We start from the raw sequence: 101281 nt of genomic DNA, 5'->3' as shown, positions 1-101281 counted from the left end.
GCGTCTGCGTCTGCGTCTGCGTCTGCGTCTGCGTCTGCGTCTGCGTCTGCGTCTGCGTCTGCGTCTGCGTCTGCGTCTGCGGGAAGGTTACAGCACGTAGCGCGCCAGGTCCTCGCGCTCGGCCACTTCGCCTAGCTTGTTGTCCACATAAGCGCCGTCGATCTTGCATTCGCCGGACTTGGCATCGAAGGCCACCTCCTCCAGCAGCTTCTCCATCACCGTGTACAAGCGGCGCGCGCCGATGTTCTCGGTTTTCTCGTTCACCTGCCAGGCGATCTCGGCCAGACGCTGGATGCCGGACGCCTCGAACGCCAGTTCCACGCCCTCGGTGGCCAGCAGCGCCTGGTACTGGCGCGTCAGGCAGGCGTTGGTGCTGGTCAGGATGGCCTTGAAGTCGTCCACCGACAGCGACGACAGCTCGACGCGGATAGGCAGCCGGCCTTGCAACTCTGGAATCAGGTCCGACGGCTTGGACAGCTGGAAGGCGCCGGAGGCGATGAACAGGATGTGGTCGGTCTTCACCATGCCGTACTTGGTGGACACGGTGGTGCCCTCCACCAGCGGCAGCAGGTCGCGCTGCACGCCGGCGCGCGACACGTCGGCGCCGCTGTGGCCTTCGCCGCGGCTGGTGACCTTGTCGATCTCGTCGAGGAACACGATGCCGTTCTGCTCGACATTCTTCAGCGCCTCGGCCTTCAGCTCTTCGTCGTTGACCAGCTTGGCGGCCTCCTCGTCGATCAGCAGCTTGAAGGCATCGGCCACCTTCATCTTGGCGGCCTGCTTCTTGCCGGCGCCCAGTCCCTGGAACATGCCCTGCAACTGGCTGGCGAAGTCTTCCATGCCCGGCGGCGCCATCACGTTCATCTGGGCAGCCGGCGCGGCGATCTCCAGCTCGATCTCTTTATCGTCGAACTTGCCCTCGCGCAGCATCTTGCGGAATTTCTGGCGGGTGGCGCCGTCCTCGTGCTTTTCCTCGGCGGCAGGCTCCTCGGCGAAGAAGCCGGACGGCTGCTTGCGCGGCTGCGGCAGCAGCACATCCAGAATGCGCTCCTCGGCGGCGTCCTCGGCGCGCGCGCGGTTGCGCTTGATCGCCGCTTCGCGGGTGTCCTTGATCGCCACGTCCATCAGGTCGCGAATGATGGTGTCCACGTCGCGGCCGACATAGCCGACTTCGGTGAACTTGGTGGCTTCCACCTTGATGAAGGGCGCGCCGGACAGCTTGGCCAAGCGGCGGGCGATCTCGGTCTTGCCCACGCCGGTGGGGCCTATCATCAATATATTCTTCGGCGTGATTTCGCTGCGCAGCGGCTCAGCCACCTGCTGGCGGCGCCAGCGGTTGCGCAGGGCGATGGCGACGGCGCGCTTGGCCTTGTGTTGGCCGATGATGTGCTGGTCCAGTTCGTGGACGATTTCCTGCGGGGTCATTTGCGTCATGACTTTCTCCGCCCGGCGGCGCCCGCCGGGCCTTGCATTCGGGATCAGGCCTCGTCGTCCGGGCCCAGGGTTTCGATCAGGTGGTTGTGGTTGGTGTAGATACAGATGTCGCCGGCGATCTCCAGCGATTTCTTCACCACCACTTCCGGCGCGAGATCGGTGTTCTCGAACAGCGCGCGCGCGGCGGACTGGGCGAAGGCGCCGCCGGAGCCGATGGCGGCGATGCCCTGCTCCGGCTCCAGCACGTCGCCGTTGCCGGTGATGATCAGCGTGTGGTCCTTGTCGGCCACGATCAGCATCGCCTCCAGCCGGCGCAGCATGCGGTCAGTGCGCCAGTCCTTGGCCAGCTCCACCGCCGACACCAGCAAGTTGCCCTGGTGCTTCTGCAGCTTGGCCTCGAAGCGCTCGATCAGGGTGAAAGCATCGGCGGTGCCGCCGGCGAAGCCCGCCAGCACCTTGCCGCCGTGCAGCTTGCGTATCTTGCGCGCGGTGGCCTTGATCACGATATTGCCCAGGGTCACTTGCCCGTCGCCGCCCAGCGCCACGCGCTCGCCGCGCCGGACGGAAACAATGGTGGTTCCGTCGAACTGCTGCATGTTTTGGATTCCAGTAAATGGCGGCCGGCGGTGTGCCGGCCTTTGTCCCTCATATGCTGGCGTTTGTCCCGATTGCAAGCATGGGCAAGGGGGATCGCCAGCCTCCTCTAGATAATGAGAATGGTTTGCGTTATTATTTAAAACATGAAGTCAGCCCCACTCTTGCAATTTTTCGCCCTTAGCTGCGTGTTGGCCACGCATGTCATGGCGTTGTGGCTACTGAACAGCGCGCCGTCCGCTGCGCGGCGCATCACGCCGCCACAGCTGGCGCGGATGGAAATGGTCACGCCGGCCGCGGCTGGCCCGCAGGCTGCCGCGCCATCCCCGCAATCCCGCCCAGCGGACGCCAAACCCTCGCCAGCCAAGCCCGCGCCCAAAACCACAGCCGCGCCGCAGGAAAAATCGCAGCCCATGCCGTCGGCCAAAGCAGCCAGCTTGCCTGCGGCTCCAGCCGCCATCTCGCCTGGCGAGGCGCCTAGCGCTGAAAGCCAAGCTGTCAGCCCAGGCAAGCCGGCCGGCTCTGACAAGCCGCAAACCATCTCCGAACCACTGGCACACGGCGGTTATCTGAACAATCCCGCGCCGGCCTACCCGGCGGAATCGCAGGAGGACGGCGAGGCCGGCACCGTGCGGCTGCGCGTGCATGTCAGCGCCCAGGGCCAGCCTTTGGACGTGACGGTGCAGGACAGCAGCGGCTTCCCGCGGCTGGATCGCGCCGCTCGGGCCGCCGTCAAGCGCTGGCGCTTCATTCCGGCCAAGCGCGGCGACGAAGCCATCGCCTACACCTTCATCGTTCCCGTTGAATTTTCCTTGAAATCGATCCGCTCATGAACATTCTGACCGTATTCCAGCAAGGGGACGCCGTGTTGATCGCGGTGTTCCTGCTCCTCATCCTGATGTCGGTGCTGACCTGGTATCTGATCCTGGTGCGCGGCGCGCAAACCTGGCGCCTGCGCCGCGCCAATCGCGAAGCCGAAGGCGCGCTGTGGAGCGCGGCAGACTGGACCCATGCCGAGGCCAGCCTGCAAAACCGCCAGGGCCAGTTCGCCAACCTGGCGCGCGCCGGCCTCGCCGCTCTGCAGCAATATCAAAGCCAGGCAGGCCGCGCGCTGGGCCAGGCCTGCGGCGTGGACGAGTTTCTGACCCGCGCCATCCGCAAAGCGCTGGCGCAGGAAAACGCCCACCAGGAAACCGGCCTGACCGCGCTGGCCTCCATCGGCGCCACCGCGCCCTTCGTCGGCCTGTTCGGCACCGTTTGGGGCATCTATCACGCGCTGATGAACATAGGCCAGGCCGGCCAGATGAGCATAGCCGCGGTGGCCGGGCCGATAGGCGAGGCGCTGGTGGCCACCGCCGCCGGCCTGGCCGCCGCCATCCCGGCGGTGCTGGCCTACAACGCGCTGACCCGCGCCCAACGCGTGATGTCGCAGGAGCTGGACTACTTCGCCCATGACCTGCACGCCCAATTGCTGACCCAGTCCGGAGACAGCCATGGCCTTCGGTAGCTTCAACCAGGGGCCGGCCGCGCCTATGGCCGAGCCCAACACCACGCCGCTGGTGGACGTGATGCTGGTGCTGCTGGTGGTGTTCATCATCACTACGCCGCTGCTGACCAATGCAGTGCAAGTGGACCTGCCGCGCGCCCAGGCGGCCGCCTCCGCGGCCAAGCCGGAACAGATACGGCTGGCGGTGCGGGCCGACGGCAAAATGTTCTGGAACGATCTGCCGGTAGCGGAGACAGATCTGCCGGCTCGTTTCGCCGACGCGGCCGCCGCTCACCCGAACGTGGAGCTGCATCTGTCGGCCGACCAGGCCGTCCGCTATGAAAGCGTGGCCAAAACGCTGGCCGCCGCGCAGCAAAACGGCGTGCTCCGGATCGCTTTCGTCACCGCAGCCCCCTGAGTCCTTGCATTCGGCGGCTGTCCAAGGCCTGCCGCCGTCCCCGCGCAACCCACCGCGTTCTGCGTGGTCCAACCATGGATGCTCCGCGCCAGCGCTAGCCCCGGCTGCCGTATCATGGCAATATCATTGCCTTTCGTGCCGTTTTAATCCGCCGCGCTGGCCGGCGCGGCTTAAACCATGGTTACACCCACATGCGATTTCCCCTCTCCGCGCCAGCCCTGATCGTTGCGCTCGCCTGCGCAGGACAGGCCGCCCGCGCCGCGCAGCAACCTGTCAGCGAAGCGCCGCTGGCGCTGCGCTCCAGCCTCAGCTGTCAGCACAATGCCGACAACAGCCTGGACTGCACCACCCGCAACCAATTCACCATCCTGAAGCCGGCCGGCAAAGACTTTCTGTCCCGCATAGACTTCACCTACCCCGACACCGACCGCTTCGACGTGGTCAGCGGCGAAGTGCGCCAACAGGACGGCCGAGTGGTCAAGCTGGCCAAATCGCAAGTGGAAACCCGCGCCGCGCCGAATCCCTATGCCGGCGTCAGCCGCGACATGCAAACCTGGCTGGCCTTTCCCGAGCTGGCCGTCGGCAGCGTGGTCAGCTACGAAGTCAAACACCACATCGCCGCCGCCCCGCTGAGCCGCGAACTGCTGTATCGGCTGGACTTCGATCCGGAACCGGTGCGCTACGACAGCTACCATTTCGAGCTCAGCTCGCCGCGCCCCCTGATCTGGCGCGGCGAAAAGCTGGACGGCTTCCAGGTGGCGGCCGGCGCCGACGGCAAATCCATCGCGGTGGACCAGAAGGGCGAGCGCTATCTGAACTTCACCAATGAATGGGACAACAGCGCCATACGCAGCTGGCCGCGGCTCAGCATCGCCACCAGCGACCAGCCGCAGCAGCATTTCGGCAGCTATGCCGCGCGTTACAACGAGATCCTGGCCGCGCCGCTGCCGCCCGCCGCGGCAGCGGTGGTGGCCGCCCAGCAAGGCAAGCCGGCCGCCCAGCAAGTTGCGACCTTCATGCAGCACATCAACAGCCATTACCGCTATCTGAACGACCAGCGGCTGGCCGAACGCGGCCTGGTGCCGTTCACGCTGGCCGAAATCGAACAGCACGGCTATGGCGACTGCAAAGACCTGGCTACCTTGCTGACCGCCATGCTGCGCGCCGCCGGCATAGACGCCGAACCTGTCCTAGTCTTCCGCGGCAACTTCGCGCCGGAGCCGCTGCTGCCGGGACTCGGCACAGTCAACCACATGATCGTGCGCGCCGTGGTGGACGGCAACGCGGAATGGCTGGACGCCACGAATCCCTTCTTCGCGGCCGGCCGCATCATGCCGGACCTGCAGGAGCGCGCGGCCTACCTGATCGGCCGCGACGGCCGCGTGCGCCAGGACCGCATTCCGCTCCAACAGGCCACGCTCAATCTGGACGTGCGGCGGCATGAAACCCTGCGCCAGGACGGCAGCGCGCTGATCGCCAGCCAAACCGAACTGGCGGGCTGGCCGCTGGTGGAGCTGACCCTGCGCGACCGCTACCAGGGCGACAGCAGCAGCGAGCAAACCATCTGCCGCGGCAGCGGCAATCAAGCGCAAGGCTGCAAGGTGGAGCGCGGCGCCACCGGCTTCCTGCTGCCGCAACGCTACCCCATCCGCCTGCAAGCCATGGACGCGCGCGCGCTGGAGAAGATTTCCGGACTCTATTTATATGATCCCCACCTGGACAAGCGCTGGAACCAGTTCGACAGCTACCGCAACAACGGCAACCAGGCAGACCTTTACCTCGGCGACCCGGAAATCGTGGAACGCACAGTCACCCTGCAAGGCGCCAAACCCATCCAACCGCCGTTCAGCTGCCAGGCCCGCTCGCCGTGGTTCGATCTGGATTTGAAGCAAAGCGCCGAGCGCGGCGGCATTCGCTACCAATACCGGCTGACCCGCAAGGTGCGCTGGCTGGAACACTCAGACATCGTCAGCCCCGCTTTCGCCAAGCTGAACGCCGAGGCGCTGGCTTGCGTGAACCAGGCGCGGCAAATCCTCAAACTCTGACGCGAAGAGGCGGCGCTTGCGCCGCTTTTTCCATTTAAATAGATCGCTTGTTTCATAAAGAACAATTAAATAAGTGCTTGCCGTAGCATGCTTTGCCCATGACAATGGCCGTTTGCCCGTACTACTACAAAGGGTAAGGTCCCGAGAGAAGCGAAGCATGGAACACACACCCACCGGCCCGGGCCGCGAGCTGCAGCTGGCCCCGCACGAGCTGATCGTCAGCAAGACCGATGCCAGCGGCCACATCACCTACGCCAACCGCGTGTTCATGCGGATATCCGGCTACGCCGAACACCAGCTGCTGGGCAAGCCGCACAACCTCATCCGCCACCCTGACATGCCGCGCGGCGCCTATCGCCTGATGTGGCAGACGCTGCAAGGCGGCCACGAATTCTTCGCCCTGGTCAAAAACGCCACCATAGACGGCAACTACTACTGGGTGCTGGCCAACGTCACCCCGGACTATGACCTCAAAGGCAAACTGCAGGGCTATTACTCGGTGCGCCGTCCACCCAGCCGCGCCGCCATCGCCGCCATCGAACCGATCTACGCCGAAATGCGCAAGATAGAAGCCGCCCACGGCAAGGCCGCCGCGCCGGACGCCTCCCGCGACTGGCTGCTCGCGCTGTTGCTAGAAAAAGGCTGCAGCTACCAAGACTTCATCCTGGGGCTTAACGCCGATGTACTCAAAGCCAAAGGAGTCGCAGGATGAGTTCTCCGCGCAAATCCACCCCCTTCCTGCGTTCCCGCCTAGCCTGGGGCCTGCTCGCCTTCAACCTGCTGGTGCTGCTGTCCGTTCTCGACGACTACCTGCTGCCGGACATGGCGCGAGCCATCGTCAGCGCCGCGCTGATCGCCGGCTCGCTCGCCCTGTCATGGTGGCTGTGGCAGAAAGGCAGCCGCATCTTCCTGCTGCTGAACACCCTGACCAATCAGCTCAGCCTCGCCTGCAGCGGCGAACTGCACCATCGCAGCCGCCACACCCGCGAGATGGGCGAAGTCGGCCAAGTGGCTTGGCAGCTGAACGATTTCCTTGACCTGGTGGAAACCTATTTCAAGGAGATCAACACCTGCTTCCAGGAAATCAGCAAGGGCAACTTCGGTCGCCGCCCGCTGAGCCAGGGCCTGCCTGGCATCCTGTCCAGCTCGTTGGACAGCGTGAACCAGGCCATCCAGACCATGGCCGACAACGACGGCTTCGTCCGCCGCAACCGGCTGTCCTCGCAACTGGCCGCGCTAAGCAATCCCCACCTGCGGCAAGATCTGGCCGGCAGCCAGCGCGACCTGTCCGCGATCAGCCAGTCCATGGACGCGGTATCCGGCATCACCCGCGACAACGCCGCCGGCGCACGCGAAAGCCTGAACAGCGCCGACGTGCTATCCGGCCATCTGCAAACCATAGCCGGCAGCGTCAGCAGCATGGATACCGCCAGCCAGATGCTGGCGCAAGAATGGCAGGGCATTGAAAGCTCGCTGGCCGATATTTCCGCCATCGCCGATCAAACCAATCTGCTGGCGCTGAACGCGGCGATCGAGGCGGCCCGCGCCGGCGAAACAGGACGGGGCTTCGCCGTGGTGGCGGACGAGGTGCGCAAGCTGGCCGAGCGCAGCAAGAGCACCGCCAACCAGGTGCAGGGCGTGCTGGAATCGCTGTCTACCCGCATCGCCGACATGCAGGCTCAGGCCAGCGACGCCGGCGCGGTGGCAGGCGAGGTGCAGACCTCGGTCGAAGCCTTCCGCCTGCGTTTCTCCAGCCTGGCCGAGCAATCCGACCTGGTGCTGCGCCAAGTCAGCGCGGTGCAGCAGAAGTCTCAAACCTCGCTGCAGAAAGTGGGCCACATCATCTACAAACAGCAGGCCTACCATGCGATAGAAGAGGCGCGGGCGCAAACGCCGCAACAGGAGCTGACGCCGTGGCTGGACGGCGACGGCGCCGCGCTGTTCGGCAGCGCGATCCAGCCGCTGCGCGCCCCGCAGCAGCAGCTGCAGCAACAGGTGGAAGCGGCGGTGCGAGCCGCCGCGCAAAGCGGCCAACTGGACGAGGCCGGCATCGTCGCCAAAATGCAGAGCATGGAACACATCAGCAGCAAGCTGCAAAGCGAGCTGGACCAATTGGCCGACGGCTGATCCCCTCCCCTCGCCAAAGACAACCGGGCCTCGCGCCCGGTTTTTTTACGCCTGCGTTTCACGCCGCCATGCCTGGCCGCGCGGTTTGCGCCTGCGCCGGCTGCCGCAACGCGATGGCTCGCCCGGCGCGCCGGCCACGCCCCAGCGGCTATAACACACACAGCATGCCCCTCTTCTCAAATGTTTATTTATTGCGTAAATACATAATGTATTTCATTATAAAAATTACAAAATCAATCGATCATCGAAAATTGTCCAATAAGCACCATGATTTCTTCATCTAAAAAATCCACCTATTCACCACCCATCCCAGGCCACCCGACAAAAAAACCGCCCGGTCAGGGGCGGTGGCTTGGCAGGCATGCGGCTCAGCCGGAAAACCGGCTGGCTTAGAAAAAGCCCAGCTTGTCCTCCCCGTAGCTGACCAGCAGATTCTTGGTCTGCTGGTAATGCTCCAGCATCATCTTGTGCGTTTCGCGGCCGATGCCGGACTGCTTGTAGCCGCCGAATGCGGCATGCGCCGGATAGGCGTGGTAGCAGTTGGTCCACACTCGGCCGGCCTCGATGTGACGGCCCATGAAGAAGGCTGTGTTCATGTCGCGCGTCCACACGCCGGCGCCCAGGCCGTACAAGGTGTCGTTGGCGATGGCCAGCGCCTCGTCGCGGTCTTTGAACGTGGTCACCGACACCACGGGTCCAAAGATTTCCTCCTGGAAGATGCGCATCTTGTTGTGGCCGTGGAATACCGTGGGCTGGATGTAGAAGCCGCCCGCCAGATCGCCGTCCAGTTGCGCGTGCGCCCCGCCAGCCAGCAGTTGGGCGCCTTCGTCGCGGCCGATGGCGAGGTAGCTCTGGATCTTGTCCATCTGCTCCCTGGACGCCTGCGCGCCTATCATCGTCGCCGGATCCAGCGGATTGCCCTGCTTGATCGCCGCGACGCGGGCCAGCGCCTTCTCCATGAAACGGTCGTAGATGGATTCGTGGATCAGCGCGCGGCTGGGGCAGGTGCATACCTCGCCCTGGTTCAGCGCGAACATCACGAAGCCCTCGATCGCCTTGTCGAGGAAGGCGTCGTCCTTGGCCGCCACATCGTCGAAGAAGATATTGGGCGATTTTCCGCCCAGCTCTAGCGTCACCGGGATCAGGTTCTGGCTGGCGTACTGCATGATCAGCCGGCCGGTGCCGGTCTCGCCGGTGAAGGCGATCTTGGCGATGCGCTTGGAGCTGGCCAGCGGCTTGCCGGCCTCCACGCCGAAGCCGTTGACCACATTGAGCACGCCCGGCGGCAGCAGATCGCCCACCAGCTCCATCAGCACCAGGATGGACAGCGGGGTCTGCTCGGCCGGCTTCAGCACCACGCAGTTGCCGGCGGCCAGCGCCGGGGCCAGCTTCCACGCCGCCATCAGGATGGGGAAGTTCCACGGAATGATCTGGCCCACCACGCCCAGCGGCTCATGGAAGTGATAGGACACGGTGCTGGCGTCGATCTCGCCCAGACTGCCTTCCTGCGCGCGCACGCAGGAGGCGAAGTAGCGGAAGTGGTCGATGGCCAGCGGGATGTCGGCGGCGCGCGTCTCGCGGATAGGCTTGCCGTTGTCCCAGGTTTCCACCTCGGCCAGCAGGCCCAGATTGGCCTCCATGCGGTCGGCGATCTTGTTCAGGATGATGGCGCGCTCGGTCACCGGGGTATGGCCCCACTGGTAGCGGGCGGCATGGGCGGCGTCCAGCGCCAGCTCGATATCCTGCTCGTCGGAACGCGGAATCTCGCACAGCGGCTTGCCGGTGATGGGCGTGACGTTCTCGAAATAACGCCCGTTGACCGGCGGCACCCATTGGCCGCCGATATAGTTGGCGTAGCGCGCTTTCAGCGGGAAGCCGGGTTGCAGGTTTGCCATCGCAGTCTCCTTTAGTCGTGATGAACCCAAGGCTGGGGACAAGCTTGCAGCGCAAACCGCGTGCCAGCCGGCATTCATTTTGCATGGCAGCATCCCCCCAAGCGAAGCCAGCCACGCCGCGCGGCAAAAAAGTATTGCAATGCAATATATTTTGTTCTGAATCAGTTGCTTGCCAGACCAGGCAAAGCGTCGATAATCGGCGAAACCGCCCGACAAACTGTCGCAGGCTGGCACAGTTGTCGCGCGACAATGGCACAGCTTGCAGGAGACGCGCATGAACCAGGCCGACCGCCTGCCGCTGGACGAAATCCGCCGCCGCTTCTTCGCCGACCAGCCCCTGCCGGGCCAGGCGCTGCCGCCGTCCATCCTTCACTCCTGGCAACGCTGCCGCAGCCAGGGCCTGCCGACCGGCGGCCGCGGCGGCGAAAGACTCAGCGAGCGGGAGCTGGGCGAGCGGCGCGAGGCCAACGCCGTCTGGCTGGACGCCGCGCGTCCCGCGCTGGCCGGCTTGGCCGAACAGATAGCCGGGCTGGATCTGGCCCTGGTGGTGGCGGATAGCCGCGGCCTGATACTGGACGAGAGCGGCGACATCGATTTTCTGGACAAGGCGGCGCGGCTGGCGCTGACGCCTGGCATGGACTGGAGCGAGACGATGCGCGGCACCAACGCCATAGGCACCGCGCTGGCGGCGGCGGACAGCGTGCTGGTGCGCGGCGCCGAGCATTACCTGGAGCGCAACCGCGCGCTCAGTTGCGCCGCCAGCCCCGTGTGCGGCCCGCAAGGCCAGCTGCTGGGCGCGCTGGACCTCAGCGGCGCCAGCCGCCGGCTGGGGGAGCCCCAGATGCGAGCGCTGCGCGCGGCGCGCGGCCAGATTGAGGCCAGCCTGCTGGAGGCCGTCTCCCGCGGCGGCTGGCGGCTCAGCCTGCACCACGATCCGCGGCTGCTGGACAGCCAGGCCGCCTGCCAGCTGGCCTTCGACGAGGACGGCCGACTGCTGGCCGCCAATCGCGCGGGCCTCGCCCTGTGCGGCCTGGAGGCGGGCGCGTGGCGGCCGCGCCATTTCGCCGCGCTGTTCGGCCAAAGCCTGGAACACTGGCTGAGCCGCCACGGCGAAGCGCTGGGCCTGCTGCAAGCCGGCGCGCAGCATTTCTCCGCCCGCCTGCGTCCGCCATCCGCCACTCGCCGCCCATCCGCGGCGGCGCAAGCTGCTGCCGCGCCGCCGCCGCGTCCGGCGGCGGTACTGGACGGCCTGCCCGAAGGCCTGTTCGCCACCGCGCTGAAATTGCTGGAAGCGGACATTCCGGTGCTGATCCTGGGCGAAACCGGTACCGGCAAGGACAGGCTGGCGCGCGCGCTGCACGAGGCCGGCGGTCGGCGCGGCTCGCCCTTTGTCGCCATCAATTGCGCGGCCATCCCGGAAGGGCTGATCGAGGCCGAATTATTCGGCTACCAGCCCGGCGCCTACACCGGGGCCAGCCGCCAAGGCAGCAAAGGCAGGCTGCGCGAGGCCGACGGCGGCGTGCTGTTTCTGGACGAAATAGGCGACATGCCGCTCAGCCTGCAGGCGCGGCTGCTGCGAGTATTGCAAGAACGCGAAGTGACGCCGCTGGGCGGCGGCCCGGCGCGGCGGCTGGACATCCGGCTGATCTGCGCCACCCACCGCGACCTGCGCGCGCGGGTGGACGAAGGCGCTTTCCGCGCCGATCTCTACTACCGGCTGTGCCACTACCCGCTGAGCCTGCCGCCCTTGCGCGAACGCGGCGACGCGGCCGCCATCGCCCAGGCCATGCTGGACGGCATGGGCGCGGCCCGGCGCGGCGTCTCCTTGTCGCCGGAGCTGGCGCAAGCCATCCGCGGCTATCGCTGGCCCGGCAATCTGCGCGAATTGTCTAATCTGCTGGCCACCTTGCTGGCGCTGGCCGACGACGGCGCGGCGCTGGATCTGGCGCATCTGCCCGCCGCGCTGCGCGAGGACATGGCGGCCCCAGCCCCCGCGGTGGACGACAGCGCCATCGCCGAGCTGCTGCGCCGCTGCGGCGGCAACGCCAGCGCGGCGGCGCGGGCGCTGGGCATCAGCCGCTCCACGCTGTACCGGCGACTGGGCAAGGCGGCCAAATAAGCGCGGCCCGGCTTAAACCATGGCGGGCTCCGCCATCTGATCGGCGAACAACTGCCGCAACCAGCGCTGGCCCGGATGGCGGTGATTGCGCGGGTGCCAGACCATGGACACGCCGAAGCCAGGCACGGCGAACGGACAGGCCGCCACTGCCAACGGCACCCGGCTGGCCGACACCAGCCGCTGCGGCATCAAGGCGACGTAATCCGTCTGGGCCACGATTTCCGGCACCAGCAGGAAAGACGCCGCCGACAGGGCCACGCGCCGCGCCAGACCTTGCTCGGCCAAGGCCGCGTCCACCTCGGTGCCAAAGTCGCCGCTGCCCAGCGACACCACCACGTGCTCCTGTTCCAAATAGCGCGCCAGCGTGACGCCGTTCCGCCAGGCCGGGTGGCCCTGCCGGCCGATCAAGACATAGCGGTCCTCGAACAGCGCCCTGGCATGCAAGCCAGGCGGCGCGCCATCCGGGCTGATCAAGGCCAGGTCCACCTCGCCGCTCTCCGCCTGGCGCCGCAAGCGGGCCGACTCCAGATGCCGCACCGCCAACCGGATGCCCGGCGCGAGCCGGCGCAATCGCTGGATCAGCGGCAGCACCGCCACAGCCTGGGCATAATCGGTGCAAGCCAGGCGCAAGGTCATATCCGCGGCGGACGGATCGAAATCCTGGCTCGCCTGCAGGGTTTCGCGCAGTTGCCGCAACGCAGCCTGCAAGGGCGCCAGCAGTTGTTCCGCCTTGGCCGTGGGCCGCATGCCGCGCTGCGCCGGCAATAGCAGCGGATCATCGAACAGCGCGCGCAAACGCGCCAGCTGGGCGCTGACGGCGGGCTGGCTCAAATGCAGCCGCGCCGCCGCGCGGGTGACATTGCGCTCTTCCAGCAAGGCTTCCAGGGTATGCAGCAAGTTCAGATCCAAGCGCCCGGTATCCATAAGACAAATAGCTCATCAAAAAAGCATCGATTTCACTTATTTATCATGCCCGGACACACTGGCGCCATCGCCACTCGACGGAAAGTCCCGACATGAGCCGCACCGTATTGCTGGTCTACGCCCAGCCCGAACCCAGCTCGCTGAGCCGCAGCTTCGCCGATACCGTGGTGGAAACGCTGACCGCGCAGGGCCACCAAGTCTTGCAATCCGACCTCTACGCCATGCGCTGGAAGGCCGCGCTGGACGCCGATGACTTCCCGGACCGCGCCGATCCCGGCCGCCTGTCTTTCATCGTTGAATCCGGCCACGCCTACGCCAGCGGCGCGCAGCCGCCGGACGTGACCGAAGAGCAGCGCAAGCTGCTGGCCGCCGACGCGGTGATTTTTATTTTCCCGCTGTGGTGGTACGGCCTCCCGGCCATCCTGAAAGGCTGGTTCGAACGGGTGTACGCCTATGGCTTAGGCTATGGCTACCAGGGCCAAGGCAATCAGCTGCGCTACGGCGACGGCGCGCTCAAGGGCAAGCGCGCGCTGCTGGCGGCCATGGTGGGCGGCGGCGCAAAAGACTACGGCCCGCGCGGCATCAACGGCCCCTTGGAGGAGCTGTTGTTTCCCGTCACCCATGGCTGCCTGTTTTATCCCGGCATGGACGTACTGCCCACTCATGCGGTGTACGGCGTCAACCATCTGAGCCGCGAGAGCGTGAATCGGCAACTGGAGGCATGGCGGGTTCGGCTGGCCTGCCTGTTCGACGAAGCGCCGATTCCGTTCCGCCGCCAGAACGGCGGCGACTATCCGAACGGCCATAGCCTGGCCGACCATGTCGCGCCGGGTGTCTCCGGCATCTGGGCGCATGTGGCCGGCCCGCGCAGCTACGCGCCGCGGCCGCTCGCCGCGGCAAGCGCGGAGCCATGAAAAACGGCGGGGAGCCAGGCTTCCCGCCGTTGTTGCGCTTCCGCTTCTATCAGAAGCCGAAGGCCGCCAATTCTGCGCGAGTCAAATGCCGCCATTCGCCCGCCGGCAAATCGCCCAGGACGATGGCGCCCAGGCTTTCGCGGTGCAGCGCCTCCACCCGGTTGCTGGCCGCCGCCACCATGCGCTTCACCTGGTGGTACTTGCCCTCGGTGATGGTCAGCAAGATGGTGTGGGCGTCGAGCTGCTCTATGCTGTCGGCGGCGAATTCGCGCGCCTCGTCGTTGAGATACACGCCGCTCTGCAGCTTGGCGATCAGCTCCGGCGTGGCCTCATGCTTCAGCGTGACGCGGTAAACCTTGGGCACCAGCTTCTTCGGCGAACTCAGGGCGTGGATGAACTGGCCGTCGTTGGACAACAGGATCAAGCCTGTGGTGTCCACGTCCAGCCGGCCCACCGCGCTGACGTCCAGATTGGAAAACTGGTCCGGCAACAGCCGGTACACGCTGGGGTAACACTGCGGCTTGTGCGAGGTTTCATAATTGGCCGGCTTGTGTAGCAAGAGATACAGCGGCCCGCGCACCACCGGCCACGGCTCGTCGTCCACCGCCAGGCTGGCGATGTCGGCCAGCTCGAACTGGGCGCGATAGTTGTCCACCACCTCGCCGTTCACTTCCACCAGGCCGTATTCGATCAGCTGGCGGCATTCCTTGCGGCCGCCGAAGCCTTGTTGTTGCAGCAATCGATAAAGTTCCATGGCCGGATGGTAGCACGCGCGGCGCGGCCGCGCCGACTCAGGACAGCGCCTGGCTCAAGGGCGCGGCGACGCATACGCGGTCCCGCCCCTGCTGCTTGGCCTGGTACAGCGCCTCATCCGCCGCCAGCACCACGCTCTCCGCGTCCTCGCCGTGCAACGGACACAGCGCCAGGCCTATGGACAGCGTCACCGACAGCGTATGGCCCTGCGCGTCTATCTCCATCCGCCGCACCGCCTCGCACAACAGCTGCGCCTTGGTGAACGCGGCTTCCAGCGAGGCGCCGGGCAGCAGCACGAAGAACTCTTCGCCGCCGTAACGGCAGACGATGTCGCCGCTGCGGAAGTGATCGCTCAGATAGGCGCCCAGCGCCGTCAGCACCAGGTCGCCGCAGCGATGGCCATAGGTGTCGTTGACGCGCTTGAAATGGTCCGCGTCCACCATCAGCACCGCCACATCGCGATGCAAGGCCAGCATGTGGTCCAGCACCCGCGGCAGGATTTCGTCCAGGTGGCGGCGGTTGAACAGCCCGGTCAGCGGGTCGCGCAGCGCCTGCTCGCGCAGGCCTTGCTGCAACACCTCGATCTCGTCCACCTGGCGGCGCAGCGCGGCGTTGGCATCGTGCAGGCTCTGCTCCAGCTGCTTGCGCTCGCTGATGTCGCTGACGCCGTTGATCACGTACCAGATCTTGTCGCTTTTCACCATCGCGCAAGAAATCTGCGCCCAGAACTCCCGCCCCTGCGCGTCCTTCAACCTGACTTCCTTGTCCTCTACCCGGCCGCGCACGCGCAGCGCCTGCGCCACCTCGTCCCGCTCGCCGGCATGCACGTAGAAATCCTGCACCTTCAGCGCGCGCTCCGGCTGCAAACTGGCGCCGAACAGCTCCTCCGCGCGCTCATTGGCGTAAATCAGCTCGCCGCCGGCCAGCCGGTTCATCGCCAGCGGAAACGGCGCGGCGTCAGCCATCAGCCGCAAGCGCGCCTCGCTTTCCGCCAGCTGGCTGGTGCGCTCGCTCACCTTGGCCTCCAGCGACTGGTTGGCCTGCAACAGGCGTCGCTCCACTTGCCGCCTCTCCTCCAGCAAGGCGCCGAACACCAAGAGCGTCACCGCTTGCACCAGCGCCAGCAACGCCGCGTTGAGCAGCGATTCGCCCGCGCCGGCGATAGTCAGCGCGCCGCTGCCCAGACCCGCCCCGGCCAGAACCAGCGCCACGATGGCCAGCGACAGGCCGTGCGCCAGCAGCAGCTCGCTGCGGAACGCCAGCCACAGCAAGGGCATGATGAACAGATAGGGCAGGATGGCGTAGTGGCCCCCCCGCCCGTTAAGGCCGCAACACACCAGGATGGCCAGCAGCAGGGTCGCGCCGGCCACCAGCGAGGTCTCGCGCCAGCACGCCGCGCCGGGCCGCCCGCGGCCATGGCTGCCCGCCAGCAACAGGACCGGCGCCAGCGCCAACAGCAGCGCGGCATTGCCCAGCCACAGCTGCGCGCCGCTCCACGCCAATTCCGGCAGGCGATGAGCATAGGCCGGCATCCAGGCGAACACCCGGCCCAGCGTGGCCAGCAGGCTGCTCAGCGCCACCGCTCCGCCCAGAAACGCCAGCACGTCGCTTAAACGAAAAAAGGGCAGCCGGCGGCGCGGCGGCAGATTGGCGCCCAGCAAGGCCGCGCCCAGGCCGCTCAGCGCCAGCAAAACCTTGTCCGCGGCCTGCAGGCCCGGCTCCCGCCAGGCCAGCCACAACATGCCTAGCGCCAGGCCGGGCCAGACCCTTCCGCCCTGCCTCAGCAGCAAGGCCAAGGCCAAGGGCAAACCCAGTTGCAGCCCAGGCGGGTGCGGCGATGGCAGACACGCCTCCAACAAGGCGGCGAACCCGGCATAGCCGGCGGCGATTCCCGCCTGCAAAACGGCATAGGCGGCCCATGCCCGCCATGGCATGTCGCGAAACGGCATCTCGACTCCATCTTGTATTGGGGCCGGCTGGTGCCGCCCCCTTCTTATGCATATCAGATTAGTCTTGAATGCCCGGCAAATCCAATCCTCCATCCTGCCAAGCTATAAAGGTCTATTGCCGCGGCAAGTCCAGGTTTATCTATTTGATTCGTCTTGATATTGTTCAGATGATGGTAATCATATGAAAGCTAGAGGAAGCAAGCATGCGCTATCCCGACTCGCACAAGGCTCGAACCCGCCAGCGCATCGTGGCCATGGCCGCGTTGCGGTTTCGCGCCGAAGGCTTGGCCAGCGTCGGCATCGCCAATCTGATGGCGGATCTCGGTCTGACCCACGGCGGCTTCTACGCCCATTTCGACAGCAAGGAACAACTGGTGGCGGCCGCTTGCGGCGAAGCCTTGCGCCAACAAAATCGACAGTGGCTGCAAAAGCTGGATGAGACGGCGCCCGGCAGCTGCCTGGACGCGGTGGCGACGGATTACCTCAGCCCCGCCCATCGCGATCTTCCCGATTCAGGCTGCGCGCTGGCTGCGCTGGGCGACGAACTGGCGCGCCAGAGCGCAGCCGTGCGCCAATCCATCACCATGGAACTGCAAGCCCTGCTGGACACGCTGGAGCAAGCCAGACAAAGGGATGGCCGGAATGGAGAGGCCCTGACCGACCTGGCGCTGATGGTGGGCAGCCTGGCCCTGGCGCGGCTGGTGGACGATCCGGCGCTGTCGCTGCGCCTGCTGCAACAGGCGCGGGACAGGCTTGTCGCCGGACAATAGCATCGATATGCTTTTCGCATTTTGGATGATGATCATGCTGAGCGGCATTCACCGTTATGAAGAACGCTGGCTGCCCGCCTTGGCGGCGCTGCGCCCGACGCCTGCCGGCGCGGAACCGGTCAGCGCGCTGCGCGCCCTGCTGGCCGACCCCATCCGCGGCAAGGGCGAAAACACTCGGGTCTGGCTGGAACAGGATCAACCCATGGGGGTGGTCGGCTGGGTGGCCGCCAATGTGCCGCGCAACGGCGAACTCTACGGCAGCCCGCTGCTGGCCGCGCATAGGCCAGCCCTGGACGGCCTGATAGCGGCCTTGTTGCGGGAAGCCGCCGCCGCCGGCGCGCGTTTCGTCCATGTCGCCGCAAGCGACAACGAAACAGACAAGCGCGAAGCGCTGTTGGCCCATGGCTTCCAGCCCACCTTCCACTTCCTGACCTTGCGAGCCGCCAGTTCGTCCATCTCGCCCAGGACTATGCCCGCCGGCTGGCGGCCCATCGCGCTACGCGACATGGATTGGCCGCAGCTGGCGGAATTATTCGCCCGCGCTTTCGCCGACGTGCCGCACGTGCCCTATCACTCAGCGGAAGCGCTACGCCAGGACTGGCAGGAGGCCGATGTCGAAGCCAGCCAGGTCTGGGCCGCGCCGGATGGCTCTTATCAGGCCTTCCTGCAGGCCACAGCCGATGGCCGGGTCGAGGCGGTGGGCGTGGAGGCGGCTCATGCCGGCCAGGGCGTCGCCGCCGCGATGTACGGCGCGGCGGCCGGTGGGTTCCTGGCGCGCGGCGTCGGCGCCCTGGAGGCGATGGTGGCGGATATCAACGTCGCCTCTCTGGCCCTGCACCGCAAGCTGGGCTTCGCCGAGACCGCCCGCAAACAGATCTACCGCAGGGCGCTGGAGCAGGCCTCTGGCTAAGGCGTGGCGCTGCGCGGCTGCAGGCAGGCTTCGCGCGTCTCCTGCAGCAGACGGTCGAAGTCGCCGCTGTCTTGCAAGGCTTTCAGCCCGCGGTTGAAACGTTCCACCAGTTCCGGACCGCGCGCATGCTTGCGCCAGATCACCACATGCAGCGGCGCGGACCAGAACGACTTGGTCTGCGCCTCCAGCAGGTTGGCCTGCCCTTGGGCGAAATGATGGGCGATCAGGTATTTGCCGACTTCCAGATCAATGGGAAACAGATCTATGCGCCCGGCCAACAGCTTGCGCAGATTGATCAGATCATCCGGCGCGCTGTCCACCACCAGCGAGCCGTTCTTGACCTGGCCGTCGAAGTCGTCGGAATAGAAATTGCCGACCGTGACGCCGACATGCGCGCCCTTCAGCTCGCTCCACTGGCTCCAATTCAACCGGTGGTCCTTGCGCTGAAAGAACACCATGCGCGCCGACAGCACAGGCTGCGTGTACAGCAGGTCGCGCTTGCGCTCCACCGTCGGCGCCCAGCCGAAGCTGCCGTCCACCTGGCCGTTGCGGGCCGACTGCAGGGTGCGGTTATTGGGGTAGTAGCGGAAGGAGACGTCGACGCCGCCGCGGGCGAAGGCTTCCTTCACCAGCCGCGACAGAATGCCGTCATAGGGCAGTTCCTGGCCCATATACGGCGGCCACTCCTGATTGGACAGGGTGATTTTGAGGCGCGGGGCAGCCTCAACCGGAGCCGTCCATAAGGCGGCCCAGCTCAGGATACCCAGTACGAAGCCGTGGTATCGCATCGTTTTCCCGATTCCTGCAGTGAACGAGCTGTCAGTTTGTTTTATATGCCGCAGACAGTCTCTTCGTGAGCATAACTGTCAATACCACCCGCATCAATGAAAAACACCCGGTGCAATTCACACCGGGTGTTGTTTGGCGTCTACGGCTCAGCGCGCCTTGGGCGGACTGAACAAAGCGGACTTGGGCGCCGCCGGCTTGGACGAGCGGCCGCCTTCCGAGCGCGCGCCCTGGCTCTGTCCCTGGCGAGGACCGCCGTTGCGGCCATGGCCGGCCGGCTTGCTTTCGGTCTGGTGGCGCGGCTTGGCCGGCGCATTGCGCGGCTGGCCTTGGCCCTGGCTGCGGTTCTGACCCTGGCCTCGGCCCTGGCCCTGCGCGCGCGGCGCGCCCTGGCCGCGGCCCCGGGCGCCGCCGCCCATCGGAATGGGCTCCGGCTTGACGTTGAGGTCGGCCTCGAAGCCCGGCACGGTGAAGCGTTCGATCGACATCTTGATCAGCTTCTCGATGTCGCGCAGGAAGCTGAACTCGTCCACGCACACCAGCGACAGCGCCTCGCCCGGGCTGCCGGCGCGGCCGGTGCGGCCGATGCGGTGCACGTAGTCTTCCGACACGTTGGGCAGCTCGAAGTTGACCACGTGCGGCAACTGGTCGATATCCAGGCCGCGCGCGGCGATATCGGTGGCCACCAGCACTTGCAACTCGCCGCTCTTGAAGTCGGCCAACGCGCGGGTGCGCGCGTTCTGGCTCTTGTTGCCGTGGATGGCGGCGGCCGGGATGCCGATCTTGTCCAGCTTCTCCGCCAGACGGTTGGCGCCGTGCTTGGTGCGGGTGAACACCAGCACCTGGAACCAATTCTGCTCGCGGATGAGATGGATCAACAGATCGGTCTTCTTATCCCGGTCAACTAGGTGTACCTTCTGGCTCACCAGTTCGTTGGTGGTGTTGCGGCGCGCCACTTCCACCAGCTTGGGGCTGTCCAGCAGCTTGTCGGCCAGCGCCTTGATCTCGTCGGAGAAGGTGGCGGAGAACAGCAGGTTCTGGCGCTTGGCCGGCAACTTGGCCAGCACCTTCTTGATGTCGTGGATGAAGCCCATGTCCAGCATGCGGTCGGCCTCGTCCAGCACCAGGATCTCGACGCCGGACAGGTCTACGGTCTTCTGGCCGACGTGATCCAGCAATCGGCCCGGCGTCGCCACCAGGATGTCCACCGGCGCGCGCAGCGCCTTGATCTGCGGATTGATGTTGACGCCGCCGAACATCACCAGCGACTTCAACGGCAGGTACTTGCTATAGGTGCGCACCGACTCTTCCACCTGGGCGGCCAGCTCGCGAGTGGGGGTCAGCACCAGCGCGCGCGGGCGGCCAGCATGATGGCTGGGCGAACGCATCAGCAGCTGCAGCAGCGGCAGCGTGAAGCCCGCGGTCTTGCCGGTGCCGGTCTGGGCGGCGGCCAGCAGATCGCCGCCTTGCAGCACTTGTGGAATCGCTTGAGCCTGGATCGGGGTAGGCGTGGTATAACCGGTATCGGCGACGGCGCGCAGCAAGGGGTCTGCCAGGCCTAGGTCGGCAAAGGTAAGATCGGACATAATATGCTCCTGCGACGGCCTATCGCAGAACTGCGACCAATCCAGGCTGACGGGATAGTGTGAGTTGAAACTCGTGGAGTGAAGGACGTGCGGGACTGGTACTCGCACGAAGCGTCGCAGTGTACAGGCAATCGCCGGCGATGGGAACTCGCCCCCGCCTTCGGTCCCGCACGCGGACGAAGCGGTTTTTCGTAGTCGTTTTCGAGGATTCAATATGCCCATAGCCACTTGCCGGCTGATAGGCTTGTTGTGCTTGCTGCCGGCCCTGGCGTTGGCGGCCAAGAATGATCGCCCGCACGGGGGCGGCCCCGATCGGCCCGCGGTCGAACCCGCCAAGGCCGACGCGCCCCAGGTCGCCACAGACTTCCATTGCGAACAGCCGGCCAACGCGGTGGAGAGCATGGTCTGCCAGGACGACGGGTTGACCCGGTTGGACAACCGGCTGGAAAAGGTCTGGGCCCAGGCGCTGGCCAAGTCCGAACAGGCCGGCGGCAGCGCGCGCGGCAAACTGCTGGCCGAACAAAAGCGCTGGGTGAAGTCCTTGAAGGACTGCATGAAGGACGACGATCCGCATATGTGCATGGGCGACACCTACATCCTGCGCATCTCTCAGCTGCAGGCGGCCTGGGGCCTGGCGCCGGCGCTGACGCCGCTGCGCTATCTGTGCCGCGGCCAGAACGACGCCACCATCCTGGCCACCTTCTACCGCACCCGCCCCGCCACCGCCAAGCTGGAGCGCGGCAGCGCCCTGGCCATCGTGCATCAGGGCATGAGCGGCAGCGGCGCCCGCTACCAGGGCCAGGGCGTGGAATTCTGGATCAAGGGCCGCGACGCCAGCGTCAACTGGCGCGGCGAATCGCTGGAGTGCAGCACCGAGCCCACGCCCTGAGCGCCGCCATGGCGCCGCGAGCCGGCTGCGGTTAGAATCGGTCGCCCGCTCGCCATCCTGCGCCGGGGCAACCGATTCGACAAAGACCCGCCATGGCCCTGACCGCCACCATCTACAAAGCCGCGCTCACCGTGTCCGACATGGACCGCGGCTACTACGCCGACCACGCGCTGACCCTGGCCCAGCACCCATCCGAGACGCTGGAGCGCATGATGCTGCGCATCGCCGCCTTCGCCCTCAACGCCAGCGAAACGCTGGCCTTCACCCGCGGCCTGAGCGCCGACGACGAGCCGGAGCTGTGGCAGAAGAACTATTCCGACGAGATCGAGCTGTGGGTAGAGCTGGGCGAGCCTGACGAAAAACGGCTGAAGAAAGCCTGCTCGCGCGCCGAACGCGTGGTGCTGTACAGCTACGGCGGCCGCGCCAGCGAGGTATGGTGGAGCCAGATCGAAAACAAGCTGTCGCGGCTGGACAAGCTGGAAGTGTTCCGCGTCGATTTCGAAGCGCTGCAGGCGCTGGCCGCCATCGCCGCGCGCAGCATGCAGCTGACCGCCACCATCCAGGACGGCCAGATGTGGCTGTCCGACGGCCCGCACACCCTGCTGCTGGAGCCGCAGCGCCTGAAATGAGCGAGCACGCGGCGCTGAAATACCTGCTGGCCTACCCGCCCGCCGTAGTGCGGCAGGCGCAAAGCCTGTTCGACGCCGGCGAGCTGCCCGCCTGGCTGCGCCGCAAATACCCGGACGGCCACGACGTGCAGACCGACAAGGCGCTGTACCAGTTCGTGGCCGCGCTGAAACAGCGCCATCTGAAAAACGCGCCGTTGCCGGCCAAGGTGCTGTACGACAACCAGCAGCATCCGCTGAAGGGCACCCTGGGCACCAATACCATGATCTCCCGCGTGCAGGGCGGCCGGCTGAAGAGCAAGAGCGAGATCCGCGTCGCCTCGCTGTTCCGCGAGCTGCCGCTGCCCTTTTTGCAGATGATCGCCGCGCACGAGCTGGCTCATCTGAAAGAGCGCGAGCACGACAAGGCCTTCTACCAGCTGTGCCGCCATATGCTGCCGGACTACCACCAGCTGGAGTTCGATCTCAGGCTGTGGCTGAACTGCCGCGAACGCGGCCTGCTGTAAACGCCGACGCCCACCTTATTCCCTAAGCCGATAATCAATCGATTTCTTCTTCGTTTCCGCCTCGCGCGGCCGACGCTACAGTCGCACCATCGACTCCCGCAGAGACCGCCATGCTCGCTCCGCTGCAACCCTACGATCTGATCATCCAGCCCGGCTGGCGCGACTCCGGCCCCGGCCACTGGCAAAGCCATTGGCAGCGCCGTCTGGGCGCGCGCCGAGTGGACAACGCCGACTGGGAGCGCCCGCAACTGGAAGACTGGCTGGACGGCCTGGACGCGGCGCTGGACCGCTGCCGCAAGCCGCCGCTGGTCATCGCCCACAGCCTGGGCTGCGTCGCCGTCGCCCATTATGAGTCGCGGCGGCCCGGCCGCATCGCCGGCGCGCTGCTGGTGGCGCCGGCCGACGTCGAGCGCGCCTTCGTCCCCGCCGAACTGATGAATTTCGCTCCGGTGCCGCGCCAGCCGCTGCCGTTTCCGGCGCAGATCGTCGCCAGCAGCAACGATCCGTTCTGCCGCTCGGCGCGCGCGGCGCGGCTGGCCGGTTACTGGCGAGCGCCCATCGCCTGGCTCAGGCACGCCGGCCACATCAATATCGACTCCGGCCACAGCCAATGGGAGGAAGGCTGGCCCTTGCTGCTGCGGCTGGCCGAACGCGCCGGCCACCGCCTGTCCTCGCTCGCCGAAGCCCCCCGCCACAGCATGGTCTAGACTGGAATATCTCACCTCCGCGGCCCGCCTCCATGCGCCTCGCCTCCCTCCTGCCCGCCGGCTTGCTTATCACCGCGCTCTGCCCGCAAGCGCAGGCCGCGGCGCCGCAGAAGATAGGCATCACCGTGGGCGCGCTGGACAACCCCTTCTACCAGGCGCTGGTGCGCGGCGCCGTCCAGACCGCCCATGGCCTCAACCCCGCCGTGCGCGTCACCTCACTATCCGCCAATTTCAGCCTGCCGCGGCAACAGCAGCAGATTCAGCAGTTGATCGCGCAAAAGCCCGACCTGATCCTGCTGGGCGCGGTGGACAGCCGCGCCATCGGCCCCCAGGTGCGCGCCGCGCGCGCCGCCGGCATCGTGGTGGTGGCGGTGGACGTGGACGCGCCGGACGTGGACGGCACGGTGAAGTCCGACAACCGCCAGGCAGGGGAAATCAGCTGCCGCTACCTGGCGCGCCAGCTGGACGGCAAGGGCGAACTGCTGATCCAAGGCGGCCCGCCCGTCACTTCGGTCAGTGACCGCATTGCCGGTTGCCGCGCCGCGCTGGCGCAGTTTCCCGGCATTCACGCGCGTGAGGGCGTCAACGGCCAAGGCTCCAGCCTGGGCGGACAACGCGCGCTGCAGGCCGATCTGGCGCGCTTCGCCGGCCTGGGAGCGGTCTTCGCCATCAACGACCGCCAGGCGCTGGGCTGCGAGAAGGCCTTGCCGCCGCGCGCCAGCCTGCGCATCGCCTCGGTGGACGGCTCCCCCGACATCGAACAGGCGCTGCACCGCTCCGGCCCCATCGTCGCCTCGGCCAGCCAATCGCCCTACCGCATAGGGCGCGAGGCCGTGTTGCTGGGCCAGCGGCTGCTGAGCGGCCAGCAAACGGCGCGCCAGGTCACGGTGCCAGTGACCCTTTTGACCCGGGACAGCCTGCCCGGCTACCACGGCTGGCGAAGCCAGCAGCCCCCCGTTTCCGAGCGCTGAGCGCGGCCGGCCGCTTTGACCTCGGCCGCGCGCGGTGTCACACTGCCGATCCGATATCTTTCACCAGATCAAAGGATTTGCCATGTTTGCCTCCCGCCCGCTCAAGGCCGGTCTCCTCGCCGCGCTGCTCGCCCTGCCGATGCTGGCCCACGCCGACGCCGCCCAGGAGGCCGGCGCCAAGGAACTGGCCGCCACGCTGAACATCAACAATATGCTGCCGGGCCTGGCGCAGCGCACTTCGGCCAGCGCCTTGCCGCTGCTGCAGGAATACTTCGTCAAGAACAAGATCAAGCTGAGCGACGCCCAGCAGAAGAAGGCCCAGGAAGGCCTGAAGGGCTACGGCGAGAAAATCCACAAGCTGGCCGACGACTACTTCGGCTCCGCCGCGGTCAAGACCCAGTTCGAACAGACCGTGGTCAAGAGCTTCAGCGCCCAGTTCAGCGGCGATGAACTGAAGCAGATCAACGCCTTCTACAAGAGCGCGGCCGGCCAAAAGTTCATGAAGCAACAACCGCAGATCGGCGACGCCATCGCCGGCGAAACGCTGAAGGCCGCGGAAAAGGCCTTGCTGCCGAAGATGCAGGCCGCCGCCGAGGCCTACGGCAAGACCATAGCCAAGAAGTAATCACTCCAGCATCAGGCTGAGCCGGCGCGCGCGCTCCAACGCCGCGTCGGCGCCTGCCCACTCATCCTGCCACACCCAAACCTGGCAGCGCCTGTCCAGCATTTCCACCAGCCACAGCCGGCTGCCGCCCTGCAGCTCCACCCGGCGCGCGCGCACCGGACGGCGATAATTGAACACCACCATCTCGCTGGTCCTGACCGGCGCCATCGCTTTCATCCCGCTCTCCTCGCTTGATTTCAGCCAGTCCTGACGCAAAAGCCATGCCACCGCTCGCAGACGACACGGGCTATAAAGGGCATATCTCCGTCGCCCTCCATCATCTAGCCGATGCGCCTGTTCGCCGCCCTCCTGGTCTGGATCGCCGCCGCGCCCTGCATGGCCATGGCGGCGCAAACCGTCGTCATCCTGACCGACAACGACTACGCGCCCTATTCCTACGAGGCATCCGGGCAGGCGCGCGGCATCTACAACGACATCCTGCGCGCCGCCGCCGCGCGGCTGCCCGCCTACCGCGTCGAGCTGCGCCCGGTGCCGTGGAAGCGCGGCCTGGCGGAACTGGAGGCCGGCCGCGCGCTGGCGCTGTCTCCGCCTTACTTCAAGCCGCATGACCGCCCCTACATCCAGCCCTACTCGGTGCCCATGCTGACCGAGCGCGTGCAAGTCTATTGCCGGGCCGAGGTGCTGCGGCAACCCCGGCCGAACTGGCCGGACGATTACCAAGGCCTGCGCTTCGGCAACAACGCCGGCTTCAAGCCCGGCGGCGACGCCTTCTGGAAACTGGTGAGCCAGGGCAAGATCTCGCTGGAGGAAGCCGCCAATGTCCGAGCCAATCTGCTGAAGCTGCTGCGCGGACGGCTGGACTGCTATCTGAACGACGGCCTCGCCATCCAGCTCGAACTGGCGCGGCTGCAGCGGCAGCGCCTGTACGCGCCCGGGCAATTGGCCGAAGCGGCGACGGCGTCGGAAGAACAGGGCTACGTCGGTTTCACCGACCGCGACGACGGCCGCTTTCCATACAAGCGGGACTTTCTGGAACAGCTGAACCGAGTATTGGGAGAAATGCGGAAAAGCGGCCAGATAGACCGCATCGTCGAGCGCGCGCTGCAGGCCGCACGCCAACAGGACGCGCCGCTCCCGTTTTGACAGATGCGAAAAGCCCGGCTTAGCATGTGGCGTCGCCTTAATCGAAAGCCTCAATGGAAAACCGCAAACTGGCGGTACTGATAGACGCCGACAACGCGCAGTCTTCGCTGATCGCGGAACTGCTGGCCGAAGTGGCCAAGTACGGCACCGCCGTCGTCAAGCGCGCCTACGGCGACTGGACCACCACCCAGCTCAAGGGCTGGAAGGAGGTGCTGCACCAGTACGCCATCTCGCCCATCCAGCAGTTCGCCTACACCAAGGGCAAGAACTCCACCGATTCGGCGCTGATCATCGACGCGATGGACCTCTTGTACACCGGCAACTTCGACGGCTTCTGCCTGGTGTCGTCCGACAGCGACTTCACCCGCCTGGCCACCCGGCTGCGCGAGGGCGGCCTGACGGTGATAGGCCTGGGCGAGCAGTCCAAAACGCCGCGCCCCTTCATCGCCGCCTGCGACAAATTCGTGTTCACCGAGATTTTGCGGCCGGCGCCGCCGGCCAAAGCCAGGCAGGAACCCGCCGCCGACAAGCCCAAAACCCGCGCCAGCCGCTCGCGCGCCAATCCGGCGCCGGCGAAAGAACGCCACCCGCTGCAGGACATGTTCACCTCCGCCATCGAGGCGGTGGCGCGCGACAGCGGCTGGGCCGAACTGTCCGCCGTCGGCTCTTACCTGGCCAAGAACGACCCCTCGTTCGACCCGCGCAACTGGGGCCATGGCCGGCTATCGCAAATGGTGAAGAAGCTCGACTTCCTGACCGTGCAGGAAAGCCGCAACGGTTCCAAGCTGCACAGCGAAATCCGCCTGAAACAGGAAGCCGAACCCGCCGTCGCGGAAACGCCGCCGCCCGCCGCAACGGCGCCGGCCGCGCCGCCGGAGGAAGCCGCCGCGCCGGCGCGCAAGAAGCGCAGCCCGCGCAAGAAACCCGCCGCCGGCTGAAAACTGGTACGTTAATTGCACCGCCTTGATCCAAGGCCCTAGACCCACAAGGACAGATCATGCAGATTCGTGAAGCCACTTTGGAAGACCTGGCTGCGATACTCGATATCTACAACGAAGTGATCGCCACTACCACCGCCGTCTACAACGACGACCCGCTGACGCCAGGCGAATTCGCCCTATGGTTCCAGGACCGTACCGCAGCCGGCTACCCGGTGCTGTTGGCCGAGGACGAAGACGGCCGCGCGCTGGGCTTCTCCAGCTTCGGCGATTTCCGCACCCGCCCCGGCTACCGCTTCACCGTGGAGCACAGCGTGCACCTGACCGCCGACGCCCGCGGCAAGGGCATAGGCACCGCCTTGGTGCAGGCGCTGTTCCCGCGCGCCCAGGCCCTGGGCAAGCACACCATGCTGGGCGCGGTGGACGCCGACAACGCAGGCTCGATCCGCTTCCACGAGAAGCTGGGCTTCGTCCAGGTGGGCCGTCTGCCGCAAGTCGGCTTCAAGTTCGGCCGCTGGCTGGACTTGGTCTACCTGCAGCGCTTCATCGACGACGCCGCCACCAGCGGCCCGGCCGCCTGAGCCCAGGCGCATCCTCCTCGTCCTGGTACAACGCGCGGCCCCCCAGCAGGCGGCTGACGCGGGCAGCCAGCGCGGCGGCCAGCGCCACCGGCAACAGCATGGAATAGGCGCCGGTCAGCTCCATCAACATGACCACCGCCAGCCACGGCGCCCGCGCCGTGGCCGCCAGAAAAGCCGCCATGCCCACCAACACCGCGCCGCCGCCAGGCAGCCAGCCCGGCAGCGCCAAGTTCAGCCATTGGCCGGCCAACGCGCCGCCGGCCGCGCCGGCGAACAGCATGGGCGTGAAGATGCCGCCGACCGCGCCCGATCCGCTGGTGGCGGCGGTGGCGGCCAATTTGCACAGCAGCAGCGTCAACACCAGCGTCCAAGGCGGCTGGTGGCCCAACAGCCACGACACCGTGCTGTAGCCATTGCCCCACATCTGCGGCCAGAACCAGGCCAACCCGCCCGCCACCGCGCCGCCCAGCGCCATGCGCGAGGGCAGCCGCATAGGCAGCCGGCCAAAAGCGTGACGCCCCCGCTCCATCAGCCTCAGGAACAGCGGCGACACCGCGCCCAAGCCCAGCGCCAGCAAACAGTAGCCCGCCAGCGCCAGTTGGCCGGGCGCGGACAGCGGCGGCGGCTGGTATAGCGGCGACAGGCCAAACAAATGGTCGACGGTCAGGCTGGCGGTCAGCGCCGCCAGCGCCAGCGCGGGCAGCGAACGCCAGTCCAGCCGCCGCCATACCACCTCGCAAACGAAGATCACGGCCGATAATGGCGCGTGGTAAGCCGCGGCCCAGCCGGCCGCGATGCCGCAGGCCACCAGCCTGCGCCGCCGCGGCAGCGTCATAGGCAGCCAGCGGGCCAACAGGGAGCCGCCCTGCGCAGACAGCGCCACCATCGCGCCCTCGCGGCCGATGGAGCCGCCGCTGGCGACGGTGCACAGCGAGGACAAACTGTTGATCAGGGTGCGGCGCAGGCTCAGATGGCCATCACCGACGCGCACCGCTTCCAGATAATCGCCGGCGGCGGCGCCGCGCAGCAGGCGCCCCCCCTGCTCCAGCACGGTGCCGGCCAATAAGCCGCCCACAATCGGCGCCAGCGCGCGCTGCCAGGGTTCCAGCCGGCTGGCGATCTCCACCAGACCGCCGCCGCCATGGCCAGCCATGACATGTTCGATGGCATGCAGCAGCAACTGGAAACACAGCACCAGCAAGGCGCCCGCGATGCCGCAGCCAGCCGCGAGCAGGGGAAACACGATCAAACGGTGATGCCGGGGCGACGCATGCATGGTCAGTGGAGTGGCTCAGGAAGGAAATGACGGCGCCAAGCCTAGCAGAGCCAGCCTGGGCGGAAAATGAAAAGCGCCGCGGTTAACCCGCGGCGCTTCTCTGTCGCAACTGTCGGATGCAGTGCTTTTTTCTTGATTTTCTCTATTCTCGTCCTTTGTACGACTCAGCGCACTTCTGCAACAATATCCCTACTGAACACTTTTTCGCAATACTTGCATTTCATTTTCGTGTCGTGCGCCACGGTTTTGACATAGAAAAAGCTGGTCACCGGCTCGTTGTGCGAAATGCAATTGGAATTCGGGCACGAGAAAATGCCCTCCACCGCCTCAGGCAGGGTCAATTTGTGCTTTTTGACCACTTCGAAGTTTTCGATGACATTGACCGTGGCCTTGGGGGCGAACAACGCCAGCTCATTGGCCTGCTCTTCGGTCAACGCCACGTTCTCCACCTTGATCAGATCCTTGCTGCCCATGTGGCGGCTGACCAGATTCAGGCCCACGGTGACGCGCTCGCCGGTTTCGGCCAGCTTGAACAGGCGCAGGATCTTGACGCCCTCGCCAGCCGGGATGTGGTCGATCACGGTGCCTTGCTTGAGCGCTTCTACGGTGCGGGTGTATTGCATGATCTTGTCCTTTTCTTGCCTGATTACACGGTCTCGTTCAGTACCAGCGACAGCAGCGCCTGGCGCGCGTAAACGCCGTTCTTCGCCTGCTCGAAGTAGTAGGCGTGCGGCGTGGCGTCCACATCCACCGCGATTTCGTCCACCCGCGGCAGCGGATGCAGCACTTTCATGCCGGGACGCGCGGTCTTCAGCATGTCGGCGCGCAGCGCGTACTGGCCCTGTATTTTCTTGAACTCGGCCTCGTCGAAGCGCTCGCGCTGCACGCGGGTCATGTACAGGATGTCCACTTCCGGGATGACGTCTTCCAGGCTGTCCACTACCGTGTACTGAATGCCCTTCTCGTCCAGCTCCTCGCAGATATAGTCCGGCATCGCCAGCACTTCCGGCGCCACGAAATAGAAACGCGCGCCGAACAGCGACAGCGCCTGCGCCAGCGAGTGCACGGTGCGGCCGTATTTCAGGTCGCCGGCGAAGGCCACGGTCAGGCCGTCCAGCCGGCCCTGGGTTTCGCGGATGGAGAACAGGTCGAGCAGGGTCTGCGTCGGGTGTTGGTTGGAACCGTCGCCGCCGTTGATCACCGGCACCGCGGAAAACTCGCTGGCCACGCGCGCCGCGCCCTCCTTGGGGTGGCGCATCACCACCGCGTCGGTGTAGGAGCTGATGATCTTGATCGAGTCAGCCAGCGTCTCGCCTTTCTTGGCGCTGGTATTGCCGCCGTCGGCGAAGCCGATGATATTGCCGCCCAGGCGCTGCACGGCGGTCTCGAACGACAGCCGGGTGCGGGTAGACGGTTCGAAGAAGCAGCTGGCCACCAGCTTGTCCTTCAACAGATCGCCGCGCGGTTGCTGTTTGAGGCGGCCGGCGGTATCCACCACCAGCTCCAGTTCCTCGCGGCTGAAGTCGGGTATGGAAATGATGTGCTTGCGGTACAGTGGATTGGCCATGATCGCTTTCCTCATGTTGGCGGTTGCGGACGAAAAAAAAGCCCCTGGATCAGGGGCTTTTCTTGCGAAATACGGGAGTTTCAGGAACGGCGAAACGAAACGGCGACGCCACGCCACCCAAACGGGTGTCACTGGTCCTGCCGCGCTGTCGTGTTGCCTGTTTCATGCCTGCGTCCCGAACAAAACTGCGGGAATATATAACGGCGCGGCTCGCTTGACAAGACTGCGCAGCCACTTGATGCAAATCGGATTTCACTCCGCCGCCCGCCCAGGCCAAAGCTTGCGCTGCGTCCTTGCAAATCGCCGCCGCCGGGATGATGCTTGTAACAACGCCGACAGCGGCATACGACAACCCGCTATCCGAATACGCAATATGATCAAGCGCATAGACGTCAACGATCTGAAGATCGGCATGTACATCCATGACCTGAACAGCGACTGGATGTCCCACCCCTTCCTGGTCAACCGCTTCCTGGTCCGCAAGGAGGCCGAGATCCTCAAGATCATCGAGTCCGGCATCCACGAAGTCTATATCGACACCCGCAAAGGCCTGGACCTGCCGTCCGCGCCGACCGAGGGCGAGGTGCGCCGGCAGCTGGAGAGCGAGCTGATCGAGATCGCCAGCCGCCATGCCGCGCCGCCGCGCCGGGCGGAGATGGCGGATGAGTTCGGCCGCGCCCAGCTGGTGCACAGCGAGGCCAACCTGATCGTGCGCGGCATCCTGCAAGACGTCAGGCTGGGCAAACAGGTGCAGCTGGAACAGGTGGAGCCGCAGGTGGAGAAGCTGACAGACTCCATCCTGCGCAACAACGGCGCCCTGCTGTCGCTATGCCGGATCAAGGACAAGGACAACTACACCTTCCAGCATTCGGTCAGCGTGGGCGCGCTGATGGTCAGCTTCTGCAACGCGCTGGGCATGAGCCGCGAGGCCATCCACCACGCCGGCGTAGGCGGCATGCTGCACGACATCGGCAAGATGAAAGTGCCGGACACCATACTCAACAAGCCGGGCAAGCTGACCGAGCAGGAATTCCAGGTCATGAAGTGCCATGTGGTGGAGAGCCAGAAAATCCTGCAGGCCACGCGCGGCATCTCGGAAACCGCGGTATTGGTGGCGGGCCAGCATCATGAGCGCCACGACGGCAGCGGCTACCCGGCCGGGCTCAAGGGCGACCAGATCTCGCAGCTGGGCCAGATGGCCGCCATAGTGGACGTTTACGACGCGCTGACCTCGGACCGCTGCTACCACAAGGGCATGGCGCCGACCGACGCGCTGCGCAAGATTTATGAATGGTCGAAATTCCACTTCAACCCGGAGCTGGTGCAGGCCTTCATGCGCACCATAGGCATCTATCCGGTGGGCACTCTTGTCCAGCTGGAAAGCGGCCGGCTAGGCGTGGTGATAGAGCAGAACGACAATAATCTGGTGTCGCCCAAGGTCAAAGTGTTCTTCAGCGTCAAGAGCAACACCCACATCCCGCCCGAGGTGGTGGACCTGTCGCGCAAGATGGGCTTCGGCGGCGGCGACAAGATCGTCAAGCACGAGTCGCCGGAGAAATGGAAGATAGACCCGCTGCGCTTCCTGTAGGGCGGATGCCCGGCCGCGCCGGGCGATCCGCCATCACCAGCAGTCCATCGCGCTCAATCCCTAGCGCCAATCACTGCGGACGGTACGATCCGCCAAACCTCATCGGCAGGCTATGGCGGAACGCCCGCCGGCGGGCTTCCGCCCTACCGGTAATCCCCCCAAACGGCCTGCATCGCGCCGACGGCGGCCAGGGCGGCGGTTTCGGTGCGCAGGATGCGCGGGCCCAGCTTCAGCGGCGTCCAACCCGCCTCCAGCGCCGCGTCCTCCTCCGGCCCGGAAAAGCCGCCCTCCGGCCCCACCATCAGCCAGCTGCGCGCGGGACGCTCGGCCAGCTCGGCCAGGCCTCTGTCCCCTCGCGGCGACAACACCAGCCGGACATCGGCCTCCTGCCGCTGCGCCAGCCATTCATTCAGCGTCAAAATCGGCAATACCTGCGGCACCGTGTTGCGGCCGCTCTGCTCGCAGGCGGAGATCACGATTTCCTGCCAGCGCGCCACCCGCTTATCGGCGCGCTCGCCGCTGAGCTTGACCACGGAGCGGCCCGCAGCGATGGGCTGGAACACCGCCACGCCCATTTCCACGCCCTTCTGCAGCGTGAACTCCATCTTGTCGCCGCTGGAGATGCCCTGGGCCAGGCCCAGCCACAGCGGCGTTTCACGTGAAACATCGTCGAAGCGCTCGATCACGCATTGCGCGTCGCGCTTCATCACCGCCCCGAGCACGGCGTGATACTCGCCGCCGCGTCCATTGAACAAGGTGATGGCGTCGCCGGCATTCAGCCGCAAGACTTGGACATGGCGCACCACGGCGTCGGGCAGGGACAGTTGCTGGCCGACCGCGAAGTCGGCGTCCAGATAAAACCTAGGCATGGGATATTGAAAGTCGCTGTTGATACCGGTATTTTGCTAGGTTTGCGTCGTTCGGAAAACCGCTTTTCGCGCCAACGCGGCGACGCAGCCAGGAGAGACAGGATGCAGGTGCTAGAACAGGTGATGCAGCTGGTGCGGGAGGTGGCCGCCCACGAGGTGATGCCGCGCTTTCTGCGCGTCGGCAAGAGCCGCAAGGACGACGGCACCCTGTTCACTGAAGCGGACCTGGCCTGCCAGCAGGCGCTGCAAGCCGGTTTGCCGGCCATCCTGCCGCACCCGGTGCTGGGCGAGGAAATGGAGCGCGAGGAACAGGATGCGCTGTGGGCCGCCAGCCAGGACGGCCTGTGGGTGGTGGACCCGATAGACGGCACCACCAACTTCGTCAACGGCCTGCCCTACTTCGCCATCTCGGTCGGCTTGCTGGTAAACGGCAAAAGCGAGCTGGGCGTGATCTACAACCCGGTGTCGGACGAAATGTTCTACGCCCGCCGCGGCCAGGGCGCCTGGCTGAACGGCCACCGGCTGCCGCTGAAAACCATCAATAACTGCATGGGCGACGCCATCGCCAGCGTTGAAGTCAAATACCTGCGCTCCGGCAAGCTGGCCGCGCGCATGGGCAGCGTGGCGCCGTGCGGCAGCCAGCGCAATATGGGCTCCAGCACGCTGGACTGGTGCTTCCTGGCGGCTGGCCGCTACGACCTCTATCTGCACGGCGGCCAAAGGTTGTGGGACTACGCCGCCGGCGCCGTCATCGCCGAGGAGGCCGGCGCCCGCCTGGCCAGCCTCAATACCGACGACTACTGGAGCGACGTGGTGTGGAAGCGCTCCGTGATCGCCGCGATCACGCCGGAACTGTTCATGCAATGGCACCGCTGGGTGCGCGCCAACCAGTGATCAGCCGCGGAACATGAAATACACCGCGCCGACCAGGCACAGCCCGGCCCACACGTAATCCCAGCGGAAGGGCTGGTCCATGTAGCAGATCGCGAAAGGGATGAACACCGACAGCGAGATCACCTCCTGGATGATCTTCAACTGCGACAAATTGAGCTGACCATAGCCAATGCGGTTGGCCGGCACCTGCAACAGGTACTCGAACAGCGCGATGCCCCAGCTGGCCAGCGCGGCCGCGTACCAGGGCCGCCCCGCGAAATTCTTCAGATGGCCGTACCAGGCGAAAGTCATGAACAGATTGGACAGGATCAGCAGCAGCGGGGTTTGCCAAAACGCAGCGGGAAACATCGGACATTCCTGAAGTAAAACGCATCCGCTAGACGGATGCGCGGGATCAACGCAGGCGATTCCAGTTCAGGATCGCTTCCTTCTTATTGTCGGCCTGGGCGCCTATGGCCGGGCAATTGCCCTTGTCCGGGTAGCGGCTGCATTGCACCCAGATCCGGCGGGAGCCGGCCTTGACCAATTCGCCGCGCGCGCCGCACTTCGGACACGGCTGCGGAACCAGGGGGGCGGTTTCGCTCATATCGTCTTCCTCAAGCAGACGGGGCCGCAAACGGGCCCCGTGATTCCATCCATGGATCAAGCTTAGCCTTTGCCTGAGGCTGCCGGCAAGCAAAGCCGCGGCAAAAAACGGGTCGCCAATCCATACCCCAGCCTATTGCCGGCATGCGCGCCATGCAATCGCAGGCGCAGCCAAGCGATCATGCCAGGCGCGATCCGGGGCAGGCGTTCAGCCGCGCAGTGCCCCAGTCCGGCAAAGCGCCACACCTCGGTCCGAGGCCGGGAGCGAAACGTTTCCGTTTCTTCAGCCGGCACGTAAGGATCGGCCTCGCCGTTCACCACCAATAAAGGCGAGCCGCCCGCCCGCTCCAGGCAGCCCTGGCGCCGCAGCGAAAACGCTTGCAGCCTGGCTACCACCTCTTGCCGCGACGGCATGGCCGGCAAGCCTAAAGCGTGGGCGACAATGCCCGTCATGCCATTGGGCAAATCCGCCGCGTGATCCGCTTCCAGTTCCGATGCGCCGATCAGCGGCCCTCCCAGGTTCACCGCCGCATCCACCTCGCCCATCAGGGCAAGCTTGGCCGCCCAGTGCCCGCCAAAGCTGATGCCCAACAACGCGCGCCGCCCCTCTCCCGCAAAATGGTCCAGCCATGCGCGGTAATCATTTTCCGCATCCGGCCGCAGCGAGCGCGCGCTCTCCCCGGTACCAGGCATATCCATCGCCAGCACGCGGAAACGGCCGAGCAAGGCCAGGGCCAGCGCCATGCGATGCAAGGCCATCTTCCCGGTATCGACGCCGCCGGACACACAGACCAGCGGCCACGCGCCCGCGCCGTGCGGCTGATACAGGTGCACCACGCCCAATCCCGGCTGAGCCAGGCGATCGAAACTGCATGGAAAATCAGCGGCGGCGCGCAGAAAACACTCGGTCTGCATGCGCATGGCTTCGCGCCTCAGCGGCGTGTTGGCCACGGGAAAACAGGCCGCGCCATACAAATGGGCAGCCAGCAGCCAGTTGCGGCGGGCGCAAGCGATCTCCGCCTCCCGCGCCCACTCCCGGCACCAGCCGCCCGGCCCTTCGAACCAAACATCGTTGATCCTGCTTTCAACCGTCTGGATCAGGCGGCGGGGAATGCCCCAAGCCGCAAACTGGCGGCGACGCTCCTCAAACAGCGCACGGCAATCCAGTGGGAACGTGAACATGTCCACCCTCCGCCACAAATTTCATGAGCATAACAGGGACCGGCTGACGGGCGAAAAAAACGCGGGCTTCGAAAAGCCCGCGCTTGCTCGCATCTGGCGCCCTGAGGATCGTCAGCGCTTGCGCGCCAGCGCCTGCAACGGCAAGGCGTAGCCCTGCTGGCGCGCGAAGTCAGCCACGAAGCCGCCCAACAGCAGATGGGTATGGGTGGTCGGGTGCAGATTGTCCCAGAACACGTAGGCGTCGGCGTTAGCGCATTCCGGACGCGGCGTCTGCGCCGAGATGTAAGGCAAGCTAGCATTGGCCGCGATGTTCAGGCAGGACTGCGTGGCATTGCTGACCTGGTACTTGCCCGGATTGGTCAGCAAGTCATTGAACATGGCGTAGGCGTCGAACAGGCCCAGCTTGAGGCTGGCGCCGTACTTCAGGCGCAGATTCGCCACCAGCGTGGCCAGCTTGGCGTTGTAATCCCGCACCTGCTGCGCCAGTTGGGGGGCCTTGCCGCCGCCGCTGCCGGACGGCGTGCGGGACAAGTCGGGCAGGGTCAGCACGACGATATTGCGGCCGCCGGCGGCGATGATTTTCTCCAGCGCCTTGTTCTGGTCCGCGATCACCTGGTCCACGGTGCGGCCGTAATTCAGCAAGTCGTTGCCGCCTATCAGCATGGTGAACAGCGTGTTCTCCGGGCGATAGTTGGGCGCCTTCTGCATGTATTGCGTCCAGGAATCCACTTCCTGCAGCAGGCCCGGCACCACCAGGTGCTGATCCGCCGCGGCGCCGCCTATCGCCCAGTTGTAGATGGGCAACTTCAGCTTGTCGGCCAGGTATTCCACCCAAACCGGGCCATTGCTGAAGCGGCCGACGTACCAGCTCTTGGCCGTGGGCAGCTTCCATTGCGAGGCGCCGTACATGTTCTGGGTGTCGGACAGGCTGTCGCCGAACACCACCAGCTTGTTGATGGCGTTGCCTTGGACCGCGCTGTCCAATGACCAGATGGTGTGGTTGTACGACATGACGTTGTTGGCGGCGGCCACCAGCGCCAGCGGCTTGTTGATGCCCTGCTTGGCCAGCGTCTGCTGGCAAGTGGAACGCAGCGAGTCCTGGCTGAGATCGCTGTAGAACATGTTCTTCAAGGCTAGCGGGCTGCCAGACCACCAATAGCCGTTGACGCGGAAATAGTCGCCGCTGGATGGGTCGGTCGCCCAGACATAGCTGGTTTGCGGCTTGGTCGAGGCCGCGTCCAGCCGGTAGTAGCAACGCAGATAGGTATAGGTGGCGCTGCCAGCCTGCGGCTTGGCCTGGCTGGCGGCGGCGCGCGCCTCGCTGTCGGACAAGGGCTTGCCGGCGGAAAGCACGCCATCCAGCTCATCGCTGGGCGGCTGGGACGGCTGGGTTGCTTGTGCCAGAGCCTGGCCGCTGGCCAGGGACGCCGCCAGCAGGGTCAGCGCGAAAAGTCGTTTCATGTGTTCACCCGATATCTTGTTTTTGAGAGCGGCCCAGAGCGCGGGCCAAGGCGCCGCTCCGCCGCAGGCGCACAGGATACCAAGTAAATAAATTTAAAATGAAGACTTAATTTTAAACAAAATAATTGATTTAATCGCCGAATATCCTTATTCAGCGCATAAAAAAGCCGCCGGCAAGCGGCGGCCTTTCCGGCGTCAAATCAGGCTCAAACGCCCAGCAGCACAATCTTCAACGGGTGTTTGCCGTCCGCGCTGGGGAAGTCCGCGTCCGGGACGATCCACTCTGCGGAGCGCACTTCGCGGCCCGCTTTGGCGGCGCTGCGCTTCAAGGAATCCAGCCAGGCTTCGCCGTCCACTTCTGCAACATTATTGCAACAAATCAGCATGCCGCCCGGCGCGGTCGCCAGCAAGGCCGGCTTGAACAAGGCCTGGTAGTCGTTGACCAGGTCCACCACGCCGAAGGGGCTCTTGGCGTAGCGCGGCGGGTCCAGGAACACCAGATCGAACTGCTTGGGCTCCAGCTTGGGGAAGGGAGGCATGCGCTTGCCGCGCACGCGGTCCGGCTGGCCGATGCCGGACAGCTGGCGCACGGCGGCGAACACGTCGCTGTGCAGGCAGCGCGGCCGGGTGGCCAGCAGGTTCAGCTTGGCGTTGGCGCGGCCAACGCTGAGGCTGGATTCGGCGAAATCGACATTCAACACGAAGCCGGCGCCGGCCTTGGCCGCCGCCACGCCCACGCCGCAGGTGTAGGAGAACAGGTTCAGCACGCTCTTGCCTTCGGCCAGCTGCAGCACGCGGCGGCGCGCGGCGCGCAAGTCGAGGAACAGCCAGGGATCCTGGCCCTTGTGGCGCGCCTGGTAATGGAAGGCTACGCCGTTCTCGCGAATGGTCAGATCCTGCTGGGCCACCGCCTGCTCCGCCAGGGGCAGTTCGTTGCGGATGCGCGAGTTGCCGTCGCTGCGGTCGTTGTACACCAGCGTCAGTTCGGGCAGGGTCTCGCGGTAATAGGCGCGGATTTCCGCCAGCTCCGCGTCCTCCAGCGACCGATGGAAGCTCTGCGCCAGGATTTGCTCGCCGTAGCGGTCTATGGTCAGGCCCGGCGCGCCCTCCACGCTGCCATGGAACAGGCGGTAGCAATTAGTGTCTTCGGCGGCGAGGCGCGCCACCAGTTCGGCGCGGGCGGCGGCGGCGCGGCTGAGGAGTTCGGTCAGAGTGGACATGAGGACTTTCGATTTCGGTTCGGCCAAACCGCGGCACCGCCGCGGCCGGCTCAAAACCGAATTGTAAGCCCTGGCGGACGGCGCGCCAAACGCCGTCCGACCCGAGCTTATCTGGCGGCGAATCAGCGCGCCTTCTTCAGCATCGCCATGGAGGAGGACGAACCGAGGAAATCCGCCACCGCGTTGCCCAGCAGCATGTGGGTATGCGTGGTCGGATGCAGGGTGTCCCAGAACACGAAGGTATCGGCATTGCCGCAATTGCTGCGCGGCGACTGCGCCTGCATATAGTTCAGCGACGAATCCTGATTGATGTTCAGGCAGGACTGGGTGGTGTTGGCCACCTGGTACTTGGCCGGATTGGTCAGCAAGTCGTTGAACAGTGCGAAGCTGTCGAACACCTGGATGTTGACGCCGTACTGCTGGCGCAGTGAGGCGGCCAGCGCATCCAGCTTCTGATTCAGATCCAATACCTGGGCCGCCACGGTGACGCCGCCGCTCTTGAGCTGGAACACCGGCGCGCGCGACACGTCGGGCAGCTTCAGCAGCAGGATGTTGCGGGCGCCGGACTGGATCAGGCTGGTCAGCGCCTGCTGCTCGCCGGAAATCACCTTGTCCGGCGTGCTGCCGTAGTTGACCAGATCATTCCCGCCTATCCACATGGTGAACAGCGTGGTGGCCGGATTGTAGTTGGGCGCCTGCTGCATGTACTGCTGCCAGGACTGCACCTGCTGCACCACGCCCGGGATCACCAGCTGCTGCGTGGTGACGCCGGCGCCGCCAATCGCCCAGTTGTACAGCGGCAGCTTCAGGCGCGAAGCCAGGTATTCCACCCAGACCGGGCCATTGCTGAAGTGGCCGATATACCAACTGTTCCGATTGGGCAGCGTCCACTGCGAGGCGTTGTAGACGTTCTGGTTGTCGGACAGGCTATCGCCGAAGGCGATGATCTTGTTGATGGAAGCGCCCTGCCCAGCCGGGTCATTGCTCCACACCGTGTAATTGAAGGACATGGCGTTGTCGGCGGCGAACACCATGGCCGGCTGCTGCTGTATGCCCTTGGACGCCAGCGTGCTCTGGCAGACCGAACGCAGCGCGTCCTGCGTCACGTCGCTGTAGAACATGTTCTTCCAGTCGAACACGCCGCTGGACCACCAATGGCCGTTCAGCCGGTAGTAGTCGCCGCTGGACGGATCCAGCGCCCATGCATAGTCGGTGGCCGGCTGGGTGTTGTTGCCGCCGGTGCGATAGTAGCAACGCACATAGGTATAAGTGGCGGAGCCGGGTGTCGCCGCGACGCTCATCCGCGCCGTCGAAGCGGACTTGGCCTTGGGCAAGCCCTGCTTCAGCAGTTGCGCGGCGCTGAGCGGGCCGGACGGCGACAGAACGTGGGCGTAGCGCGCGTCCGGCGCGACGGTGGCGTTGCCGGCAAAGGCGGGGGCGGCCAGAGCGGCGCCCAAGAACAACCATGCTTTCATGCGTTTTCCTCTGTATTTGTGGTGGGTGCGACGTCGATGAAATGCATACAGCCACAGCACATTAAGAAGGAAATATGAAATTTGTATATCTGGCCGGCGAAAAACCCGTAAGAAATAGATCAAACGCTCGACTGACTGTCGTGATCTCGCCAGCGCAGCATGGCCATGCCGCCGCTGTCGATTCGATACGCATATGCCATAGTGAATGAATCCACTTGCCGAGGAGAGCCGCCATGCAAGCCAGCCGCGAACTATTGAAAACCCTGTACACCATGGCCATGCTGGTGGAGGCGCGCGACGCCTACACCGGCGGCCACCTGTGGCGAGTGTCGCGCTACAGCCTGCTGCTGGCCCATGACCTGCGGCTGCCGCAGGCTGAGGCCGAGCGCATCGCGCTGGGCGGCTTCCTGCACGATCTGGGCAAGATAGGCGTGCCGGACGCCGTGCTGAACAAGCCGGACCGCCTCAGCGACGAGGAATACGAAGTCATCAAGACCCACCCCCAGGTTGGCGCGGACCTGCTGCTGGACCACCCGCTGGCCGAACTGGTGATAGACGCGGTGCTGAGCCACCATGAAACGCCGGACGGCAAAGGCTACCCGAATCGGCTCGCCGGCAAGGCCATCCCGCTGGTGGCGCGCATCGTCGGCATCGCCGACGCCTTCGACGCCATGACCAGCACCCGCCCCTATCGCAAGGGCATGCCGCTGGAAAAAGCCCTGTCCATCATCGAGGAGTGCAGCGGCGGCCAGTTCGACGCCGAGCTGGCCGAGCGCTTCGTGGCGCTGGGCCGAGCCGGCAAGCTAAGCCATGTGCTGGGCCACAGCGAGCCGGGCGTGCCTATGCAGGCCTGCCTGGCCTGCGGCCCCATCATCGCGGTGCCGTCCGATGCGGCGGAGGGGGCAGAAATCCACTGCCCGGCCTGCGGCGGCGGCTACCGGCTGAGCCGCCAGGACGGCGCGCCGGCGCTCTCGCCCACCGGCAAACGCGACCTGGTGAAAGCGCGCCAGCCCCGCGCCAACAACGGCCTGATAGACCGGATGCTGGCGGAAGGCCAAGCGCTGCAAACCCGCAAGCGGCCCGGCTTGCTGGAGATGTTGTTCGGCTAGCCGGACAGTTGGTCATATGAATTGCCGCATCAATGCCGATGGTATAGATTGCGATTGATACTCTCGCCCCATCGCACCGGAGATTGACCATGCACGCACTCCACCCCAATTTGCTGCCGTGGCTGGAGCAGTTCAACCGCGCCGTCCAACAGAAGGCAGCCGACGGCTACAAGGCCACCGCCATAGGCGCGCGCGAGGCATTGGCGCAGCTGACCGCGCAGATGGTCGCGCCCGGGCCGGACATCGCCTGGGTCAACGACGATCTGGTGCCGGGCCGCGAATACAGCGTGCCGGTGCGCATCTACCATCCCGCGCCCGACGAGGCGCTGCCGGTGCTGGTTTTCCTGCACGGCGGCGGCCACACCGCCGGCGGCGTCAGCCTCTACGACGGCATCAACCGCCGGCTGGCCGCGGCCAGCCGCCACATCGTGGTGGCGGCCGAATACCGACTGGCGCCGGAAAGCCCGTATCCCGCCGGCCTGAACGACGCGCTCAGCGTCGCAAAAGGGGTATGGGGCGTGCTGGAACAGCGGCGGCTGCCATATCGCCGACGCCTGTCGCTGGCGGGCGACTCAGCCGGCGGCGCGTTGTGCGCCAGCCTCAGCGGCAAGGCGCAGTACGACGCCTCGCTGGACATCGCGCGCCAGGCCTTGATCTACCCTTGCGTGGACTACACGCTGACCCAGCCCTCGGTGGTGGAGAACGGCAAGGATTACTTCCTCACCGCCAACCGCACCGCCTGGTATTTCGACCAGTATTTCCAGCATGGCGAGGACAGGCGGCTAGCGTCGCCGCTGCATTGGGAACTCAGCCGCCGGCTGCCAGCCACCCTGGTCGTCACCGCCGGCTTCGACATCCTGCGCGACGAGGGCCAGCTATACGCGCGCAAGCTGCAGGCCGCGGGCGTGTCCGTGGAGCAGCTCCATTTGGACGACCAGATGCATGCCTTCCTGAATATGGAAGCGCTGGTGCCGGAAGTTTGCGAGCTGACCTACCGCCGCATCGGCGCCTTTCTCAACGCGGACTGACAATCGTCGCCCGGCGCGCGGCCGCGCGCCGCGTCATCATGCTTCCGGATAGTTCTCCGGGCAGAAATGGCGTTCAGTCAGTTCAATCAGGATGTGCAGCGCCTTGATGTGCAGCTCCTGCACCCGGTCGGCATAGCGGCCGCCCGGCGTATTGACGTAGACATCGGCCAGCGGCTCCAGCTTGCTGCCGGCGCGGCCGGTCAGGATGATCACCTTCATGCCCAGCTCGCGCGCCACTTCCGCCGCGCGGATCACATTGCGGCTGTTGCCGCTGGTGCTCAAGCCCAGCAGCACGTCGCCGGCGCGGCCATGGCTTTCCAGGTAACGGGCGAAGATTTCGTCGTAGCCGTAATCGTTGCCGACGCAGCTGATGTGGCTGGGATCGCTGATCGCGATCGCCGCCATGCCGCGGCGATTATCGCGATAGCGCCCGGTCAGTTCCTCCGCGAAGTGCATGGCGTCGCACATGGAGCCGCCGTTGCCGCAGGAAAAGATCCGCCCGCCGCCTGCCAGCGCGTCGACTATGGTTTGTCCAGCCGCTGCAATAGCGGCCAGCGCCTGCGGATTGGCCAACAGATCGTCAAGCGCGCGCTTGGCCTCGGCCAGGCTGGCCTGTATATGTTTTTGCATGGGGAATTCCGATCCTTGCGAAGTTGGGGGACAGTTTACACCCAAGGCCGGCGCGGCCTCAGGCGATCTGCCTGCCGAACCAGACCACGCGGCCTATCACTTCGAATTCGCCGCCGGCGCCGGCCAGATCGACAGTGAAAGCCTCGTACAGCGGATTGGCGCTCTTGACCTGCAGCGCGCCGCCCGGCAGGCGCTGCAGCTGCTTGACGAAGATGTCGTCGCCGATGCGGATCACGAACAAACCCTCGCCGGGATTGCGCTCGGCGGTGTTGATCAGGATGGTGTCCCGGTCCTCCAGCACGCCGCTCATGCTGTCGCCCTTGACGCTGATCACCGCCAGATCCAGCGGCGAAGCGTTCAAATAGTTCTTCACCCAATAGCGCCGGAACGCCATATAGAACATAGCCTGCTCGCCCGCCGCGCTGGTTCCAAATCCAGCCGAAGCCTTCAAGTTATAACGCGGTATAAAACAGAACTCCTCGTGCACGCCGGCCGGCACGAAGTATTCGTCCCGCGCCGACGCCATCTGCGCGGCCTGCGACAGCGCTTCCGCCTCCGCCGCATCCGCGCCCGACTCGTCGCGCATGACGCCTTCGCCATGCAGCAGCCACGGCAGGCGGCAGCCGCTGCTGGCGGCTATCTTCTGCGCAGTGGCCAGCCGGGGCACGCCGCCCTTGTACCACATATTGGTGAAAGAGCCTTTGTTGATGCCCATGCGCGCGGCCCAGGCATATGGTTTTTCGGCGCCGATCAGCACCTCCAGCCGCTGTTTGAAATCTGACGTCTGCAGCGAATTATCCATTTGGAACCCCATCAGTCATTCATACCTCAGGACCGACCTCTCAGATTACTATTCCCTCGTCATTCCATCAAGTAGAACTGACATACGTAGTGACACTTAGTCGCTTGTTCGGTTCCAAATGTCGGACTAGAATGGCGACAAGATGACATTTGCAGTTCTACTTGTGTATAAATAACGCTTTGTGTTTATAAAATATCCGGCAAAATAAGACTGAGTTCCAAATTACTCGCCCTATCGCCCAAGGCTGGCAGCGCTTCGCGATACTAAGCAAATTGTAACTTATTTAGAACTTCATGTCTCCCAAAGCCGTTTTAGCCTTTCTGGAGCCTCGTGATGAACACCCATACGCAATATCCCGCCCTGCCTTCCACCATGCAACTGGTCGCCAAGCTGATCGGCATGCCGCGCACGCTGCAACTGGTGCAGGCGCTGGGCGGCACCACCCTGCCGTTTTCCAAGAACCAGAGCCGCGCCGGCCAACTGCGCTTCGCCGCGCTGGTGGATGTGATAGGCCAGGACGCGGCGGAGCAGCTGACCCACCATTTCGGCGGCGACATCCTGTACATCCCCCGCTGCAGCCAGGCTCTGCGCCAGGCGCGCAACCAGCAGTTGATCCGCGATTTCGACGCCCTGCTGGCCGATGGCCTGGGCGCCAACGAAACAGTCAGCGTGCTGGCGATGCGTTACCGCCTGAGCGACCGCATGATCTGGCGTGTGTTGAAAACCCCTCCGGCGCCGAGCGAGGTGCATTGATTCCTTGACCACGCTTTAGGAGAACCCGCATGGCCAGCCGCGCCATTTCCGATCTGCATCCGCAACTGCAACCGCTGGCCGAAACCTTCTTGCGACGCTGCCGCGATCATGGCGTAGACCCGCTGATCGTCTGCACCTGGCGCTCGGCCGCGGAACAGGACGCGCTTTATCAGCAAGGGCGGAGCAAGCCTGGCGCCATCGTCACTTATGCCCGCCCCGGCGAATCCGCCCACAACGACATGCTGCACGGCAGTCCCGCCGCGCGCGCCTTCGACGTCGTGCCCCTGCTTGGCGGCAAACCCGTCTGCGAAGCCGACCATCCCCATTGGCAGACCATGGGCGGCATCGCGCTGAGCCTGGGCCTGTACTGGCATGGCCAGCTGGATGCCCCCAATCCCGACTTCCCGCACTTTCAACTGTCACTGGAGCCCTGAAGCATGCATCTCGCCGATCTGCTATGCAGCCCGCACAGCCGCCGCATCAGTCACAGCCGGCTGTGGGCCAACGTGGCCTGCGCCGCCGCCACCGCGATGTTCGTCCGCGACGGCTGGCGCGGCGCGCTGACGCCGGACATCTGGGTGATCTATCTAGGCGTGGTGGGCGGCTATTCCGCCTCGCTGCGCATGATCGCCGCCTATCGCGACAAAGGGCAATCGTCATGATGCCGCTCCCCGCCTGGCGTCTTGGCGGCTGCCTGCTCCTGCCCATCCTGGCCGCCGCCGCCGGCTATGCCGCGGGCAGCGCCCACAGCAACCATTACTGGCAGGCGCGGCTGGCAGCCAGCGTCGCCGGATTTCAAGCCGAGCGCAGCCAGCAATTGCAGCGGCAACAGGCTGCCGCGCTGGCGCTGCAACAGCAATGGCGGCAGCGCACAGACCGGCTGGAAGGCCAGCTGCTGGACAAACAACAGGCGCTGCTGACGCTGCAGCGTCGCAACGCGCAAAGGATAGACGATGTCGCCCGCAACGATGGTCCCCGCTTTACTGGCCTTGGTCCTGACAGCCTGCGCCTCTACCGCCAGCTCCTCGGCTACCCCGCCGAGTTGCCCGGCGCCCAGCCCCTATCTGCTGGCGCTGCCGCCCAAGCCGCCGGCGCCGATGGCGGGCTACCGCCACCCGACCTCCTCGCCCACGCCGCCGACTACGGCGCCTGGTGCGGCGAACTCGAGCAACGCCTCATCGCCTTGAAACAACTCTACTCCCGACAGGACCCCCAACCATGAGCGACTTCTTCGATCGCGCCAGCGAGCTGGAAACCGAATTCCGCGAGCAGGCGCTGGCCCGCCATTTCCAATCCTTGCACAGCAGCGGCTACAGCCACTGCGAGGACTGCGGCGATCCCATCCCCGCCGCGCGCCGCGCCGCCATGCCCAGCAGCACGCGCTGCGTGATCTGCCAACAGCTGGCCGAGCGATGAAAGGTTTCACGTGGAACACGACAACCTGATGGCCCTGGGCCGGATAGAAGGCAAGCTCGACATGATCGTCGCCCACCTGGCCAAACAAGACAAAAAACTGGAAGAGCTGGACAGCCGCCTGCGCGATGTGGAAGTCCAAGCCGCCAAGAGCGGCGCGCTGTCGGGCGCCCTGTCCGCCCTGCTGGTCACCCTGGCCGGAGAATTTCTCAAGCGCTTGGTGCATTAAGCCACATCCCTCCCCCCTCCCTCCCGCAACCTTAACCAAGGAGCATCTCATGTCCCAAACCACCATCTGCATCAAACCACAATTGCAATTCAACTTAGTCGGCCATGAAGACGCTGCGGCCTCCTCTGATGGCAAAGGCGCGCAGTTTCAGATGAGCGCCGGCTGCTGCGGCCAGGAGGGAAGCGTCGCCGCGCAAGGCGTGCCTAGCGGCGCCATCATGCACTTTGCCATGGAAAAAGCGCCCGAAGGCTGGTTGAAGGCGGATGGCAAGGCCTATGCCAAGAAAGATTACAGCGCGTTGTTCAGCGCGATCGGCGACGTGTACCGCGAAGCGAAGAACACCGATGACGCCATGTTCAATGTGCCCGATTTGCGCGGCGAATTCATCCGCGGCTGGGATGATGGTCGCGGCGTCGACCCCGCCCGCAAGAACGGCAGCTTGCAGAAGGGCACGCTGGTCGTCGCCAATGAATATTTCAGCGACAACGAGCTGTACAACATCAGCACCAATATCGGCACCGGCCAAGCCGTGGCAGGCACTGCCGCGTTTGGCGCCGACGCGCCGGACCTGGCCGGCTACCCAGGACTGGAGCTGCACTATATCACCGGCAATAAGGGGGTACTGGGCAACTACACCAGCTCGGTGGGCGCCGCGCGTCCCCGCAACCTCGCCATGCTCGCCTGCATCAAAATCTGACCCCGCACTGACAGCCCTCACCTAAGCCGGCGCCCCCTCCCGCCGCATACTTTCCCCATCCCACATTCTCCAAGGAATGATCATGTCCATGCTGATCACGCTGCAAACCGCCATCGCCGACCGCCTGCGCCAAGGCATGGGCCAGATGGTGCGCGAAGTGGCGGCCGACCTAGACGAAACCGGCCTCTGCGGCCTGCAGCTGGCCCACGGCGACTACAGCAGCCGCCTCACGCCAGGCCAGGCCAGCCCCACGATCAACCCGCAGGCGCTGGCCCGCCTGCCGGCGCTGTGGACCGTGGCCGGCGGCATCACCTCCAGCCAGCCGCAATCCAGCCAGCGCCTGCGCTACAAGGCTAACGCGCTGTTCACCGTCGTCGTGGGCGACCGCCTGCAGATCGACGCCGCCTACAAGGGCGCTGGCGTCTGGCAGCTGGTCTACGCGGCGCGCCGCCTGCTGGCCTCGCAGGACTTCGGCCTGGCCATCAATCCGCTGCTGCCGGAAAAAGTGCGCCCGCTGGGCCAGGCGCCGCGCGACGGCCAGCCGTGGAGCCTGGTGGCCTGCGACTTCAGCACTTATTGGCTGGACGAGGCGCTGGACAACGGCCACTGGCCGGCGCCGCAAGGCGACGCCGATCCGGACGCGCTGTTCCGCGCCTTCGGCGGCCGCTTGGAAACCCCTGCCCAGCCGGCGCAAAGCGTGCAGCTGAATTACGTCCCTGCCGGCGCCGCCGGCGTCAAGGCGCAAGACACCGTCAACGCGCCCAAGTCCTGACGCTCGCATTCCCCTCGCCGCGCCGCCCGGCGCGGCCACCTTCCCAACCGCCACACCAGGAGCCTTTCCTCATGGCCAGCCCCAACATCAGCTTCGACCAGATTCCGGCCTCGATCCGCAAGCCGGGCAAATACTTCGAGTTCAACACCAAACTGGCGGTGCGCACGCTGCCGGGCAATCCGCAGCGCGTGCTGGTGATTGGCCAACGCCTGACCGACACCGCCGCCCAACCGGCGCTGGCCGCGCTGGACGTATTCAGCGACGAGCAGGCCGCCCAGGCCTTCGGCCGCGGCTCCAACGCCCACCTGATGGCGCGCGCCGCCATCAACGCCAACCCCTACCTGCAACTGACCGTGATCGGCGTCGATGACGCGGCCGCCGGCACCGCCGCTTCCGGCTCTGTCACCTTCAGTGGTCCCGCCGCCGCAGCCGGCGTGCTGAGTCTGTTCATCGGCGCCGTCCGCGTCGATGTCGCCGTCGCCGCCGGCGATGACGCGTCCAAGATCGCCGCCAGCGCCCAGGCCGCCATCGCCAAGCTGAGCGACCTGCCGATCGCCGCCTCCGCCGCCAAGGAAGTGCTGACCTTCACCGCGCGGCACAAGGGCAGCATTGGCAACGCCATCACGGTGAAAGCGCAAGAGCAGATCGCCGGCGTGGGCGTAACTCCGGTCCAAGCATTTCAACTGAAGGGCGGCGCCGGCGATCCGGACATCGCCCCGGCCCTGGCAGCCGTGGCCAGCGGCGGCCACCAGATCATCGTCAGCCCGCTGGTCGGCGACGCCGCGCTGACCGCGCTGCGCACCCACTTGGACTTCGTGTCCGGCCCGCTGGAGCAGCGCGGCGCCATCGGCGTGATCGCCAGCACCGGCGCGCTGGCCGACGCCGCCGCCCTCTCCGCCAAGCTGGACAGCGGCCGCATCACCGCCGCCTGGTACCGCGGCTCCGCCAAGCTGCCGGCCGACATCGCCGCCGCCTACGCCGCCGTGATCGCCAGCGAGGAAGATCCGGCCCGCCCGCTGAACACGCTGGAAGTGCCGGGCCTCGACGTGGCGGACCTGGCCTCCCGCACCACCCGCACCGAGCAGGAAAACGCGCTGTACAACGGCGTCACCCCGCTGGAAGTGGCCGCCGGCAACCGCGTGCAGATCGTCCGCGCCATCAGCACCTACACCAAGGACGCGCAAGGCGTGGACGACGTCTCGCTGCTGGACATCACCACCATCCGCACCCTGGACTACGTGCGCAAGTCCTGCCGCGAGCGCATCGCCCTGCGCTTCCCGCGCGAAAAGCTGTCCGACCGCACCCCGTCCAAGGTCCGCTCCGAGCTGCTGGACGTGCTGTACAAGCTGGAAGAGCTGGAAATCATCGAACAGGTGGAAGCCAACAAGGCCGGCCTGATCGTGGAACGCGACCTGCAAGACGCCAACCGCCTGGACGCCAAAATCCCGGTGGACGTGGTCAACGGCCTGCACGTGTTCGCCGGCCGCATCGACCTGCTGCTGTAAACCGGCGCGGCGAAGCAGCCTGCGTTGACGGCCGCCTCGCTCCTCCCTCTCCCATCCGCGCGCTCCCCGCCGGCCAGGCCTCCGCCTGGCCAGCCCATCCCGAATCGAAAAGGAAAGTCTCATGGCTTTGAAAGAATACGCAGGCTCCATCGTCCTGGAAGTGAACGGCCAGGAAATCGACGTCATCGACCTCAACGTCGGCAGCCGCACCGGCCGCAAACTGGTAAAAACGATGAACTCCACCGGCCGCGCCAAGGGCTTCGCCCGCGGCATCACCGAATACGACCTGGCCGTCACCGTGTCCATCCCGCTGACCGGCGACCTGGACTGGGAAGCGATCGAAGGCGCCAAGCTGACCGAATTCCCGCTGGCCCCGGGCGGCAAGCGCACCAGCTACCTGGACTGCTTCACGCTGGAGGTCGGCGAGAAGTACGGCGTGGAAAACGAAGCGCGCCGCGATATCAAGCTGATGTCGTTGCGGAAGGTCACGGAGTGATCCCTCTAAGTCGTTAACCCGCGCCGCCTGCGACTTAGCGGGCGGCGCGCACCAACAGGCAAGCTGCGATGACACAGAAGACCCACCCGGCACGACACGGCAAAGCGAATGCGGGATTCGATCTCGTCCAACACGCCTTGTCCTTCCAGGGAAAGGACAGAATCACTGGGTTAACCGACGCCCAAACCCGCGCTTACGCATCTGCTGTCATGCAGAAGGAAAGCGCCGGCAAGGTTGATAGCGACAATAAACAGGGTTACTACGGCCAATACCAGTTTGGCGCGGAAGCCCTGGTGGAAACCGGTCTGGTCGATCGCGAAAAATATAATGCCGCCATCGCCGCCGCCAAGAAGGAATACGGCAAAGATTGGCGCAAGCAGTGGTATGCGAAGAATACCGGCTTGCACGCCAAATTCCTGGAAGACGAATCCAATTGGAAAATCTCAGGCGGCCTTAAACACTATCTTGGCGATAAAGCGCTGCAAGACGCCAAATTCGTCGAGTACACCAATAAGCAAATCCAGCAAGGCATCCGCTCGAAAGCGATCAAACCCGATGACTCCGCGGAAAGAATCGCGGCATTCGCCGGCGCTGCGCATTTGAAAGGCGTGGGCGGCGCCAGCGCGCTGTTCAAGCAGCATAAAGAAACGCGCGACGGAAATGGCACCTCCACCGCCGAGTACGCGCAACGAGCACAAAAAGCCATCAACAGCTTGGCGCCACAAGTGGCACAAGCCATGCAAGGCGGCCAGGCCGCCGCGCCGGCCCCACAGGCAGCCCCTCCCGCCAAGACGCAGAATGGCGCCGGCACTGGCGCGGCGCATCCTCCCGCACCCGCCCTCCAGGCGAGCCAACCGCATGCCAGCGCCGCCATGGCCAAACGCACCTCCCCGCCTGAGGCCTCAGGCCCGGCTCCGGACGGACAAGCGATCTTGAATCAAAGGGGAAGATTCGACGGCTACCAATACAAACTCGGCGGCAACGGCGAGAAAGACGCCAAAGGCGTCAAGCGCATCGACTGTTCCCACTTGGTCAACCAGGCGGTAAAGGGCGCGGGCTACGCCATTCCGTACCAGACCACGGCCGACATGGCCCACTCCAAATACTACGAGGAGGTCGACCCGAAAGACGTCAAGCCGGGCGATATCGCGCTGTGGCGGGGCGGCAAGAACCATACCGGCATCGTCGAGAACTACGACGCCAAGTCCGGCAAGGGTAATTTCTTCGGCGCCCAGTCGACCAAGGGCGCGTCGAGCGCCAAGTTGGGTTCGGGCTATTGGGGCAAGCCGCAGAAATTCCTGCGGCCCAAGGCGGAGTACCTAAAGTCCTCTCCCGCCTCTCCGGCTCAAGCCCAGGCCGAAGCCACCCCGCCTAAGCCAGCTGCGCCGAAACCTGCAATGTCTAAGCCTGGCGCGCACCAAACGCCGGTCGGCCAAAACACGGCTCCCGACAAGGTGCAAAAGCTGCTGAAGACCGAAGGCACGACCCGCATCTATCAGATGGCCGACGGCACAATGCAAACGCGCAGCGGCGGCACCGTAGCCTGGCGCAACAACAATCCGGGCAACCTGAAGTTCGGCTATGCCGGCAGCCATGACAAGACTGACCACAGCAAGCGCAGCAAAACGCGCGCGCTGGCCGACGCGCAAAAACGCTATCAAGGCGTAGTCGATCTGGACCAGTGGGGCAATGCCATCTTCGCCGACGAGAAAGCGGGGCGCGCAGCCAAGGCGCAGTTATTGACCAAGCAACACGGCGAAAAAACCATAGAAGCGATGCTGCCCAAATACGCGGTATCGGATTACTCGGGCAAGGCCAATCACGCCAAGTACGCCGAAGGCATTTACAAGCTGGCGGCCAGCCGCGGCCTGGACCTGCACGGCAAGAAGATCAAGGACCTGAATCCGCCGGAGTTCGATGCCCTGATGGACGGCATGCAGAAGGTGGAAGGCTTTAAAGCTGGCAAAGTCGCCGTTAGCGGCGCGGCCCATCCCGAACAGGCCGCGCCAACGCCGGCCGCCCCGGCTGCGAAAACGCCAACCCCCGTCGTGGCCAAGCCGCTCCCCAAACCAGCAGCCTCCGCCAATCAGCCCAAGCCCACGCTCAAACCGGCTGCGGCGCCCAAGAAACCCGCGTCGACCGGCCAAGCCGCGCCCGCTGCCGGCAATGCGGCCGAGTCGCAGCTGTCCGCCCTGATAGCCCAACTCAGCGCCGCGCTGGCGCAGCTGGCCCAACCGATACGCGTAGTCGTCGACGTCCAAAACGGCAACATCGTCGCCGCCGTCAACGCCGCCAACAGCAAGCAACAAAGGAGGAATTGATGCTCAGCTTCAATGCATTCGCCGGCCTCGCCTCGTCCGGCGCCCTGGTGGACGCCAGCTTCCGCGGCGTGCGCTTCGACTGCCTGAAAAGCGTGGACAGCGCGCAGCGCGACCAGGCGATGCACGAGTACCCCTATAAAGACGGGGCCGATGTGGAGGACCTGGGGCGCAAGGCGCGCAAGGTGTCGCTATCGGCCATGTTCTGGGGCAAGGGCTACCAGCGCCGGCTGCGCGAATTCACCGCCGCGCTGGACGCCGCCGGCCCCGGCGAGCTGATCCACCCGGTGTTCGGCAGCATGCCGCAAGCCCAGGTGCTCGATTACCAGATCAGCCACGAGGCCGACGCGCCGGACTCCTGCACCGTGGAAATCAACTGGGTGGAGGCCACGCCGGGCAATCCCTTTTTCGCAGCCAAGAAAAAACTGCCGCAGGTGGACGCCATTTCCTCCCAGGTGGACAAGCTGCGGCAGATGGCCGGCGAGGCCTTTTCCAAGGCGCAGGGCCTGGTGGCCGCGGCCAAGGGCGCGCTGGGCCGCGTCGCCGCGCTGCGCCAGCAACTGACCGCCACTGTAGGCCAGCTGGCCGCCATGGCCAATCAGGCGGTGGCCCAGGTCACCGACCTGCTCGCCTACCCCCAGGCCTTCGTCGCCCAGGCCAAGCAGCTGGTGGACGCGGCCGCAGACTGGCGCTTCGATCTGAAACTGGACACCGGCCCGCTGCCGGCGCTGAAGACCGCGGCCGAGATGTCATCTGCCACGCTGGCCGACTGGAAGGCGCTGCGCCGTCGGCTGGAAGGCCTGCCGGACGCGGCGCGCCAGGGCATCGCGCCGATATCCGCCAGCGCCACCCTATCGGTGTGGAGCGACGACCAGCGCCGCATCGACGCGCTGTTGCAGTTGAACGTATCCACCAAGCTCGCCTCCGCCGCCGCCGGCATCTTCGCCAGCGAATCCGCCAAGCCGACGCTGACGCCGCCGGCGCTGGAACAGATCGCCGGCGACGTGCGCGCCTCGCTGCAAACCACCATGGACCAGTGGCGCGCCGCGCTGCCGGCCGAGGACGCCTACCCGGTGGTGGACGGCCTGCGCGAACTGGGCCTGCAGGTGCAGCAGGGCGCGGCCGCGCTGATCGCCGCCAAACCGCCGCTGCTGAAACGCAAAGTGGAGGCTGCCTGCAATCTGCGCCAGCTGGCACACCTGTGGTACGGCGACAGCGAGCGCGCCGCCGAGCTGTTGCGGCTCAATCCGCAGCTCTCCCAACCCAATCATCTGACTCCGGGAACCCTGGTTTATGGCTACGCCAACTAAGCAAGCCGTCAGCTTGCAGATCAATGGCCGCCAGCATGGCGACTGGACGCACTACGCCATCGACTCCGACCTGACCGCGGCCGCCGACGCCTGGCAAGTGTCGCTTGGCCTGCCCGGCGGCGTATTCCCGGCCGATGTCGAGCCCGGCGCGATGGTCAAAGTGCTGGTGGGCGACGAAACCGTGCTGCTGGGCCGCATCGACGACATCAGCCACAGCGTGGCGGCCGGCAGCCACCAGCTGGCGCTATCCGGCCGCGACCTGGCCGGCATGCTGCTCGATTGCAGCGCGCCGCTGTTCACCGGCAAGGGCATGACGCTGCAGGACGTGCTGGACAATGTGGTGCGGCCGCTGGGCATCAGCCAGATCCGCGTCGACGCCAAGGCCAAGGGGCAGATCGAGAAGATCAACGTCGATCCCGGCAACAGCGCCTGGGACGTGCTCACCCGCGCCGCCCAGGCCAACGGCCTGGCCGCCTGGTTCGACCCGGACGGCACCCTGGTGGTGGGCGGCCCGGACTACAGCCGGCCGGCCAGCGCGCGGCTGATCCTGCGCCGCGACGGCAAGGGCAACAATGTGCTCAGCCTGGCGGAAACCCGCTCCCATGCGCAACGCCATTCCGAGCTGACCTTGCTGGGCCAGGGCCATGGCCAGGCGCAAACCGCCGGCCGCCACGCCATGCGCTACCAAGTGTTCGATTCCGACGTCTGCTATCACAAGCCGCTGATCCAGGTGGAGCCGGACGCCGCCAGCCAGGCCGAGCTGGCCGCCCGCGCCGACAAGATGCTGGCCGACGCCCGCCTGGCCGGCTACACGCTGGCCGCCACCGTGGCCGGCCACCGCGACAGCCGCGGCAAGCTGTGGACGCCGGGCCAGCGCATCGAGGTGGAAAGCGAGCCGCACGGCATCAACGGCGTCTATTTTCTGATGGCCCGCGCCTTCGAAGGCGGCCGCGGCCAGGGCAGCATCACCCGGCTGACGCTGAAGGAAGACAAGTGCTGGATTCCGGCCATGCGCGCCGGCCAGCAATCAGGAGCCAAACATGTGGCATGAAGTAGACCAACGCATACGCCGCGCCTTCAGCAATGTGCGCCAGGGCTTTCGCGCGGTGCTGACCCATGTGGACAGCAACGGCGGCGTGCAGGCCGTCCAGGCCGACGCGCTGGCCGGAGAGCGGCTGCAAGACGCCGAGCTGTTCCAGCATTACGGCTACACCTCCAATCCGCCGCCAGGCAGCATGGCCATGGTGCTGCCGCTGGGCGGCCGCTCCAGCCACAGCGTGGTGATCGCCACCGAGCACGGCAGCTACCGGCTGCAGTCCCTGCAACCGGGAGAAGTGGCGCTGTACAGCGACGAAGGCAGCAAGATCGTGCTCAAACGCGGCAAGATCATCGCCGTGGAATGCGACGCCTTCCAGTTGAATTGCAAGACCTGGCAGGTCAACGCCAGCGAACAGGCCAGCTTCACCACCCCCACGCTGAACGCCAGCGCGCAGTTCGTCGCCCAGGGCCAGATCAGCGGCAACGGCGGCCTGGCCATCCAGGGCGGCGGCGGCGCCAGCGTCAACGGCGACATCAAACTATCCGGCTCGATGAACGCCAGCGGCGACGTGAAAGCCAGCGGCAAGAGCCTGGCTTCCCACACCCACGACGCGCCCAACGGCCCCACCAGCCCGCCTAAATAAGCCACATCGCTGAACCGCGTCCGCTGCCGCCCCGCCACCCCATCCAGGACAATAGCCATGGACCCGCTGCTTGACCCATTAACCGGCGATTACGCCGGCGCCGCCACCGACACCCTCGCCAACGCCGTCTACCTGCGGCTGATGACGCCGCTGGGCGGCTGGTGGGCCGACCCGACGCTGGGCTCGCGCCTGCACGAACTGTCCCGCAGCAAGGACAGCAGCCGTGTCGACCTCCTGGCCTGCCAGTACGCCGAACAGGCGCTGCAGCCGCTGCTGCAGGACGGCCGCGCCAGCCGCGTCCAGGCTTCCTCGCAACGCCCCGCCCCCGGCCGCCTGCTGCTGAATATCGAAGTCGCCGAAACCGGCGGCCACCTCCGTCATTTCCAACATCAAGTGAGGATAGCCTGATGCCCCTGTCCACGCCCGATTTCGCCAGCCTGCGCGACGCCTTGCTGCGCGACCTGCAAAACCTGCGCGCCGACGCCGCCGTCTCGCCGGACAGCGACAACTATGTCCGGGCCAGCGCCACCGCCGGCGCGGTGGAGGGCCTGTACCAGCACCAAAGCTGGATCGCTCGCCAGATTTTCCCCGACAGCGCCGACAGCGAATATCTGGAACAGCACGCCCGTCTGCGCGGCATCATCCGCAAGCCGGCCACCGCGGCCAGCGGCACGCTGCGCATCAACGGCACCGCCGGCGCTGTCATTACCGGCAGCTTGCAACTGCGGGTGGGCGAGCAACTATACGCCACGCCGCTCTCCAAGCCGGACGGCAGCCCTTATTCGGTCAGATTGGACGACAACAAGCAGGCCGAGCTGCCCCTCTTCGCCAGCCAGGCCGGCGCCGCCGGCAACCAGCCTGACAACCTGCCGGTGGAGCTGATGCAGGCGCCGTCCGGCGTCAACTCCAAGGCGCAACTGCTCAGCATGCGCAACGGCTTGGACGCGGAAGACGACGCGGCCTTGCTGGAGCGGCTGCTGGAGCTGATCCGCCGGCCGCCGGCCGGCGGCAACCAGCACGACTACCGCCGCTGGGCGATGGAAGTGAAAGGCGTCACCGCCGCCTACGTCTACCCGCTGCGCCGCGGCTTGGGCACCGTGGACGTGGTGATCACCGCCGGCGGCGACTTGCCGTCCCAGGAAATCATCGCCAATGTGCAGAGCCATATCGAAGATCTGCGCCCGGTCACCGCCAAGAGCTGCCTGGTGCTGGCGCCGACGCCGCGCCCGGTGGACATCGACATCGCCCTCAGCCTGGGCGGCGCCAATCTCGACAGCTTCACGCCGCTGCTGCAGCAAACGCTGCAAGCCTACTTCGCCGGCCTCGCTCCGGGCGAGCGCCTGGTCAAGAGCCGCATCGAGGCGCTGATATCCGACCTGCCCGGCGTGCAAGACCGCCAACTCAACGCCCCGGCAGGCAACGTCTCCCCGGTGGCCGACGACAAGATGGTGGAGTGGCTGCGGCTGGGCAAACTGACAGTGGGGACGCTGCAATGACGCCGCAACCGCCCTACCAGGAACTGCTGGCGCGGCTGCTGCCGCCGGTCAGCTACAGCCCGGACGGCCCCAGGCTGCAAGCCGAGCTGGCCAGCGAGGGCGCGGCGCTGGACCGCGCTCAGACCAGCGCGCGCCAACTGGCCGGCGCCGTCACCCCCTGGCAGGCAGAAGGGATGCTGCCGGACTGGGAGCGCGTCTGCGGCCTGACGCCGCAGCTGGACGCCACCTACCAGCAGCGCCAGCAAGCGGTGCTGGCCAAGCTGGCCGAAACCGGCGGCCTGTCCATCCCCTACTTCGTCCGGCTGGCCGCCGGCATGGGCTACAAGATACAGATCGCAGAGCCTCAACCTTTCCGCGCCGGAATCAACCGCGCCGGCCAGCATCTGTGCCGCGAGGACATCCCCTGGGCCTGGTGGGTGACCGTATTCGGCAGCAAATCCCGCTCTTACCAGTTTCGTGCCGGCCAATCGCTGGCGGGCGAGCGCCTGACCGCCTTCGGCGATCCCAAACTGGAAGAACTGTTCAACGATCTCAAACCGGCGCATACCCACGTCAACTTCGCCTACCTGCCTTAATCGCCACAGAACGCGCGCCTCGCGCGCTTCCATCGTGCCCCTCCCCCCATCCACGCCGATTTCCCAACCGGTGTTCCCGTCCCATCTCTATACCAGGAGCGCTTCATGCAAGACCCAATCAAGCCCGTTGCTTTTCGCGACGGCGATCCTAAAACCGGCGAGCTGGGCACCATCGTCTCCGCTGATTGGCTGAACGCCATGCAGTCCGCCGTCCAGTCCACCCAGCAAGAGCTGCTGTCCGTCGTCAACGGCAACAATGGCCAGAAGGCCGACCCGGCGCGCCCAGACCAACTGCAGGAAGCGATCAAACAAATGGCTTGGGGCGGCAATGCCAAGCCCACGACGTTGGCGGAATACGGCATTACCGACGGATTGGCGCTGCGGCCGCAACTAAGCGACAAAATCGACTTGAACAATATCGTAGACGTTGGTCTCTACCATAATCCCGGCAATAACTATGCGGCCGACGGCGCCAATTATCCGGCCCCGCACGCTGGACTGCTGTTTGTTTTGCCCAATGAGAATATGGTCTACCAGACCTACCAATGTTATGACAACGCCGGCTGCTGGTATCGCTGCCGCTACCGCGGCAACTGGAGCCAATGGCAGAAACTGGCCGACGCCGCCACCACGCTGGCCGGCTACGGCATCACCGACGGCGCGACTAAGGCCGAGCTGAAAGCTGCGGTGGACGGTCTGGTCAGCGGCGCGCCTGGCGCGCTGAACACGCTGCAAGAGTTGGCTGCGGCGCTGGGCAACGACAACAACTTCGCCGCCACCGTCACCAACAAATTGGCCAGCAAAGCCGACAAATCCAACTCGCTGGCCGGCTACGGCATCAACACGCTGGCGCTGTCTACCACGCAAACCGCGCAGGTGCTCAAGACCACGCCCAATGTCTACGATGGCAATATCTATACCAACGGCACGCTGGAGCTACGCTCTACCGGCAGCGACTTCCCAGCTTTGGGCCTACATCGTCCCGGCAACAGCGCGGTGGCGCTGGTGCACAAGGGCTACGGCGCAGAGACGCTGGTGCTGAAGGAGTCAACGGGGAATGAATACCGTGTCTGGCACGGCGGAAACGATGCCTCTTTCATCAAGAGACGCCGCTATCGCATCAGCGTTGACGATAAAACCTCGCTCGACGACGCCATCACCGCTTGCGAGACAGGCTTCAACTACGGCACCTCCAGCGGTGTTACCGGCCCGTTCATCGCTTTCGGCGGCCTGGGAGAAGCGAACAGCAATCTCAATTACCCCTGCCAACTGACCGCCGATTACACCACCGGTTACGTGATGCGCTTTCGTACCCGCAACGATGACGCCAACCGCTGGAATCCTTGGCATACCTTGATTCATGACGGCCATTTGACCGGCCAGGTCGCGTTCTTCGCAATGGCCACCCCGCCCGATGGCTGGCTTCCGGCCAATGGCACAACGATCAGCCGCAGCACATTCGCTTCACTATTCGCCGCCATCGGCACCACCTACGGCGCCGGCGATGGCACCACCACCTTCAACCTTCCTGACCTGCGCGGAGAGTTTGTGCGCGGCTGGGACGCCAACGTGGATCAGGGCCGGGTATTCGGCTCCAAGCAGAAAGGATCGCTGGTCATTCATAACGACGACCAAGATATCTATGCAGGCGGCATCATCAACAATATGACCAACAAGGCCGTACGCGATGTCGCGGGCTATGACTTTGTGCCCGAAGTGAAGGATTACACCAGCGGGCTGGTTATCAATAACCTGACCCTGCTCAACCAGCAGGCCATCAGCCAGGTCTTCGGCGGTAATCCTCAAAACTGGATGTACATGACCCGCCCCCGCAACATCGCCCTGCTCCCCTGCATCAAGTACTAAGGAAATTGCTATGCAAGACAACAAAACCGTATACGACTACCATCCGCAAACAGGGGAGTATCAAGGTCCCATCGCAGCTACGCCCTCTCCGCTGGAACCCGGTGTCTGGCTGCTGCCCGCCCACAGCACAGAGCTGCAGCCGCCGGCCACCTCCGAGCGCCAAATCGCCGTGTTCCACGACGGCAACTGGTCCGTCGCGCAAGACTGGCGCAACGTCAAGCTATGGAGCATAGACACCGCGCAACGGGTCCAGGCTCGCTTGGGCGACACGCCGGACAGCCTGCGCGCCACCCTGCTGGAGCCTTGCGAATTCCCGGCCTGGGATGGCAAGGGCTGGATGGTGAACAAAACCGCTCAGGCCGCCGCGCTGATGGCGCAGACGGCTGCCGAACTGAAGCGGCGCCTGGCGGATGCCTACGCCGCCCGCCGCCCGCTGGAAGATGCCGAATCGCTGGGCATCGCTTCCTCGGCGGAGCTCGACAAGCTGGCGGCCTGGAAGCGCTACTGCGTGGACCTGGCCCGTCTGCCGGACCAGGCGCTGTGGCCCAAATTGGTGGACGCCGACTGGCCCAGGCAACCCGCCTAAGCCCAGCAAAAGCCTCAATGTCAACGGCAGCGATACGCTGCCGTTTTTGCCGTCGCCACTGAACGCTGTCCACTGCGCCCAGCGCGCGCGCTCCCGCACAATCGCCCCCATTCTTGATCGGCGACATCCGTCATCGGCCCCTGCGGCCGATTTCTCATTCCCAACGGGAGGCGTTTTCCATGCAAAACCAGCTTAATTCCATCAACAGCGCGGACGGCGTCTTCCACGACGGCAACCCCGCCACCGGCGAACTCGGCACCATCGTCACCTCAGACTGGCTCAACGGCGTGCAAGCCGTGGTGCAAAGCGCGCAGCAGGAACTGATGTCCGTCATCAAAAACAGTGGCCAAAACCCGGACCCCGCGCGTAACGACCAGCTGCTGCAGGCCGTGCAGAACATCGCCTGGGGGAGCGGCGCCAAACCCACCACGCTAGCGGGATATGGCATTGCCGACGGCGCAACCAAGACCGAATTAAAAACTGCGATCGACAGCGTGGTCGCAGGCGCACCGGGAGCTCTAAATACTTTACAGGAACTGGCCGCAGCCCTTGGCAACGACTCCAATTTCGCATCATTCATCGCCAAACAGTTAGCCGCCAAAGCAGACAAATCTTCTACGCTGTCCGGCTATGGCATTACGGATGCGGCGTCACGAACCGGCGATGTCACTCGATCATTCAGCGTCGGCAAAGCCTTGCAGAGTGTAGATGCCGTTCCACTTGGTCAGGCCCAGGACATCTTCGCCAACATCAATGGCAATACTCAAAAAACTTTCTGCGTTGCGCCTACTTGGCAAGATACCGATGCCGTCCCCCTTGCCCAAGTGAAAAGCCTGATCGCCGATGCGATCAAGTCGATAGACACCATCCCCCCCGGCACCATTGCGTTTTTCGCCATGAAAACGCCGCCGAAAGGCTGGCTGATTTGCGATGGCGCAGAGAAATCCCGTAACGAGTTCGCCACTCTTTTCAATGCGATCGATCCGACCTTTGGATCCGGGGACGGAAAAACCACATTTCGCCTACCCGACTTACAAGGCCAATTCATTCGCGGCTGGGATGCCTCCGGAAAAGTGGATGCCGAATCGCCGCGCATCTTCGGCTCCAAACAGGACGATGCCCTGCAACAGCATTCACATGCCTCCTATGCCATGTCAGCATCGATTCCAAATGTCACAGGCGCGGGGCCTGACTTCATTCCGAAAAACAGTGCGGATCGGAATAACATCGCCATGCCTCAGGTCGTTCGGGAGGCCGCAGATGCGCGTATATCCAGCGAGACCCGGCCACGCAACGTCGCTCTGCTTCCCTGCATAAAATACTGATGTCACTTGATATCATCCGTTTGGCCGCTCTTCAGGGTGCGGCTTTTTCATGCCATATACGGCACTGTCGTCCATCCACCTATTCCGCCGCACGGCCTTCCGCACATAACTATCCACCTCAAACAACGACATCCGTCATCGCCCCATGTGGCCGACCTCTCATTCCCTGCGGGAGGCGTTATCCATGCAAAACCCGCTCAATTCCATCATATAGTCCAGACGGACTGTTCCATGACGGCAATCCCGCCAGCAATGATCTTGACGCCATCGCGCAAAACGCTCTGTCGGATCGGAGGATGCGGCGTTAAGCCCGCCTCGCTGGCAAGGCTAACTGGTGGAGCCAACAGGCCCAAGCAGCCAGCCTAAGCGCCCATCATCGTCAGGAACGCATGAGCATCCCCGACCATCAGAACCCACCCCTGAATAACGGTTTGCCCCCATATACGTGTTCCACGTGAAACCGCGCCTCCCGGCGCGGTTTTGTCATGACATGGCTCAGCGCAACACCACCAGCGCGGTGCCGGCGCAACTCACCGCCGCGCCCAGCCAGGCCAATGGCGGCGGCGGTCGTTTCAATGCCACCCACAGCATGGGCAGGATCAGCACCGGGCTCAGCGCGGACAAAATGCCCACGGTGGCCACGTTGGCGCGCTGCAGGGCCAGCATGATCAAGGTCATGCCCAGGCCCAACGCCACCAGGCCGTTCAGCGCGGTCTGGCCCAGCATGCGCGGCGTGTACGGCCCGCGGCTTTTCGCCAGGCGCCAGCCGCTCAGCCACAACAGATAGTGCGCGCCGCAGCTGACGCCCATGCGCAGCGCGGACGCGGTGACCGGCTCCAGTCCCGCCGCCATCGCCGGCTTGGCGAAGAAGGTGCCCAAGGCCTGGCACAAGGCCGCCGTCAGCCCCAGCGCCACGCCGGCGGCCAGCTTGTCGTTGCGTTCCCACACGTGGGCGTCCACCTCGCGCCGGCCGAAGGCCACCGCCAACAACACGCCGCCGAACACCAGCAAGCTGCCCAGCATGGCGGCCGCGCTCAGCCGTTCGGATAGAAACAGCACCCCCAGCAATACGGAAAACACCGAATGAGTGGCGAACAGCAAACCCGTGCGGCGCGGCCCCAGCCGGTTCATCGAGGCGAACATCACCGTGTCGCCGAGGAAGATGCCGCACAGCCCGGACAGCAGCGCCGGCCACAAGGCGGCCGCGCTGATGGAGTGCCAGCCGCCGGACAGCAGGCTCGCGCCGCCCAGCGCCATGGTCAGCAGCGTCAACCGCAAGCGGGTGAAGGCAAAAGGGCCGAAATGGCGGGATGGTCCGGCGCCCAGCAGTCCGCCCAGCGCCCAGCAGCCGGCGGCGCCGACCGCGGCAAGGTCATACAGCATCATGCTTCCTGTAAATAGATTTCCACTCGTTCCTTGCCCTTGCCGACATTGCGCCGCTTGAGCAGGATGGGCCCCACTTCGCCGCTGCGCCGCAAATGGGTGCCGCCGCAAGGCACGCGGGCGAAACCGGGCAGCTCCCAGTAGCGGCGCTCGGCCGCCTCGTCGGAAAAGGCGCTGACGATGGGTTGATCGTCGTCTATCAGCCGCTGCGCGGCGGCGGAGATGGCTGGCAACAAGGGGGTGATGGCCTGGTCCCGCGCGAAGTCTATGCGCGCCTTGTCCTCGGCGATGTGCGCGCCTATCTTCTCCACGCCGGCCACTTGGCGGCAGATCACTTCCAATACCAGCTCGGCGGCGAAGTGCAGGCGCATCAACCGGTAGCGGCGCGGCCAGTCTATCGTCACCTCCACCGCGCTCCCGGCCAGCAGACCGTGGTTCGCGTCCAGCGTGTAGACGATATCCTGGCCCTGTTTTTCCGCCAGCCGCACCGCATGGCCGGCGATGCGGCCGCTATCGCTCTCCTGGCCGCCGGAAAAAGCGTAGAAAATGGTTTCCTCCAGCCATACCCGCTCGCCATCCACTCGGCTGACGCGGGTCGCCAGCGTCGTCTGATACGGCGCTGCCCAGAACCGTTTCCGCGTCATCGCTTGCCCTTCATTGGCTGTCACGACGCCTGCGCCGCGCCGGCCAGCCGTCGATACACGTCCTGCTCCAACCGTTCCATCAGCCGCTCCGCCCGGGATAAGGGCTGGAAACCGTATTGCGCGTACAGGCCGTGCGCGTCGGCAGTGGCCAGCATCATGCGGCGCAGGTTCTGCAGCTCAGGATGCGCCAGCATGGCCGCCACCAGCTGTTTGCCCACGCCGCGCCCCTGCCACTCGTCCCACACGAAAATGTCGGCCAGATAGGCGAAAGTGGCGCGGTCAGTGACGACGCGGCCGAAACCGACCTGCGCGCCGTCTTCGGCATAAGCGCCGAAGCACAAGGCATTCGCCAGCGAACGTTCGAAAATATCGCGCGGCAAACCCTGGGCCCAATACGACTGTTGCGATAAATAAGCGTAGATCCGCTCCCGCTCCAGCCTGCGCGGATCGCAGTCGATATGCACCGTCATGGCGCTCTCCGTTCGCATCGCAAAATTGCCAGCCTAAACAAGTCGCCGGCGCCGAACAAGCGCTCGCCATGAACATGGCATGAAAATGGCAGATTGCGTCAAATTTATGGCACTTCATTGCGAACATTCCGCCAAGCCCCCGTTGCCAGCCGCCGCAAAAACTCGCAGGATAAGCGTTTGTCCATCGCCTGCCCTACGCCATGAACCTGCTGCCGCTGCTGAGAAACCTGCTGTTCGCCCTGCTGGCGCTGGCCATCCTGCTATGGTGCTACGGCAGCTGGCAGAATCGGCCGGAACTGGTGAACGCCGCCGTCTGGCTGGGCGACGGCCTGGCCATGGCCGGCGCCTATCTGGTGCCCACCGCCACCGCGCTGCTGGTGAAAAGCCCGCGCCTGAAAACCGTGGCGCTGCTGAACGTGCTGGGCGGCTGGCTGATTCTGCCGTGGCTGCTCGCGATGGGCCTGGCTTTGAAACGCGACGACCTGGCCTGAGCGCCGCGCCGCACCCCGGACGACCCGCCGGCAACAGGCGGGCGTCCGCCAACCAAGAGGAGAAGATTCGTGTTCCAACATGTAGACGCCTACGCCGGCGATCCCATCCTGTCGCTGGTGGAAGCTTTCGGCAAAGACCCGCGCGAGCAGAAGGTCAACCTCAGCATCGGCCTGTATTACGACGAAGCCGGCCGCATCCCGCGCCTGAAGGCCGTGGAGCAGGCGGAGGCGCTGCTGGCCAGCCAACCTCAGCCGCCGTGCACCTATCTGCCCATGGACGGCCTAGCCGCCTACCGCAGCGCCATCCAGACGCTGCTGTTCGGCGCAGACCACCCCGCGGTGAAGAACGGCCGCATCGCCACGCTGCAAACCTTGGGTGGCTCCGGCGCGCTGAAAGTGGGCGCGGACTTCCTCAAGCGTTACTTCCCGGCATCCGGCGTTTGGGTCAGCGACCCGACCTGGGACAACCACGTGGCCATCTTCGAGGGCGCGGGCTTCGCCGTGGAGCGCTATCCCTACTTCGATCCGGCCACCCGCGGCGTGGACTTCCCCGCCATGCTGGCCAAGCTGCAAACCCTGCCGGCCAAGGCCGTCGTGCTGCTGCATCCGTGTTGCCACAACCCCACCGGCGCGGACCTGACGAACGCGCAATGGGACCAGGTGGTGGCCGTGGCCAAGGAACGCCAGCTGATTCCCTTCCTGGACATCGCCTACCAGGGCTTCGGCGCCGGGCTGGAAGAGGACGCCTACGCCATCCGTGCCATGGCGGACGCCGGCCTGTCCTTCCTGGTCAGCAACTCCTTCTCCAAGATTTTCTCGCTGTACGGCGAGCGCTGCGGCGGCCTGTCCGTGGTATGCGAAGACGCGGCCGAGGCGGCGCTGGTATCCGGCCAGCTGAAGGCCACCGTGCGCCGCAACTACTCCAGCCCGCCGACGCACGGCGCCAAAGCGATCGCCACCGTGCTGAACTCGCCTGAGCTGAAGGCGCTGTGGGTATCCGAGGTCAATGACATGCGCGACCGCATCCAGGCCATGCGCGGCGTGCTGGTGCAGGTGCTGAAGGAAGCGCTGCCGCAGCGCGATTTCGAATACCTGAAGGACCAGCGCGGCATGTTCAGCTACACCGGCTTCAGCCAGGCCCAGGTGGACAAGCTGCGCGAGCAGTTCGGCGTCTACCTGGTGGGCAGCGGCCGCATGTGCGTGGCCGGCCTCAACACCGCCAACGCGCCTTACGTGGCCGAGTCCTTCGCCAAGGTGCAGTAAAACCGCCGGACCTGGCAACGGCAGGCCCGCCGCCATGCGGCGGCCTGCCGTTTTCATTGGGATTTATTTGTCATCATTCCTGCGCCGTGCTAGCCTGCCGCCCCGGCAGTCCCATCTCTTCAATCCAGCCAGCGCGCCCACTGCTGGCGCTTAGCCTCGACATCATGAACACCACCATTCATAAAGTCCCCGCCACCCACGCCTGGCAATGGTTCAAAGAAGCCTATGGCCTATTCAAACAGCAAAAGCCCGTTTGGATCATCATGTGCGTCTTTTATATTCTGGCTTACATCGCGATCTTGCAGATCCCGGCCATCGGCAGCATTCTGCTCGCCTGCGCCGCGCCTATCTTCACCGGCGGCTTCCTGCTGGCCGCCCGCAAGCGCAGCGTCAATCAAACCGTCAGATTCGCCGACCTCTTTCTGGGCTGGCACAACCATTTCCGCCCGCTGGCCAGTTTCTCCGCGCTGATGCTGCCCTTGATCCTGATCGAGAACGTCTTCGGGCAAAGCCTGGCTACCGCCCACGGCCAGCCGGCGTCGCCCGGCGCCTGGCTCGTGATCCTTGCGCTGATGCTGATCCACGGCGCGCTCATGTATGCTCCGGCCCTGCTGGTGTTTCAGCGCCTCCCCCTGGGGCGGGCGCTGGCCTGCAGCTTCCGCGGCGTATTGAGAAACTGGCCTGCCATTGCGCTGAGCGTCTTGCTGCAATCCATCATGGTCCTGCTCAGCATCGCCACGCTGGGCCTGGCCCTGATCGTGCTATTGCCCGTCATGTGCCTGAACAGCTACACCAGCTGGCGCGACATCTACACCGACGAAACCTTGCCCTACGTGGCCTGAGCCAGGACTTAAACCGCCGCGCGGCCGCGCCATCCGTGCGCCGCCACATCGGCCGCCAGCGCCAGCCAGGCCTCATCATCATCCAGTTCCGCCAGCCGCAGGCAGCTCAGGGCCAGCTTCACGCTATGATCGTCCGGCTGCGCGCGCGCCATGGCGGCGATTTCGCCGATGTCCGCCTGACTCCCTGCCAGCCTCCCCGACAAGTCCGGGCAGCCGTTATAGATGTACATGCCCAGCAGCGCCGCCTGCATCTGCAAGGCCGCGCTGTCCGGCGCGTCGCCTAGGCCGTGGCCGCGCGCCAGGCTCAGCACCGCCTCCCAGCCTGTCATCAGATGCAGCATGTCAAAGCTGCGCCGCGCCAGGAACAGCTGCCGCGCGATGCGCCGCTGCTCGCGCGCGCCGGCCAGCAAGCCCGGCGGCAGCCGATCCGGCAATTCCGGCAAGGCCAATGCCCGCTCGATATCGTCCATGATCAGCTTGCCGTCGTCCGGGCTGGACAGGGGGTGGTCTCGCCAATCGCGCAACACCTCGGCCAAGCTTCGCGGCGCGCTGGCGCGGCCGGGCAAAGCCAGCGGCTGCCAATGGCTAAGCGCGTAGGCCAGAGCCGCATCCACCTCCGCCTCCGCCTCGCTGCGCAAGGCGTAAGCCAGCCGGATCGCGCCGTGAAACGAAGCCGATGCCGGCGCGGCCAGCACCTGTCGCACCCTGCTCAGCCACAGCGCCTGCCACTCGCCGCGCTCGCGCTCCCAGGCCAAGCGCCGCCGCCACGCGCCTTCGCTGGCCCGTTCTCCCAGCCAGCCGGCGGTGTCCGCGATATCGCGTCCATCATCCGGCACCGCCTCCAAATGGCCGCGCCGCGCGGCAAACAAACGCAGCTCCGCCTCGCTCGCGCCCAGCTCGTCCAGCGCGGCCAGGACCATGGGCAAGTGATTGCTCAAACCGCCGCGGTAGCTGCCGCCATACGGCAATAGCTCGATCAATAAATCCTTCAGCATGGCCTGCTCCAATTGGCTCTCTTCTCCGTAGTCTGAGATCACCACGACAAAAATGCCAATTGGATTTACACATATGGGCGATAGCGGGGCATGGAAAAGCCGCCAATTGTGGATAATGGCGGTCTTCCGCTATGAAATTTTATCTATCGTCAAGTTTGTGAAGTGGGAATATTACAGTTGGCCAACGGGACGGGCGGTGCGCGGTGAATGTTGGGCTTCGCTGCGCTTAGCGCGAACCCGCACGAAAGTGTCCAATGTGCCTGTGCGTTGCACTCCGCCTCCGGGCGGAACCGGCATCCAATCATCGTTTGAGCAGCGGACACAAAATCGGCCGATTCATACGAAGTAAACGTTGGGCTTCGCTACGCTCAGCTCCAACCTACATGAAAACCAGTTTGCCGCGTTAGTCTTTGACCCCGGAACACCACAACCGGAACGAGAACGTGCTTGGGTCATCAGCAGGAGAAACATCAAGGTCCAAACGGATGGCAAGCATCAATCTGTTCAATGCATCGTCATGAGCTTGTTTTGAAGGATTCGGATTGGATCTCGCGATTGCATCCTGAAACTGCCAGAGCGCGAGGAGCACACTCTGGGAGGCAACTAGACCGATAGTATTTGCTGCCCTCGCCCAACGCTGTTGTGCCTCAGGAGTTGAATCCGTCCCCACAGTGCCACTGAGCGCATCCAGAAATTCTCGATAATGCTCCAGCTTCTGCTTCCTCCACTCAGCGTCCCGTTCCTTTCGCTTTGTCAGAAAAAATGTTACCGCGGCGACAAGGATGCTTGCCGCCGAAGTTATCGCTGCAACCAAAACTGGAGTATCCATCTCCAAACACCTCCGTCAACACGGGGACTCCGCCAAGCTACTGACCTAGCACTGTGTAGAACCGAACCAATGCGCCCACTTCCCCATCAGCGCAAGCCGGCTCCGAGACCCTTTCCAAGGTTTTAAGCCGCCCCCTGTTTGAGCGGGGCGACGCTAGCGCCCCGCGAGTTGGGCGGCGCCTTGGAAAGGGTTTTGGAGACGGGGTTTCGCCGCGCTGTTGGGCCGGCCTGGGGGCGTTGGGGGGCTGGCCGCGCAGCCCCCCCAACCTGCCCGCCGGGCAGAACCGGCATCCAATCATCGTCCGCGCAGCGGACACATCCAAGCAGTCATACAGACTGGACTTTCTCAACATAGCACCCAAACAAAAAGGGCCAGCCTCTCGGCCTGCCCTTGCTATTCGTCACCCACTTCCCGATGACACGAACTCGGCGGAACGCCCCGGCTTTGCCGGGGCTTCCGCCCTTTACAACGACGGCAACACCTCGCCGTCCACCAGGCCGTTGAAGCGGCCGCTGGCCACCAACACAGCGGCTTTTTCGATGTCCGGCGCGAAGTAGCGGTCCTTGTCATAGAACGACACCTGCTCGCGCAGCATGCGCTTGGCCGCTTCCAGCTTGTCGCTGGATTTGTGCGGCGCGCGGAAGTCTATGCCCTGGCAGGCCGCCAGCAGCTCCACCGCCAGGATGCCGGCGGTGTTTCCCGCCATATCGCGCAGGCGGCGGCCGGCGAAAGTGGCCATGGACACATGGTCTTCCTGGTTGGCGCTGGTGGGCAGGCTGTCCACCGAAGCCGGATGGGCCAGCGACTTGTTCTCGCTGGCCAGCGCGGCGGAAGTCACCTGGGCGATCATAAAGCCGGAATTGACGCCGCCGTTGTTGACCAGGAAGGGCGGCAGCTTGGACAGATTGCTGTCGATCAGCAGCGCCATGCGGCGCTCCGACAGCGAACCGATTTCGGCGATGGCCAGCGCCAGGTTGTCGGCGGCGAAAGCCACCGGCTCGGCGTGGAAGTTGCCGCCGGACAGGATGTCGTTATCGCCGGCAAACACCAGCGGGTTGTCGGACACCGCGTTGGCCTCCACACGCAGCACTTCGGCGGCGTTGCGGATCTGGGTCAGGCAGGCGCCCATCACCTGCGGCTGGCAACGCAGGCTGTACGGGTCTTGCACCTTGCCGCAGTTTTCATGCGATTGCTCGATCTGGCTGTGCGCCAGCAGCTCGCGGTACAAACGGGCGGCGTCGATCTGGCCCTGATGGCCGCGCACTTCGTGGATGCGCGCGTCGAACGGCGTGCGGCTACCCAGCGCGGCTTCCACCGACAGGCTGCCGGACACGGTGGCGGACACGTACAGGTCTTCCGCTGCGAACAGGCCTTCCAAGGCGAAAGCCGTGGACGCCTGGGTGCCATTGAGCAGGGCCAGACCTTCCTTCGGCGCCAGCGTGATCGGCTCCAGGCCGGCGGAGCGCATCGCCACCGCGCCGGGCACCCGCACGCCGTCGATGAAGGCTTCGCCCTCGCCGATCAGCACCGCGCTCATATGCGACAGCGGCGCCAGGTCGCCGGAGGCGCCTACCGAGCCCTTCTGCGGAATCACCGGGTAAATCTGGCGGTTGAACAAGGTCACCAGCGCCTCGATCACCTGGCGGCGGATGCCGGAGAAACCGCGCGCCAGCGAGTTGATCTTCAGCGCCATCACCAGGCGCACGGTGCTGGCGTCCATCGGCGCGCCGATGCCGGCGGCGTGCGACAGCACGATGGAGCGTTGCAACAACTCCAGCTCGTCGGTGGCGATCTTGGTGCTGGCCAACAGGCCGAAGCCGGTGTTGATGCCGTAAACAGTGCGGCCTTCCGACAATACGCGCGCCACGGTGGCGGCGGAGGCGTCGATGGCGGCATGGCTGGACGGGTCCAGCTGCAATTGCAGGCCGGTTTCACGTGAAACACGGCGCAGATCGGCCAGGGTGAGCTGGCCCGGTGCGATGTTGAGGATACTCATGGCTTCTGTCTCTCTATGCTGCTTTATATTCTTGATGCCGGGCTTTGCTAGCGCAGCCCAACTGACGGCTCTAACCGATCACAAACGCGACCAGATCAGAGTCACTCTTTCTTTCAACCCCTGGCCGGACAGCTGCAAGCGTCCGTCCGGCAGCAGCGCCACCTCGCGCCGCATGGTCTGGCCGACCACGGCCGGCGCGCTGGACTGCAGCGCGGTGTGGTAGACCATGCCCGGCTCTTCGCCCAGCCGCCAGTTGCCGGTGTAGAAATTGGACACGCGCTGCGCGTCTTCCGGGCTGGGCTGGTCCAGCGGCTGGCGGTTCTGCGCCACGCTGACATAGCCGCTGGCGGTGTAGATCAGCGTGCCGCTTTGCACGCCGGGCCAATGAAAGGCCTCGCCGTCTTCGCGGTGGACGATGAAGTCGTCCAGCTTCCATTCGCCGATCAGATCGCTTGCTTGCACTTCTATTTCTCCTGTTGCGGCCACGGTGGGCAATGCCGGCATTGCCAACCCTACATACTGCGACTTCTCCTGTTGCTCTTCGATGGCGCGTCAAGGCGGAACGCCCCACGGTGATGGCGATGTCGGCCGCTTGCCCCCTCTCCCCAACCCCTCTCCCGCGAGGGGAGAGGGGCTAGCGCGGCATGAAGTTTCCATGTTCGACACGCCCGCTCAAAACGCATGCGCGCCGCTGAGCAGACCGCCCCGCAGAGATATCCCCGCTGCGCAAACACGCAGAGCCGCAGGACGGCTTACTTCAGCATCGGCAGGTCCAGGCCCTGTTCCTTGGCGCAATTCACCGCGATGTCGTAGCCGGCGTCGGCATGGCGCATCACGCCGGTGCCCGGGTCGTTGCGCAATACGCGGCCCAGCCGTTCGGACGCGGCATCCGTCCCATCGCAGACGATGACCACGCCGGAATGCTGGGAGAAGCCCATGCCCACGCCGCCGCCGTGGTGCAACGAGACCCAGGTGGCGCCGCCGGCGGTGTTGAGCAAAGCGTTCAGCAGCGGCCAGTCGGACACGGCGTCGGAGCCGTCCTTCATGGATTCAGTTTCGCGGTTGGGGCTGGCGACCGAGCCGGAATCCAGATGGTCGCGGCCGATGACGATGGGCGCCTTCAATTCGCCGTTCTTCACCATCTCGTTGAAAGCCTGGCCCAGGCGGGCGCGGTCTTTCAGGCCCACCCAGCAGATGCGCGCCGGCAGGCCCTGGAAGGCGATGCGTTCCCTGGCCATGTCCAGCCAGTTGTGCAGGTGCGGATCATCCGGGATCAGTTCCTTCACCTTGGCGTCGGTCTTGTAGATGTCTTCCGGATCGCCGGACAGCGCCACCCAGCGGAAGGGGCCGATGCCTTCGCAGAACAACGGGCGCACATAGGCCGGGACGAAGCCGGGGAAGTCGAAGGCGTTTTGCACGCCCTCTTCCAGCGCCATCTGGCGGATGTTGTTGCCGTAGTCCAGCGTGGCCGCGCCGCGCGCTTGCAGCGTCAGCATGGCGCGCACTTGCACGGCCATGGATTTCTTGGCCGCGGCGGTGATTTCGGCGGCGGCGGTCTTCTGCTTGTCGCGCCACTGGGCCACGGTCCAGCCCTGCGGCAGATAGCCGTGCACCGGGTCGTGGGCGGAGGTCTGGTCGGTGACCACGTCCGGGGTGATGCCGCGCGCCACCAGTTCGGCGAACACGTCGGCGGCGTTGCCGAGCAAGCCCACCGACACCGCCTTGCCGCTTTGCTTGGCGTCTTCGACGATGGCCAGCGCCTCGTCCAAGGTGGTGGCCTTGCGGTCGACGTAGCGGGTTTTCAGGCGGAAATCGATGCGGGTTTCGTCACATTCGACGGCGATCATGGAGAATCCCGCCATAGTGGCAGCCAGCGGCTGCGCGCCGCCCATGCCGCCCAAGCCGCCGGTCAGAATCCAGCGGCCTTGCGGCTTGCCGTCGAAGTGCTGGTTGGCGACGGAGAAGAAAGTCTCGTAAGTCCCCTGCACGATGCCTTGCGAGCCGATGTAGATCCAGGAGCCGGCCGTCATCTGGCCGTACATCATCAGGCCCTTTTTATCGAGCTCGTTGAAGTGCTCCCAGTTGGCCCAGTGCGGCACCAGATTGGAGTTGGCGATCAGCACGCGCGGCGCGTTTTCGTGGGTCTTGAACACGCCGACCGGCTTGCCGGACTGCACCAGCAGCGTTTCGTCGTCTTCCAGCCGCTGCAAGGTTTCCAGGATCTTGTCGTAGCACTCCCAGTTGCGGGCGGCGCGGCCGATGCCGCCGTACACCACCAGGCTTTGCGGGTGCTCGGCCACCTCGGCGTCCAGATTGTTCTGGATCATCCGATAGGCGGCTTCGGTCAGCCAGCTTTTACATGTGAGCTGGTTGCCGCGCGGCGCGCGGATGTGGCGGGATGCGTCAAAACGCGGGTCGGTCATCTCTGCTTCTCCTCTGTCTATCATTCCGCGTGGGCAAGGCTGGCCTTGCCCACCCTACGGTAGTGCTGCCCGATCAACGGCGCAGGTGGCGGCTCAGGCTCCAGGCCAGCCGCGCCGCCGCCTTGGCGCCATGGCTGTCGATGTCGTATTCGGGATTGAATTCCACCAGGTCGGCGCCTATCAACTTGCCGCTCTTGGCCAGCCGGCCGACCAGCGTCTCCACCACCGTGATGTCGACGCCGTAGCCGGCCGGGGCCGACACCGCCGGCATCTGCGCCGCCGGCAGCACGTCCAAGTCTATGGTCAGGTAGACGGCGTCGACGCTGTCGAGGAATTCGGCCAGCTGGCCGCGGATGTCGGCCAGCTGCCAGCCGGTCATCTCGGTGTCCAGCCGCCACTCGGCGCCCAGCTCGCGGGCGGTGTCGAACAGCGCCTGGGTGTTGGCGGTTTCGGCCACGCCCAGGCACAGGTAGCGGAAATGCTGGCTGCGAGCGGCGCAGTCGGCAGCGATCTGCGCGAACGGCGTGCCGCTGGTGGCCTCGTCGGCATGGCGCAGGTCGAAGTGGGCGTCGAAATTGACGATGCCGATGCGCTTGCCGGGATGGGCGTCGGCCAAACCCAGCCAGTGACCGTAGGCGGTTTCGTGACCGCCGCCCAACACCAGCGGCAGATGGCCGGCCTGCGCCGCCTGCGTCACCAGCAGGCCGAGTTTGCGCTGCGCGGCGTCCAGATTGCCGGCGTCGCACACCACATCGCCGGCGTCGTACAGGGGCAGGGTCGGGTGCCAGGCCAGGTTGGCCAGCGCCTTGCGCAGCGCCCGCGGCCCGTTCGCCGCGCCGACGCGGCCCTGGTTGCGGCGCACGCCTTCGTCGCAGGCGAAGCCGATGATGGCGATGCCGGGCGCGCCGCTCTCAGGCAGCGGCTGCACCGCCTGGTGCCAGCGCTTGGCTGCCTCGCCTTCGGCCGCGTCCACGCGGCCGGTCCAGACCTTCATGTCCACCATGAGCATGCTTCCTTTATTGCCGTCCCGGCCGGAAGCGCGCTGGCGTCCGGCGGGCCGAACGGTAATCAGTCGATAGATTGCGCCGCGCCGCGGAACACCCGCTGCTTGAGCAGCGGCACGCCCACGCTGTAGGCGATTTCGGCCGGATGGCCAATGTCCCAGACCAACAGATCCGCCACGCAGCCGGCAGCCAGCCGGCCATGGGTCTCCGCGCGGCCCAGCGCCCGCGCCGCATGGCGGGTGGCGCCGGCCAGCGCCTCTTCCGGCGTCAGGCCGAACAAGACGCAGGCCTGGTTCATCGCCAGGCGGATGGAGGCGAAGGGGCTAGTGCCGGGATTGAGGTCGGTGGATACCGCCATCGGCACGCCGGCGGCGCGCAGCTTGTCCACCGGCGGTTTTTGGGTTTCGCGCAGGAAATAGAAAGCGCCGGGCAGCAGCACCGCGACGGTGCCGGCGCGACGCAAGGCCTCGACGCCGGCGTCGTCCAGGTACTCGATATGGTCGGCGGACAAGCCGCCGAACTCGGCCACCAGCTCCGCGCCGTGCAGATTGGACAGCTGCTCGACATGGCCCTTCACTTGCAGGCCATGGGCGCGCGCCGCCTCGAACACGCGCCGGGTTTGCCCCGGGCTGAAGCCGACGGATTCGCAAAACGCGTCCACCGCTTCGGCGAGGCCGGCGCGCGCCGCCACCGGCAGGATGGATTCGACGATGTGGTCGATATAGCCGTCGGCGTCGCCGGCGTACTCCGGCGGCACCGCGTGGGCGGCCAGCAGCGTGGCGGCCACTTCCACCGGCAGCGCGTCCTGCAGCCGGCGCGCGGCGGCCAGCTGCTTCAGTTCGTCGGCCTGGGTCAGGCCATAGCCGGACTTGATCTCCACCGTGGTCACACCTTCCGCCATCAGCGCCTTCAGCCGCGGCAGGCTGGCCAGCGCCAGCTCTTCCTCGTCCAGCCAACGGGTGGCGCGGACGGTGGAGACGATGCCGCCGCCCTCGGCGGCGATCTGCTGATAGGGCACGCCGGTCAGCCGCTTTTCCCATTCCGCCGCGCGGCTGCCGCCGTACACCAGGTGGGTGTGGCAGTCGATCAGGCCCGGCGTGATCCAGCGGCCCTGCAGGTCGAACACCTCGCCGTCGAAAGCGGCGGCATTCACCTCGCCCTGCGGCAGCACCGCCTCGATGTGGCCGTCCCGCAACAGCAGCGCGTGGCCTTCCAGCGCGCCGTAAGGCGCGGCGTGGACCGGGTCCATGGTGGCCAGCCTGGCGTTTAGCCACAGGCTGGGGCGGTGGGCGTGAATCGGCGGCATAGCAATCTCGCGCAGTAATTTGTATATACAATTACGCGCATGGGCTGCCACTGTCAAGCGCAAGCTTTGTAAAAAAATCTACAAATCCTTGATGTTGCACGGCAATAAAAAAAGGCTGCCCGCTGGCAGCCTGTCTGGACTCGAACAAATTGTATATACCGTTTTACTTCTTGACCCGCGTTTGCGAGCGCAGTTTGTAGCGCAATCCCGGGTGAGTGAGCCGGGCGAAGCTGACCAGCTTCTTGTGCGACCAGGTGCGGCGCAAAACCAAGAGGCAGGGCTCGGCCGCGGAGATGCCTAGCAGGGCCTGCTCCGCCACGCCCGGCAGCACCGCTTCCACGCTATGCTCAATATCAGTGAGCGGACAGCTTTGCATCAGGTAGTCGTTGGGCGTGCGCTCGCAGAAATCCTGCTTCAGATAATCCGGCGCGAAGGCCGGATTGACGTAGCGGTCTTCCAGCTGGATGGGCACCTCGTCCTCGAAGTGGACGATCAGCGAGTGGTAGACCAGGCCGCCGGCGCGCATGCTGAGCCGCAGCGCCACCTCCTCGCTGGCCGGCAGCGCTTCCAGCAGAATCACCTGGGCGGTATGGCCGTGGCCGCGCGCTTCGATCTCGGCCGCGATATTGTTGATGTCGAGCAGCGGCGACTCCGCCTTGCGTTCGGCCACGTAGGTGCCGTCGCCGGCGAAGCGCAGCAGGATGCCGGCCTCGGCCAGGTCGCGCACCGCCTTGTTGACCGTCATGCGGGACACGCCGAACTGGCGCGCCAGCTCCAGTTCCGGCGGAATCTTGCAGCCGGGCAGGAAGTGACGGTCGCGGATGCCGGACAGAATGTAGTCCTTGATCCGTTGATAACGGGGTTGCGGGGCGTCTGACACCGTGGCTCCATGGGCTAGTGAATGGCCGATTGTAGCGCGCTCGGCCGCATCGCTGGATGATCCAGCGCAGAAAACCGGAGGCAAGCCATGATGACCCTGCCGCAATGGCTGGCGGCTTACGACGAAAGCCACCGCCACCCATTCAATATCGCCATGCACAAGCTATGCGTGCCGCTGATCGCGCTATCGCTGCTGGGCATGCTGATGGTTCTGCCCGGCCCTCTGCCCTGGGCCTGGCTGGCGGTGTTGGCCGGCGTGGCGTGGTACTGGCGGCTGTCGCAGCAAGCGGCGTTGGTGATGGCCGTGTTGAGCAGCCTGGCGCTGCTGCTGCTGACTCTGCTGCAGGGCGCCGGCCTGCCGCTGGGCTACGTCTCGCTGCTGGTGTTCGCGCTGGCCTGGGCCGGCCAGTTCATGGGACACGCGCGCGAAGGCAAAAAGCCCTCGTTCACCCAGGACTTGCAGTTCCTGCTGATCGGCCCCTTGTGGACGTTGCGCGCGCTGTGGCGGCGGCTGGGCTTGATCGAATGAAATCCTGATCAGCCGCATCACGCCGTAAACGACCCGCGCTATCATCGGAGTTTTCCGCACTCCGATGGAGCATGCATGTCCCATCCGCAAGGAATGAGCCTGGCCGAGCTGGCGCCGGGCGTCGAACAGATTCTGCTGGCCGGCGACGGCTTCTCCGCCCGCATCGCTCTGCTGGGCGGGCAACTCCTGGACTACCGCCGCGACGGCGAAGCGCCGCTGCTCTATCTGTCCCCGCAAACCGCGTATCAGCCGGGCAAAGCGATACGCGGCGGCGTGCCGGTGTGCTGGCCGTGGTTTGGCGCGCACCCGTCCGACTCAGGCCTGCCGGCGCATGGCGTAGCCCGCCAGCAGTTGTGGCGGCTGGCCGACGCCCGCCGCGATGGAGAAGTGTTCCACGTGAAACTGAACGGCCCGCGCCATGAGGGCCTGGCCGCAGAGCTGTCCTTCCGCATCGGCCCGGATGGCGTAGACATCGCGCTGGCCACTGTGAATCAAGGCGAGTCCGCGCAAACCGTCAGCGCCGCGCTGCACAGCTATTTCGCGGTATCCGACATCGACGACATCGAACTGCTGGGGCTGGAGAACGCGCCGGCGCACGACAAGGTGGCCGATGCCCGCATCGTCTTGCCCAGCACCCCCTTCCGCTTCGATGGCGAGGTAGACCAGATAGCGTATACCAGCCAGGGCATCACGCTGCGCGACGCCGGCTGGAAACGCGACCTCCTCATCCGGCCGGAAGGCTCCGCCAGCGCCGTGGTATGGAACCCCGCGCCGGCCAAGGCGAAAAAGCTGGCCGACCTGCCGGACGCGGACTGGCGGCGCTTTGTATGCGTGGAAACGGCCAATGCCGGCGACGACGCCCGCGAACTGGCGCCCGGCTCCACGCACATACTCGCTTGCCGCCTGCATTTCTCTCGCAGCGGCTAGGGGTTATAATCGAAGGCTTGCCGCCGGTAACGATCCGGCGGCCCATCCCTGCTTACCGGACACTGCAGCAATGGCTCGACAAGACAAGATCTCCCGCTTCCTCCCGCTGACCTTCGCCAACGGCAACAGCGTGCGCCGCTTCGGCAAGCATTGCCCGCAATGCCGCGCCATGGTCGGAGCCGAGCAGATGGAGGGCATCGCCAGCCTGATGCAGGGCAAGATCTTCCTGTCCGCCGACGCCCATTGCCCGAAATGCGGCGAGGTCTTCCCGGTGGCCTGCGTCATCACCGACGACAAGCGCGTGCACCGCGTGGTGCTGCCGCTGTGGATTTTCCGCCTGTGGCTGCGCACCGCCACCCGCCACGATCCGCAGCCGGCGAACAACGACAACTGGGAAGTGGAGCCGGAGCCGGCGCGCGGCCTGATGCTGTCGGACGACGCCGAGGTGGTCCGTTCCGAAGAAATCCTGGGCCGCTTCCAGGGCGAACCCATCAGCGCCTGGATCGAATACCAGGGCCAGCGCTTCGTGTTCGACCGCGCCGCGTCCGGCAACAATCTGCGGCTGACGCCGTCAGAGCTGCTGCTGGAAGGCCGGCTGATCTACCGCCAACAATAGCGCCTCCGCGCCGGCCCGTGCGGTAGGGCGGCAGCCCGGCGCGCCGGGCGTTCCGCCATCCGCCGAATGCGCGCCGCCGATGTCGATGGGACCAGAATGGCGGATCGCCCCTTTGAGGCATCCGTCCTACGGCGGTTTCAGCCAATTCAATAAGGCCTGGGCCTGCGGCGAGGCCGCGCCCGATGCCGAACAGGCCAGCGCAAAACACCGCGGCGGCGCATCGGCCAAGGCAAACGCGCGCACGCCGGGGCAAGGGTCCGGCAGTACCGAAGCCGGCATCACCGTCACGCCCGCGCCGCTGCGCGCCATTTCCAAAGCGCTGCCCCAGTCGCTTACTCGCATGCGCACATCGCGCAATGGCATACCCATCGTTTGCAGCACGCTCTCGCCATGCAGACGGCAACCGCCGGTAGCGACGATGAAGGGCAGATCCGCCAGCTCATGGCCTGGAATGGGTGCGCTTGCGTGGCGGCGTGCCAGGCGATGGCCGCTTGGCAGCACCGCCAGCCAGGCATCCTCGCCCAGGCTCTGCGTCGGCCTATCCGAGTCCGGATTCAGCACCACGCCGATATCCACCTGCCCGGATGCCAGCCAGCGCTCGATCTCTTCGTCGCTGCCATCCAGCCACAATACCGACAGGCCTGGATGCCGCAGGCGGAATTGATCCAGCTTGCGCGCCAAAAGGCGCGAGAACAAGGAAGGGAAACCCGCCACCGTCAAGCGGCCGGACAACCAGCCCCTCCCCTCATCCGCCAGAGCCCGGATGCCGTCCAGCTCAGCCAGCATCGTCCGAGCCTTACGCAGCACCTGCTCGCCCAGGGCCGTGGGCCGGGTTTGCCGCCTATCGCGCGCAAACAAGGCGATGCCCAGCGCCTCCTCCATCTGTTTGATGGCCTGGCTGGCGCCGGATTGGGTCATGCCATGGCGCTCGGCGGCCCGCGTCACCGTGCCGCATTCCTCCACGGCCAGCAACAAACGCCAATGCAGCAAATTCATCATGGCTTAGCGCGCTTTAGAATTGAGTTGGGACATTTTACCTTTTCGTCATGCCATTAGCTGCGCTGATGACAGACCGCTGGAATCCTTGTTTTACTGGCCGCGCCAACCAGGAGAAGCTGCCCCATCGCCGTTGCCGGCTAAACCGAAACAAGGATGGCAAGATGAAACTGTATTTCGCGCCCATGGCCTGCTCGCTGGCCCCGCACATCATTCTGCGCGAACTGGGCCGGTCCTTCGAATTGATCCGGGTGAACAACCAGACCAAGCGCACCGCCGAGGGCGGCAGCTTTCTCGACATCAACTCTAAGGGCTATGTCGCCGCGCTGACGCTGGACAATGGCGAGACGCTGACCGAAGGCCCCGCCATCCTGCAATACCTGGCCGACTTGCAACCGGAAGCCGGCCTGGCACCGGCCAACGGCAGCTGGCAGAGAATACGGCTGCAGGAAATGCTCAACTTCATCGCCACCGAACTGCACAGCGGCAGCGCGCCGCTATTCCGCGCCGATCTGCCGGAAACCGTCAGGCAAATCTTCCGCGAAAAACTGTTCAAGCGGCTCGATTGGCTGGAAACCCGTTTGGAAACGCAGCCTTACTTGCTGGGCCATGATTTCGGCGTGGCCGACGCCTATTTGTTCGCGATCCTGGGCTGGCTGCCTCGTTTCGACATCGCCCTCGCCCGTTGGCCTACGCTGGATGCCTTCTTTCAAACCGTGGCGGCCCGTCCCGCCGCGCGGGCCGCCCTCCTGGCCGAGGACAGCAGCGCGCCGGTGTGAGCCGCGCCTTTCAGGGCTGAATGAAAAACGGCCGGGATGCGCCCCGGCCGTTTCGTTTACTGCGCGCTCACACTCAGCGCACGCTGGCCGGATAATGGCCGGCCACCCAGCTCTCGAAGCGGTCGAACATCGCCGCGTCGCCGGCCGTGTTGTCGGCGATCAGCTCCGCGCCGTGCACCAGGCGGATATGCGCGACGAGCGTATCCGGGTACTGCGCCGGGTAATCGCGCGCGGCGGATTCGGAGATCAGCTTTTGCGCTTCGGCCCAGGCCTCGGCCACGCTCTGATTGCAGCTGTCCGCCAGGTAGCGCGCGTTGAACGGTTCGCCGGTCAGACGCACCAGGGTGGCGTTGTGGTTGATGCTGTTGCCCGGGCCCCAGTAGTGCTCGGCCAGCAGCGGGCCGATGGCCGGGTTGTCGGTCAAATAGCCGAACTTGCCGATGAAGTAGGCGCGGGTCTGGTACACCGCCATATTGGCCAGCAGATAGCCGTGATAGGCGGCGGCCGACTCCTGGTTCAGCAAGTGAGGAATGGCCAGCAGCGGACGCGGGCTGACATCCACGCCCAGGATGCGCTTCTCGTTGGCGCGGGCCAGTTGCAGCACGCGCTCGGCGGTGAGTTCGCTCTCCGGCAGCGCGTACAGCTCGCGTTCGAAGTAAGCGACGACGGCGATGGAGCGTTCGGCGTAGGCGGCGAAGGGTTGCACCGCCTCGATGCGCGCGCGGATCAGCTCATCCGGAATGGCTTCGCCTTTGCTATTGCGCGCGTAGCGCTTCAGCCAGTCCGCGTCTTCCAGCAGGCTGTCGCAGAACATGCTCTGGGTTTCGGCGTAAGCCATGGAGGTGGGCGCGAACTCCTGCGAGAAGCACGGCGCGTTCTGCGTCACATTGGCGAAGTGCGCGGCGTGGCCGCCCTCGTGGAACAAGGTGTTGATGGCGCGCGCGCCGCTGCCCACCTGGTCCGGCTTGGCTTCGGCGGTGAAGTTGATCTGGCCCGGCACCCACTGTGCGCCGTCGAAGAAGGCCGGGATCGGGCCGTGGCAGAAGCCGTTCTGATACTTGCCCTCGCGCTCCACCAGGTCCAGCTGCATGGTGGCGCCGCGATACTGGATGCCCAGCCGGCGGAAGCTCAGCACCCAGCGCTCCACCGCCTTGGCGAACGGCAGGTAGGGGTCCATCTGGCGGGTGACGTCGCCGCTCATGTGGAAGCGCAGATTATGGCCCAACAGCGCGCCATCGCCATGCTTGGCCTGCAGCTCGTCCAGCGCGCGCTGGTTGGCGCCGCGGGTGCGCGCCTCGAAATCGTCCAGAATCGCGAACAGCTGATCCGGCGTCATCTGCTCGTTTTTCTTGACCTTGTATTCAAAGTAATCGGCATAGCCCAAGCTGCGCGCCAGCGCGTTGCGCTTGCTGACGATGGCGAGGAAGCCGTTGTCCAGCGCCCAGCGCTCCAGCGCCAGGTAGGCGTCCAGCGAGCTCTTGCGCGCCGCTTCGTCGCGGTTGGTGCCCAGATTGGTGCTGAGCATGCTCAGCGTCGCTTCTTCGCGCTCTCCAGCCTCGTTGAGGTGATGCATCTTGTAAGCGCGGCGCTTGGCGAACAACGCAGACTCCAGCTCCACCAGCTCGGTCATCAGCTGGCGCGCCTCGTCGCTCTCGATGATGTTGCTCTCGAACACGGCCAGCCAGCCCTTGAAGCCGTGCAGCAAGGCATCGCGCTCGGCATCCGCCGGCAGGGCCTCCAGCTGGGCGATGACATTCTTGCTCCGCGCCAGCCGCGCCGGGCTGGAAATGAAGTCCTTGTAGGCGGCTTCGGCGCGGGCGAAGCCGGCGTCATCGTCGGACACCGCCATATAGGTGTCCCAGAACAGGTCTTCCTTGGCCTTGTGCACGGCCAGGTAATCGTGATTGAGCGCGTCGAACTCGCGGCGCAGCGCTGCCAATGCCGTCATTCCCATTTCTCCTTGATGGTGTGGCCGCTCGAATGGCGGCTTGCGTCCAGCCGTCGGAAAGGACGACGGCATGCATGAGCAAGTCTCATTTCAAATGCCTTGCAAGGTCAAGAGAAATAAAGGATTCACCACGAAAAACATGAGCACAATGCATGGATAGCCACAATCTGGCTAATCCTTCGGCCACCAGCACAGCGAAGCTTCCCGCCCAGCCTCGACAAAGCCCAGCTTCCGATACAAGTCCAGCGCGTGATAATGGGCATCGGCCACGATGACCAGCCGCGAGGTCCGTTGCAGCCCCCATTGCGCCAGATGGCTGAGCAACTGGCTGGCCAGGCCCAGCCGCCGCACATGCGGCGCGGTGGCTACATGCTGGAAGCGCGCCATGCCGGGCAACAGGAACAGGCCAGCGCCGCACAGCAGCGCATGGCCATCGAACACACCCCAGACATGGCCCTGGCCGGCCGCCTCCAGTGCCAGGAAGCGCCGCTCTCGGCCTTGCAGATAGGCGCGGTAATCGGCCTCCTCGTGGCCTGGCGCGCGCGTGTCCGCCATCAATTGTCGCCATTGCCGCCAGTCGCCCTCCCCGGCCAAGGGCCGGATCGCCAGCCAGGCGCTGGCCGGAACCGGCCGCAACTCGGCCTCGTTCAGCAGCAGGACCACGCTTTCCTCGTAGCGATAGCCCGCGGCCGTCCACTCGCCATAGCGCGCCGCGCCGCCGTTCTCGGCCAAGGGCCACAATAAAGTGCGATGGCGGATGCCCGCCGCATCGGCGAAAGCGGCGTCAAAACATCGCTCCCAGCCTGCGCGCGCTTGCGCCGCCGGCGCCTGGTCCAGCAATAAGGCATTGCCGCAGTAATAGTCAGGCAACCCCGGCGTCAAGACTCGCCAGCAGCCGTCCAGCCGGCTCAAAACGCCGCCCTCCAGCCGCCAGTCGCTCTGCGCGCCCAGCATGGCCAGGCTCAAGGCCAGCGTCGACCGGCCCTCGCGCGCAGGGCCTTCCGCAAACCCCAAACGGGCCGCCAGGCGACGCGCAGCCAGATTGCCCTCGGCGGTATCCGCTTCGATCCGGTGCAGGCCAAGCTGGTTGAAGCCCGCATCCAGCAGCAACCGTCCCGCCTCCAGCGCCAGGCCCTGGCCCCAGGCGGCCTCTGCCAGCTCCAGTCCAAAGCTGGCCGCGCCCGGCGCCGCGCCTGAGCGCAGGCCGACCGAACCGATCAGCTCGCCGTTGGCGCGCAGCGCGATGGCCAGCTGCCAGGCGCGCCGGGGTTCAGCCTGTTGTTCGATGAAACGCCGCAACAGCAGCGCGGAAAAAAAGGGCGACACCTCATCGGGTTGGTAGTGGCGGCCAAAGGCTGGACTGGCGCGCAAGGCCTGGTAGACTGGCAAGTCTTCTTCGTGGAAATCGCGCAGCAGCAGCCGCTCGGATATCAAGGGGAGACTCAGCATGCGCCGCCCTTCTCCAGACGGCATTGCTCCAGGCGCTGCAGCAGACGCTGGCGCTCGTCGCTCTCGCGCGGATCGGTCGGGGAAGTTGAACGGCGCAAGGGCGCGTCGGACGGGCGAACGTGGTCGCCCAGCATGTCGCGCAGCAGATGGCGCGACAGCGATGCAAAGAACAATGCCATGATGGCGGTACCTGTAAAGAACGATAAAGAACGATGGCCGGCGCTTGCCGCCAAGCCAGATTGCCGGACGCCGCGCTTGAGGCGCGGCGCCTGGCTGCGCGCAGTCTGCTCCCGCGCGCCTTATCCGTCAAGCATGCCACTCAATCCACAAACATGTCTCCATGCTTGCCGGCCTGCCTGATGGCCCGCGCGCGCAGATAGGCGCGCCGCCAGCGCACCAGGCTGGTGCGCAGCACCGCATCCATCAGCCCCAGCTGCAAGCCCACCAGCGTCGCATAGAGCCACATGCCCTGCTCGCTCGGCATCAGCGGCACCGCCCAATCGCTTAACCTCGGATACAGCAGCCAGGCCAGCGCCAGGCCGGCCGCCAGCGTCCATTCCACCGCTCGCCAGGAACGGGTGCGCAAGGCCAGCCGCGTTCCGATATCGGTCAGACAAAACACCAAGCCAAGCAGGTATAAGGTCATGATTCCTCTCCTTTTCCAGGCAATGCGGCCTTTTTCCGGTTATAGGCCAGCCAGGCGCAGTTCTTTGGTACAGCTCCGCCGCCGCTCGTCGGAAACTCCGCCGGCATAGCGACCCCGCGGGCGGGAAACCGCCGGCTTGCCGCGGACGAAAAAAAGCCCCGCGGCTAGGCGGGGCACAGTGGGTGGGAAATCGTGGACTCAAACCGCGGCGGCGCGTCTTCCGCGCCACAACTCGCGCAAGCCGACGGCGGAGTACAGCAGCAGCGCGGCCCAGATCAGCGAAAAGCCCAAGGCGCGATCCGCGCCGAAGGGCTCGCCGAACAGCAATACGCCCAGCGCCAGCTGAATGGTCGGTCCGATGTACTGAATCACGCCCACCGTGGCCAGCTTCAGGCGGCGCGCGCCGGCGGCGAACATCAACAACGGCACCGCCGTCACCACGCCGGCGCCCATCAGCAGCAGGTCGCGGTTCCAGCCCAGATGGCCGAAAGCGCCGTCGCCGCGCCAGGCGAACCACAGCAGCGCGGCCAGCGCCAGCGGCGACATCAGGAAGGTTTCCAGCGCCAGGCCCGGCAACGACGGCAGCGGCGCCATCTTGCGCAGCAGGCCGTACAAGCCGAAGGTGGCGGCCAGGGACAGCGCGATCCACGGCAAGGAGCCGGCGCTAAAAGTCAGCCAGGCCACGCCAGCCGCCGCCACCCCTATCGCCAGGCTTTGCGGCCGGCTCAGCCGCTCGCCCAGAAACACCCGGCCCAGCAGCACATTGAACAATGGGTTGATGAAATAGCCCAGGCTGCCCTCCACCACGTGGCCGGCGTTGACTGCCCAGATATAGATCAGCCAGTTCAGCGACAGCACGCTGGACGACAAGGCGAAGACGCCCAACTGGCGCGGGCGGCGCAGCGCGGCGCGCACATCGCCCCACTGGCCGAGCGCGGTCAGGATCAGCGCGACGAACAGCGCCGACCACACGATGCGGTGGCATAGAATTTGCAAGGCGGGAATGGCGTGCAGGGGTTTCCAGTACAAGGGAAACAGGCCCCAGCAGACAAACGCGCCGACGGTGTACAACACGCCGCGGCCGGCGTCGCGGGAAGAAGAAACGTTCATGGGACTCTCGACAACAATACTCCAGCCCACAGCTTACTGGCTTTGCCCGGCCAGCTGAACCGGCCAATCCTGCACACAGCGTTTACAAACGCTTAACAGGCTTTTTGTTGCATTGGCACATAAACCGCAGTCTGGACCGCCCCGCGCGCGATCCCTTTGACGTTGACGTAAACGTAAACTATAGTCTGGCGGCATTAGGGTGAACACTCTAAGCTGCGACAGCCGCGCATACCCAGGGCACCCGGTATAAAAATAAAGTGTCCGATCGCGTTTGCCAGCGCAGCACGCGCCCGGAACACGCCGCCCACAAGGCCGCCCTAGGGCTGATCGCCACAAGCGAGCACGACAGGAGGAGAAACCATGTCAATCCGCCATGCAGACCTGGAAGAAAAATACACCGCCCCCACCGGCCAGGTACTGATGACAGGCATTCAGGCGCTGGTGCGCCTGCCCATGCTGCAGAATCAACTGGACCAGGCCGCCGGTCTGAACACCGCCGGCTACGTGACCGGCTACCGCGGCTCGCCTCTGGGCAACGTCGACCAGACCATGATGAAGGCCAAGAAGCACCTGGACGCCCACAAGGTGGTGTTCCACCCCGGCCTCAACGAAGACCTGGCCGCCACCGCCATCTGGGGCACCCAGCAAGTCAATATGTTCGAAGGCGCCAAGTACGACGGCGTCTACTCGATGTGGTACGGCAAAGGCCCCGGCGTGGACCGCTCCGGCGACGTGATCAAGCACGGCAACGTGGCCGGCACCAGCAAGCACGGCGGCGTGCTGCTGGTCTGCGGCGACGACCACGCGGCCAAGTCGTCCACCTTCCCGCACCAGTCCGACCACATCCTGGCCGCCAGCATGATCCCAGTGTTGTCCCCGTCCGGCGTGCAGGAAGTGCTGGACCTGGGCCTGCACGGCTGGGCGATGAGCCGTTACTCCGGCTGCTGGGTGGCGATCAAGGCCATCACCGACACCGTGGAAAGCTCGGCCATCGTCGACATCTCGCCGGAACGCTTCGAATTCAAGATTCCCAAGGACTTCCCGATTCCCGAGGACGGCCTGAACATCCGCTGGCCGGACACCCCGCTGGCCCAGGAAAAGCGCGTGCTGCACCATCGCCTGTACGCCGCGCTGGCCTATGCCCGCGAAAACAAGCTCAACCGCGTGATGCTGGATTCGCCCAAGCCGCGCCTTGGCATCATCACCTGCGGCAAGAGCTACCTAGACGTGATGCAGGCGCTGGACGACCTCGGCATCAGCGAGGCGCAGGCGGCCGAAATCGGCCTGCGCATCTTCAAGGTGGGCATGGTGTGGCCGCTGGAGCCGGAAGGCGTGCGCCACTTCGCCGAGGGCCTGGAGGAAATCCTGGTCATCGAAGAAAAGCGCCAGATCATCGAATACCAGCTGAAGGAACAGCTGTACAACTGGCGCGACGACGTGCGCCCGCGCGTGGTGGGCAAGTTCGCCGAAAAGGGCGAATGGGCGCTGCCGCATGGCGACTGGCTGCTGCCGGCCGCCGGCGAGCTGACCCCGGCCATGATCGCTCGCGCCATCGCCAGCCGGCTGGCGCTGATCTACGACAGCCCGGTCATCCACGACAGGCTGAAGTTCTACGACGATAAGGAAGCGCAGCTGGTGCAGCCGCGCGAATCCATCGCCCGCGTGCCGCATTACTGCTCCGGCTGCCCGCACAACACCTCCACCAAGCTGCCGGAAGGCAGCCGCGCCGTGGCCGGCATCGGTTGCCACTACATGGCGCACTGGATCACGCCGGAAAACACCAAGACCTTCACCCAGATGGGCGGCGAGGGCATCACCTGGCTGGGCCAGGCGCCGTTCACCACCACCAAGCACATCTTCACCAACCTGGGCGACGGCACCTACTTCCACTCCGGCATCCTGGCCATCCGCGCCGCGGTGGCCGGCAAAGTCAACATCACCTACAAGATCCTGTACAACGACGCGGTGGCCATGACCGGCGGCCAGCACGTGGACGGCTACCTGGACGTGCCGATGATGACGCGCCAGCTGGCGGCGGAAGGCGTCAAGCGCATCGTGATCACCAGCGACGATCCGGACAAGTACCAGAACGTCCAGGGCCTGGCCTCCGGCATAGACGTGTTCCATCGCCGCGAGCTGGACCGCGTGCAGCGAGAGCTGCGCGAGACCGAGGGCGTGACCATCCTGATCCACGACCAGACCTGCGCCGCGGAAAAACGCCGCCGCCGCAAGCGCGGCGAGTTCCCCGACCCGGCCAAGCGCGCCTTCATCAACGAGCGCGTGTGCGAAGGCTGCGGCGACTGCAGCAAGAAGTCCGGCTGCCTGTCGGTGCTGCCGCAGGAAACGCCGCTGGGGCGCAAGCGCAAGATCGACCAATCCAGCTGCAACAAGGATTACTCCTGTGTCGAGGGCTTCTGCCCCAGTTTCGTCACGGTGGAAGGCGGCAAGCTGAAGAAGCCGGCCGGCGCCAGCGCCGACCTGGCCAAGATGCCGGCCCTGCCGGAGCCGAAGATTCCGTCCCTGCACGAGCCGTTCGGCATCATGGTCACCGGCGTCGGCGGCACCGGCGTGGTCACCATCGGCCAGGTGCTGGGCATGGCGGCTTACCTCGACAACAAGGGCGTGACCGTGCTGGACATGGCGGGCCTGGCGCAAAAGGGCGGCTCGGTGTGGTCGCACGTGCGCATCGCCGACAGCCAGGAAAAACTGCACGCGGTGCGCATCGCCGCCGGCGACGCTAACCTGGTGCTGGGCTGCGACCTGGTGGTGACCGCCGCCGAGGAAGCGCTGGCCAAGATGCGCGAGGGCTTCAGCCACGTCATCGTCAACAACTATGAATCGCCGACCAGCGGCTTCCTGAAGAACCCGGACCTGCGCTTCCCGGCCAAGGCCATGAAGGACGCCATCGTCGAATCCGTCGGCGCCGGCCGCTTCAACGAGGTGAACGCCAACAAGCTGGCCACCGCGCTGATGGGCGACGCCATCGCCAGCAATATGTTCATGCTCGGCTACGCCTGGCAAAAGGGCCTGGTGCCGGTTTCGCTGGAAGCCATCATGGAAGCGGTGCGGCTGAACGGCGCCGCAGTCAAGTTCAACCAGGACGCTTTCAGCTGGGGCCGCCACGCGGCGCACGACCAAGCCCGAGTAGAGGCCTTGGTGACGCCGAGCGCCGTAGTCGCTTTCGTGCCGCGCGAAACGCCGGAGGGCGTGGTCCATCACCGCTCTACCCTGCTGGCCGCCTACCAGAACGAAGCGCTGGCCGAACGCTACAAGGCGCTGGTGCAACAGGTGAAGCAGGCCGAGGAAGCGATCAACCCGGGCAGCACGGCGCTGACCCTGGCCGCGGCGCGCGTCTACTACCACCTGCTGGCCTACAAGGACGAGTACGAAGTGGCGCGGCTGTACAGCGACGGCGAGTTCGAGCGCGAAGTGGCCGCCCAGTTCGAAGGCGACTACAAGCTGCGCTTCCACATCGGCGTGGCCTGGCTCACCGGCGGCAAGCCGCGCAAGATCGCCATCGGCGCCTGGCTGATGCCGGCGATGAAGCTGCTGGCCAAGCTGCGCTTCCTGCGCGGCTCCGCCCTCGACCCGTTCGCGCTGCAGGAAGACCGCAAGCTGGAGCGGCAGCTGATCGCCGAATTCGAGCGCGAGCTGCCCGCCGTGCTGGCCAAGCTGAGCCTGGCCGATCTGCCGCAGGCGGTAGAGTGGATCAAGACCTGGGAAGGCGTGCGCGGCTTCGGCCACATCAAGCTGGCCAATTACCGGCAGGCCAAATCGCGCCAATCCGAGCTGCTGGGCAAGCCCGCCGCGGCAGGCAAACCAGCCGCCAAGTCCGCCGTGGCCTGAACCGCATAAATTTCCACAGTGTTGAGCGCCGGCTTGCCGGCGCTATTTTTTTGGCATATTACTAGCTAAGCGCCATGCCAAACATGCATGGCGCGTCATTTTCACATTCAGAAAGCATGGCATGAAATTGAAGACCCTCCTCGCCGGCGCCGTTCTCTTCTGCGCCGCCGCCGCGCCCTGCCACGCCGCGGACGCCGCCCGCCATCAAGCCGTACAACAAATGCTGGACGCCCTGCGCTTCGATCAAACCCTGGACCAGATGCAGGCGCAAATGAGACAGATGCTGGCGCAGCAATTCAAAAACGACCTAGACCGCGAAGGCTGCGGCCCGAAGCCGGACTGCAAGCAACAAGCGCAGGCCGCCTTCGACAAGATACAACAGGAAATGGCGGGCTACTTCTCCTCGCCGCGGCTGCGCCGGCTCATGCTCGACAACATCGCTAGCTTCTATGAAACCAACTTCACCGCCGATGAAATCCGCCAGATCGCCGCGTTCTACCAATCGCCGGTCGGCCAGAAGCAACTGGCTCTGGCGCCGCAGTCCACCAGCAGCATCATGCCCATCCTGATGCAAGACATGAAGGCCAATCTGCATCCGCGCATACAAACGCTGATGGAGCAACTCAAGCAGGAACAAGCCCACTAACGCCGCCGTCGGAGACCCGCCATGCGCCCTACCCGTCTGATCCTGGCTTCACTGTCCCTCATCCTCGCCGCCTGCGCCAGCAACCCGCCAGCCAAGATGGCCGCGTCCGGCTGCATAGGCAGCGTCATGCCGCCGCCCCCCGGCATGAGCGCCGCGCAAAACGCCGCGCTGCTGACCCAGGCGCTGGGCGCGTCCGGCAAGGGCGGACTGTGCGAAGGCGCGGTCTACCAGCAGGACGCCAATGCCGCCGCCGTCGTCGTCTACCGGGTTTGGGACAATGCCCGGCCCAATTCGCAGATGGGCCGCTGGTGGTCGTTCAGCCAGCCGCAGGGCCCGGTGGCGCAATACCGCGCCGACAACGCCATCTGCCCGTCGTGGAGCCAGCTCAACCACGTGGTGCGCTGCCAGTTGAAGCCGGGCGTTCAGGTGGCGGTGGGCACCGGCCAGAGCGCCGCTTGCGCGCCGGACCCGGACTACCCGCCGTCGCCGGTCAACCAGGTTTATGTGCCCAACAGCAGCCCGGATGATCTGAAAGTGGAAAACTGCCAGGACGACGGCGCCTTCCCGCCGTCGCAATAAGACCGCTTCCGCTCGCGCCGCAGGCGGCGAGCCAGCCGTCGATGCAACCTATCAGCGCGCGGCTCTTCGCCGGCTGCGGCGTCTTTTTCGGATACAGCAGGTAAACCGGCCGGCCCGGCGTGTCCCAGCCGGCCAGCCCCCTGCGCAGCCGGCCGCCGCACACCGCCGCCGCGGCAGAACAACCATGCAAGCGGGATTCAGCCAGCCAGCCGGCGGCAGGTTTCGCCGATGCCGGCGTGGACGCAGAGATCGAACAAAGCGTCGAAACGGGTGGGCGTGTAATTGATCAACGCGCACGGAATGCCGGCGCGGATGGCCTCCACCGGAATCAGGTTGACCGGGGACACTTCCAGCGAAGAACCCATCACCAACAGCAGGTCCGCGTTCAGCGCCGCCTCGAACGCGACGTCGATCAGCGGCACCGCCTCGCCGTACAACACCACGTCCGGCTTCAATACCGCGCCGCAACGGCGGCAGGGCGGCACCTCGTGTTGTTGCACATAGTCCAGCGCATGCGGCGTCTCGCAAGCGGGGCAGCTGGCGGAGAGCAGCGTGCCGTGCAGCTCGAGCACGCGCTGGTTGCCGGCGCGGCCATGCAGACCGTCTATGTTCTGGGTGAGGATGGTCACTTCCTTGCCTGCCGCCTCCAGCGCCGCCAGGTAGCGGTGGCCGTCGTTGGGCGAGTAGCCGCCCACCAGCTTGATGCGGAAGATGTCGCGAAACGCCTGCCAGAAGGCAATCGGCTCGCGGCGGAAGTAGTCCACGGAAACCGCGTCGGCCAGGCTCATGTCGCGCGACCACAGGCCGTCGGCGGAACGGAAATCCGGAATGCCGGACTCTGTGCTCATGCCGGCCCCGGTCAGCACCGCGATGCGCCCGGCGTCGTCTATCAGTTGTCGCAGATACTGCAGTTGCTGCTCTGTCGCGCTCATCTACCGCTTCCTTGCCGCCGGTGCCACCTCGGCACTATAGCGCAGCGCTCACGGCACCGGGTATTTGATCGCGTTCTTGACCATCTTGTCCCGAACCGCCTGATTCAAATCCACGCCGGTCACCATCGCCAACCGGGTCAGATACAGCAGCACGTCGGCGATTTCCTCTTGCAAATGGGTAAAGCGGGCCGGATCGTCGCGCAGCCGCATCGCCGCGTCGTCGTCCAGCCACTGGAAGATCTCAGCCAGCTCGCCCACCTCGCCGACCAGGGCCAACATCAGGTTGCGCGGCGAATGGTGGCGGTTCCAATCCCGCTCGTCGGCGAAGCGCTGCAGCGCGGCGGTCAGGCCGCTGGTATCAAGCAAAGTCTTGTCATCCATACTGTCTCTTCCGGTTTCACGTGGAACATCAAAGCGCTGCGCGCCGGCAACAAAAATGCCCGGCAAAACCGGGCATCATGCGCCGCGCAAATCAGCGCTTCAGATCAGGTCTTCCGCCTTCAGCGCCTGCTGCACCGCCGGCAACTCCGCCACGCGCTTCTGGAAGGCCAGCAGCGCGGGATAGTCCGCCAACGAGCGTTGTACGTATTGCGTCCAGCACAGGCAGGTGAACAAATAGGCGTCGGCCACGCTGAACGGCTCGCCCAATAGATAAGGCGAGGCTTCCAAACGCTGCTGCAATAGCGCCAAGCGCGGCTGCAAACGCGCCCAGGCATCGTCCTTGACCTCCTCGGTCTTGCCGAAGAACATAGGCGAAAAGTTCTTGTGGACCTCGGTGGCGATGAAGTTCAGCCACTCTTGCAGGCGATAGCGCTCCAGCGTGCCATTGGCCGGCGCCAGCTGCTTTTCCGGTGCTTGGTCGGCGATGTATTGCAGGATGGCCGCGCCCTCGGTCAGCAACTCACCATTGTCCAGCCGCAAGGCCGGCACATAGCCCTTGGGATTGATGGCGGCGTAGTCTACACCGTCGGCGGTGGTATGCGGGTTGGCGCGCAGATTCACCTTTTCGAGGGTGAACGGCAGGCCGCTGGCGCTCAGCGCGATATGGGAAGCCAGCGAACAAGCGCCGGACGAGTAATACAGTTTCATCTCATGACTCCTCGCAAAGGATGGGATTCACCGCAAACCCGCCCAGCCTGGGCCAAAATCATGCGCATTGCAACCCCGGCCATGCCAGGGGCTTGCCATCAGCCCAGCAGCGCCACCAGCCATTCGATGCGCAGGTTCCAGCCGGCGAAACCGGCCAGCCAGAACAGGACGCCGACGCCGCCGAAGGCCCAGGCGGCGAACAGGGGCAGCAGATTGGCCGACAGCGCCGCCACAGCCGCGCACGCCACCGCGATGGACAGCGCCGCGTCGCTGATGTCGAACAGGTCGTGCCGCGCGTTCAGCGACTCCATGCCCCGCTCCTTGGATTCCGCCTTGCGCTGCAAGGCCTGGCTCTCCTGCTGATAACGCAGCAGCTCATGCTTGAGCTGGTTCTGCTGCGGCAGCAAGGCGTCCGCGCGGCCGGGGTTGGCCAGGGCCAACATCTCAGCCTGGCGCAAGCCGGCCTCGGTCAGATGCAGCTTGATCTTTTTGGACTGGTATTCGGCCCAGGCGTCGGCCGCGTCCGCTTTCTGCAATTGCCGCGTCTGCACGATATTGTCGTCTTTCAGCTTGCCCAGGCCCATCAGCACCGACAACAGCACCACCGTCATCGCCACCAGGCTGTTCAGGCGCTTCTTTTCCGCCTCCACGCTGATTTCCACTTCCATATTCCCTCCTTGATGGCCGTTCAATGCTTTTTGGCGAACAGCCGCGGCCTGGCGTCCGCCGGCCGCGACTGCATCTCGACGAACAACTCCTCCACCTTGGCGCGCGCCCACGGCGTGCGGCGCAGGAACGCCAGGCTGGACTTGATGCTGGGATCATGGCGGAAGCAGCGGATGTCGATCCGGTCCGCCAGGCCTTCCCAGCCATAATGCGCCTGCAATTGATTCAGCATCATTTCCAGCGTGACGCCGTGAGTCGGATTATTCGTCTGCGTCTTCATGCGCGCGTCCTGTCGAAAACAAAGCCGCGAGTGTAAGCCCGCGGCGCGGTCCGGCCAAGTCACTTGGCGGCGGTGGACTTGCGGCTGCGGCTGGCCCGCGGCTTCTTCGCCGGCTCGGGCTGCAGCAGCGTGGATGCCGCCAGCGCGCCCTCCGGCCGCGAGCCGGACACGCCCATGGCCAGCGCCATGCGGCCCAGCCGTTGCTGCTTGTCCACGCTGATGGGGCCGGCCGCCGACAGCAGCAGCATCACCAGCTCCAGCGCCATCTCGCGCTGCTGGTCGGTGGGCAGCAGGTCCTTGACCGTGGCCAGCGCCCGCTTCTCGTCGTTGCGCACCAGCCAGGTCTGGCGCCGCACCACCTGCTTGAACGCCTCCAGCGTCAGCTCTTCGCCCAGGCCGGTATCCTGCATCACGCGCCGTATCGCGTTGAACGGCCGCACGTCCACCACGCCGTTGCCGATCGCGACATAGATCAGCAGCCGCAAGAAGCCGTCCACCGCGCCGCCCTCGGAGTAATGCTGCTCCAGCTCGAACTTCTTCAGCCGCAGCATTTCGTCGCGCTCCCAGCCCGCGTGATAGCCGCGCACCAAGGTGCGCTTGGGATGCAGGCCCACCAGGGCCGCGGTCAGCGGCGCGTCGTAAACCGCGCGGAAGGTCATTTCCTTCAACGCGTCGCGCTGGCTGCGATAGCCGTCCAGCACGCTGGCGGTCCAGTCGGACACCGTCTGCTGCCACTGCCAGAACAGATTGCCCTCGCCGACGGGCCGCCGCGCTTCGCGGGCCTTGGCCGCCCACTCCGGCAGGCCGCTCAGCCAGGGATTGCGGCTGGAGAACCAGCGCCGCTCCACGCGCGAGGGATGGGATTCGCGCAGCAAATGCGCCGTCCACGGCGTGGTGCAGGCCTTCAGCCACGGCGAAACGAAGCTGTCGTACAGCTGCTGGTTCATCTCCGCCACCCGCTTCACCACCTGGAAGGCGCGTTCGCCGTCGCGGCCATCGCCCAGCGCCAGGATGTCGTCAAGCTCGCGCGGCTCAAAACGGATGACGTAGCGGCCTTGCAGATATTGCAGGCCCGGCGTTTCCGGATAGGTATCCAGGATCACCGCCTCGTACAGTCCGGGCGGCAGCACGTCTATCAAGTCCAGCGCGCTGGCCAGCTCGCTGTGCTCCTTGTTGGCGACGCCGGCGGAGACAAAGATGCCGAGGTGGCCGATCTGCTCATGCAGGCAATAGACTATGGTCTGCTCGTTGCTGCGGATGTCCTCCACGTTGTTGTAGAGGTCGGCGATCCAGTACAGCGCCTGCTGCGGCGGCGTGATGTTGTCGCCCCAGGACGCGAACACGATGATGGGCGAACGGATTTGCCTGAGGTCTATGCGCACCGCGCCATCGTCCAGATACACCTCGCTGCGGCTCAGCCGGTTGCCGACGAACAGGTTCTGGCTGATCCACTCCATCTCCTCTTTGTTCAGCAAGTAATGGCCGCCCCACCAGCGCTCGAACTCCAGAAAGCGCCCGCGCTCCTGGTCTACATTGGCGTACAGGTGGTAGCCCTTTTTCCAATACGTGTTGGCTGGGTCCAGCTGCTCGAAGTTGGAAACCAGGTGCGCGCCGTCGAACTGGCCATGGCCGAGATCGCCGGTCAGCGAGGCCAGCCAGGTGCCGCCCAGCAGGCCGCCCTGGTAGCGCATCGGGTTCTTGCCGGCCACGCCGGCCCAGTAGGACAGGGGCGAGCCGGCGAGCAGAATGGGGCCGACATCCTCCGGCGCCGACGCCGCCACCATGGCCAGGGCCCAGCCGCCCTGGCAGTTGCCGATGACAAAGGGCTTGCCGGCATTGCCCGCATGCAGTTCGCGCACCTTGCGCAGGAAGGCCCTCTCCGCCCGCCACACGCACTCTATGGTTTGCTCCGGCTCCGGCACCGGAAAGAACATCACGAAGTAACAGGGATGGCCCTGGCGCAAGGCAATGCCGATCTCGCTGTCCATCTTGAAGCCGCCGATGCCGGGACCGTGGCCGGCCCGCGGGTCTATCACCACGAAGGGCCGCAGCTCCGGGTCCGTGGGCGGCGAGTTGGCCGGCGGACGGATCGCCGCCAGCGCGTAATTGACTGGCTGCGGCAATTCGCGGCCATCCATGATGATGTCGTAATCAAACACCAGCACCGGCGGATTGCCGGATGCGGCGTGCTCCAGATAGGTATCGCCGCGCTCGCGCAGCACATCGCAGAACAACAGCCCGCGCTGGGCGGCGTCCGCCCAGTAGTCCATCCACTGCTGCCCCCACGACCACCACCCCGCCTTGTCGGATTCAGCCATGCCGCTCTCCCTCTCGCTCAGCAGCTTTCACTGTAGCCTACCGCACCGCAGCACACTGGCCGGGCCCCCAAAGTATCAAGGAGTTATTGCGGCTTAATAGTCCTGAACATCCGGCATTTTGCGGATAAAACTCTCCTGACAATTGCATCCAATACTGCAGTCACCATCACTTCACCGAGGAAGAGAACGCCATGAACCAGTTGCTCAAACCCCTGCTCGTCGCCGGCCTGTTATTCGTCGGCGCCGCCGCCCACGCCGAAAACGCCGCGCCCGGCATGCCGGAACATGGCATGCGGATGATGGACCCGGCCAAGCGCGAAGCGATGATGGCCAAGCATATGCAAATGCTGCACGACAAGCTGAAGATCCAGCCGCAGCAGGAGGCCGCCTGGAAAACCTTCACCGACTCGATGAAGCCGGAGCGCATGGCCAAGCCGCCGATGGACGACAAGGCCACCGCGCCGCAGCGGATGGAAGACATGATGCAGCGCCGCCAGGCGGAGATGCAGAAGCATCTGGACGCGCTGAAAGCCTTCTACGCCCAGCTGACGCCGGAGCAGCAAAAGATCATGGACCATATGCACGGCCCGCGCGGCAAGTGGGAACATCACAAAAAGCCGGACGGCGCCGCTCCCGCCCAAAAGTAACGTTGACCGAGGTTCATCATGCAAGGCTATCTCCGCTTGAGCGGCGCCCTGCTGGCAGCCGCGCTGGCCATGGCCGCCGCCGCGCCGGCAGAGGCCTACCACCACTACCACGGCGGGCCGCCGCGCGTCAGCGTGGACATCTGGCGCGGCGGCTACTGGCACCACGGCTACTACCACGGCCGGACAGGCTGGTGGTGGGTGGCCGGCGGCGCTTGGTACTTCTACGCCGCCCCGATCTACCCCTCTCCCAGCCTGTACGCGCCGCCGGCCGTAGCCATGGTCCCGGCCGTTCCCGTGGTCCCGGTCGCGCCGACTATGCCCGCCGCGCCGCCCGTTGCCGTCGCGCCGCAAGAGCCGGCTCAAGTCTGGTACTACTGCAAGGCCGCCAAACAGTACTACCCCTACGTCAGCGAATGTCCGGGCGGCTGGAAAACCGTGCCGGCGCAGCCGCCGAAGTAAATGGGGAGCATCATCATGAAAACACCTTGCCTTCTATTGCTGGCGCTGCCGCCGCTGCTGGCCGCCTGCGCCACTCTGCCCGACGGCCCCACGGTGGCGGTGATGCCGGCGCCGGGCAAACCGTTTGAAGTGTTCGCGCAAGAAGAGCAGCAATGCCGCGCCTACGCCGCCGCCAGCCTGGGCACCGACAACAAGCAGGCCGCCGCGTCCAATATGGCCGGCAATATGGCGCTGGGCACGGTGGTCGGCGCCGCGGCCGGCGCGCTGATAGGCGGCAATCACCAAGGCGCCGGCGTCGGCGCGGGGGTGGGCATGCTGGCGGGCACCGCTGCTGGAAGCGGCAATGGCGCCTATGCCGGCTACGACGCGCAGACGCGTTACAACATTTCCTACCAGCAGTGCATGTACGCCAAGGGCAACCAGCTGCCCGGCCAAAGACCGGCGCGCGCCTACCCGCCTCCGCCGCCGCGCTGGTGAGCCATGCCATATCGATCAAGTAAAATACGCATATTGATCATGCATTTGGATTGCCGAAACAAAAGGCAATCAATCCGCGCCGCGGCGAGCCGCCGACGGGCCTAATACTGGAAACAGGCTCGCCGGCGAGACTGGACCGGATGGGCCGCCGCCATCCATTCAATCCTTAGAGGAGTGCGCCATGAAACGATGCGCCCCACTGCTGGCCGGCCTGTTGCTGGCCGCCGGCCTGGCCCAGGCCCAGGACGCCAACACCCGCCCCTTCGACAGCACCGTAGTGCTGCCCAGCGTGCCGCTCTCGCTGCACGAACTGAATCAGCCGACCAAACCCAGCGACGTCCCCGCCCAACCCGCGCGTTGAATGCTGGCTCCGCCTCCCGGCGGGGCTAGCGGCCGAACCAGCGGTCGCCGAAATTCACCAGCAGCACGCCCGCCGCCACCAGCAGCGCGCCCAGCAGCCGCGCCGCGCTCAAGTCGCGCAGCGGCATCGCCAGCCAGCCGAAACGGTCGAACAGCAGCGAGGTGAACACCTGGCCGGCGATGATCAGCGACACCATGGTGGCCACGCCTAGCCGCGGCGCCAACAGCGTGGTGCCGAACACGAAGCCGGCGCCGAGCACGCCGCCCAGCAGCATCCACCACTCCACCCGGCTCAACGCCGCCAGGCTCTGCCAACGCTGGCCAGTGGCCACGCTGAGCAGCGCCAGCGTCAAACAGCCCACGCTGAACGACACCAGGGCCGCCAGCAGCGTGCTGCCGCCTATCAGCTGGCGCAATTGATTGTTCACCGCCGCCTGCAGCGGCACCACCACGCCTATCAAAAACGCCAGCAAGGGATAGATAGCCTGCATCGTCGCGCCTTTCTCAATATCGTTCCGTCGCCACCGCACGCGGCGGCGCCTCATACGGTTCCGGCCACCAATCGTCTATGCGCCGGATCAGACCGTCCTGAATAGTAAAGAAACAAATGCCGTTCAGGGTCTGTTGTTCCACGTGGAACGCGATCTCGCTGACCGCCTCGTCGCCATCCGTCAGCAAGCGGACGACTTCCAGCGTCCAGTCGCCCGGATAGCCGGCATTGAAAGCCACGTAGTCAGCGATGCCGCGAATGCGCTCGCGCGTCTGCGGCACCCGGTATTCCACCTCGGGATGCAGGGTGGCGGCGAAACCGTCCCAGTCCCGCGCATTGGCGCAGTCCCAGTAACGGCGTATCAGTTGTTTGGACATGTCGGCTCCGACAAACACGGCAGCCGGCCATGATAAATGAATCACTTCGAGCGCGGGCGGCTATCCCGGGTGTAGGCGCAGAAGCCGGGCTTGGGGCCGATTTTGGGATGGTTGCGGCAGGTATTGGGACGGCGCTCGTAAAGGGTGCAACGGCGGGTCTGCGCGTCCAGGTACAGGCAATCGCCGTTGGCGCGCTGCGCTAGCGTGAACAGGCTGTTCTTGAAATTGAAGTGCTGGATCACGCGCTGCTTTTCCAGCCGCTTGGCGATGTTCTTGATCGGCTCTTCCAGCTCGAACTCGTCCACCACGCCAATGCGCACCAGATCCGGCAGCTTCACTTCCACCGGCATGGTGCAACAGGACGCCATGCAGTCGCCACACAGGCCGTTCTTATATTTGATCCAGGTTTCCAGGCGGTTGATGTCGGCCACGGCTCATCCTTAACACATTGAATACGCAACGCTTTCCCATCGCGGGAAAGCGCGCATTCTACGGATGATGGCTCAGGCAGGCAAGATGGCGCCCAGCCAGCGCGCGGTTTGCGCCGGGCCGCTCAAGACTTGCCAGGCGGCATGCGGATGCGCGGCGCGCAGGGCGGCCATCTCGGCCCGGCGCTTGTCATGGCTGCGCCAGGCCCACAGCAGCAGGGAATCTTTGGAAAACAGCGTGCCGCGCAAGGTTTCGCGGTTGCCGTTGGCCAGCGCCTCTCTCCGCCACGCCCGCCGCAGGCTGCGCCGCGCGATGCGCCAAGCCATCAGGCCGCGCGGATAGTCGAGCCAGATCACCAGATCGGCGCGAGGCAGCAGCAGGCGCAGCGCGGCGCCGTAGCAACCCTCCGCCAGCCAGCGCTCGTCCTGCGCCAAGGCCGCCACCCTGGCCTCGAAGCCGTCCTGCCGTCTCCAGCCCGGCCCCCAGAACCAGGCGTCCAGCTCCACCGCCGGCAGTTGCAAGCGCGTGGACAGCTGCCTCGCCAAGGTGCTTTTGCCGGCGCCGCTGCCGCCGACGATCAGCACGCGTCCAGGCGCCTTATAAGCCGGCATAGCCGCGCAGTATGGCGGCCACGCGCCAGCGGTGATCGCGGTCGTGTTCGGCCAATTGTTCCACCAGGCCCAGCAGATTGACTTCGGTGCCGTCGCCGCGCACGCCGGCGCGGCCCAGTTGCGCCGGCTCCACCCGCTTCAGCTGCGCCAGCAGCTCGGCGCGCTGCGCGGCAAAAGCGGCGATTCCGGCCTCCCCGTCGCGCAGATGGTAGGCGCGCTCCGCCGGCCAGCCGGAAACCGACATCGGCGGCAGCAAGGGACGCTCCTCGCTCAGCACGCGGCGGATGCGCATGCCGTAGAGGTCGGTCTCGCAGTCATGCACATGCCAGACATGCTCCAGCAGCGGCGAGCCGTCCTCGGCCGGCAACCGCCCCCACGCCTCCGCCGGCAAGCCGGCCAGCGTCTTGCGCAGGAAGACCGGCAGCTCTTCCAGCTGGATCAACAACTGCGAATAAGCCTGCAGCAGCAGGGGATGATCCAAGGTCACGCCTCCCTCCCCAGCATGTCGCTCGGATGCGCGGCGCGCTCGACGCGCGGCAGCACTTCCGGCAAATAGATAGTCTGGATCGCTTCCAACTGGCCGTGCGCCTCCCAGTGCTCTCGGCTCTGCCAATGCTCCACCAGCACGAACTGCTCCGCATTGCTCTGGGAATGGTAAGCCTCCCACAGCAGACAGCCGGGCTCGGCCAGGCATAGCGGCCGCATCCGCGCCAAGGCGGCGGCCACGGCCGGCGCGTCCCGCGCATCCTTCGCGCGCAAAGTCACGATCAAAGCAAACATAGCTAATCCAATATGAGAACAAAAGAATGGGGACGCGGCTCAGTAGAAATCCATCTGCCGCAAGCCGACGTAACGCGGCGCGGCGCGGCGCGGCGACGCCGCGCTCGCGGTCTCGCCAGTAATCGTCCAGCAGCATGGGCGGAAACACCGTTTTGCCGGAGAAATCTTCGCGCGCCAGCCAGGCCGCCTCGACGATGTGCTCGCGCGCGGCCTCCTCGGCGCTGCAATCGATCACGCCGCCCAACAGCTCGCCGGCGAACCAGAACTTGCATTCGCGGGTTTCCGGGCTCGCGAATTCCTCGATATACAGCAGCGGGCCTATCCGCACGCGCAGGCCGCACTCCTCCCAGGCCTCGCGCGCCGCGGCGTCGGCCAGCGCCTCGTCTTCAATCGCGCCGCCGCCCGGCGCCACCCAGAAGTCATAAGCGCCCGGCTTGCGGTGCCGCACCATCAAGATCTTGCCTGCTCGTTCCACGATCACGCCGGCGGCGATGCGCTGCCTCATGTCATTCTCCAGACAAACGGCGCAGAAAGATATCATTGGCATAATCAGGAGGCAAGCGCCCACCCTCTGCCGTCCCGCCACTCTGTCGCCTTCAATGAATACAGACCGTGCCGGCGCAGCGGATGGCCCTCCGGCACCGAAGGATGATCGAAATCGCGGCCCGCGTCGCGCATGCCGATGCGCCGCATCACCCGCTGCGACGGCAGATTCAGCAAGGACGTGAACGACACCACCTCGTCCCGCGCCAGCTCGTCAAAGGCCAAGGCCAGCGCGCGCTTCGCCGCTTCGCTGGCATAGCCGCGGCCCCAGGCCTGCGGCCGCAAGCGCCAACCCACTTCCACGCAGGGCATGAAGGGCAGAGCCACGCGCGGCACCGCCAGCCCAACCAGGCCGATGAAGCCGCCGGAGGCGATCTCCTCCACGGCCCACAATCCCCAACCGTGCTCGTCTATCCAGCCGCGCATCCTCTCCCAAGCCTCCCGGCTCTGTTCCGGCGTCAGCAGGTCTGGAAAGTAGCGCATCACCTGCGGGTCCCGGTTCATTTCGGTCAGCGGCGCCAGGTCGCTGTCCCGCCATTGCCGCAGCAACAGCCGTTCCGTCTCAATCGCCATGCCCGTTTCCCACGCCCATCTCCTAGCAAAATAGACGCGCCGCCTCAGGGCCGGTAGACGCTCAAAGGAATTTCCATTTCATCCGGATGCACGCCGGCATGCATGCCGGCCTCCTGGAACTTGCGCTCGCCGGCCAGGGTATCGCGCAGGTTCCAGCCCGGCTTGGCGATCAGCGTCACATCGCCGCAGCGCCGCGCCAGATCCGGATGCGCCGGCCCCGGCCCGAACACGCCGGCTTCGAGCAGGGCCGCGCTCGGCTCCGCCCAGCAGGCGTGGCCCAGCCGCTCCCGAGCCAGCTCAAGAAACCGCGCCGCGCAGCCCGGCTTGACATGGCAATACGTCATCCGCGTCTCGCCGGACAAGGGCCGCGCCAGCAGGCCATACAATTCCGGATAGGCATCCACGTCCACCCATTGCGCGGCCGGCGCGGCGGTGAAGCCGTGATCGGCGATCGCGATCACCGCCGCGTCGTTCTGCTTGGCCGCCTGCAGCAGCCTGCCCACGTCATTGTCCAGTTCCGCCAGCAGGCGCTCCGCCGCCTCGTCCTCCGGCCCCAGCTCATGCATCAACGCGTCCAGTTGCCGCAGATAGAGATAATGGAAGGCCGGCGCCGGCGAGTTGAGCCGCGCCGTCAGCTGGACGAAGGCGTCTTCGGAGTCGCGGTACGGCAGCCGCAGGCTGCTGCCGGCGTGATGGCGGCTGCAGGGCGAATCGCAGATGTCTTCGGGCAGCATCAGGAAAGCCGGCCGTGAAAAATGCTCGAACAGCGGCGGCGCGGCGAACAGCGAATCGGCCAGCCGCCGCGGCGTGCTGGCGCTGCCCGCCGGATGGCGCACATAGAGCGGCAGCGGCGCGATGATTTCCTCGCCGTGCAGCTGGTGCCAGCCTATCAGTCCATGGGCGGCCGGCGGCCGCCCGGTCAGCACCGTGGTCACCGCCGCCGTGGTGGTGGGCGGGAACACGCTGCTCAGCGTGGCCCGCTGCAGCAGCCGCAATCGGCTTTCCGGCCCCAGCCGCCGCAGCTGCGCCGCGCCCAGCCCGTCTATCAGCAACAGGCAGACATGGCGATGGCGGCCAATGCCGGCCAGCGCGCCAGACGCCAACGGCGGATAACCCAGATCCGGCCCGCCCAGCTCCCAGCTCAGCGTCTGCATCAAATTCAGCAGGCCGCCGCCTTGATAATCCGGCCAGGCTGCGCCGGGACAGCGGGAATTCAGATTGGGCATGGCGCATACCGCATCAGGAAAGT

The 101281-nt window shown here is 65.5% G+C and carries 109 protein-coding genes and 1 pseudogene; 57 read left to right on the top strand and 53 right to left on the bottom strand.

What is annotated here, in order from left to right; genetic code table 11:
• Window positions 1-87: 87 nt before the first annotated feature.
• Together hslU and hslV are read right to left on the bottom strand one after the other, a co-directional pair.
• Window positions 88-1434, bottom strand: coding sequence for an ATP-dependent protease ATPase subunit HslU (hslU, locus tag C2I19_RS03075; protein WP_103901246.1), 1347 nt, complete (start codon window positions 1432-1434; stop codon window positions 88-90).
• A gap of 44 nt (window positions 1435-1478) precedes the next feature.
• Entirely contained in the window at window positions 1479-2030 is a 552-nt protein-coding gene (hslV, locus tag C2I19_RS03070; protein WP_011133956.1) for an ATP-dependent protease subunit HslV, read from the bottom strand.
• Window positions 2031-2234: 204 nt separating this feature from the next.
• Here hslV and C2I19_RS03065 point away from each other — a divergent pair, with 204 nt between their 5' ends.
• From C2I19_RS03065 to C2I19_RS03040, 6 genes are all read left to right on the top strand, one after another.
• A complete protein-coding gene (locus C2I19_RS03065; RefSeq protein ID WP_233201088.1) occupies window positions 2235-2861 on the top strand; it encodes an energy transducer TonB in 627 nt (208 codons plus the stop codon).
• Window positions 2858-3535, top strand: coding sequence for a MotA/TolQ/ExbB proton channel family protein (locus C2I19_RS03060; RefSeq protein WP_103901244.1), 678 nt, complete (start codon window positions 2858-2860; stop codon window positions 3533-3535). The genes C2I19_RS03065 and C2I19_RS03060 overlap by 4 nt, the downstream gene beginning before the upstream one ends.
• On the top strand, window positions 3522-3932 hold the full coding sequence (locus C2I19_RS03055) for an ExbD/TolR family protein (protein ID WP_103901243.1): 411 nt from the start codon (window positions 3522-3524) through the stop codon (window positions 3930-3932). The genes C2I19_RS03060 and C2I19_RS03055 overlap by 14 nt, the downstream gene beginning before the upstream one ends.
• A 191-nt stretch (window positions 3933-4123) precedes the next feature.
• A complete protein-coding gene (locus C2I19_RS03050; protein WP_103901242.1) occupies window positions 4124-5977 on the top strand; it encodes a DUF3857 domain-containing transglutaminase family protein in 1854 nt (617 codons plus the stop codon).
• 157 nt (window positions 5978-6134) lie between these two features.
• Window positions 6135-6689, top strand: a complete 555-nt coding sequence (locus C2I19_RS03045; protein WP_103901241.1) for a PAS domain-containing protein — start codon at window positions 6135-6137, stop codon at window positions 6687-6689.
• The gene (locus C2I19_RS03040) at window positions 6686-8104 is read left to right on the top strand and encodes a methyl-accepting chemotaxis protein (RefSeq protein WP_103901240.1); all 1419 of its coding nucleotides are present in this window, start codon (window positions 6686-6688) and stop codon (window positions 8102-8104) included. The genes C2I19_RS03045 and C2I19_RS03040 overlap by 4 nt, the downstream gene beginning before the upstream one ends.
• Window positions 8105-8493: 389 nt before the next feature.
• Here the strand turns inward: C2I19_RS03040 and adh are convergent, their stop codons facing one another.
• Window positions 8494-9999, bottom strand: coding sequence for an aldehyde dehydrogenase (gene adh, locus C2I19_RS03035; RefSeq protein ID WP_103901239.1), 1506 nt, complete (start codon window positions 9997-9999; stop codon window positions 8494-8496).
• Between the two features lie 274 nt (window positions 10000-10273).
• Between adh and C2I19_RS03030 the strand changes: the two genes are divergently transcribed.
• Window positions 10274-12118: a sigma-54-dependent Fis family transcriptional regulator gene (locus C2I19_RS03030; protein WP_233201087.1), complete on the top strand. Its 1845-nt coding sequence runs from the start codon at window positions 10274-10276 to the stop codon at window positions 12116-12118.
• A gap of 12 nt (window positions 12119-12130) precedes the next feature.
• On the opposite strand, the gene C2I19_RS03025 is transcribed toward C2I19_RS03030, so the two are convergent.
• Window positions 12131-13027 carry a LysR family transcriptional regulator gene (locus tag C2I19_RS03025; RefSeq protein WP_233201086.1) on the bottom strand — a complete coding sequence of 299 codons (897 nt, stop codon included), beginning with the start codon at window positions 13025-13027 and terminating at the stop codon, window positions 12131-12133.
• A gap of 107 nt (window positions 13028-13134) precedes the next feature.
• Between C2I19_RS03025 and C2I19_RS03020 the strand changes: the two genes are divergently transcribed.
• Complete coding sequence (locus C2I19_RS03020) at window positions 13135-13956, top strand: NAD(P)H-dependent oxidoreductase (RefSeq protein WP_103901237.1); 822 nt, start codon at window positions 13135-13137, stop codon at window positions 13954-13956.
• A 49-nt stretch (window positions 13957-14005) separates the two neighbouring features.
• Here C2I19_RS03020 and C2I19_RS03015 read toward each other — a convergent pair whose 3' ends face one another.
• Both C2I19_RS03015 and C2I19_RS03010 read right to left on the bottom strand, forming a co-directional pair.
• Window positions 14006-14710: a pseudouridine synthase gene (locus C2I19_RS03015; protein WP_103901236.1), complete on the bottom strand. Its 705-nt coding sequence runs from the start codon at window positions 14708-14710 to the stop codon at window positions 14006-14008.
• Between the two features lie 37 nt (window positions 14711-14747).
• Window positions 14748-16658, bottom strand: coding sequence for a sensor domain-containing diguanylate cyclase (locus C2I19_RS03010; RefSeq protein ID WP_158253627.1), 1911 nt, complete (start codon window positions 16656-16658; stop codon window positions 14748-14750).
• A gap of 203 nt (window positions 16659-16861) precedes the next feature.
• Between C2I19_RS03010 and C2I19_RS03005 the strand changes: the two genes are divergently transcribed.
• Both C2I19_RS03005 and C2I19_RS03000 read left to right on the top strand, forming a co-directional pair.
• Window positions 16862-17428, top strand: coding sequence for a TetR/AcrR family transcriptional regulator (locus tag C2I19_RS03005; RefSeq protein WP_103901234.1), 567 nt, complete (start codon window positions 16862-16864; stop codon window positions 17426-17428).
• Between the two features lie 34 nt (window positions 17429-17462).
• Entirely contained in the window at window positions 17463-18338 is an 876-nt protein-coding gene (locus C2I19_RS03000) for a GNAT family N-acetyltransferase (protein WP_146056734.1), read from the top strand.
• On the opposite strand, the gene C2I19_RS02995 is transcribed toward C2I19_RS03000, so the two are convergent.
• The gene (locus C2I19_RS02995; RefSeq protein WP_103901232.1) at window positions 18335-19126 is read right to left on the bottom strand and encodes a substrate-binding periplasmic protein; all 792 of its coding nucleotides are present in this window, start codon (window positions 19124-19126) and stop codon (window positions 18335-18337) included. The two genes, C2I19_RS03000 and C2I19_RS02995, sit on opposite strands and share 4 nt — an antisense overlap.
• A 147-nt stretch (window positions 19127-19273) precedes the next feature.
• The gene (locus C2I19_RS02990; protein WP_103901231.1) at window positions 19274-20710 is read right to left on the bottom strand and encodes a DEAD/DEAH box helicase; all 1437 of its coding nucleotides are present in this window, start codon (window positions 20708-20710) and stop codon (window positions 19274-19276) included.
• A 214-nt stretch (window positions 20711-20924) separates the two neighbouring features.
• On the opposite strand from C2I19_RS02990, the gene C2I19_RS02985 reads away from it, so the two are divergent.
• From C2I19_RS02985 to C2I19_RS02960, 6 genes are all read left to right on the top strand, one after another.
• Window positions 20925-21599 (top strand): MliC family protein, encoded by a 675-nt coding sequence (locus C2I19_RS02985; protein ID WP_103901230.1) that lies wholly within the window; start codon window positions 20925-20927, stop codon window positions 21597-21599.
• A gap of 92 nt (window positions 21600-21691) precedes the next feature.
• Window positions 21692-22228, top strand: a complete 537-nt coding sequence (locus C2I19_RS02980) for a YaeQ family protein (protein WP_103901229.1) — start codon at window positions 21692-21694, stop codon at window positions 22226-22228.
• The gene (locus tag C2I19_RS02975; RefSeq protein ID WP_103901228.1) at window positions 22225-22731 is read left to right on the top strand and encodes a YgjP-like metallopeptidase domain-containing protein; all 507 of its coding nucleotides are present in this window, start codon (window positions 22225-22227) and stop codon (window positions 22729-22731) included. The genes C2I19_RS02980 and C2I19_RS02975 overlap by 4 nt, the downstream gene beginning before the upstream one ends.
• Window positions 22732-22841: 110 nt before the next feature.
• A complete protein-coding gene (locus C2I19_RS02970) occupies window positions 22842-23438 on the top strand; it encodes an alpha/beta hydrolase (protein WP_103901227.1) in 597 nt (198 codons plus the stop codon).
• A gap of 32 nt (window positions 23439-23470) precedes the next feature.
• Entirely contained in the window at window positions 23471-24409 is a 939-nt protein-coding gene (locus C2I19_RS02965; protein ID WP_158253626.1) for a substrate-binding domain-containing protein, read from the top strand.
• 82 nt (window positions 24410-24491) lie between these two features.
• Window positions 24492-25034 (top strand): DUF2059 domain-containing protein, encoded by a 543-nt coding sequence (locus C2I19_RS02960; RefSeq protein ID WP_103901225.1) that lies wholly within the window; start codon window positions 24492-24494, stop codon window positions 25032-25034.
• Here the strand turns inward: C2I19_RS02960 and C2I19_RS02955 are convergent, their stop codons facing one another.
• Window positions 25035-25250, bottom strand: coding sequence for a hypothetical protein (locus tag C2I19_RS02955; RefSeq protein ID WP_103901224.1), 216 nt, complete (start codon window positions 25248-25250; stop codon window positions 25035-25037).
• Between the two features lie 111 nt (window positions 25251-25361).
• On the opposite strand from C2I19_RS02955, the gene C2I19_RS02950 reads away from it, so the two are divergent.
• The 3 genes from C2I19_RS02950 to C2I19_RS02940 are packed head-to-tail and all read left to right on the top strand — an operon-like array spanning window position 25362 to window position 27696.
• A complete protein-coding gene (locus C2I19_RS02950) occupies window positions 25362-26177 on the top strand; it encodes a substrate-binding periplasmic protein (protein ID WP_103901223.1) in 816 nt (271 codons plus the stop codon).
• A gap of 53 nt (window positions 26178-26230) precedes the next feature.
• Window positions 26231-27115 (top strand): NYN domain-containing protein, encoded by an 885-nt coding sequence (locus tag C2I19_RS02945; protein WP_103901222.1) that lies wholly within the window; start codon window positions 26231-26233, stop codon window positions 27113-27115.
• Window positions 27116-27174: 59 nt separating this feature from the next.
• Entirely contained in the window at window positions 27175-27696 is a 522-nt protein-coding gene (locus C2I19_RS02940) for a GNAT family N-acetyltransferase (RefSeq protein WP_103901221.1), read from the top strand.
• On the opposite strand, the gene C2I19_RS02935 is transcribed toward C2I19_RS02940, so the two are convergent.
• The 3 genes from C2I19_RS02935 to pyrB all read right to left on the bottom strand — a co-directional run bounded on the left by C2I19_RS02935 (window position 27659) and on the right by pyrB (window position 30539).
• Window positions 27659-28939 carry a chloride channel protein gene (locus tag C2I19_RS02935; protein ID WP_233201089.1) on the bottom strand — a complete coding sequence of 427 codons (1281 nt, stop codon included), beginning with the start codon at window positions 28937-28939 and terminating at the stop codon, window positions 27659-27661. The genes C2I19_RS02940 and C2I19_RS02935 overlap by 38 nt on opposite strands.
• A 197-nt stretch (window positions 28940-29136) precedes the next feature.
• Window positions 29137-29595 carry an aspartate carbamoyltransferase regulatory subunit gene (gene pyrI / locus C2I19_RS02930; RefSeq protein ID WP_103901219.1) on the bottom strand — a complete coding sequence of 153 codons (459 nt, stop codon included), beginning with the start codon at window positions 29593-29595 and terminating at the stop codon, window positions 29137-29139.
• 23 nt (window positions 29596-29618) lie between these two features.
• Window positions 29619-30539 (bottom strand): aspartate carbamoyltransferase, encoded by a 921-nt coding sequence (pyrB, locus tag C2I19_RS02925; protein WP_103901218.1) that lies wholly within the window; start codon window positions 30537-30539, stop codon window positions 29619-29621.
• A 373-nt stretch (window positions 30540-30912) separates the two neighbouring features.
• Here pyrB and C2I19_RS02920 point away from each other — a divergent pair, with 373 nt between their 5' ends.
• Entirely contained in the window at window positions 30913-32127 is a 1215-nt protein-coding gene (locus C2I19_RS02920) for an HD-GYP domain-containing protein (RefSeq protein ID WP_103901217.1), read from the top strand.
• Window positions 32128-32270: 143 nt separating this feature from the next.
• Here the strand turns inward: C2I19_RS02920 and C2I19_RS02915 are convergent, their stop codons facing one another.
• Window positions 32271-32996, bottom strand: coding sequence for a 16S rRNA (uracil(1498)-N(3))-methyltransferase (locus C2I19_RS02915; RefSeq protein WP_103901216.1), 726 nt, complete (start codon window positions 32994-32996; stop codon window positions 32271-32273).
• Window positions 32997-33104: 108 nt separating this feature from the next.
• Between C2I19_RS02915 and C2I19_RS02910 the strand changes: the two genes are divergently transcribed.
• Window positions 33105-33890 (top strand): inositol monophosphatase family protein, encoded by a 786-nt coding sequence (locus tag C2I19_RS02910; protein WP_199181060.1) that lies wholly within the window; start codon window positions 33105-33107, stop codon window positions 33888-33890.
• Here the strand turns inward: C2I19_RS02910 and C2I19_RS02905 are convergent, their stop codons facing one another.
• The 6 genes from C2I19_RS02905 to C2I19_RS02880 all read right to left on the bottom strand — a co-directional run bounded on the left by C2I19_RS02905 (window position 33891) and on the right by C2I19_RS02880 (window position 39813).
• Complete coding sequence (locus tag C2I19_RS02905; protein WP_103901214.1) at window positions 33891-34238, bottom strand: DMT family protein; 348 nt, start codon at window positions 34236-34238, stop codon at window positions 33891-33893.
• 46 nt (window positions 34239-34284) lie between these two features.
• A complete protein-coding gene (locus C2I19_RS02900) occupies window positions 34285-34476 on the bottom strand; it encodes a Lar family restriction alleviation protein (protein WP_103901213.1) in 192 nt (63 codons plus the stop codon).
• 62 nt (window positions 34477-34538) lie between these two features.
• On the bottom strand, window positions 34539-35657 hold the full coding sequence (locus C2I19_RS02895; protein ID WP_103901212.1) for an alpha/beta fold hydrolase: 1119 nt from the start codon (window positions 35655-35657) through the stop codon (window positions 34539-34541).
• A 111-nt stretch (window positions 35658-35768) separates the two neighbouring features.
• Window positions 35769-37118, bottom strand: coding sequence for an SGNH/GDSL hydrolase family protein (locus C2I19_RS02890; RefSeq protein WP_233201085.1), 1350 nt, complete (start codon window positions 37116-37118; stop codon window positions 35769-35771).
• A gap of 206 nt (window positions 37119-37324) precedes the next feature.
• The gene (locus C2I19_RS02885) at window positions 37325-38338 is read right to left on the bottom strand and encodes a class I SAM-dependent rRNA methyltransferase (protein WP_103901211.1); all 1014 of its coding nucleotides are present in this window, start codon (window positions 38336-38338) and stop codon (window positions 37325-37327) included.
• A gap of 122 nt (window positions 38339-38460) precedes the next feature.
• A complete protein-coding gene (locus C2I19_RS02880; RefSeq protein ID WP_233201084.1) occupies window positions 38461-39813 on the bottom strand; it encodes an SGNH/GDSL hydrolase family protein in 1353 nt (450 codons plus the stop codon).
• A gap of 233 nt (window positions 39814-40046) precedes the next feature.
• On the opposite strand from C2I19_RS02880, the gene C2I19_RS02875 reads away from it, so the two are divergent.
• The gene (locus C2I19_RS02875; protein ID WP_103901210.1) at window positions 40047-40922 is read left to right on the top strand and encodes an HD domain-containing phosphohydrolase; all 876 of its coding nucleotides are present in this window, start codon (window positions 40047-40049) and stop codon (window positions 40920-40922) included.
• Between the two features lie 89 nt (window positions 40923-41011).
• Entirely contained in the window at window positions 41012-41950 is a 939-nt protein-coding gene (locus tag C2I19_RS02870; protein WP_103901209.1) for an alpha/beta hydrolase, read from the top strand.
• Window positions 41951-41986: 36 nt separating this feature from the next.
• Here the strand turns inward: C2I19_RS02870 and gmhA are convergent, their stop codons facing one another.
• Together gmhA and C2I19_RS02860 are read right to left on the bottom strand one after the other, a co-directional pair.
• On the bottom strand, window positions 41987-42580 hold the full coding sequence (gene gmhA, locus C2I19_RS02865) for a D-sedoheptulose 7-phosphate isomerase (protein WP_103901208.1): 594 nt from the start codon (window positions 42578-42580) through the stop codon (window positions 41987-41989).
• A gap of 58 nt (window positions 42581-42638) precedes the next feature.
• Window positions 42639-43382: a S24 family peptidase gene (locus C2I19_RS02860; protein ID WP_158253624.1), complete on the bottom strand. Its 744-nt coding sequence runs from the start codon at window positions 43380-43382 to the stop codon at window positions 42639-42641.
• Between the two features lie 333 nt (window positions 43383-43715).
• Between C2I19_RS02860 and C2I19_RS02855 the strand changes: the two genes are divergently transcribed.
• The 20 genes from C2I19_RS02855 to C2I19_RS02760 all read left to right on the top strand — a co-directional run bounded on the left by C2I19_RS02855 (window position 43716) and on the right by C2I19_RS02760 (window position 60405).
• Window positions 43716-44135: a Mor transcription activator family protein gene (locus C2I19_RS02855; protein WP_103901206.1), complete on the top strand. Its 420-nt coding sequence runs from the start codon at window positions 43716-43718 to the stop codon at window positions 44133-44135.
• A 29-nt stretch (window positions 44136-44164) separates the two neighbouring features.
• Window positions 44165-44569, top strand: a complete 405-nt coding sequence (locus C2I19_RS02850) for a M15 family metallopeptidase (RefSeq protein WP_103901205.1) — start codon at window positions 44165-44167, stop codon at window positions 44567-44569.
• A gap of 3 nt (window positions 44570-44572) precedes the next feature.
• The gene (locus C2I19_RS02845) at window positions 44573-44797 is read left to right on the top strand and encodes a hypothetical protein (protein ID WP_103901204.1); all 225 of its coding nucleotides are present in this window, start codon (window positions 44573-44575) and stop codon (window positions 44795-44797) included.
• The gene (locus C2I19_RS02840) at window positions 44794-45357 is read left to right on the top strand and encodes a hypothetical protein (protein ID WP_103901203.1); all 564 of its coding nucleotides are present in this window, start codon (window positions 44794-44796) and stop codon (window positions 45355-45357) included. The genes C2I19_RS02845 and C2I19_RS02840 overlap by 4 nt, the downstream gene beginning before the upstream one ends.
• On the top strand, window positions 45354-45551 hold the full coding sequence (locus C2I19_RS02835) for a TraR/DksA family transcriptional regulator (protein ID WP_103901202.1): 198 nt from the start codon (window positions 45354-45356) through the stop codon (window positions 45549-45551). Before C2I19_RS02840 ends, C2I19_RS02835 begins: the two co-directional genes overlap by 4 nt.
• Before the next feature lie 10 nt (window positions 45552-45561).
• Entirely contained in the window at window positions 45562-45777 is a 216-nt protein-coding gene (locus C2I19_RS02830; protein WP_103901201.1) for a hypothetical protein, read from the top strand.
• Window positions 45778-45826: 49 nt separating this feature from the next.
• Window positions 45827-46474 (top strand): phage tail protein, encoded by a 648-nt coding sequence (locus C2I19_RS02825; RefSeq protein WP_158253623.1) that lies wholly within the window; start codon window positions 45827-45829, stop codon window positions 46472-46474.
• Window positions 46475-46556: 82 nt separating this feature from the next.
• A complete protein-coding gene (locus C2I19_RS02820) occupies window positions 46557-47246 on the top strand; it encodes a DUF1834 family protein (protein ID WP_158253622.1) in 690 nt (229 codons plus the stop codon).
• 71 nt (window positions 47247-47317) lie between these two features.
• Window positions 47318-48751 (top strand): phage tail sheath subtilisin-like domain-containing protein, encoded by a 1434-nt coding sequence (locus tag C2I19_RS02815; RefSeq protein ID WP_103901198.1) that lies wholly within the window; start codon window positions 47318-47320, stop codon window positions 48749-48751.
• Window positions 48752-48872: 121 nt separating this feature from the next.
• Window positions 48873-49247 carry a phage tail protein gene (locus C2I19_RS02810; RefSeq protein ID WP_103901197.1) on the top strand — a complete coding sequence of 125 codons (375 nt, stop codon included), beginning with the start codon at window positions 48873-48875 and terminating at the stop codon, window positions 49245-49247.
• A gap of 209 nt (window positions 49248-49456) precedes the next feature.
• Complete coding sequence (locus C2I19_RS02805) at window positions 49457-51568, top strand: NlpC/P60 family protein (protein WP_158253621.1); 2112 nt, start codon at window positions 49457-49459, stop codon at window positions 51566-51568.
• Window positions 51568-52875: a DNA circularization protein gene (locus tag C2I19_RS02800; protein ID WP_103901195.1), complete on the top strand. Its 1308-nt coding sequence runs from the start codon at window positions 51568-51570 to the stop codon at window positions 52873-52875. Before C2I19_RS02805 ends, C2I19_RS02800 begins: the two co-directional genes overlap by 1 nt.
• Entirely contained in the window at window positions 52859-53926 is a 1068-nt protein-coding gene (locus C2I19_RS02795; protein ID WP_233201083.1) for a phage baseplate assembly protein, read from the top strand. The genes C2I19_RS02800 and C2I19_RS02795 overlap by 17 nt, the downstream gene beginning before the upstream one ends.
• Window positions 53916-54557 carry a phage baseplate assembly protein V gene (locus tag C2I19_RS02790; protein WP_103901193.1) on the top strand — a complete coding sequence of 214 codons (642 nt, stop codon included), beginning with the start codon at window positions 53916-53918 and terminating at the stop codon, window positions 54555-54557. Before C2I19_RS02795 ends, C2I19_RS02790 begins: the two co-directional genes overlap by 11 nt.
• Before the next feature lie 57 nt (window positions 54558-54614).
• On the top strand, window positions 54615-54965 hold the full coding sequence (locus tag C2I19_RS02785) for a phage GP46 family protein (protein WP_103901192.1): 351 nt from the start codon (window positions 54615-54617) through the stop codon (window positions 54963-54965).
• The gene (locus tag C2I19_RS02780) at window positions 54965-56053 is read left to right on the top strand and encodes a baseplate J/gp47 family protein (RefSeq protein ID WP_233201082.1); all 1089 of its coding nucleotides are present in this window, start codon (window positions 54965-54967) and stop codon (window positions 56051-56053) included. Before C2I19_RS02785 ends, C2I19_RS02780 begins: the two co-directional genes overlap by 1 nt.
• Window positions 56050-56628 (top strand): YmfQ family protein, encoded by a 579-nt coding sequence (locus tag C2I19_RS02775; protein ID WP_103901191.1) that lies wholly within the window; start codon window positions 56050-56052, stop codon window positions 56626-56628. The genes C2I19_RS02780 and C2I19_RS02775 overlap by 4 nt, the downstream gene beginning before the upstream one ends.
• A 105-nt stretch (window positions 56629-56733) precedes the next feature.
• On the top strand, window positions 56734-58494 hold the full coding sequence (locus tag C2I19_RS22400; protein ID WP_233201081.1) for a tail fiber protein: 1761 nt from the start codon (window positions 56734-56736) through the stop codon (window positions 58492-58494).
• A 10-nt stretch (window positions 58495-58504) separates the two neighbouring features.
• On the top strand, window positions 58505-59080 hold the full coding sequence (locus C2I19_RS02765; RefSeq protein WP_103901190.1) for a tail fiber assembly protein: 576 nt from the start codon (window positions 58505-58507) through the stop codon (window positions 59078-59080).
• A 179-nt stretch (window positions 59081-59259) separates the two neighbouring features.
• A complete protein-coding gene (locus C2I19_RS02760; protein WP_103901189.1) occupies window positions 59260-60405 on the top strand; it encodes a phage tail protein in 1146 nt (381 codons plus the stop codon).
• 495 nt (window positions 60406-60900) lie between these two features.
• Here the strand turns inward: C2I19_RS02760 and C2I19_RS02755 are convergent, their stop codons facing one another.
• From C2I19_RS02755 to C2I19_RS02745, 3 genes are read right to left on the bottom strand one after another with little or no spacing between them, the layout of a single operon-like run.
• On the bottom strand, window positions 60901-61788 hold the full coding sequence (locus tag C2I19_RS02755) for a DMT family transporter (protein WP_233201080.1): 888 nt from the start codon (window positions 61786-61788) through the stop codon (window positions 60901-60903).
• The gene (locus C2I19_RS02750) at window positions 61788-62432 is read right to left on the bottom strand and encodes an alanyl-tRNA editing protein (RefSeq protein ID WP_103901187.1); all 645 of its coding nucleotides are present in this window, start codon (window positions 62430-62432) and stop codon (window positions 61788-61790) included. The genes C2I19_RS02755 and C2I19_RS02750 overlap by 1 nt, the downstream gene beginning before the upstream one ends.
• A gap of 20 nt (window positions 62433-62452) precedes the next feature.
• Window positions 62453-62902 carry a GNAT family N-acetyltransferase gene (locus C2I19_RS02745; RefSeq protein ID WP_103901186.1) on the bottom strand — a complete coding sequence of 150 codons (450 nt, stop codon included), beginning with the start codon at window positions 62900-62902 and terminating at the stop codon, window positions 62453-62455.
• Between the two features lie 200 nt (window positions 62903-63102).
• Here C2I19_RS02745 and C2I19_RS02740 point away from each other — a divergent pair, with 200 nt between their 5' ends.
• The 3 genes from C2I19_RS02740 (at window position 63103) to C2I19_RS02730 (ending at window position 65498) form a co-directional block, all read left to right on the top strand.
• Window positions 63103-63393, top strand: a complete 291-nt coding sequence (locus C2I19_RS02740) for a superinfection immunity protein (protein WP_103901185.1) — start codon at window positions 63103-63105, stop codon at window positions 63391-63393.
• Window positions 63394-63462: 69 nt separating this feature from the next.
• Complete coding sequence (locus C2I19_RS02735; protein ID WP_103901184.1) at window positions 63463-64656, top strand: amino acid aminotransferase; 1194 nt, start codon at window positions 63463-63465, stop codon at window positions 64654-64656.
• A gap of 164 nt (window positions 64657-64820) precedes the next feature.
• Window positions 64821-65498 carry a BPSS1780 family membrane protein gene (locus tag C2I19_RS02730; RefSeq protein WP_103901183.1) on the top strand — a complete coding sequence of 226 codons (678 nt, stop codon included), beginning with the start codon at window positions 64821-64823 and terminating at the stop codon, window positions 65496-65498.
• Window positions 65499-65506: 8 nt separating this feature from the next.
• Here the strand turns inward: C2I19_RS02730 and C2I19_RS02725 are convergent, their stop codons facing one another.
• The 8 genes from C2I19_RS02725 to hutC form a co-directional block, all read right to left on the bottom strand.
• Complete coding sequence (locus C2I19_RS02725; RefSeq protein ID WP_146056733.1) at window positions 65507-66493, bottom strand: questin oxidase family protein; 987 nt, start codon at window positions 66491-66493, stop codon at window positions 65507-65509.
• A gap of 403 nt (window positions 66494-66896) precedes the next feature.
• Entirely contained in the window at window positions 66897-67322 is a 426-nt protein-coding gene (locus tag C2I19_RS02720) for a hypothetical protein (protein ID WP_146056732.1), read from the bottom strand.
• Between the two features lie 463 nt (window positions 67323-67785).
• Window positions 67786-69318 (bottom strand): histidine ammonia-lyase, encoded by a 1533-nt coding sequence (gene hutH / locus C2I19_RS02715; protein WP_103901180.1) that lies wholly within the window; start codon window positions 69316-69318, stop codon window positions 67786-67788.
• A 78-nt stretch (window positions 69319-69396) separates the two neighbouring features.
• On the bottom strand, window positions 69397-69780 hold the full coding sequence (locus tag C2I19_RS02710) for a lipocalin-like domain-containing protein (protein WP_233201079.1): 384 nt from the start codon (window positions 69778-69780) through the stop codon (window positions 69397-69399).
• Between the two features lie 290 nt (window positions 69781-70070).
• Window positions 70071-71741: a urocanate hydratase gene (gene hutU / locus C2I19_RS02705; protein WP_103901178.1), complete on the bottom strand. Its 1671-nt coding sequence runs from the start codon at window positions 71739-71741 to the stop codon at window positions 70071-70073.
• 73 nt (window positions 71742-71814) lie between these two features.
• Entirely contained in the window at window positions 71815-72744 is a 930-nt protein-coding gene (gene hutG, locus C2I19_RS02700; RefSeq protein WP_103901177.1) for a formimidoylglutamase, read from the bottom strand.
• A gap of 65 nt (window positions 72745-72809) precedes the next feature.
• Complete coding sequence (hutI, locus tag C2I19_RS02695) at window positions 72810-74051, bottom strand: imidazolonepropionase (protein WP_199181054.1); 1242 nt, start codon at window positions 74049-74051, stop codon at window positions 72810-72812.
• Window positions 74052-74214: 163 nt separating this feature from the next.
• The gene (gene hutC / locus C2I19_RS02690) at window positions 74215-74931 is read right to left on the bottom strand and encodes a histidine utilization transcriptional repressor HutC (RefSeq protein ID WP_103901176.1); all 717 of its coding nucleotides are present in this window, start codon (window positions 74929-74931) and stop codon (window positions 74215-74217) included.
• Window positions 74932-75018: 87 nt separating this feature from the next.
• Here hutC and C2I19_RS02685 point away from each other — a divergent pair, with 87 nt between their 5' ends.
• The 3 genes from C2I19_RS02685 to C2I19_RS02675 all read left to right on the top strand — a co-directional run bounded on the left by C2I19_RS02685 (window position 75019) and on the right by C2I19_RS02675 (window position 77002).
• Window positions 75019-75459, top strand: a complete 441-nt coding sequence (locus tag C2I19_RS02685) for an Mpo1 family 2-hydroxy fatty acid dioxygenase (RefSeq protein ID WP_103901175.1) — start codon at window positions 75019-75021, stop codon at window positions 75457-75459.
• Between the two features lie 75 nt (window positions 75460-75534).
• A complete protein-coding gene (locus C2I19_RS02680) occupies window positions 75535-76386 on the top strand; it encodes a D-hexose-6-phosphate mutarotase (protein WP_103901174.1) in 852 nt (283 codons plus the stop codon).
• A 70-nt stretch (window positions 76387-76456) separates the two neighbouring features.
• A complete protein-coding gene (locus C2I19_RS02675) occupies window positions 76457-77002 on the top strand; it encodes a CpXC domain-containing protein (protein WP_103901173.1) in 546 nt (181 codons plus the stop codon).
• A 126-nt stretch (window positions 77003-77128) separates the two neighbouring features.
• On the opposite strand, the gene C2I19_RS02670 is transcribed toward C2I19_RS02675, so the two are convergent.
• Window positions 77129-78001 carry a LysR family transcriptional regulator gene (locus C2I19_RS02670; RefSeq protein WP_103901172.1) on the bottom strand — a complete coding sequence of 291 codons (873 nt, stop codon included), beginning with the start codon at window positions 77999-78001 and terminating at the stop codon, window positions 77129-77131.
• A gap of 161 nt (window positions 78002-78162) precedes the next feature.
• Here C2I19_RS02670 and gstA (C2I19_RS02665) point away from each other — a divergent pair, with 161 nt between their 5' ends.
• The gene (gene gstA / locus C2I19_RS02665) at window positions 78163-78777 is read left to right on the top strand and encodes a glutathione transferase GstA (protein WP_103901171.1); all 615 of its coding nucleotides are present in this window, start codon (window positions 78163-78165) and stop codon (window positions 78775-78777) included.
• Window positions 78778-78850: 73 nt separating this feature from the next.
• On the opposite strand, the gene C2I19_RS02660 is transcribed toward gstA (C2I19_RS02665), so the two are convergent.
• The 5 genes from C2I19_RS02660 to rarD all read right to left on the bottom strand — a co-directional run bounded on the left by C2I19_RS02660 (window position 78851) and on the right by rarD (window position 83930).
• On the bottom strand, window positions 78851-80725 hold the full coding sequence (locus C2I19_RS02660; RefSeq protein ID WP_103901170.1) for a M3 family metallopeptidase: 1875 nt from the start codon (window positions 80723-80725) through the stop codon (window positions 78851-78853).
• Between the two features lie 171 nt (window positions 80726-80896).
• On the bottom strand, window positions 80897-82174 hold the full coding sequence (locus tag C2I19_RS02655) for a GNAT family N-acetyltransferase (protein ID WP_158253620.1): 1278 nt from the start codon (window positions 82172-82174) through the stop codon (window positions 80897-80899).
• Entirely contained in the window at window positions 82168-82353 is a 186-nt protein-coding gene (locus C2I19_RS02650) for a hypothetical protein (RefSeq protein WP_146056731.1), read from the bottom strand. The genes C2I19_RS02655 and C2I19_RS02650 overlap by 7 nt, the downstream gene beginning before the upstream one ends.
• A 140-nt stretch (window positions 82354-82493) precedes the next feature.
• Window positions 82494-82820, bottom strand: a complete 327-nt coding sequence (locus C2I19_RS02645; RefSeq protein WP_103901167.1) for a hypothetical protein — start codon at window positions 82818-82820, stop codon at window positions 82494-82496.
• Between the two features lie 198 nt (window positions 82821-83018).
• Window positions 83019-83930, bottom strand: coding sequence for an EamA family transporter RarD (gene rarD, locus C2I19_RS02640; protein WP_103901166.1), 912 nt, complete (start codon window positions 83928-83930; stop codon window positions 83019-83021).
• A 360-nt stretch (window positions 83931-84290) separates the two neighbouring features.
• Here rarD and C2I19_RS02635 point away from each other — a divergent pair, with 360 nt between their 5' ends.
• From C2I19_RS02635 to C2I19_RS02625, 3 genes are all read left to right on the top strand, one after another.
• Complete coding sequence (locus C2I19_RS02635) at window positions 84291-87776, top strand: indolepyruvate ferredoxin oxidoreductase family protein (protein ID WP_103901165.1); 3486 nt, start codon at window positions 84291-84293, stop codon at window positions 87774-87776.
• A 121-nt stretch (window positions 87777-87897) separates the two neighbouring features.
• Entirely contained in the window at window positions 87898-88422 is a 525-nt protein-coding gene (locus tag C2I19_RS02630; protein ID WP_103901164.1) for a DUF2059 domain-containing protein, read from the top strand.
• A gap of 21 nt (window positions 88423-88443) precedes the next feature.
• Complete coding sequence (locus C2I19_RS02625; RefSeq protein WP_103901163.1) at window positions 88444-89001, top strand: hypothetical protein; 558 nt, start codon at window positions 88444-88446, stop codon at window positions 88999-89001.
• 197 nt (window positions 89002-89198) lie between these two features.
• On the opposite strand, the gene C2I19_RS02620 is transcribed toward C2I19_RS02625, so the two are convergent.
• The 6 genes from C2I19_RS02620 to C2I19_RS02595 all read right to left on the bottom strand — a co-directional run bounded on the left by C2I19_RS02620 (window position 89199) and on the right by C2I19_RS02595 (window position 94286).
• Window positions 89199-89933 (bottom strand): NAD-dependent protein deacylase, encoded by a 735-nt coding sequence (locus C2I19_RS02620; protein WP_103901162.1) that lies wholly within the window; start codon window positions 89931-89933, stop codon window positions 89199-89201.
• 48 nt (window positions 89934-89981) lie between these two features.
• A complete protein-coding gene (locus tag C2I19_RS02615; RefSeq protein ID WP_103901161.1) occupies window positions 89982-90314 on the bottom strand; it encodes a nucleotide pyrophosphohydrolase in 333 nt (110 codons plus the stop codon).
• A gap of 99 nt (window positions 90315-90413) precedes the next feature.
• Entirely contained in the window at window positions 90414-91022 is a 609-nt protein-coding gene (gene gstA, locus C2I19_RS02610; protein WP_103901160.1) for a glutathione transferase GstA, read from the bottom strand.
• A 98-nt stretch (window positions 91023-91120) separates the two neighbouring features.
• Window positions 91121-91690: a DUF4337 domain-containing protein gene (locus C2I19_RS02605; RefSeq protein WP_103901159.1), complete on the bottom strand. Its 570-nt coding sequence runs from the start codon at window positions 91688-91690 to the stop codon at window positions 91121-91123.
• 20 nt (window positions 91691-91710) lie between these two features.
• On the bottom strand, window positions 91711-91968 hold the full coding sequence (locus C2I19_RS02600; RefSeq protein ID WP_103901158.1) for a VF530 family protein: 258 nt from the start codon (window positions 91966-91968) through the stop codon (window positions 91711-91713).
• A gap of 59 nt (window positions 91969-92027) precedes the next feature.
• The gene (locus C2I19_RS02595) at window positions 92028-94286 is read right to left on the bottom strand and encodes a DUF3141 domain-containing protein (RefSeq protein WP_103901157.1); all 2259 of its coding nucleotides are present in this window, start codon (window positions 94284-94286) and stop codon (window positions 92028-92030) included.
• Between the two features lie 191 nt (window positions 94287-94477).
• On the opposite strand from C2I19_RS02595, the gene C2I19_RS02590 reads away from it, so the two are divergent.
• From C2I19_RS02590 to C2I19_RS02575, 4 genes are all read left to right on the top strand, one after another.
• The gene (locus C2I19_RS02590; protein ID WP_103901156.1) at window positions 94478-94933 is read left to right on the top strand and encodes a Spy/CpxP family protein refolding chaperone; all 456 of its coding nucleotides are present in this window, start codon (window positions 94478-94480) and stop codon (window positions 94931-94933) included.
• Window positions 94934-94951: 18 nt separating this feature from the next.
• Window positions 94952-95392, top strand: coding sequence for a hypothetical protein (locus tag C2I19_RS02585; protein ID WP_103901155.1), 441 nt, complete (start codon window positions 94952-94954; stop codon window positions 95390-95392).
• Window positions 95393-95407: 15 nt separating this feature from the next.
• Window positions 95408-95869, top strand: coding sequence for a YMGG-like glycine zipper-containing protein (locus tag C2I19_RS02580; RefSeq protein WP_103901252.1), 462 nt, complete (start codon window positions 95408-95410; stop codon window positions 95867-95869).
• Window positions 95870-96050: 181 nt separating this feature from the next.
• Window positions 96051-96230 (top strand): hypothetical protein, encoded by a 180-nt coding sequence (locus C2I19_RS02575; protein ID WP_103901154.1) that lies wholly within the window; start codon window positions 96051-96053, stop codon window positions 96228-96230.
• Between the two features lie 25 nt (window positions 96231-96255).
• On the opposite strand, the gene C2I19_RS02570 is transcribed toward C2I19_RS02575, so the two are convergent.
• The 9 genes and pseudogenes from C2I19_RS02570 to C2I19_RS02540 all read right to left on the bottom strand — a co-directional run bounded on the left by C2I19_RS02570 (window position 96256) and on the right by C2I19_RS02540 (window position 101258).
• A complete protein-coding gene (locus C2I19_RS02570; RefSeq protein WP_233201078.1) occupies window positions 96256-96720 on the bottom strand; it encodes a DMT family transporter in 465 nt (154 codons plus the stop codon).
• 13 nt (window positions 96721-96733) lie between these two features.
• On the bottom strand, window positions 96734-97096 hold the full coding sequence (locus C2I19_RS02565; RefSeq protein WP_103901152.1) for a nuclear transport factor 2 family protein: 363 nt from the start codon (window positions 97094-97096) through the stop codon (window positions 96734-96736).
• 41 nt (window positions 97097-97137) lie between these two features.
• Window positions 97138-97527 (bottom strand): YkgJ family cysteine cluster protein, encoded by a 390-nt coding sequence (locus C2I19_RS02560; protein WP_103901151.1) that lies wholly within the window; start codon window positions 97525-97527, stop codon window positions 97138-97140.
• A gap of 72 nt (window positions 97528-97599) precedes the next feature.
• Window positions 97600-98109, bottom strand: coding sequence for a P-loop NTPase family protein (locus C2I19_RS02555; RefSeq protein WP_146056730.1), 510 nt, complete (start codon window positions 98107-98109; stop codon window positions 97600-97602).
• Between the two features lie 13 nt (window positions 98110-98122).
• Window positions 98123-98617 (bottom strand): DinB family protein, encoded by a 495-nt coding sequence (locus tag C2I19_RS22395; protein WP_233201077.1) that lies wholly within the window; start codon window positions 98615-98617, stop codon window positions 98123-98125.
• 2 nt (window positions 98618-98619) lie between these two features.
• On the bottom strand, window positions 98620-98916 hold the full coding sequence (locus tag C2I19_RS22390) for a putative quinol monooxygenase (RefSeq protein ID WP_233201076.1): 297 nt from the start codon (window positions 98914-98916) through the stop codon (window positions 98620-98622).
• 172 nt (window positions 98917-99088) lie between these two features.
• Window positions 99089-99421: pseudogene (locus C2I19_RS22850) on the bottom strand (NUDIX domain-containing protein); the annotation flags it as partial.
• A gap of 44 nt (window positions 99422-99465) precedes the next feature.
• Window positions 99466-100032 (bottom strand): GNAT family N-acetyltransferase, encoded by a 567-nt coding sequence (locus tag C2I19_RS02545; protein WP_103901148.1) that lies wholly within the window; start codon window positions 100030-100032, stop codon window positions 99466-99468.
• Window positions 100033-100076: 44 nt separating this feature from the next.
• Entirely contained in the window at window positions 100077-101258 is a 1182-nt protein-coding gene (locus tag C2I19_RS02540) for an alkaline phosphatase family protein (RefSeq protein WP_103901147.1), read from the bottom strand.
• Window positions 101259-101281: the final 23 nt, after the last annotated feature.

This window comes from Chromobacterium alticapitis (assembly GCF_002924365.1).
GTDB classification, from domain to species: Bacteria; Pseudomonadota; Gammaproteobacteria; order Burkholderiales; family Chromobacteriaceae; genus Chromobacterium; species Chromobacterium alticapitis.
This window is presented reverse-complemented; position numbering and strand designations above follow the sequence as displayed.

Excerpts from the sequence above, each read along its gene's own strand:
- hslU (WP_103901246.1), bottom strand. The coding sequence starts at position 1,434 with ATGACGCAAATGACCCCGCAGGAAATCGTCCACGAACTGGACCAGCAC.
- hslV (WP_011133956.1), bottom strand. The coding sequence starts at position 2,030 with ATGCAGCAGTTCGACGGAACCACCATTGTTTCCGTCCGGCGCGGCGAG.
- C2I19_RS03065 (WP_233201088.1), top strand. The coding sequence starts at position 2,235 with ATGGCGTTGTGGCTACTGAACAGCGCGCCGTCCGCTGCGCGGCGCATC.
- C2I19_RS03060 (WP_103901244.1), top strand. The coding sequence starts at position 2,858 with ATGAACATTCTGACCGTATTCCAGCAAGGGGACGCCGTGTTGATCGCG.
- C2I19_RS03055 (WP_103901243.1), top strand. The coding sequence starts at position 3,522 with ATGGCCTTCGGTAGCTTCAACCAGGGGCCGGCCGCGCCTATGGCCGAG.
- C2I19_RS03050 (WP_103901242.1), top strand. The coding sequence starts at position 4,124 with ATGCGATTTCCCCTCTCCGCGCCAGCCCTGATCGTTGCGCTCGCCTGC.
- C2I19_RS03045 (WP_103901241.1), top strand. The coding sequence starts at position 6,135 with ATGGAACACACACCCACCGGCCCGGGCCGCGAGCTGCAGCTGGCCCCG.
- C2I19_RS03040 (WP_103901240.1), top strand. The coding sequence starts at position 6,686 with ATGAGTTCTCCGCGCAAATCCACCCCCTTCCTGCGTTCCCGCCTAGCC.
- adh (WP_103901239.1), bottom strand. The coding sequence starts at position 9,999 with ATGGCAAACCTGCAACCCGGCTTCCCGCTGAAAGCGCGCTACGCCAAC.
- C2I19_RS03030 (WP_233201087.1), top strand. The coding sequence starts at position 10,274 with ATGAACCAGGCCGACCGCCTGCCGCTGGACGAAATCCGCCGCCGCTTC.
- C2I19_RS03020 (WP_103901237.1), top strand. The coding sequence starts at position 13,135 with ATGAGCCGCACCGTATTGCTGGTCTACGCCCAGCCCGAACCCAGCTCG.
- C2I19_RS03015 (WP_103901236.1), bottom strand. The coding sequence starts at position 14,710 with ATGGAACTTTATCGATTGCTGCAACAACAAGGCTTCGGCGGCCGCAAG.
- C2I19_RS03010 (WP_158253627.1), bottom strand. The coding sequence starts at position 16,658 with ATGCCGTTTCGCGACATGCCATGGCGGGCATGGGCCGCCTATGCCGTT.
- C2I19_RS03005 (WP_103901234.1), top strand. The coding sequence starts at position 16,862 with ATGCGCTATCCCGACTCGCACAAGGCTCGAACCCGCCAGCGCATCGTG.
- C2I19_RS03000 (WP_146056734.1), top strand. The coding sequence starts at position 17,463 with ATGCTGAGCGGCATTCACCGTTATGAAGAACGCTGGCTGCCCGCCTTG.
- C2I19_RS02995 (WP_103901232.1), bottom strand. The coding sequence starts at position 19,126 with ATGCGATACCACGGCTTCGTACTGGGTATCCTGAGCTGGGCCGCCTTA.
- C2I19_RS02990 (WP_103901231.1), bottom strand. The coding sequence starts at position 20,710 with ATGTCCGATCTTACCTTTGCCGACCTAGGCCTGGCAGACCCCTTGCTG.
- C2I19_RS02985 (WP_103901230.1), top strand. The coding sequence starts at position 20,925 with ATGCCCATAGCCACTTGCCGGCTGATAGGCTTGTTGTGCTTGCTGCCG.
- C2I19_RS02980 (WP_103901229.1), top strand. The coding sequence starts at position 21,692 with ATGGCCCTGACCGCCACCATCTACAAAGCCGCGCTCACCGTGTCCGAC.
- C2I19_RS02975 (WP_103901228.1), top strand. The coding sequence starts at position 22,225 with ATGAGCGAGCACGCGGCGCTGAAATACCTGCTGGCCTACCCGCCCGCC.
- C2I19_RS02970 (WP_103901227.1), top strand. The coding sequence starts at position 22,842 with ATGCTCGCTCCGCTGCAACCCTACGATCTGATCATCCAGCCCGGCTGG.
- C2I19_RS02965 (WP_158253626.1), top strand. The coding sequence starts at position 23,471 with ATGCGCCTCGCCTCCCTCCTGCCCGCCGGCTTGCTTATCACCGCGCTC.
- C2I19_RS02960 (WP_103901225.1), top strand. The coding sequence starts at position 24,492 with ATGTTTGCCTCCCGCCCGCTCAAGGCCGGTCTCCTCGCCGCGCTGCTC.
- C2I19_RS02955 (WP_103901224.1), bottom strand. The coding sequence starts at position 25,250 with ATGAAAGCGATGGCGCCGGTCAGGACCAGCGAGATGGTGGTGTTCAAT.
- C2I19_RS02950 (WP_103901223.1), top strand. The coding sequence starts at position 25,362 with ATGCGCCTGTTCGCCGCCCTCCTGGTCTGGATCGCCGCCGCGCCCTGC.
- C2I19_RS02945 (WP_103901222.1), top strand. The coding sequence starts at position 26,231 with ATGGAAAACCGCAAACTGGCGGTACTGATAGACGCCGACAACGCGCAG.
- C2I19_RS02940 (WP_103901221.1), top strand. The coding sequence starts at position 27,175 with ATGCAGATTCGTGAAGCCACTTTGGAAGACCTGGCTGCGATACTCGAT.
- pyrI (WP_103901219.1), bottom strand. The coding sequence starts at position 29,595 with ATGCAATACACCCGCACCGTAGAAGCGCTCAAGCAAGGCACCGTGATC.
- pyrB (WP_103901218.1), bottom strand. The coding sequence starts at position 30,539 with ATGGCCAATCCACTGTACCGCAAGCACATCATTTCCATACCCGACTTC.
- C2I19_RS02920 (WP_103901217.1), top strand. The coding sequence starts at position 30,913 with ATGATCAAGCGCATAGACGTCAACGATCTGAAGATCGGCATGTACATC.
- C2I19_RS02915 (WP_103901216.1), bottom strand. The coding sequence starts at position 32,996 with ATGCCTAGGTTTTATCTGGACGCCGACTTCGCGGTCGGCCAGCAACTG.
- C2I19_RS02905 (WP_103901214.1), bottom strand. The coding sequence starts at position 34,238 with ATGTTTCCCGCTGCGTTTTGGCAAACCCCGCTGCTGCTGATCCTGTCC.
- C2I19_RS02900 (WP_103901213.1), bottom strand. The coding sequence starts at position 34,476 with ATGAGCGAAACCGCCCCCCTGGTTCCGCAGCCGTGTCCGAAGTGCGGC.
- C2I19_RS02895 (WP_103901212.1), bottom strand. The coding sequence starts at position 35,657 with ATGTTCACGTTCCCACTGGATTGCCGTGCGCTGTTTGAGGAGCGTCGC.
- C2I19_RS02890 (WP_233201085.1), bottom strand. The coding sequence starts at position 37,118 with ATGAAACGACTTTTCGCGCTGACCCTGCTGGCGGCGTCCCTGGCCAGC.
- C2I19_RS02885 (WP_103901211.1), bottom strand. The coding sequence starts at position 38,338 with ATGTCCACTCTGACCGAACTCCTCAGCCGCGCCGCCGCCGCCCGCGCC.
- C2I19_RS02880 (WP_233201084.1), bottom strand. The coding sequence starts at position 39,813 with ATGAAAGCATGGTTGTTCTTGGGCGCCGCTCTGGCCGCCCCCGCCTTT.
- C2I19_RS02875 (WP_103901210.1), top strand. The coding sequence starts at position 40,047 with ATGCAAGCCAGCCGCGAACTATTGAAAACCCTGTACACCATGGCCATG.
- C2I19_RS02870 (WP_103901209.1), top strand. The coding sequence starts at position 41,012 with ATGCACGCACTCCACCCCAATTTGCTGCCGTGGCTGGAGCAGTTCAAC.
- gmhA (WP_103901208.1), bottom strand. The coding sequence starts at position 42,580 with ATGCAAAAACATATACAGGCCAGCCTGGCCGAGGCCAAGCGCGCGCTT.
- C2I19_RS02860 (WP_158253624.1), bottom strand. The coding sequence starts at position 43,382 with ATGGATAATTCGCTGCAGACGTCAGATTTCAAACAGCGGCTGGAGGTG.
- C2I19_RS02855 (WP_103901206.1), top strand. The coding sequence starts at position 43,716 with ATGAACACCCATACGCAATATCCCGCCCTGCCTTCCACCATGCAACTG.
- C2I19_RS02850 (WP_103901205.1), top strand. The coding sequence starts at position 44,165 with ATGGCCAGCCGCGCCATTTCCGATCTGCATCCGCAACTGCAACCGCTG.
- C2I19_RS02845 (WP_103901204.1), top strand. The coding sequence starts at position 44,573 with ATGCATCTCGCCGATCTGCTATGCAGCCCGCACAGCCGCCGCATCAGT.
- C2I19_RS02840 (WP_103901203.1), top strand. The coding sequence starts at position 44,794 with ATGATGCCGCTCCCCGCCTGGCGTCTTGGCGGCTGCCTGCTCCTGCCC.
- C2I19_RS02835 (WP_103901202.1), top strand. The coding sequence starts at position 45,354 with ATGAGCGACTTCTTCGATCGCGCCAGCGAGCTGGAAACCGAATTCCGC.
- C2I19_RS02825 (WP_158253623.1), top strand. The coding sequence starts at position 45,827 with ATGTCCCAAACCACCATCTGCATCAAACCACAATTGCAATTCAACTTA.
- C2I19_RS02820 (WP_158253622.1), top strand. The coding sequence starts at position 46,557 with ATGTCCATGCTGATCACGCTGCAAACCGCCATCGCCGACCGCCTGCGC.
- C2I19_RS02815 (WP_103901198.1), top strand. The coding sequence starts at position 47,318 with ATGGCCAGCCCCAACATCAGCTTCGACCAGATTCCGGCCTCGATCCGC.
- C2I19_RS02810 (WP_103901197.1), top strand. The coding sequence starts at position 48,873 with ATGGCTTTGAAAGAATACGCAGGCTCCATCGTCCTGGAAGTGAACGGC.
- C2I19_RS02805 (WP_158253621.1), top strand. The coding sequence starts at position 49,457 with ATGCAGAAGGAAAGCGCCGGCAAGGTTGATAGCGACAATAAACAGGGT.
- C2I19_RS02800 (WP_103901195.1), top strand. The coding sequence starts at position 51,568 with ATGCTCAGCTTCAATGCATTCGCCGGCCTCGCCTCGTCCGGCGCCCTG.
- C2I19_RS02795 (WP_233201083.1), top strand. The coding sequence starts at position 52,859 with ATGGCTACGCCAACTAAGCAAGCCGTCAGCTTGCAGATCAATGGCCGC.
- C2I19_RS02790 (WP_103901193.1), top strand. The coding sequence starts at position 53,916 with ATGTGGCATGAAGTAGACCAACGCATACGCCGCGCCTTCAGCAATGTG.
- C2I19_RS02785 (WP_103901192.1), top strand. The coding sequence starts at position 54,615 with ATGGACCCGCTGCTTGACCCATTAACCGGCGATTACGCCGGCGCCGCC.
- C2I19_RS02780 (WP_233201082.1), top strand. The coding sequence starts at position 54,965 with ATGCCCCTGTCCACGCCCGATTTCGCCAGCCTGCGCGACGCCTTGCTG.
- C2I19_RS02775 (WP_103901191.1), top strand. The coding sequence starts at position 56,050 with ATGACGCCGCAACCGCCCTACCAGGAACTGCTGGCGCGGCTGCTGCCG.
- C2I19_RS22400 (WP_233201081.1), top strand. The coding sequence starts at position 56,734 with ATGCAAGACCCAATCAAGCCCGTTGCTTTTCGCGACGGCGATCCTAAA.
- C2I19_RS02765 (WP_103901190.1), top strand. The coding sequence starts at position 58,505 with ATGCAAGACAACAAAACCGTATACGACTACCATCCGCAAACAGGGGAG.
- C2I19_RS02760 (WP_103901189.1), top strand. The coding sequence starts at position 59,260 with ATGCAAAACCAGCTTAATTCCATCAACAGCGCGGACGGCGTCTTCCAC.
- C2I19_RS02755 (WP_233201080.1), bottom strand. The coding sequence starts at position 61,788 with ATGCTGTATGACCTTGCCGCGGTCGGCGCCGCCGGCTGCTGGGCGCTG.
- C2I19_RS02750 (WP_103901187.1), bottom strand. The coding sequence starts at position 62,432 with ATGACGCGGAAACGGTTCTGGGCAGCGCCGTATCAGACGACGCTGGCG.
- C2I19_RS02745 (WP_103901186.1), bottom strand. The coding sequence starts at position 62,902 with ATGACGGTGCATATCGACTGCGATCCGCGCAGGCTGGAGCGGGAGCGG.
- C2I19_RS02740 (WP_103901185.1), top strand. The coding sequence starts at position 63,103 with ATGAACCTGCTGCCGCTGCTGAGAAACCTGCTGTTCGCCCTGCTGGCG.
- C2I19_RS02730 (WP_103901183.1), top strand. The coding sequence starts at position 64,821 with ATGAACACCACCATTCATAAAGTCCCCGCCACCCACGCCTGGCAATGG.
- C2I19_RS02725 (WP_146056733.1), bottom strand. The coding sequence starts at position 66,493 with ATGCTGAAGGATTTATTGATCGAGCTATTGCCGTATGGCGGCAGCTAC.
- C2I19_RS02720 (WP_146056732.1), bottom strand. The coding sequence starts at position 67,322 with ATGGATACTCCAGTTTTGGTTGCAGCGATAACTTCGGCGGCAAGCATC.
- hutH (WP_103901180.1), bottom strand. The coding sequence starts at position 69,318 with ATGAGTATCCTCAACATCGCACCGGGCCAGCTCACCCTGGCCGATCTG.
- hutU (WP_103901178.1), bottom strand. The coding sequence starts at position 71,741 with ATGACCGACCCGCGTTTTGACGCATCCCGCCACATCCGCGCGCCGCGC.
- hutG (WP_103901177.1), bottom strand. The coding sequence starts at position 72,744 with ATGGTGGACATGAAGGTCTGGACCGGCCGCGTGGACGCGGCCGAAGGC.
- hutI (WP_199181054.1), bottom strand. The coding sequence starts at position 74,051 with ATGCCGCCGATTCACGCCCACCGCCCCAGCCTGTGGCTAAACGCCAGG.
- C2I19_RS02685 (WP_103901175.1), top strand. The coding sequence starts at position 75,019 with ATGATGACCCTGCCGCAATGGCTGGCGGCTTACGACGAAAGCCACCGC.
- C2I19_RS02680 (WP_103901174.1), top strand. The coding sequence starts at position 75,535 with ATGTCCCATCCGCAAGGAATGAGCCTGGCCGAGCTGGCGCCGGGCGTC.
- C2I19_RS02675 (WP_103901173.1), top strand. The coding sequence starts at position 76,457 with ATGGCTCGACAAGACAAGATCTCCCGCTTCCTCCCGCTGACCTTCGCC.
- C2I19_RS02670 (WP_103901172.1), bottom strand. The coding sequence starts at position 78,001 with ATGATGAATTTGCTGCATTGGCGTTTGTTGCTGGCCGTGGAGGAATGC.
- gstA (WP_103901171.1), top strand. The coding sequence starts at position 78,163 with ATGAAACTGTATTTCGCGCCCATGGCCTGCTCGCTGGCCCCGCACATC.
- C2I19_RS02660 (WP_103901170.1), bottom strand. The coding sequence starts at position 80,725 with ATGACGGCATTGGCAGCGCTGCGCCGCGAGTTCGACGCGCTCAATCAC.
- C2I19_RS02655 (WP_158253620.1), bottom strand. The coding sequence starts at position 82,174 with ATGCTGAGTCTCCCCTTGATATCCGAGCGGCTGCTGCTGCGCGATTTC.
- C2I19_RS02650 (WP_146056731.1), bottom strand. The coding sequence starts at position 82,353 with ATGGCATTGTTCTTTGCATCGCTGTCGCGCCATCTGCTGCGCGACATG.
- C2I19_RS02645 (WP_103901167.1), bottom strand. The coding sequence starts at position 82,820 with ATGACCTTATACCTGCTTGGCTTGGTGTTTTGTCTGACCGATATCGGA.
- rarD (WP_103901166.1), bottom strand. The coding sequence starts at position 83,930 with ATGAACGTTTCTTCTTCCCGCGACGCCGGCCGCGGCGTGTTGTACACC.
- C2I19_RS02635 (WP_103901165.1), top strand. The coding sequence starts at position 84,291 with ATGTCAATCCGCCATGCAGACCTGGAAGAAAAATACACCGCCCCCACC.
- C2I19_RS02630 (WP_103901164.1), top strand. The coding sequence starts at position 87,898 with ATGAAATTGAAGACCCTCCTCGCCGGCGCCGTTCTCTTCTGCGCCGCC.
- C2I19_RS02625 (WP_103901163.1), top strand. The coding sequence starts at position 88,444 with ATGCGCCCTACCCGTCTGATCCTGGCTTCACTGTCCCTCATCCTCGCC.
- C2I19_RS02620 (WP_103901162.1), bottom strand. The coding sequence starts at position 89,933 with ATGAGCGCGACAGAGCAGCAACTGCAGTATCTGCGACAACTGATAGAC.
- C2I19_RS02615 (WP_103901161.1), bottom strand. The coding sequence starts at position 90,314 with ATGGATGACAAGACTTTGCTTGATACCAGCGGCCTGACCGCCGCGCTG.
- gstA (WP_103901160.1), bottom strand. The coding sequence starts at position 91,022 with ATGAAACTGTATTACTCGTCCGGCGCTTGTTCGCTGGCTTCCCATATC.
- C2I19_RS02605 (WP_103901159.1), bottom strand. The coding sequence starts at position 91,690 with ATGGAAGTGGAAATCAGCGTGGAGGCGGAAAAGAAGCGCCTGAACAGC.
- C2I19_RS02600 (WP_103901158.1), bottom strand. The coding sequence starts at position 91,968 with ATGAAGACGCAGACGAATAATCCGACTCACGGCGTCACGCTGGAAATG.
- C2I19_RS02595 (WP_103901157.1), bottom strand. The coding sequence starts at position 94,286 with ATGGCTGAATCCGACAAGGCGGGGTGGTGGTCGTGGGGGCAGCAGTGG.
- C2I19_RS02590 (WP_103901156.1), top strand. The coding sequence starts at position 94,478 with ATGAACCAGTTGCTCAAACCCCTGCTCGTCGCCGGCCTGTTATTCGTC.
- C2I19_RS02585 (WP_103901155.1), top strand. The coding sequence starts at position 94,952 with ATGCAAGGCTATCTCCGCTTGAGCGGCGCCCTGCTGGCAGCCGCGCTG.
- C2I19_RS02580 (WP_103901252.1), top strand. The coding sequence starts at position 95,408 with ATGAAAACACCTTGCCTTCTATTGCTGGCGCTGCCGCCGCTGCTGGCC.
- C2I19_RS02575 (WP_103901154.1), top strand. The coding sequence starts at position 96,051 with ATGAAACGATGCGCCCCACTGCTGGCCGGCCTGTTGCTGGCCGCCGGC.
- C2I19_RS02570 (WP_233201078.1), bottom strand. The coding sequence starts at position 96,720 with ATGCAGGCTATCTATCCCTTGCTGGCGTTTTTGATAGGCGTGGTGGTG.
- C2I19_RS02565 (WP_103901152.1), bottom strand. The coding sequence starts at position 97,096 with ATGTCCAAACAACTGATACGCCGTTACTGGGACTGCGCCAATGCGCGG.
- C2I19_RS22390 (WP_233201076.1), bottom strand. The coding sequence starts at position 98,916 with ATGTTTGCTTTGATCGTGACTTTGCGCGCGAAGGATGCGCGGGACGCG.
- C2I19_RS02545 (WP_103901148.1), bottom strand. The coding sequence starts at position 100,032 with ATGGCGATTGAGACGGAACGGCTGTTGCTGCGGCAATGGCGGGACAGC.
- C2I19_RS02540 (WP_103901147.1), bottom strand. The coding sequence starts at position 101,258 with ATGCCCAATCTGAATTCCCGCTGTCCCGGCGCAGCCTGGCCGGATTAT.